We start from the raw sequence: 113,818 nt of genomic DNA on the forward strand, positions 1-113,818 counted from the left end.
TGATTTATTCTCGGGCTTAATTATTCCGATTTCCTTTTTCCCGGGGTGGTCCGAGTCCATTCTAAAGTGGCTTCCGTTTCAAGCTATTACGTACTTGCCGAGCGCTGTGTTTACAGGGAAAATTACCGGCTCGGCCATTTATCAAACTCTTGGCGTACAGGTTCTGTGGTTCGTGCTGCTGCTCGTTCCCATGGTTGTACTCTGGGTCAAATCCAAAACGCGTTTATTCGTGCAGGGGGGTTAACACATGACTTTCTATATCTCCCTAGTTGCTGAGTATCTGAAAAACTACATGAAAACCCGCCTCACCTACCGATCCGACTTCTGGATTGATGTGATTTCCGATTTGATGTTCAATGGGCTCAACTTATTCTTCATTCTCGTCGTTTTTTTGCAAACGCAATCGCTTGGCGGCTGGAATCAAGAACAAATTTTGTTCATTTACGGCTATTTTATGATCCCCTATGGCATATTCATCACTTTTTTTAATCTGTGGGGCTTCAGTGAACGATATATTGTTAAAGGGGAAATGGATCGTATCCTGACCCGTCCGGCTTATAACTTATGGCAGTTGATGCTGGAGAATCTCAGTCCATCGTCTTTGTTCAGTGCTTTGGCAGGTTTGATTGTTATGATCTACTCTTGGGTCAAGCTAGGGCTTCCGTTCCATTGGCATGATCCGCTGATTTTCATCCTGATGGTTGTGGGCTCGATTCTCATCTATGCTGGCGTGTACATCTCGCTGACGGCGCTTGGTTTCTACTCTGACGCGCCAACCGGCATTCTGCCGCTGATTTGGAACATCCAGAACTACGGGCGTTATCCGGCCACGATTTACAATAAGCTGCTTCGCAGCATTTTGACGTGGATTTTGCCCTTCGCATTCGTTGGCTTTTATCCTGCGGCGTATTTCATCGATCCGGCGAACTGGAAGTGGTTCGCGCTGCTCACGCCGATTATGGGCGTCGTTTTCTTCTTTATTGGTATTACGATTTGGAATATTGGCGTGAAACGGTACCGCGGCGCGGGATCGTAATGCTCGGGCCTCCAACTCTGCGTATGCGGGTTGGAGGTTTTTTGCTCTGCGCTAGCCCAACTTCTCGCCCTTTTGTCACAAAACACAAACCTCATTCGCCATATGTACTGAAAAGACAAAACGGAGGCGATGAAGCATGACGGAGTTGCATAAACTGGGGCAATACGATACAGCTGTAATAGGTGGTGGCTTGGCCGGTCTAATCGCGGCTATCCAATTAGCAAAAGGCGGGCAATCGGTCATTATTTTGGAAAAAGCGGCACGCTTGGGAGGCCGGGCGATGACGAATAGGAAGAACGGCGCTTTCTTCAATCTGGGCGGGCATGCCATATACCGTGCCGGGCAGGCATACGCGATTTTGACGGAGCTGGGAGTGCGCCTGGACGGGGGGAGTCCGTCCTCCAAGATCATGGCGTTGTGGAACAATCAAATCGTTCCTATGCCTGCGAATCTGACCAACATGCTGACTTCGAAGCTGCTGACATGGTCGGGTAAAATGCAGCTCATGCAGCTCGTGATGAAGCTTGCCAAAATGGACGCAAGCCGCATCCCTGACAGGAGCTTAAGAGACTGGGCGGAGGCGGAAATTTCGGACCCGATGGTTCGTCATGTCTTTTACTCGCTATGCCGAACGGCTACTTATGCGCAGGATACCGATTTTCAGCTTGCAGGACCGGTGCTTGCGCAGTTGCAGCGTGCGTTAAAAGGCGTCCTTTACCTCCATGGCGGTTGGCAAATGATCGTGGATCAGCTTAGAGAACTAGCTGTCAAAGCAAGTGTGCAAATCGTAAGCGGCAAAGACGTCAAAGAAATTGCGTTTGAAAATGGCAGGGTTCATAAACTGTTGTTAGCCGACGCCGAATATATCCAGGCAGCTAATGTTATCAGCACCGCCTCACCGTCTGAAACTTATAGGCTGGTAAGTCATACAGCTGACCGTACCTTGCTCAAGCAATGGAAGGATCAAGCTCGTCCGTCCATGGCGGCATGCTTGGATCTTGGATTGAGGAAATTGCCGGAGAGCGGGCGAGACGTGGCTATGGGCCTCGATCAACCGATTTTCTTCTCTCACCATACGCTGAACACGCAGTTGAGCGACAACGGGACCTTAGTTGTGCATCTGGTGAAATACAACGGGCCGGGAGAAAGCGATCCGAAGGCCGACGAGCGCTTGCTCACCGAAGCCATGAACACCCTACATCCAGGTTGGGAAGATGAGGTTGTGGCACGGCAGTTCCTGCCGAATATCACCGTTGTCCATGACACGCTGCATCGGGGAAGGTCCAGCCGGTTCACAGGTCCGGCCGTAGAGGGAGTCCGCGGCCTCTATGTGGCCGGAGATTGGGTCACGCACGGCGAAATGCTCGCCGATGCTTCCGCGGCAAGTGCCAAGCGGGCGGCGCACGCTATTTTAAAGAACTATGTGATGGCGTAAAATGGAAATAAGCAGGAGGTGTAGACGATGGAAAATGCGAGGGATGCCGAACAGATACAGATATATACGGCGTATAAACCGCTTTTGTTTGCATTAGCTTATCGGATGTTGGGGAGTGTCATGGATGCCGAGGATGTCGTCCAAGAAACTTTTCTATATTTGAATGAGAAAAATCCACAGGGCATTCAGAATCCTAAAGCTTATCTATGCAAAATGGTAACCAACCGCTGCATCGACAAGCTGCGTTCCGCAAGCAAAAAACGCGAAGTCTATGTAGGCCCATGGCTGCCGGAACCACTTGTGGCTACGGAGAACCAAGGCGATATGCCAGAACTATTTTATACGCAAAAAGAGTCGTTATCCACAGCGTACCTATTCCTGCTGCAGCAGCTTTCCTGGGTAGAGCGGGCGGTATTCGTATTAAGGGAAGTGCTGCAATACGACTATGAGGAAATTGCTGAAATTGTTGATAAAAGCAGCGTGAACTGCCGTCAAATTTTCCGCAGAGCCAAAAGTTCGATCAGCACCTTTGCCAGTCAGGACGCCGAGGATGCTGTACGACCCAAGCAGCCAGTGGAGGATCAGGCTAACGCTATCGTGGAGCAATTCGTTCAAGCTTTAGCTTCCGGCAATATGGCTCAGTTGCTGAGCATTGTCAAAACAGAGGCTGTCCTATATTCGGACGGTGGGGGCAAAGTCAGAGCGGCAATACGGCCTATTGAGGGAGCGGAGCGCATTGCACTGTTTTTATTTGGGGTACTATCCAAGGTTCCGAGTGGCTTTAGCTTTCAAATGGCGACCGTAAATGGACAATTGGGTGTTGTATCCTATCAGGATAGACAGCCGAGCAATGTGATGACTTTCCATGTTGAGGATGGTCAAGTAGCGGCTGTCTATTTGGTTGCGAATCCTGATAAGCTGAGGCATGTAGCGGAGATGGGTGTTTAGGATGCAGGATTAACCGTCTATTAAAGGGCTTGGCGGATGACCTTCCTATAATGCTTCACGGAAAGAAATCCGAAGACGGAATACAAAGCGGTATAAAGCACCATGACCACGATCATGGGTGTCCACAGTTCCGCCCCGAACAGGAACCAGCCGGATTGAACGGCGAAGTAGCTATGCGCAAGGCCGACGACAAGCGGGATACCGAAGTTGAATAGCTGTTTGCGGCGAATCCCTTTTAATAAATCCTCTTGCGTGTAGCCCAGTTTTCGTAAAATCGTGTAGGTTGGTTTCTCGTCTTCGCTCTCATCCATCTGTTTGAAATACAGGATGCAGCCTGATGTAATCAGGAACGTAAGGCCGAGAAAGCCGACGATGAACATCATAAGTCCCATTCTATTTTTTTGATTCAAAGTGCTATCCAACCGGGAGTCACCACGATCGTCCTTATCTAGGCCTAAGTCTCCGAAAATCCGATTGGCGGTTGGCAGCTCAGTTTCGTTTACAATATCGATGCCCTGATAGAGGGAGGACTTCTTTTGCAACGATGGCACCAGATCCTGCTTTAGCCGTTGGAAGACGGAGTCGTCTACGATGGCAACGGGCATACCGCCGTTTGTGAAGTACCAAGAGACGAAGGATTGTTTCTTCGAACCTAAATAGGTGAGCGGGGTAACGTTGTGTTGTCCGGCTAACTCGAGCTGCCCGGAATCTTTGAAGCTCATAAATTTGCTCAACAGATCGTTGGTGCCGGTAAACAAAGTTTGCTCAGGCTTCATATCGTAGGAAGGCGTATTGGCATCGCTGATGACGGAAAGCGTCATATCGCTCGGATCCACCATAAGCCCGCTCATTTTGCCGGATAGAATTCCTTCTAGGTTGGCTTTAGTCTGCAGCACTTCAATGGTCGTATCCTTATGCGAAATGTGGCGGGCATCCAGCGCTGACTTGAACTTGTCGGCATCGTCCTTTTGGGTGATGGCGAAGTGGGACGGCACATCGTTTTTTGCTGTTTTTTCCGCAGAATAGTACGAAATGTAGCTTAATGACAGCAAAGCGATGGCTAATGCCGATACGGTTGTAATGACAGTCAAGAGCAGGGCATTGGACTTCATTCGAAACATAATGGAAGAGAGCGAGAGGACTTCGCGAACATCCAAATACCCGTTTTTCTTCTTGCGAATGACGTTAAGCAGCATGCGAACGGAGCCTCGATAAAACAGATAAGAGCCGATAATAACCGAAGCCAGAATAAAGATCATGGCTGTGAACAACTCGACCATTGTCGTGTATTTGCCGCTGAACAGCATGGATGAAACATAATACCCGAGCAAGATGAGCGTAATGCCAATCAAACCGAGGACTGCTTCTGCAAGGGATAGCCGCTTTACTTTGATTTCGGTTGACGTGGAAACTCGGAACAAGGACAGTATGGTTTGTCTTTTTATAAATACGTAGTTAACCAGCATGATTAGCAAATAGACGGCCACGAAAACAATGAATGTCTGGACTAGCGCCTGGGTCGAAAAGTGAAGCGTTGCGATCGCGTTGACACCCGTGATTTGGAACAATATCATCAGAATCAGCTTCGATACGGAGAACCCGATAAAGCTTCCGACAATAAGCGAGCCGAAATACAGGATGAAGTTCTCAGTGCTGAGGATACGGAAAATGGACGTTTTCGTCATGCCGATCAGCTGCAATAAGCCGATTTCTTTGCTGCGCCTTTTTACAAAGATGTTATTGGCATACAGGTTGAAGATGGCGACAATCGCGATGAGCAGAACCGAGGCAGACTTGATGGCTGCCGCTCCTTTAATGGAGCCTCTGGTCTGATCCAAAGCGGGATCGTACTGCAAAGTGACGAAAGCAAAGTACAGCGCGACGCTGAACATCAAAGCGAATATATATAAATAATAGTGCTTGATGTTCGCTTTCAAATTTTGAATAATCAGCTGGTTAATGCTCATTCTGCACACCGCCTAGAACTGCTTGCGTCTTCATGATATCTTGAAAAAATGCTTGTCTGGATTCCTGCCCTTTGTAAAGCTGTGTGTAGATTTGCCCGTCCTTGATGAAAATAACCCGGCTCCCGTAGCTCGCAGCGACGGAGTCGTGCGTGACCATGACGATGGTAGCCTTGCGCTTTTCGTTCATATCGCTGAGCTTATGCAGCAAATCCGATGCGGATTTAGAGTCGAGTGCTCCGGTTGGCTCGTCAGCGAAAATAATGCCCGGCTCGTGAACGAACGCTCTGGCCGCGGAGGTCCGCTGTTTTTGCCCGCCTGAGATTTCATTTGGGTACTTATCCTTGATTTCATAGATACCCAGCTCCGTGGCAACGGCTTGGAACTTGGACTCAGCGTCCTGTTTGGAAGTTCGGGCAATAGAAAGCGGCAGAAGAATATTTTCTTTGACAGTCAAGGTATCGAGGAGATTATAATCTTGAAAAATAAACCCCAAATGCCGCTTGCGAAACTCGGCTAATTGCTTTTCTTGCAAAGTCGTAATCTCTTTGCCTTCGATTTGTATAGAGCCTTGGCTGACCTTATCGATGGAGGAAAGCACATTCAGCAGCGTGGTTTTCCCCGAGCCCGACGCCCCCATAATACTGACGAACTCTCCCTTTTCAATCCGGATATCCAGTCCCTTCAGAACTTCTTGCTTGTTGAATTTATTGCCGTAGCTTTTGTGTATTTTCACTGCTTCCAGAATTGTCATTTCACACACTCCTTTATTCGATAGCTTTATTATAAAAAGAGCTGCCCGTTTTCTCCCGCGATCGGGCGAACAAAGAAGAGAGGCATGTGACAAAGTTGTCACATGCCTGTGATGCGCATGACCTCATTCGGCAGGGGGAAGATGAGGGTGAACGTAGTGCCAGCGCCCGGCTCCGAGCTCACGGCGATGTGAATCAGCATCGATTCGGCGGCTTTCTTCGCCAAATAGAGGCCCATCCCCGTAGCGGCACTGTCTTGGTGCCAGGCTGTGGAGGTAAAGCCTTTGTCGAAGATGCGCGGCAAATCCTTCGGCTCGATCCCGCGGCCATGGTCGCTGACCTCAAGGATCGTCCGTTCGTCGCGGCGGCGCGTTCGGATGACGATCTCCGCAGCATGAGGATCACTATACTTCACGGCGTTCGTCACCAGCTGACGCAGAATGAAAGCGAGCCATTTGGCGTCGCTCAGCACGTCCGTCACTTCGAAATCAAGATCGAAGCCGATGCCCTTTTGGATGCACCATGTCTGTAGCGTCTTAATTTCTGCATAGGTCAATGATTCCAAATTCACCTGCTCGATATACAGGTCGTTCTCCATGAAAGGGAGCCGCTTCTGGTGAAGCTGTTTGTCCAGGAGAAGGTGAATTCGCAGCCATTCGTAGGTTAAAGCGGTCTTCATCGTCTCATCTTCCAGACGGTCCATCATGAGCCGCATGGCGGTGAGCGGTGTTTTGACTTCGTGAATCCAAGCCAGTAAGTCGTCCTTCTCTTGTTCGAGTGCGACCTGATGCCTGGACGCGGATTGACGGAGATGCTCAGCTAGATTTATCATGCTGGTCTCTACGACAGACTCCAAGGGACTATCCGCGCCCGCTAAGGCGGAGAGATCCAGATTGTTGTCTCGTTCCTCAAACTGTTTATAGAAACGAGTTTCTTTGTTGTAGCGAAAAATGAAAAAGATCAGAAATAACGTTGTCGTTAGAAAAACAATGTAAAGAATAGGGCCAAAGGGAATGGCCTTATCCAAAAAGGCAATAAGCAGAACAAGAGCCTGTGCGGAAATAAAGAAAAGAAGCCAGCTTCTTCTTTCGATGAGATAACGTCTAATCATGGAAATGAGCTTCTTCTGCGGCCATATAACCTTGCCCGACCTTTGTTTCGATGAAACGCCCTAATCCCAGCTCGTCCAGTGTTTTCCGCAAACGATTAACATTGACGGTTAAAGTGTTGTCGCTGACAAACCGCTGGTCGTCCCAGAGGCTGTTAATGATGACGTCCCGGCTGACGATGGTGTTCTTGCGTTCGATCAGCAACTTGAGGATGAAGATTTCATTTTTCGTTAATTCGATCGTGCCAGCTTCGTTTGTCACCGTATTTTTCTCGTAATCAATCGTAGCACCGCACCAGGTTTTCAGCTTGAGAGGCTCCGTGTTGTAGTTATAGACCCGGCGGAGAATCGCATGGATTTTGGCGATCAGCACGTCGAAATGAAACGGCTTCTGAATGAAATCATCGGCGCCAAGCTGCATCGACATCACCATGTCCGTGGGATGATCGCGTGAGGACAAGAAGACAATGGGGACATTGGAGTGAGTTCGAATCATTCGGCACCAATGGAACCCGTCAAATTTCGGGAGCTGAATGTCAATAATCACGAGATCCGGTTTCAAGGCCGCGAAAGTCTCGATGACCCGGGCAAAATCCGTGATGCCATGCACATCGTAGGACCACTGAGCGAGCCGGTCCTTCACTTCTGCGAAAAGTGTGGCATCATCTTCAATCAGCAATATTTTAAACATAGGGAATCACCTGCTTGCGACTAATTTCTAACATTCATTGTAATGGATAAACGAGAGGAGTGCGAATGGCCAGTGTCCACCTGCCAACACAAAGAACCTTAATCCCCACGAAACGTGAGAATCAAGGTCCTTTTTATAACGCTTATTCAGCGGGCGTAGGAACAGTAGTAGGAGCAGGAATAGGTTTCGCTTTCTTAGCTTCCTCTGGTAATTGAATATCGATCGGTTGATTCACATCCTGATAGGTCATAGACATGGTCATATCCATTTCTTCAATAGGATTATTTGGGTCTTCGCCATATTCGACGATATAATCGCCATCCATGCTGACAGGAAGTTTGGTCTGCTCATCTAACGTAAGCACAGCAGATATGGAAACGCTCATTCCTGCAATCGCAGGCGAGTTAAGTACCTCTTTGAATGCATCTTGGCTGCCGCCTAGTCCACTTAATGTTTTGACAATATCGGCAGTGTTGGTTAGTTTGCCTCGAATAGAGACCTTGCGCTGTTTCTGCCCATCCTTCTCCGCCGTGCCAAGATCCTTGTAGAAGAAATATGGCGTTACCAAGGTTTTGCTTACGTCCATGCTTTTCTTCTGCAGCTCCATCACCTGCTCGAAGGTAAATGGCACTTGTTTGGACATATCATACCACTCGACGCCGTCATTTGTTGCATTAGGCATCGACATGAAAGTCCCTTGACTAACCATGTATTGCTCCATGTTGATCGTTTTCATGGCCATATCGGGACCAGGGGCGGCAGTTGTAATGGATTGATGAAGGCCTTGAGCCTTATTATAGCTGATGTCTGACTTAACAGTTGTCTGCAGGTTTTTCAGCGGATATCCCGCATTTGGATGAAATAGAATGTGCATGCCCATCTCCATGTGACCGCGGAACGTTTTCAAATCCGTTGGTGAGGTTGGATCAGCAACGAGCCAGGAGGACACCGAAGGGTCGTTCGCTAGTGCGTTTTTGATAGCGGCTCCTGCTGTGCCAAGGGGAATGCCGGCGGTTTGACCGCTGAAATCAACGCTATAATCGCTTTTCAAAACAGTGCTCGCCTTGCTGTCGGCCAGACCTAGAAATCTCCCCAGAATGAGAGAAGCCTCCGCGGGGCTAACGGCCTGGTCCAGGCGGAATGTGCCGTCTGAATATCCCTGCAGGATTTGGCGTTCACGCATGATACGTACGGTGTCCGCATAGGGAGAATCCGGACTGACGTCGGTTGGCAGGACAGTCATCTTATTCAAAGGTGTCAGTTTCAGCTCGTCGGTAATTTGTTTAATGAATTGTCCGCGTGTAATAAGTGCGCTATCATCCGCTGCTGCGGCAGAGACTGATAGAGTAGGGAGGGCTAGTGTCAGTACCAATGTGGAGAGTAATGACATACGTTGGATAGGATGCATGACGATTCTTCACTCCTTTAAGTTTTATACCATCCTATTAAACCTACCATGATTTTCATGTTATATGCTAGTTTTGGACATGGCGGTTTGATGTGAGGCTGCAAATATCGCATAATGAGTGAAGAGAAGAAGGATTGGATAGAGGAGCGTTCATAGAATGGCTAAGAAAAAAGAGCAAGAGACAGTCAAACGTCTTGCCCCTGATTTTACACTGCCTGCATCGAGTGGCAGCAGCGTGTCGCTTCATGACTATAAAGGTAAAAAGGTGGTTATCTACTTTTACCCGCAAGATAATACGCCGACCTGCACGCAGGAATCCTGCGATTTCCGCGATTATAACGGCAAGTTCGCTGAACTCGGGGTCGAGGTCATCGGCATTAGCTTATCTACAGAATAATGTGCAGAAATACATATGTGCATAAAGAAGCAAAATAATCCTTTATTAATGGGATTCTTTTGCTTCTTTGTGTTTTAGACAGTGTTCTTAAATCAATCTGAAGAAACTTGTCGAAAATTAGATATACTGATAGAATGTAAGTACATAAAATGTGCATATATGTGGGGGAAGTGGTGATTGTGAAGCAAAAAGAAGCTGTAGTTCACATGACGAGATCTGAGATTCATTATAGAGTTAGAAGTGTTAAGGTTGAATTATTCATCAAGGTGCGGGACAGTAAACCTTACATAAGACAGCATGCAGTTATTGTACTTTTAAATTCAAAAAACAACAGAGAGATCATACATCCAATAACTCAATTTATTTTTGAAAAATGGAAGTACAAGGAATACAACACACAGAAGATTCATGCGAATAATCTATCTAGCTTTTTAAATTGGGTAATTACTCAAGGAGGGCAGATGAGATTAAAGTCCCTTGAGGATTTAAAGTTAAAACATGCCTCGGCATTTTTAAACTATCTTACTAAGCAAGGGAAGTCTAGGATAACAGTAGTAAGTGCACAAAGGACACTTACCCACTTCTATCATTATCTTTCGAAGAAAAAGCTACTAAGATTTGTAACACAACAAGAGTTTGAAATGAAACGTATGCCTCAAACACCAAATAAAAAATATATTGTCCCACCATTTAAGGGGGTTATTATGCCAAGCAAAGAAATACAGCATATTGCACACATGATACCTGAAAAATACATATTGCCTTTCTTGGAGACCGTGGTTCAAGTTGCTAACCCGATAGCACTAGGCGTCTATCTTCAAATGTTCGGAGGAATAAGGCAAGGTGAACAGGTTAATGTGGTACGAAGCGATATTACCTCCATTGGTTCGTATGGTGCGGAGGGGCTAGTTATCAAACTTCGTAAGAAGATTCTAAGGGCAGATCTAATTGATAGTTCAGGATCAGCGGGAGTTAAGAAGGAAAGAAATCAAGTCGTGTTCCCTATTAGTGATTGGCTGCCAACGTTATACAAGTATCATCTTGAACAGTATGAAGCTAATGACGGGAGTAACGCTTTATTCGTGAACCGAGATGGTAAAGCAATGTCTGGAAGAGGATATCGTTATTTTTTTGAAAAAGCCAAAGAACATTTCTTAGATGCACTCTCATTATCAAAAGACCCAAGTGATAAAGTTGCAGCTTTAAAGTTAAGGGAGTATAAATGGTCTACTCATATTGGCCGTGGTATTTTTACTAACTTACTTGCCGAGGAAGCGCATAACCCATATGACATCGCTCTTCCCCGAGGTGATTCTAATCTATCTTCATCCATGGTCTATCAAGGCAATACACTTCGTATGAAAGAAAATCTCGAAAACCGGATGGAAGATTTATATAAAGATTACTTACCTAAATTAGTTAGGGAGTAGGAGTTGTCTATGAACAATTTAATCACTGTAGCTCAAGCGTGTGCCAAATACGAAGTGACAGATTATATGATTATTAAGTTAATTAAAGAAGGCAAGATTCCCAGTGCTACCAAAGGGACAACAGGATATACATTCTCTGAGACAGAGTTAGTAAAAGCTGCGGCCTTGGATTACGTTAGCTTGGAAAAGGCAGTAGTAGAATTAGGTTTGACTAATAAAAAACAGGTATATCATTTAGTTAAAACTAAAGAAATAGGTGCCATAATAGGTCCAGCAGGAAGAACATTAATTTCAAAGGAAGAGCTTGAGCGATATAAACTTTTCAAACAAAAAATCGACTCTATGCTAATAACTGCAGATATTGCAGAAAGGCTGGGTGTTGATGTTAAATACATTAACCAAATTACTGTATATGGTAAAATTGTTCCTGAATTAAAATATCAAGGGATATGGTACTTCACCGAACAAGAGCTAGAAAGATATCAGAATACAATTTTAGATAGGGAAAAGTTTTTAAGTGTTGAGGAAACATCGGTAAGACTTTCAAAAACTGCGGAACAAGTCAGAGTTCTTATTAGAAACGGGACTTTTGAATGTGTAAAATATAAGACCTTATTGTACATACCTATTGAAGCAATTGAGGATTACGAAACATTCATTAGTCTCACGACACCACATGAACTTTTCATGTATCACTTTAAGAAAATGATTGTTCCCGATTACTTGCAAAAGACATTTTTACTACATGGTGATTATGCTTTTACAAGATTGAATACACACAAACAATCTCCTGAAAAGATGAAATCTTATGTTCACAAGTTGTTGAAAATAGCTGAATTGTTTAAACTGCTTTTAACGAAAGAGATTATTGAATACAATGATAAACAACTGGAACTCATTCTCAAAAACGACCTTTTTATTTCATCAGATATCGATGTCATTGCTGGTTTTCTTACTTATTGTCAGGGTACTACAGATTGTAAATTTAAAAACACCTACACAATAGTTAAAAAGAAGCATTATGAACAAGAAATTTATTCCCCAGATGAATTTTATGCATTTTATCTATACGTCAGGGATTTTGAGAAGCTTACACACAAAGCTCTTGAAAGAAGAAGAATTAGCGTAATGTGGGTTTATATTTTAATGCACTTAATTGATGCATGGAGGCATTCAGATATTCTTACAAAGTTACCTGCTATTCCAATTGAAGTAATTGAAATGGATAGTATCGATAAATTCAAACCTTTGTCAGAAGAGCAGGCTCAATTGCTAATAAATCATGTGTTTTCAAGAATTGAAAGAATGACGATTTCAAAAACGGGTGCATTAGGGCATTTCCTCGTGCATGGGGATATGATTATCCCAACAGCCACTGCATTAACGATAGCTGAAATGCATAGGCGTAAAGCAAACGACAAAATATTGATGCGGTTGTTTGAAACTTCCGAAGGAAGAAAGGTGGATAAGGAGATGCACCTTCAGCCATTTTTTGGCGAGAGAGAAGATTTAATGATATTTCAAAGCAGAAAAATGAATCGAAGTCTGCTTACCTATTTTTTCTATAGCGTTGTCGAGGGGAAGAAGCATTCAGACATTGCATACGAACTGTCACAAAGATTGCGTGGTCATACTGATATAGATTCCACAGTAACATATATTAAATCTACGAATAAAGATGGCAGTATAAACCGAGTTAGTCTCAATCTAGTAAATCGAGGTCATTTCGGATGGTTATATAACTTTATTATTCAAACCTACCTGGATCCGACAAATAGTCAAAGTTTAGAGGAGCGGACGCAGTCAATAGTAGCATTAAAAGACGATTTTACTCCAAGTCAGATCGAAAATGTATCTGGGTTTATGGTTCGAAGACAACAGGAGAAGGAATCATTGGCATTAAGAATTGCTAGAATGCCTAGAGAAGAGCTTGAACTTTTGCTGTATAGGATTAGCAGAGGGGAGATGCCGGCAAAAATGCCACATGCTCAATGTGTTATTCATCCACAATGCAGCAAACCCAGAGCAGTTTCTTGTCTCGATTGTGAAAATATCATTCCCCAAAACTATTTACTTATTTCAATTAAAGAAGAAGTATCTCGGTTAGTACATTCAATAAATAGCACCAAATACCATGGGGTTATTGTAAGAGATTATTATATTTTAAAGCTAGTTCTAGAACTTTTAAAGCAGGCTGTGCAGCAATTCGGAAAAGAGTATGTCGGAACTTTTCTGGATTTAAAACAACTAAAGCAAGACCTTTTGGTGGTTGACGATAGATTTAAGATTATGGGGGAACTATTGAGTGACAACTAAAGATGCCCTGGTAAGTCGGGAGACCCTTCGCTATCTAACTGAACGCTTCAGTTTAGAGTCTGTTAAGCAAGTTGTTTATGATAAAACAAATAGCGACGATTATTATGGGAAATTTCAGGATCTAGTTAATGAAAATGTCATAATAAATAACGACTTTGAAGATAGTCGCTGGACATTCCACACAACAAAGGCTGGAAATAAGGCAACCATTCTATTTGATCTCGAGGTCTACAAAAAATTAAATCTATCGCTCAAATGTTTTGCACTTCAGAAGGTTTTAAGTGGAATAAGTATTACAGAAACACAAAGTCAGATACATTCTTTAAAAGAAGCTATCATACAATCACAAGGCTTTGACAAGAAAAAAGTAGAAGTTTTGCAGGAATATATCGCAACGCTTGGTTATAGGAAACAGTCTAAAATATCTTATGCGATTATAGAGTTTTTGAAATTTAATCCACTAAGTAACAGCGAAATCTATACAGAGATGTCCGTTCAATTTGCAAAATCTAAACGCCAAGCTCGAGAGTTACCACCGTTCCAAGATGTTCTGATGTTTGACGATTTATTTACACGCTTTTTTTCAGATTGTACAGAAGAGGAAGAATTAAAGTATTCGCTAATCTATCTGTGGTGGAGATTAACAAAAGTTATTCCGATGAGACCGGTCGAACTCTATGGATTAACCAAAGATTGTATCCAATATGAAAAAGATGCTTATTGGTTGGTCTTTCCAAGAGAAAAGCAACCGCCACGTACATATGAAGAGATTGAAGTAACAGATAAATTACAAATCAATCGTGATTTGTATGATGTGATAAGTAATTATATTAAAATGACCGAACCCTATCTGAATGTTGGTAAACCTGATATTCTTTTGTCATATGATGTTTATCGGGAGTTTACTGATTGCCATGGTACGAGGCTTACTAAGGAAAGGATAATCGATAGTGTAAGGTTTCATAAAACTATTAAAAATTTTTATACAGAAGTCATTGAGGGCCGCTATGGATATGAAGTAAATGATCGTTTAACTGCAGGGGACACTAGGCATTTCGCCTTTTGTAACATGATGCTTCAAGGCTATAATATGTTAAGTATCGCGCGTATTGGAGGTCATAAGACACTTCGAATGCAAATGCATTACCATGCTCACTTGGAGCATTTTGCAGAGTCTGCTGTACAGATACTAGCGAAAAGTTATATGAAGAATAAGAAAGGTTTTGCACAACTTTCTCTAAACAAGGAGATTATAATCAGGGCCAAAGTCTTTAGTCGGGGAGATTATAAAAATCTATTTGAAGTAGACTACGGTTATTGTACGGATCATCCTTCTCGTTGCAAAGTTGGTGATTGCCGTTTATGCGAGCACTATTACTTTTCCCCGGAAAACAAGGAGGAGGGACTGCTATGGTTAAAAGATTTTTCTCAAGCATTGAAAACCCGAATCAGTGAGCAAATTCAATTTATGCTCACAATTAGCAACAGTATGGAGTATAGCTTGAAAACGTTGGAATACCCAATTCATAAACAAGAACAATTATCTGGAAGCGCGAATGAGTTGAAAAGGTTGATGGATCAAAAAGCATCAGTAGATTCTATATTGTTAGGGGAATACGAAAATGAGTCAAAGTAGAGGAAGGCCAATAAAATATTCAGATAGTGATCTTAAAGAAATATTAGTGAAATATGCAACTAAGCACCAAGGGAAAAAAATTAATCCTTCTCAATTGGAGAAAGATACAGGTATTAAAAGGCATGTATGGCTAAGAAGAATGCAGCCTGTGCTTGACGAATTAAATGAACCCGTTGCAGTGACAAGCACTGGGACAAATACCTTGCCGATGCCTAACGTTGTTGAGCTAGTAGAAAAAAACTGGAATAACAAAACCGCTCTAATTAGAGACCTTCAACATTTTCAAGAAACATTAGATTCCTTGTATGATCAGGCAAAGCAATATTTTGAAGTTAATAAAGAATTAGAGGACCTAAAGATAGAGATTTCAAAACATGAAAGGGAGGTCAAAGAGCTAAGGAAAGAATCTAAATATTATAAGGATCTATACTATAAGACTTCTGTGAAAAGTACGTATAATGTCTTTCAGGAAGATGAGGGCTTGAGTAATGTGATCTCCATTAATAAAAATAAGACCAAAAGTCTTAGTACAGACCTTGCGACTCATTTTGCTGAGTTATTTGACGATGAGGATTTAGAAGAGGAGGGAGATAAATAATGTCCGCTATAATGGGAGTTCTTGCACCTGATTTAAGGTTATTTGACAGTAATGGAACGGAGGTGAGGCTCTCTAATTATATTGGCAAATACGTCGTTCTTTATTTTTACCCGAAAGATCTCACACCAGTTTGTACAACTCAAGCGTGCGATTTTCGGGATCAATACGAAGAGTTTGCCAAATTAAATGTGACTATTATCGGTATTAGCACTGACTCAGCAAAGAGACATGCTAAGTTTATAGAAAAATATGGCCTCCCTTATGTTCTTCTATCAGATGAAGATCATTCTGTATCCGAAATTTATGGCGTCTGGAAACAAAAGAGTATGTATGGTAAACAGTTTATGGGCATTGAGCGGTCAAGCTTTTTAATTAATAAAAGGGGCATGTTGATTAAGGAATGGCGTAAAGTTAAAGTTGCTAACCATATATCTGATGTTCTGAGGTATATTCAATTATTCAAATGAGTTAATACCATGCAATATACCCAGCAAAACGTTGCGTAGATTTTTATATACATGCTACAATGTAATGGTGGTGTTATAAAGGAGGGCTTAAAAATGTTGGATCAATTTATCGAGGAATGTTCTAAGAAAAATAGTGAGGCAACAACTAGAGCATACAAATATACGCTTCAACAATTTGAAAATTGGCTTGGATTGTCGGGAAAGAATCTTGAAAATTTTGAGAGTTATGATCTTCAAAATTACGCATTTTACTTAGCCGGTGAAAATAAAAGTGAAAATACATTACGTAAGGTCCAATTCGTGATTCAGAAGTATTGTAAGTGGGCTAATAAAACGGAATGTATTAATGCAATTAATTTTAAAGTTTATGCAAAAAAAGATAATAGGATAGAGCTCAAAATTATGAATTTACATCAAGTGAATTATTTGTTATCGAGCCTGAACAGTAGTCAAGACAAACGTGATGCTGCTATCGTTAAAACATTACTCTTTACTGGTATTAGGCTGATGGAATTGGTATCTTTAAATAAGAATGATATTGAAGTAACTGAAGAACGTAGACTGCTAAGGGTTAAAATGTCGAAAGGACATACAAATATACGTGTTATTCCTCTGAATACGGAAGTATTTGCTTCCCTAGAACGGTACTTGGAAGAACGAAATGATAATGATCCTGCATTATTTACTAGTTCCAGAGGCGAAAGAATTAGTGCACGTCATATTCAGCATATTGTAAGTAAATATGGAGTAAGCGCCTTACAATTAAGGCGAACTTTTATTAACGAACTAGTACGTAGTAACAGTCTTAATTATCTTGATGTACGTGGAATTGTTGGTAATATGACGGGGCATGGGATAATCGATCCTACATTTAATTATATACAACCTTCTTCATCAGAAAATATTGTTAATAAATTGGATGAATTCTACAAAGGTATTTAATGACATCGTTATGGAGGATTCTTAAGCATCCATTTTGCAATAAAATATTGGTAAGCCCAAAAGCTGAGTGTCTATCGAACCTTTGGGCTTATTTGTTTTTAATTCTAATAGTCATGTTTATCCTTCTATATAGTGTGCCCGATTTCGTATGACTTTTATGGAGAGATTTCAATAGAATTTGCCCCGGTTTGCAACAAAAAGGGGAGTATATCTAGTGGTTGATCATGATTTGATATTTTAAAACGGGTCGAGATGCTGTTTGCGCTAGAAGTTTCATTATAACTAATCCCTACAGCCCAGTGCCTTTGATCGCATTGTTTTATACATAATGACAGTAATTTTGAAATTTTACAATTATCATTATCGTCTATTGGATCTAAGAAGACCTTTTCATCAATAATGCTAAGTTTATAAGCATATACCTCCTCTTGATGTTCAAATGCAAGATAACAATTTTCTTGTGAAAAGATTATTTTTTTAAACGAAAAGCTACTTCGTACGCCTTCTCCATTTAATAGAATAATTGACTTAACATTGAAGACAGTAGTTATCATATAAAGCCCCCTCTGTAACATGTTATTCTGGTAACATTTGGGCAGCTAAATCAGCTGCTAACGTTTTTGAACCGCTTAGTCCTTTGATATATTTCAATCTACCTGAAGAGGACCAATCAAATTTCTTTAGCCTTTTGACTGCTCTTGATACTCCAGCGTAATCAATATTCTTTTTATCTTCAGATACAGCCCGTGAGAGTAGTTCACATCCAGCAATTGATAATGCATTTATACATACGATGTGTGTAATTCTATATTCCTTATAGTCCATCCATTCTTGATTAAAGGTGTCTTTAATCGAGTTGAAATATACGAGTGACAACAAAAGCTTATCTTCTTTAGGCAAAGAAGATAGATGGGGTAATTTCGTTAGAAGCTCAATACTGCGGTATAAATTTTGTAAGGTAACATGTCTCCCAGTATTTCTTTTTCCTGTAATTGTCCCAATATTATGAAAGGGGCTATCGTTACGTAGTATAAGCTCAGTTGCTACCCAGCTTAGATCATCAGAATTTCTGCGTAAATAACTGCTCAAAGAGAGTCCTATTCCTTTTGCTTTAGTATTTATAGTATTGAATAAATGAATTTCCTCGTCTTCGTCAAGGTAATGATAAGCAAGAAAAGGAACAGATAATTCAGCATTAGTTTCTTGAGAGTATCTTTTGATTCCACCCAAACGATGTTGCCCATCCATTAATGATGCTTTTTCTTTGCAAAGAAGCCTTCCATAGTTTGGTCTAACCTTATCATAAGGTAGAAACTCCCACTTGGATTCAGCATTCAGAAGAATTGGGGTGAATAAGGCATTTTCGCCTTTTGATAAATAAAGAGCAAAATCATTGCACCTCTTAATATCAACAGGTCTTTGATAACCCTTTCCCGATGCCATATCATATGGTTTCACATAAGTAAGATTGAATGCTACATTGGAATTCATGTGACCTAAATAAGCGACTTTGCCGCGCATTTTGTATTGAATAACATTCTCAATGGCATGTTGATTAGGTAATGTATTCATGGTTTTTCTCCTTATAATATATTATATAACAATAATAGGTGTTATAATGCCTAAAATCAAATGGTATAATGTAGTATAATGTTCTTTATTTATTTCGTTGACTTCCCTACTCTATAGAGAGGGGTGGTCATAATGTCGTATTTTTATCAAGAAGTTGGGAGAAATATTAGATTTTATAGGAAATTAAGAAATTTAACTCAAGCTGATCTTGGGGGCAGAATAAACTTCGATCAGTCATATGTAGGGAAGATTGAAAGAGGGGAAATCAATGTATCACTGGAAACGGTTGAGAAAATCGCAGATTCCTTACAGATAATACCAAATCAATTATTTGAAAATAAACAGAAATTAAAATCAGAAGCTGAGCGTGTTCATCTAGAAAAAATAAATTTAATGTTAACTGGCAAGACGTCCAAAGAACTGAAACATATCCAACACATTGTAAAAGAGATTTTACTTTTACAGGAGTGTGAAAAAGGTAGTCAATGATTAAAAGATATTTTGTTTGAAAATGGAGTATAGTGGACGATCTCATATGTGCGGTGGTTGCATTATTGAGGAGGATTTTTATTGCAGATTTACGGTTTATATGGCAAAAGTGGTACTGGAAAGAGTTACAAATGCTTAGAGGTTGTTTTTGCAAATCAAATTGATGCCGTAATAGATGATGGAATCTTAATAATAGATAGAGTACATGTGGCTGGGAAATCAGCAAAATGTGAGAAATTATTGTATTCAGCTACCAAGAGAGCCATTTTTCAATCAGACGACCATTGTTGTCGGGAGGTAGCTGATTTTATACATATGAAAAAAGAAATTACAAAGATTCTTATACTTGGTACTTCGAAGAGAATGATTCAAAAGATTGCGACTCGTTTGGACCTGCCTACAGAAATTGAATGGATCCCAATTGAAACTGTTCAATTAAAGGATGAATTACTGCTAGCAAGGAAATACAGGGAAGAGGGGTATCATGTTATTCCAATTCAACCTGTCCAAGTAGAGAAAACGTATAGAGGTTGGTCTAAAAATATACCCATTCAATTGTCCGACCGAATAGTCGAAGTTATCCTAATTAGACCGTTTGATTTTAGAGCAAGTGATGTAAAGCCTAATTAAACGGAAAGATTCCTAAAAAAATCACATATTAAAGCTATTGGCTTAGCTCATGGCAATGGAAAAGCCATTCCCCTGGGTTATCAGTATTGAGATCAATATCATAAGGTTCACCTGAATTAACCGTTACCTACAAATCCATAATCAGTTAAAACAAAAAAATATAGCCTCCTTTGTAATGTCTAGAATTGCAGGGGAACTTGATGCTCCGTTTTCCTAAACACCCTTGGGGTGTTTATTTTTCTTTGTACGGAATCATGACAACTTCATAATTTCAACAAATTTAGGTAGTATAATAAAAACCACAAATTCAATTTTAGTGAATGAGGGAATTTATGCAAAAATTTCAGATACTCGTTGTTGATGATGAATGGAATATGCGAAATTTGCTTCGAATTTATCTGACAAAAAATAGTTACGAGGTAACCGAAGCTAGAAACGGCCACGAGGCGCTAACGTTAGTTGCGAATCTTGAGTTTGATGTCATTATTTTGGATGTGATGATGCCAGAAATGGATGGATGGGAAGTTTGCAGTAAAATTCGTGAAACGAAGCAAACACCGATACTGATGTTGACGGCCCGTACAGAAACAAAAGATAAAGTACACGGTATAAATGTTGGGGCAGACGATTATTTAGTAAAGCCTTTTGAACCGGAGGAAATGATTGCTCGCGTATTTGCTTTACTAAGGCGTTCCCAAATGTTTGATGCAGGCGTGATGTCAAATAAAACGATTAAACATCCCGATCTAACCATAGATCCAGTGGGCAGAGAGGTGTTCATGTTGAATAAGTCTATTGATTTTACACCAAAAGAATTTGATTTGCTGTATCTATTGGCCGATCAATCCAAGCGAGCATTCACACGGGAAGCATTGCTTACGCAGGTTTGGGGACAAGATTATTTTGGAGATATACGTACCGTAGATACTCATGTAAAAAATATTCGGGACAAAGCTCGCAAAGTGGGATTGTCGTATAATCCGATCCAAACCGTTTGGGGAGTTGGCTACAAATTTCAAGGAACAGATGAACGCAAATGAAATGGAACCGTATTGTTATTAAACTGGGCGGAACGATCATTCTCTTGTTTCTTGTGGTTTTATTACCTGTTGGATTTGTTATTAATCAAATTTTTTCTGGATTTTATTTTAGTAAGGTCCAGGAGGACATTGACCAACTTTCTTCCCGGTATGCGGACGCTATCGCGTCTACACAAAATCCGACGATGGTCAAGATGATGGCTGATTTCTCACAAGTAAAATTGTACATTGTAGATGTGGACGGACAAATTATTGTTGATTCAGGTTTAACCGGGTTATCTAATGGTTCCTTTATTTCGAAGGATGAAGTTCAAGCTTTAGCTAAAGGTAATGCTGTAAATAAGCGTTATCAAGATTTCTATTCAGGAACCAAATACTTAGTTTCCGGTAAGTCGATTAAAAATGGAAACCTGTTTTATGGTGGAGTTTATGTCCTCTACTCAACAGAAGGTATTCAGCAGTCGATTCAGAAAGTTCGTGATCTGTTGATCCTGTCCGGTATAGGTGCCTTTTTCATTGCGCTTGGATTTACTTTTATTATTTCCAGAAAATTATCCGATCCCTTAATCCAAATGGAACAAGCAACACGAAAAATCGCAAAAGGAGACTTGGATACAAGGGTTGATCTAATAGCAAAAGATGAGATGGGATCATTGGCGAATGCTATTAATGATCTGGCTGTGGATTTACAAAGGTATCGAGATACACGAAGTGAATTTTTTGCCAACATTTCTCATGAGCTGAGAACACCGATGACTTATTTGGAAGGGTATGCGAAAGTGGTCAAAGAGGGTCTGTATGAGAACGAAGAGGAAAGAAATCAATATTTAGATATTATTCAGCAGGAGACGATAAGGCTTACGCATTTGATACATGATCTTTTTGAGCTTTCCAAAATGGAAGAAGGTAAAATCAGTCTAAATTTTGAGTGGATTGATCTTGTTGAATTAATTGAAAATGTAACGTTAAAAGCGGGGTTAAAAGCTAAAGAAAAAGGTTTGGAAATTGAAGTGAGTCTAGAAAGGGACTTACCGATGGTCTACGCCGACGGTCTTCGAATGGAACAAATATTTTTGAATTTAGTGGAAAATGCGATTCGTTATACGGAAAAAGGCACGGTTTCCGTACAACTGAAAAGATTGAATGCAAATGAGATCAAAATCATTGTTGAAGATACTGGAATCGGTATTCCGAAACAAGAACTACCTTATATATTCGAACGATTTTATCGAGTTGAAAAGTCTCGTTCTCGCCAGTATGGAGGAACCGGATTAGGACTTGCGATTGTAAAAAGATTAGTCGATCTGCAAGGAGGCACCATTGAAGTTACCAGTGAAATTGGCCGCGGCACCCGATTTGTACTCTGTTTCCCAATACAAATGAAGGAGGAGAGACGAAATGAAACGGATTGAATGGCTCATTGCCATAATCTTAGTTGTAATTGGCCTGTCTTGTTTGACGATGTCGGCCACTTCAATGATGAAACCGGAATCCATCCGTGACTATTTGAGTATTTTATTGAAAATATGTCTTTGGTCGGGCATTCCTATTCTGATCGCTGGTATTGTGTACATGGTAGTCAAGAAAAAGAAGAGGGAGTAGAAGAGAAATCTTGGAGGTCCAGTCAAAATATTAGGAGAGGAGCTTGATTATTATGATGATTTTTGGGATTTTGTTTTTTCTTCTCATCGTTGGTGCAGTTATATTCGGAATTATTATGCTCTTTGCAAAAGCTTTTAATAAGAAGGAAGATCCAGCCTTACATGTGCTTAAAGATCGATTTGCACGTGGAGAAATCAATGAAGAAGAGTTGCGGCACAAAAGCAACCTTTTAAAAAATAAATGAACTTCATGATTTCTTCAAACAATCAACACGTTGACCTCAAATCTATTGTTTAAACTATGTTTGTACGGCAAACAGCCAACTACAACAATGGAGGAGATTAACAAATGAAAAAGAAAACAATTTTTATTGCTTCATTTGCATTACTTGCTGTCTTGGCGGTCGGGCAAATTGGTTTTGCTGCAGGAACCAAAGACAAAGACGGACAAGACAACACAAGCAAAGGCATGTACGAGATGATGCAAAATGGGAACATGGACAAGATGATGCAATCTATGCATTCCCCAGAAGGCGAGAAAATGATGAAGGCTTGCGACGAGTTCATGGATTCCAATGAAAAAACGAATGGCAAGCCAGCGGAGAAAATGAGTCTATAAATCAAAATGCCTAGGGTAATCGTTGGGAGATCTCTTAAGGATTCATTAGATTTATGCCGTGTCTCCGCAATAAGGTTTATGTAAGGAGGAAAATATTTTGAATTATATGGAAATGCGCTTAATTCAATTGTCCCGTACCGGAGATCGAGCAGCTTTTATGGATCTGATGGAACTTTATAAGGATAAAATCCAGCGCCTTGCTTATAGGATGCTTCATAATAAACATGATTCGGAAGACATTGTCCAAGAAACGTTCATGCGAGTGTATATGCACTTAAACCGTTATGATGAGACTCAAAAATTTTCTACTTGGATTTTTCGCATCGGTAAGAATTTATGTATTGACCTGCTGCGTAAAAAAAAGGTCGTTTATTCGCTAGATACAGAAATACTTGAAGGTGACGAAAGGAATCGTTATGCTATTCATCATAGTGACGAAGCCACACCGGAAAATCATATACTGCGTGCGGAGATCCAGGAGCAGGTTCGCCATGTAATGAACATACTGCCTGATAAATTTAAAATCGTAGTAGGGCTCTATTACTTCAATGAACTATCTCTCCAAGAGATCAGTGAGAAACTTGGCATACCGAGTACAACGGTAAAGACCCGATTGCACCGCGGACGTGAACATATGAGAAAGAAATGGGGTTTCACCGCATTTTAAACTAAACGTAAAGATAAATTGCATGTAGGCTCCAGAAAGGGCTATACAATGGGGAGATCCCACATGTGAACTTAAGTTCTATGCTTTAGGCAGACGGTCAGTAATCGTATGAAGCATTGTATGATGTGACACTCTATATTCGTAGTAGGCATTTCAACTTTGGTTGAAGTGCCTTTTTATTTTCAATATTTTGGTATGAAGGTTGTTTTGATTTGGTGGAGGGCATAGCCCAAGCGAAGGCGCGGGAGCTCCACTTTTATTGGCATTATTTACTTACAGGAAATGAATGTTTGGGGATGTATAATGACCTATTATACTGACACGGAATGTAGAACTATGAACAAAGGTTGAAATTTTCATAAGATATGAAATTAGAGGTCATGATGATGAGTTTAAATCGCTATTATCACATTTATTGCCCCGAGGGCGTTGTAAGTAAGTATTCCCTCCTCGTGATCGATCCAGATGAAGAAACATTTCTACCTTTAACAGATTTCTACAGTGATCTTCTCGGGAGAGTGGGAAATAAAACTGCTCTATCATATTTGACGTCGATGGAATCGTTTTTTTCGTGGCTGGATAAGTACGGCAAATACCAAGAACAGCAGGTAAAGTGGAATGACCCTCCAGAGCGGATAAGAGAAGTCGTTCAAGATTACTTGTACAGCGAGCTATCTTGCAAAGTAATGGACAAAGACAACTACCGCTTGGTGAATTTGACGAACAAAAGCCCTAATACGGTGATGCGTTCCTTATCCGCGATAAAGGCGTTCTACAAGTCCATGATTCGTTTGAAATCTTATCCGTACCCCAATCCGTTGTTATACATTGAAAACGTGCTAAGAGAGTTGGAAGAGCCTGTAGAAGGCGTTAGAAAGGACAAACCTCGCCTGCCTGCCGCAGCAGGAACAGAGGTGCCCATTCATCAGCACAGGCGGCTAACGGACTCGTACTTCAAAGTGGTGAACGAGGAATGGGTGCCGCTGATCATTGGCGACTGGGATCTTCCTTTCAAAGTTTACAATGCGGGGAAAGCCATCGGTTGGACTTTGCGAGACGAAATCGTCACGCGTCTCTTGTTTGAAACAGGCGCTAGGGTGACGGAGATCCTTGAACTGACGTTTGGAGACTATCGAATGTGAATGAACCCGCTTGAAGCGCAGTCTTTTAACAAAGGCAGTCACAAAAAACGGACCAAGTTCATTCGATTTAGTCAAGAAACGCTTAAGCTGTTAATTCGCTATGTGAACACGGAGAGAAAAGCGTGCGTTAAAGGTGTCCTGAGCTTTAAAGACGAGGCTGAAAATGAACCTATTTTTGTCACCATTCATGGCAGGCCTTATACTTACCATACCTTTTATGCCCAGTGGCAAAAAATCGTAAAAGCGGCGGAGTTACAGTTAAACCCACACAAGACCAGACACTGGCATGTTACGAACATGATGCGCGGCATTTTCGAAACTGCAAGTACCGACGCCGAGATCGCTCGAAAGAAAAAGGAGCTCATTCATTACATGCGCTGGCGCGATGAATCAACCATCGAAGTTTACGAGCATTACTTCAACGAAATGGAATTTGGCGAAGTTCAAGCGGAAATTTTTGATAAAATGCGGCAGAAAGAACAAGAGTACCTGAGCAAAAAAGGCAAGAAAAGGAGGAAGTCAAAAAAGGCTGTTACTCCAGAAACGCTTCTGCAAACAGAAGATGAGGATTGGTTGAATGAAATTTTTGAAGGGATGGGAACATGAGTCTGACAACTACTGAGCGGAACTGGCGCACACAGCTAAAAGGAAAAGTCGCGGATGTTTTGTTAGATTTTGAAGGACGCCAAGGGAAATTTTTATTTCGACGTAGTGAATGAAGATTTATTAGAATACTATATGAAAAATATCGTTAATTTCCCATGGGCAAATCATATGGCTCTTAACATGATCGTGGCTACTTCAAAGCGATTGGCCCCATCCAGCATACGAGTGGAATCGAAAAGCGTTTCTTTAAGATTAAAAGATTTATTTAACCACTATGCACTGAAAAATATGAACGAATTTAAACCTGATCTTCATATGTATGACTATTTAAAAGGTCAAATATATACAGAGCACTCGTTAAACCAAAGAGCTAAATTTCTCAAATGTTACTTTACAATTAGTTACAGGACCGAGAAATGGATGCAAAGTAAATTAAATTTAGATCATGCAGCTATGTTTAAAGCATTCGTTCTCCCAAAGCCTTCTTTTGATACTCGGGACTTCACATTGATGAAACAAGTGGAATATAATGCCCAACAAAATAGAAAACTGGAGACTTCCGCAATCACACCTTTGCTGCCGCAAATTCGTGCGGAAGGTAATCTGCGGAGAAACCAACTTTTACGACTTAGAAACAAAGTTAGAGAAGTATTAACAGCCGCAAAAGAAAACAACTGGCCCCTTCCGATCGCCTTTGACTATGAAGAATCGGAGGCAATCGGCGAGCGTTTTTTCTTTAAATTATGGGACAAGCCATCCTTTGTGTTGGCACATCGAGAGCAATACAGTTCACACTCTATTCAAGCAGCTACGAAAAAGACGGGCGCATATTCCAATAAACAAAATGAGTGCTTTGTTGAATTTGTAAAATCAAAACGTACAGATGACAGTTCCAATGGTGAAGGCTTATGGTTTTCTGACTTAATGAAAGAAGATGTCTTGGGATTTTGGACTCAAAATAAATCGAAAGAAGAAATCTACAAGCGTCTGTCGTATTTGAACCAATGGGGGTATGGAACGGAAGAAAATAAAACATACCCAGTTCCGTTTTGGACGGGGCATAAAGGTGTATTAGGACAAAGCACTTTTATAGCTAAAGCACAAAGCAAGGCTGAAGGCATCATCTTTAACGTGGAACCTTTTTATGTTGCCTCCATTTTTGCCCTGTTTGCACTTATTTTATTTACAGGTTCGGGCATTCGGCTAAATGAATTGCTGCAAATCGCCCAAGCTAAAGAATGTTTGGTTGTGGCAGAAGACAAAAATCATCAACCGCCTAGAAAAAACTATATCTTTCGACTGATTCCTAAGGGTCGTGATGAACCTGAAAACTATTACGTTACAGAAGATGTTTTTAAACTTATGGCTGAAATCCTTCAATTGCTGCGAGAACAATATGGATCAAAAACGATACCACTTGTAAGTTACGAATACAGGGTTCGTAAGCACATGTTTGGACAAGACAAGTATCTCATGCAGTATTCTGGTAGGCATTTTGACTCAGACGTAATTCACACCATCTTAAGATTCCTGTTTCATGGCATTGTAATCCAAACGGATGAAGGCGGACAGGTAAGTGTCAAGCCGCACCTCTTGCGCCACGCTTTCGCTACGCACGCCGTTCAAACAGAAAAACTGCCAATTGATGTTGTGAAAGAAATTCTTCACCAAAAAGACGTACAGGTAACAGGTTATTATTCGCAGCCTACACACGGCCAAATTGGTCAAGCGATTAACGACCTGCATGATAACTGGGTGTCACATATCGACATTCAGCAAGACATACTGCGCTGCCCAGAGGAACTTCAGGAGTTCTATGACGAATACCGCGAAAAAGTTGGTACGATGAGCAAGGTCGCGGGTGGGATCTGCACCACCGATGCGGTTTGCCCGACAAAAATGGCTTGCATCGGCTGTGCGGCTAAAGTTCCGCGGCCTGAATTTAAGCGTGATATTGAAGAATTTCACAAATGGGCTTCTGAGAGTGAAGCTCGCTTTAAGAAGTTGAACTTGCCTTTGGAAGTTCAGAAGATGAAGATAGCCAAGAACCGCGCTCGTAATGAGCTCAAAGAAATTGCACTTATTGAAAATTACCAAAAGGATGCGAGCCATGACCCGATTGTACGAATTCATAGACCCCAAGAATAATAAGCCGTGGCTTGAGGTAGAGTATAAAGAAAAAAAGCAAAGAACGTATAACACAGGCAAGCAAGCGATCGACGAATTGGTCAAACAGGGTAAGCGAGTTTCTTATCGCAGCATTGAGGCAACATCTAAGATGTTAGACCCAAGTGGAAAAGGGATTCATGCAAATACGGTCAAAACGAACGAAGCGTTGTACCAATATTATTTGCGTTTCTCCCGTCTTAGAAAGACTATTAAAAGCCAAACTAAGGTTACCGTCTCCTACCAACATTTAAAGGTAGGTCGAGACCTTTCGCAGGTTCGTAGGAGGTATATGAACTTGTCCAGACAGGAGCTAGCAGATCGATTGATACAGGCGGAGGAATATATTGCTGAGCAGCAGACCAAACGGAACAAGAGCCGTTTCGAGCAGTTTCAACTTTAACTGTTCGGAAAAGTATCAGTTTTTAAAATTAAGTTTTAGGCTGACACATGAAACCAAAACAAACAAAAACCAGTCCAAACACGAGAATAAAGTGTTAGACTGGTTTTGTTTTGGTTTATTGCTATCGTTTTTCGTTAGCTAACGGCAAGTGTTAACTGAAAGTGGTGGCATCTGTATGAACATCAATCGGTACTAACCCACTACCGAACAGCTTTTTTTCCACGTTATATAAGGACTTCCACTTTTTAAGTTAAGATAATCGTTAGTATCGGAACTACTTGATGGATTCTGTATAACTTACTCTCTATTATCCAGCAAATCATATTTAAAAGTAGCATAGTTCCATTTCAAAAATAAAATCCGGAACTTGTATAAACATGCCTCAAAAGCACATTATAATCAAAATCACGTTTGATTGTTTGTGGAATTTGTTATAATATTATAATCAAATGATTGTTTGATTGGAGTGAAGATGTTGAGTAATGTCGACAACTGCGAAATTTATTGTTTTGATGAAGTAAAGGTTAAACGTCTGCAAGGATTACTGGAAACCGTTGATATTTCTTCGATCACAAAAATGTTCAAAGCATTAGCCGATGATACGAGAATGAAAATCGCATATTCCCTTTGCGAGGAAGACGAACTATGCGTCTGTGACGTTGCAAATATCACTGGTTCTTCGCTGGCTACAGCCTCCCATCATCTTCGATTGCTTCGAAATATGGGTTTGGCCAAATATCGAAAAGAGGGCAAGCTTGTATTTTACTCCATAGACGATGAACAGATTAAACAATTCATTTTGTTGGCATTTGCACATTCGGAGGAGGGTAAAGTTTATGCAAGGTAGTTCGGAGCAGGTACAAGATCAGAAAAAAGCGGTTTACAGGATTCAAGGTTTTACATGTACGAACTGCGCCGCACAGTTTGAGCAAAACGTCAAAGCATTGCCTGAAGTGCAGAACGCCCAGGTGAATTTTGGTGCATCTAAGATTACGGTTTATGGGGAAGCAACCATTCAAGACTTGGAGAAAGCAGGTTCCTTCGAAGGACTAAAGGTATATCCGGAAAAGGAACAACGCACTATTGAAAAAGTGCCCTTTTGGAAACGAAAAGCGACAATCACAACAGCATTATCCGCTATTTTACTGCTTGTTGGTTACCTTGTCAGTAAAGAAAATACTGCAGCCAACCTTATCTTTGGGTTAGCCATTCTCATTGGAGGTTATGAATTATTCATAAAGGGTGTAAAAGGTCTGGTTCGTTTTAACTTTAACATGAACACCTTGATGACGGTGGCCATTATTGGTGCGGCAGCCATTGGAAAATGGGAAGAAGGCGCAACAGTCGTGTTTTTGTTTGCGATCAGTGAAGCGCTGGAGGCCTTTTCGATGGAGAAAGCCCGCCAATCCATCCACTCCTTGATGGATGTTGCTCCGAAAGAAGCAACAATTCGCCGTGGTAACCAGGAAATACAGGTCTTGGTCGATGACATTCAAATCGGTGATATCATGATCGTGAAGCCTGGACAAAAATTAGCAATGGATGGCAAAGTGATCAAAGGTATCTCCGCGGTGAACCAAGCGGCAATAACGGGCGAATCCGTGCCGGTATCGAAAACAGCAGGTGACGAAGTGTTTGCAGGCACATTGAATGAAGAAGGGTTGCTAGAAGTTGAGGTAACAAAGAGGGTGGATGATACCACCATCGCCAAAATCATTCATCTCGTGGAAGAAGCACAGGCAGAAAAAGCCCCTTCACAAGCATTTGTAGACCGATTTGCCCAATATTACACGCCCGCGATTATGGTGCTTGCACTCGGCATTGCAGTGATTCCTCCGCTTTTGTTTGATGGAGCCTGGGGCGATTGGATTTATCGGGGCCTAGCTTTACTGGTGGTTGGATGTCCATGCGCTCTCGTCATTTCCACACCGGTTTCAATCGTAACGGCCATCGGCAATGCGGCTAAAAACGGCGTGCTAATCAAAGGCGGCATTCACTTAGAGGAAACAGGGAAGCTGTCCGTCATTGCATTTGATAAAACAGGAACATTAACCAAAGGGGTGCCTGTAGTCACTGATATTGTCACGTTGAAAGGTAAGGAAGAAAACGAATTACTCGGTATCGCGGCGGCAATTGAAAAATGGTCGCAACATCCTTTAGCCTCGGCTATCGTGCGGAAGGCAGATGATAAATTCCTTGATTTGACCAAGTGGGAAACGCAAGATTTTTCTTCTATCACAGGGAAAGGTGCAAAAGCAGTGATTCAAGGAGTCACGTATTATGTTGGAAGTCCGCGTTTATTTGATGAGTTGATTCCAGAGGGATTGGCCGAACGAATTTCTACAGAGATCCATCGCTTGCAGAAGCAGGGCAAGACCGTTATGGTACTTGGAACCGAAAAGGAAGCATTAGCCTTGATTGCCGTCGCCGATGAGGTTCGTGAAAGTAGCCGTGAAGTTATACGTCAATTACACGAGCTGGGCATTCAAAAAACGGTCATGCTTACGGGAGACAATCAGGCTACGGCTGAAGCGATCGGAAAGCAAGTCGGTATTCGTGAGGTCAAAGCAGAATTGCTACCGCAACATAAACTGGAATACATCAAGAATCTGAAAAATAGCGGCAATGTTGGGATGGTGGGTGACGGTGTGAATGATGCACCGGCTCTTGCAAGTGCCAACGTGGGCATTGCTATGGGTGGGGCTGGAACCGATACAGCGCTGGAAACTGCTGATATTGCCCTGATGGCAGACGATTTGACCAAACTTCCTTTTACAATCAAACTGAGCCGGAAAGCTTTGCAAATCATCAAACAGAATATCACATTCTCATTGCTTATCAAAGTAGTCGCGCTGCTTCTTATCATTCCCGGTTGGCTTACGCTCTGGATGGCCATCTTCGCCGACATGGGGGCCACCTTAATTGTAACTTTGAACAGTTTGCGCTTAATGAGAGTTAGGGGTTCCTAAACCCCTAACTCTTTAGTGTAAAAAGGGAGCTGATTTAATGCTGTGTTACTACAGTATAGCAATTACGGTGTTATCCATGGATCAAATGACCAAATGGGCTGGGCCACTTATATGACTATGGGACAAACCTTACCGCTCATTCCTAATGTCTTTCATCTGACATTTTCTCGTAATCGAGGAGCAGCTTTTAGCATCATGTAAAACCAACGGTCATTTTTAATCGTTATTACGTTTTTTGTTGTCATCGTAATCATCATCTATTTGCGTGAAATATATCGCGAGTAAATGTTCCTTTCTTACGCGATAGCCTTTATCCTCGGTGGTGCTCTATGTAATTTTATAGATCGGGCAATGTTGTCAATATGCTCGAATTTCGCCTAATCGAATATCCTATTTTTAATCTGGCCGATAGTTTTATTGTAACTGATATGATCATGGTGATGATTCACATGATCATATCCACCAGAAGAGACAAAAAAGAAGAGTTAAAGGAAATGAACAAATATGTTAGGTTTTCTAAACGTAGGCCACTTTAACTCTATCGTGAGCGATAGGAGTGTGTAGAAATTTTGAATGATATTATTAATGCAGTGATTATGGGTATCGTGGAGGGTTTAACTGAATTTTTGCCCGTATCCTCAACGGGACACATGATTTTAACTGCACACCTTCTTGCTTTTGACGGAGAACGGGCAAAAACATTTGAAATCATCGTACAGTTGGGTGCGGTATTAGCAGTGTTTGTCTTATACTTCAAACGATTCCTTCGATTTTTCAAACTAACACCTGGGTTTATGAAGCAGCCAGGGATTAATATCAACCATATTGGATTGGCCATGGCCCCGGCTGTAGTAATGGGCTTGGCACTACATGATTTAATCAAAAAATATTTATTTGGTCCTTGGCCTGTAATTGTGAGTTTGATAGCAGGCGGAATTCTGTTGATTGTGGCGGAAAGAGCTCGTGTTCCGGTAACAGCAGAAACTATGGACGATATTACTTACAAATAAGCGTTCCTTATAGGGGTTTTTCAGTGTCTGGCGCTCTGGCCAGGGTTCTCTCGATCTGGGTCAACTATTTCGGGTGGGCTACTCCTTGGCACCAGTCAAAAAGCGGTTGCTGAATTTACTTTTATTGTATCGGTTCCGATCATGGTTGCTGCGACGGGCTTGGATCTATATAAAAGTCGGGATTATTTAACGTTTGACGATTTTGGTTTGTTTCTAACTGGACTGATTGTATCCTTTATTATCGGTATGCTCGCTGTCGTAACTTTCTTGAATGTAATTAAACGACTTAAACTATCTTGGTTCGCTTATTATCGCTTCGTATTAGCAATTATTTTCATCCTAATTCTTTATTAATTTATTGAAGACTGCGAATTCGCATTTAATGAGGCTGTCTCAAAAGTAATAAAGAATTGCGATCGGGACAGATTCAATCGTTAGGAAAAGTGAATAACTGACTGAAAAGGAGCTAAGCGGTTTGTTCGCGCTTAGCTCCTTTTCTTTTGGCATCCATTGCTGCTTTTTTGATCAGATTGTGGGCAAGGGAAAGCCACCCGACCTCTAGACTTACTTTGGGTAAGCCTCGAAGCAGAAACCTTTTGAAGCCTCGGTTGTTCTTTATGTCACCAAATACAGGCTCCGGTTCGATCATTCGTCGAACAGCCAGGGCATAACCTTCTTCACTTCGGAGTTTTTCGCGTGCTTGGTTTTTTAACCGCAAATAGTTCAGGCTGACCTTAACTTCTCGATTTCCTTCCGTTTTCGTACACTGCGATTTGAGTGGACATCCTTCACAGCTTGTACTTCGGTAGTGACGATATTCGATTTCATAGCCACTTTCTGTTTTCTCTTTGCTTTCTCTGCGGAAAACGAGCGTTTGCCCCGCTGCACACGTCCAGGTGTCTTCTTCGTTGTGGTAGGTCCAGTTGTCGATTTTGCTAATATCTTTTTGTCATGCCTTACTTTTTTCACGGTGGTACGTGCTATATTTAACGATCGCTTCGATTTCGTTTTGCTCTAAATAGTCGTAGTTTTCTTCGCCGCCGTACCCTGCATCGGCAATGACGGTAGCTGGTAGTTTACCAAGAGCAGATTTAACTTTTTCTAGATGAGGGATGAGGCAGCGCGTGTCGGTAGGTCGCTGATGTACGCTGTACCCGAGGATGAATTGATTTTCAGTGCCTATGTGCACATTGTAACCAGGTTTCAGCTGACCGTTTCGCATGTGATCTTCTTTCATCCGCATAAACGTTGCATCCTTGTCGGTCTTACTGTAGCTGTTTCGGTTCCCTAAAACTTCTTGGTGAGTTTCATACGTTTGAAGACGAGGGAGTAGGTCCTTGCGGAGCGCGCGCACAGCTTTCTTCAGCGACTTGTCCTTTGGTTTTGCTTGCAGCTTTTCCTCCAATTGTTTGACGGCAATCTCTAATTTTTCGCTTGTGATCTCAGACGCTTCGCCTAATTCGCTCAGGTCTTGGCCGACATGCTCCCGCTCTTCTTGGTTCTCAGCCTCTTCGATAGTGGCAAACAGCGTTTGCACTTTCTCCTGAAGTTTTGCCTTATGCTTAACGACTGCTTTACCCCAAACGAATGTATAGCGATTGGCATTTGCTTCAATCTTAGTTCCATCGACAAAGTAATGCTCAAGCTGGACATAGTTTTCGTCCGCCAGAAACTGAAGAACCGCAGTAAACACTGTCTCCAGAACAGCTTTCATTCGTTCGGAACGAAACCGGTTAATGGTGCGAAAGTCCGGGCGTTGTCTGCCGGCGATCCACATGAACATAATGTTTTCACGAACAGCCTTGGCGATTTGGCGAGAAGAGTAGATACGCTGAGCGTAGGCGTAGATGATGACTTTGGTGAGCATTTTCGGGTGATAGCTGTCTCGACCACCACCTGTATAAGCGGCGTCGAAGATGGCATCATCCAAACGATTTACTGCTGTATTAACAACACGAACGAGGTGGTTTTGAGGAATGTCTTCTTCTAAATCCATTGGCAGGCAAAGTTGATCCATGGTATATTGAATGTACAAAGAAATCTCTCCTTTAGAAATGGTTGGGTGGTACCTCCATTTTACCAAAGAGAGATTTCTTTTTGTTATTTTAATGCAAAAAAACAAGGCTATCTCTTAGGTCTTTTTAGACCTTTTGAGACAGCCTCGTCTGCTTCGCTGATACTACCCAAAATAAAAGCGTCTCTCGCATGGGCGCTTTTATTTTGGTTTTTACCATATGTTTTCCAACACTTTGCGCTTCGTGACAGCTACGCTGGAAATACCCCTAGTCGCAGTTGGCGTTCCAATCACATCGAACATCACAAGATTTTTTCAATTTAGGTCTTGCCACTGAACATTAACCCTATTCCGGGTACAGCATCCCTTCCGCCAAAATAAAAAGAGGAGAATACTGTAAATGACCAGCGTCCTCCTCTTAGATGTAATTTTTATGACACGTTGTAAAAAATTCTTTTTAAATAGAAGTTCGATACGATTTTTACGTCAATAAATAAAATCTTAAGGTCTTCCTTTTTTATTTCCAAAATGATATTTCAAACTACATACTTTCTTCAAAGATTCAACAAATTTCTTTGTTATGATGCTTTTAGTGAATTAATGACAACCTGGGGGAATATCAATGACGAGTAAAAAAGGAAACATTTCAAATTTTAGCAGGGTATCAAACCCCGTCAGCACTATTGGTAATAATCTTAGTACATCCCTTTATTCAATGTTGACTCTACGCAGGCGTATGGCTTGGACATTTCTCGCTCTTGCAATCGGCATCTTGATCGCAGGATTTTGGAATTATAAAGCAGTTGACGATTTCGGCCGTGATGTCGTAGCCGGCAACATTATTGGTAACACAAGCACACTTGCAGGTACCTTTGGGGAAAATGGTTTCGGGTTCGATATCCTTTTTGCGTTAGCGGCAGGACTTGCGGCTACATTTACGGCTTGCAACTGTGTAATGTTTGCCATGCTTCCAGGGCTTACTTGTTCAACGGACCGTTCCTCTTCCCGTAAAACCGCACTTCGAGCGTTAGGCGTTTTTAGCTTGGGAGTTTTAGCGGTCACCGCGATCTATGGGTTATACGTCGGTTCACTCGGGCCGGATGCAGTTCAAGCGTACAACGAAAGGCAAGTTCGTCTCTCCCAAGCATCAAACATATTTACAATTCTTGGCCTGTTTATGCTCGTCTGGGGAGCCATTTCTTCCGGATTCTTAAACACAATTGTCTCACGAATTCCTTCTAACATCCGTAGCTTCTTTGCAAATCCGCTTACAAAAGCGGGCCTCATGGGCCTACAAGTTGGATTTTTTGCGGTCGGACGCCCCTTTGGCGTGTTCCGAGACTTCCTTACGTATGCTGCGACAACGCGAAATCCTCTTTACGGAGCACTTATGATGAGCATACAGGGCATTGGGCAGATCGCACTCATGGTTATTCTATTCCTCGTGGTAATATCCGTTTTCGGAAAGCGTCTTGCACGATTGTCAAGCGAGAAGCCCCATCAAGTAGAATTAATAAGTGTTGTTTCTCTACTACTCGGTGGTGCATATTTTGTCTTTTACTGGGGTATGGCTGTACCCTATGGGATCGGTCGTTGGGGAGAAATATTCGGCTTGTATTAATAAAAGAAAATCCGGTCCTAGCACTAAAATGATCTAATGGAAATTTATGGAACTATATTTGGGAGACCTTAAAGGGGTCTTCCCTTTTTAATTCATACAATGTTGGAATCTCCATACTTTCTACAAAGATTCAACATATTTCTTTGTTATGATGCGATTAGATGTGAAAAAGGAGGGGGAAAGGGATGAAGGGAAACACCATTCTCATTGTTGAAGATGAACCGGCTATTGCAGATACATTAAAAATTTATCTGGTCAATGAAGGATTCCATGCAGATATTGTAAGCGATGGTACGAAGGCGATACAAAGGTTTCAGGAGCTCACGCCGATCCTTGTTCTACTTGATCTGAATCTTCCTGGAATGGACGGAGTTCAAGTGTGCCAACATTTGAGATCCTCCTCCAATGTACCGATCATTATGCTAACCGCTCGAGATGAGGTGCAGGATAAACTTCAGGGACTTGAAGTAGGCGCGGACGATTATATAACCAAACCATTTCACGTGCGCGAAGTAATTGCTCGTGTGAAGGCACTATTGCGCCGCGCATGGCGTCCGGACACGGAATTAGACCGGTTGATGATTGGTGATATTTTCATCGAACGTAAATCGATGCGAGTATGGAAAGCAGGCAAGGAAATTCTGGTCACTCCAACCGAGTTTAAATTGTTAGATGTGTTCATGGAGAATGCAGGCCAGGTACTCTCTCGATTACAAATCATTGAGGCGATCTATGGGTACTCCTATGATGGTTTTGAAAGAACCTTGGATAGCCATATCAAAAATTTAAGGCATAAGCTTGAAGATTATCCACAAAAACCGGAGTACATTTTAACGGTCATTGGCGCTGGATATCAGTTCAAGCGGGCGGGGATATGAACCGACTATCCAGAAAACTGACGTTATCTTTTTTTATTGTATCTGTACTCTCCATGGGCGTGATGGCCATTCTCGCGAGAAACATTTTTCAATTTATGCTGAACCGCAATATGCCAAATCAGATGCAGATGATGGTTCCTTTTACGGGGGGAGCAACTGAACGATTTTTTAATGCGCTTGATGCTTCCTATATTCTTGCCGGCTTCATTTCCATTTTGATTTCTTTTGTATCGGGGTATCTGGTTGTAATTATTATTACTCGACCGCTGCGAAAGCTGTCGAGAGCCGCTGATCGTATTGCGAATGGTGATTTAACGGAAAGAGTTCAACTGGCAACCGATGATGAAATTGGGCGAATGGCCAAAAGTTTTAATAGCATGGCTTCAGCGTTGGAGCAAACGGAACAGCAACGTAAAGCTTTATATGCGGATATTGTTCATGAACTTCGCAATCCGGTTACGGTAGCTCGATGTCGTCTTGAGGCCATGTTGGATGGAATGGTTGCTCTCAGTCCTCAGGAACTGAAATCAGTCCATCATGAAATGCTGATGCTTAGTCGTGTGATCACGGATTTAAGAGATCTTTCATTAGCTGGTAACGGTCAGCTAACTCTCCATAAGCACAGTATGGATGTACAAGTATGGTTCACTAAGGCAGTAGAAGAGTTTCAAATTTTGGCAGAGGGGAAGGGGATTCAATTATCCTGTTCAATGGAACGAAAGATTCCGAAAATCAACGCAGATCAGGAAAGATTAAACCAGATTATGAACAATTTGCTCAGCAATGCAATACGCCATACCTCTGATGGGGGGACCATACTCGTCAGCTTACTGAAAAATATGGACAAAGGCATTATCGTTTCCATACAGGACACCGGATCTGGAATTCCTGCTGAAGAGCTGAAGCATATTTTTGAGCGATTTTACCGTGTGGATCGATCACGGTCGAGAAATACTGGGGGCACAGGTCTCGGACTTGCCATTGTAAAGCAACTTGTCGAACTGCATGGTGGAGAAGTTTGGGTGGAAAGTCAAATTGGAAAAGGAAGTACATTTTCTTTTTCTCTTCCAATGAAAAATTAAGCTTCTATGGTAGTAAGCACATTATAGAGGAGGAGGACTCATGAAACGTTTTTTCAAAAAAATGTTTTTGATTGTATTGGTGTTTTTGATTATTGGTCTAGCAGGCGGCGGCGTCTACTACTTTTACGGAAATCAGTTATACACTGCTGTAAGTAACTTATTTACGAAAGAACCGGATCAAGTACAAGGAATGGGGACCGCTGATACGCAAACGAGTACCTCGAATACTCAAGGAACCCAAGGTATGTCAGGGATGTCGATGAATTCGTCCGGCGGTAATACGAATCAACCTATGCCGGGAATGAACATGGGACAAAATACACAGGCTACCCCCAATAATCAGTCTACTTCGGGCGTGGATATGAATACAAACATGCTCGTGATGAATCAGGGAATGAGTTCGATTAATCAGGGCATTAGCATGATGAATCAGGCCATTAGTCTGCTGCAAGACAGCACTTCAAATGCAGGCGGGAATCAGGTAAAGGATAAACAAACCGATTCTAAATCCACCGTAAAAAAAGATGATGGAAAAACAGATACAATTGGGCAAGTAACCAAACAAATGCAGCAAGGAATGGACATGATTAACCAAGGCATCGGATCCATGAATAAGATGATGGATAACATGAGTCGTTCTGGCTCGAATATGAGCATGGGACAAAGCATGATGGGCGGTATGTCTGGTGGAGGCATGAATATGAGTACTTCCGGTCAAGGAAATACAGGGAATAACGGAAATATGAATGGCATGGGTGTGGGACAAGGCATGGCGGGTAGTATGTCCGGCGGAGGCATGAACATGGGTACTACCGTTCAAGGAAATACAGGGAATAACGGAAGTATGAATGGTATGGGTATGGGACAGGGTATGTCGGGTAGCATGTCCGGTGGAAGCATGAACATGGGTACTTCCGTTCAAGGAAATACAGGGAACAACAGCAGTATGAATGGCATGGGTATGGGACAAGGCACCGGTCAGGGCACGATGGGAGGCATGTCCGGCGGAAACATGGGCATGATGGGCATGAGCATGGGGCAACAAATGATGGGAGGCAGCATGCCAATGGGTTCCTCTACGAATATGGGACAAGGCATGACTGGCGGTAATATGAGCATGAGTGCTTCTTCAAGTCAAGGTAATACAAACAATATGAATGGCATGGGTAATAATATGAGCGGTATGGGAAGCATGGGATCGTCAACTACATTGAATAATATCGCCCTTGTTTTTAACCTGCTTCTTGTCATTTTTGTTATCGTCATGCTAATTGGTATCATTGGTTATATTGTTTCTTTACTAAGAAAAAAGGGGGAAAATAAACAGCCTACTGCAGCATCATGATAGAGCATTGCTTTTGTGTCTTTTTGTGAGTTCATTAATTGAGGTGATCAAATTGTTTGAAAAAAAATGGGTGAGATTAGCTTTTTTCTCTCCTTTAGGCGGCTTGCTTATTTACGGCTTTTTACAGTTTATTTTGTCTAACGTCTTTTCCATGAATCAAGGGATGATGGGCGGCATGGATCGAAATATGATGAGCTCGGAAATGGGAGGATCATCGGGTTCGTTTCTGTTTAACTTCATTACCTTTATCTTTACACTATTGATCGTCTTGTTTATTTTCGCCCTTTTTATTGGTCTATTTACATTTCTTTTGATCTATTTGAAAAGAACGTTCTTCCCAAACATGGCAACAAAACAAGTTTTAAAACAATTGATTTCAGGTGATTCAACAAGTAACCCACCCGCTACTACGGAAGCGTTAGAAGTTAATCAGAAGCCGATAATAAGAAATTCAGCGTGGGATAATGGAGAGGAGGTCGCGGCAGCCAGCGAAACAGGGCCAACTTCCAGTATTAAAAATTAACTCATGAGCAGATGAAAGGATAAAATAAAAATGTCAAAAACGTTAGAATTACTGAATGGTCGATGGCATGAAAAAGCGATGCGAGTGTATTTCTTCATCGTAATAGGCCACTGGGCGGAACACTTACTCCAAGCATTTCAAATTTGGGTTCTTCACTGGCCGCGACCGCAAGCTAAAGGGCTGTTAGGATTATTTTTCCCATGGCTCGTTTCTTCTGAATGGCTGCACTATGCTTATGCCCTCATTATGCTTATTGGACTCATCTTGCTCCGTCCGGGTTGTACAGGAAGATCGCGTTACTGGTGGAATGCTGCTTTGATCATTCAATTTTGGCATCATATCGAGCATCTCCTCTTGTTTATACAAGCCCAAACGAAGTATAACTTTTTTGGCGCATCGGCACCGACAAGCATCGCACAGTTGCTCTTTCCGAGAGTGGAACTACACTTGTTCTACAACGCGATTGTATTTATCCCGATGGTCGTGGGGATGATTTATCACGTATGGTCACCTGCTGGAGAACGAAGTCACACACCTACCTGCAGTTGTCCAAGAAAAAGGGGTTCCTCGAACGATCAATGTGTTTTGGTCAGTTAAGCCCATTACTTTAAAAGGAGTTCTAATGATGTGGGAAAAATTTAAAAAAGATCCTTGGTTAAAGTTAATTGCTGGTTCCTCGATCATTTTAATGATCGGTTCATTTGTCGAGTTTCTTTTATCCCGATTCAATGCAAGTACTCCGGAATTAGGAATGAAAATGATGAGGGGTATGTTTCTCAGTACGTTTATGAAGGATGTTTTAGATACAGCGATTCAGGGTGTCATTTTATTACTTCTTATAGGTGCTGGGGTAGGCATGTTTCTGGTCTTTAGAAGAATACTAAAGGTTAGGAAGTGAATGGTAAAGAAAGGATCGATGGTATGAGTATGAAAGGCCGCCCAGTAAGACTGGATGCGATTGCCCATTGGATTTGGACCATTCTGTTTATGCTTCTGGCTCTTAGCGGCTTTCCTATGATGGGGGCCCGATTTGGCTGGATGTTTGGATACGATTTTGGGTTTGCTGATTTTGTTCATCGAATCGTAAGTGTACTTTTTATTGTTTGGGTTTTTCTTGCGCTGCTTTATGCGATTAAAGAGATGATGAAACGAAAACCAGAAAAAATTTCATGGCTACCTGTAGGGAAAAAGGGGTTTTCCAGATTCACATTCTTTGTAACGCTTTTGCTTATTTTCAGTGGGTTCTTACTTTGGTTTCATCCACTGATACCGTATCTATTTGGCACTTTTGGTTTTATGATTCACGAAATTGCGGCACTCGTTTCGATAGGGAGTATCGTATGGCACATTTACGTTAAACGCTATATTTTACAGGATATTGTGAAAAGAAAATGATTTAAAAAAGGACAGGGGGGATACACATGCAGATAAATAAATGGTTTGTGTTGGCGGTTCGTTCCATCGCTGCACTACTATTGTTTATAGCGGCCGGAGTTATTATTTCCATACTGAATCCGGCGGTAACCCCTGATCAACAGGAAAAATATTTGATGGGCATGATGAAGGCAATGATGAATACCTTGATGTGCCAGGCGAATGCATTGAGTAATGGCATCCACCATTTCTTGTTCATCTTTCTTACTTTGATGGTGCTCGTTTTAATCCCATTGAGTATAGGTATCGGGCTCTTTTTGCGGAAATCAAGGGTCAATTATTCATGAAGAATAATAGAAAAAGATTTTATCGACTGCTTTTCTCATTTATCATTTTGTTTGTTTTGGTTTCTCTATTGAGCTTATGGTTTAGCCAATCTCCTGACATGATGAGTTCTGGGATGACCATGGGGATGGATATGATGAAGACAATGTTTTCGGGAATGACATGGTCGGATCTATTTACATCGATGGGTCAAATGATGGGTGAGATGCAAGGAATGATGCCTTCAAATCCAATCATTACTGGGTTAAATATTGTCTTAACACTGTTGTTAATCATATTCACCTTATTATTAATAGGCGCTTCGATTATTTTCGTTATGTTATGGAAATAAAGGATTTAAGCGGATGAGATCATTGATGGAGGTGATCACGTGCTGGTAATTCTGTTGTATGAAATTTGCCTATCTCCATAACCATTCCATATCCATGTATTAAGGTAATGATTAATTCCGTTTATTGAGGAGGGTTAGCATGTTAAAGAATCATTGGGCCAAATTGGTTTTAATCTCTCTGATTGGTATCTTAATGATAGGATTAGCGCAATTTGTTTTTCTAAGCATCTTCACACCTACCCAAGGTAATATGGGACAAGGCATGGCTAGTTCAGGAGGTATGGGAATGATGGGTTCAGGTGGTGGCATGGGTCAAGGTATGATGGGTATGGGTCAAGGCATGATGGGCAATATGGGTGGCGGCGGTATGGGTATGGGAATGATGGGTTCGGGAGGAATGGGAGGCATGTCTTCCGGCGGTTCCTGGATGGGTTCGATGTTTAGTCTTATTTTCACTTTATTGATTATCGCAGCCGTGATTGGGTTATTTGCTGGTCTCATTGGATTTGCTTACAATTATGCGAAGAAAAATAATCTGCTGGCGAAGCTTCAAAATAAAGAAACGAAACAACAAACAGAACTTGTCGTACAAAAAGAAGTCACCGTACTTGAGTAATGCAAAAAATATTATACAAGGAGATTAACTTTATTATGAAAAAATATCTGATGTCTATGGTTGCTTTGTTACTCGTTGTTGGAGTTATTGCGGGTTGTTCTGCAAAAGGAGGTTCAAACGCAAGCTCTCAGGCGAAAGAAATTGTCATTACAGCGAAAAATATGACGTTTGAGCCGAACACCATTACGGTGGATAAGGGAACGAAAATCAAGTTAACTTTCAAAAACGAAGAAGATGCAACGAACAATCTCATGATTGAAGGTACAAATATTAAAATTGAGAATGTCGGAGCCAAACAACAAAAATCTAATGAATTTGTTGCGGATCGTCAAGGAGAATTTAAAATCACGACCAGTGACACAGGTATGGGGAGCATGACTGGTAAGTTAATTGTAAAATAATGATTTGAGGGTAGCATCCGAGCATGGGGATGCTACTTTTATTTTTGTGACATAACAATAACGAGATAATTTTCGAATATTTATAGGAATAAAAAAAAGAGGTCATATCCATACTATGGAATAACTACATCTGAGGAGGCTGAGCATCATGTGTATGGGTGGTGCTGTACATGGATTTTCCCCTGCTAATATGTTTGGGATGTTCTTGTTCGCAGGAATAGTATTTGTATTTGGACTGGTTCTTTTAGCAGGGCTGTTTTATTTGGGTTGGCGTTTCGTTCGGAGTAATGAGAAACGAAATGTGAATCCTTAATGGAAATTTGATATCTAACATGCTCCATCGGTGTTGAAGCGATGGAGTTTTTTGCCGCCTTCATCAATATTCCTAGGCGATTACTTCACCAATGTAATCGAATCGACTGAACTAATAACAGGACTATTATTATAGTTGTTGTCAAAAGCAAAGTAAGTATTGAAGACGGAGGACGTAAATGATGGTAAAGACCGTGTGGGGGAGAATATTCAATGCTGTCTTTTGGGCTTTGATCATGGGTTTAATCATCTACGGTATTCTTTCATACATCAGCATGAGTTTGAGATCCATGTATCACATGTTCGGCTTGGTGGCCAATCAGGTGTTTTGGCTTATCATCATTACTCTAGTAGTGTTTATCGTGTTTAGAATGATGGTGAGACGGATTAAAATGAAAAAAGATGATCCTCCGATTCAGATTTTGAGGGAGAGATTTGCACGAGGGGAAATTAGCGATGAAGAATTTAAGCAAAAAACCAAATTGGTAAGAAGAAAATATTGACTAGACATCGAGGTTGCACGGAAGCAGTTCTCGGAACAAAGGGGGGAGCCCAGTCACAATAGCTATGATTTTATGTTCTCCATAACCATTCCATATCACTATGTTACTGTTAAACTAAGATCAAGATTAAAACTGATCCAAATACAAAAATAAGAGGTGTTTCGTTATGTTGAAAAATCGTTGGGTACTATTATCGTTGTTCTCGTTGCTTGGACTTTTGGCAATTGGGCTTGTACAGTTTATTTTCCAAGGTAACTTTGTACCCAATTCAAGTCAAGGTATGGTCGGCTCGGGAATGGGGCAAGGGATGATGGGTGGAGGAAGAGGCATGGGCCAAGGGATGATGAGTATGGGCCAAGGTATGATAGGCTCGGGAATGGGGCAAGGGATGATGGGCACAGGAAGAGGCATGGGTCAGGGGATGATGGGAACAGGGATGGGAATGGGTCAAGGTATGTTCGGTGGTGGCATGATGGGATCAAGCTTGGGAACGACTTCAGGTTCCGGGCTCGGTTCGCTTTTTAGCATTATTTTTACACTGTTGATCATAGCGGCTGTAATTGCGTTGTTTGTTGGATTAATTGGGCTGATTTATAGTTATGTGAAGAGGGATTCCAATATAAAAAAGCAATTCAAAGAAGTGGTTGAAGTTAAAGAAAATGAAGTAACAGTACTGTAGTTCAGTGATAGTGCTGATTATCCATAAACACAAGAAGATCGCCTTACACCTATCCATTCATGGATACATTGTAAGGCGATTTTTGTTTAAGCCATATCCTAAATTATTAAGCAGCCATTCTACGACATTCGTCAGCACATTTACGGCATTCGTCAGCGCATTGCTTGCAATGAGTGTCTTGGAACTTAGCACATTCAGTAGCGCAAGCATCACAGATTGTTGCACAAAGGTTGCAGATTTCCTTGGCGTAATTGCTATTACGGGACATAAATTGAGCGGATAAAGCACAAATGTCAATACAATCCCGGAGTAGATTAATACAATTTACTCTTGCCTGGACATCCGGTTCTTTCAAGCATGAGGAAAGACATTCTTCACAGGCTTGTACACATTTGTTACAAGCATCGATACATGTTTGATGTTGCTGCATAGTTGAATTTACAACTGTTGACATTGATAATTTCCTCCTTGAAGTGTGTGGTTTTCATTAAGGTAACCCAAAGTATTGTTTGCATTTTTTCAATTTATTATGTGTCAAATCCTTAGTTTAATTAGCTAATAAATCAAATTTAACTTTGAAGGAATGATTATGTGAAAAATGAAAATCCTATAAATATAGGAGGATGTTATATGATGAATGGATCAATGATGGATGGTTCTATGATGGCAATGATGTGTATCATGATGGGGCTCGGTTTGCTTATTTTTGTTATTGTCGTCGGAATTGTCGTTTATGTGGTAACCCGATTGTTGATGAAAAAGAGCAGAGTTGAGGATCGCCCTCTAATGATATTAAAAGAACGTTATGTAAAAGGTGAAATTAACGATGAAGAGTATAAACAAAAATGCAAATTATTACTCGATATAGGTCTTAGATAACACATTATTATTGGGTCTATAGGACTTCATAAAATACAGACGGAATCTTCACTGTTTTATCAAATCCTTATGGTAGGATAAACGTAAGTCCAAATTTGAGGAGGAGATTCAAATGGGATGTTGCGGACCATCGAACAATAAAAAACAACAAGTCGTTCAAAATAATGATGCAGATAATCAATTAAGTCCGATTGATTTGTTGAAAATTCGTTTAGCACGTGGGGAAATCACGGTCGAGGAATATGTGGAAACAAAGGCCGTTTTAGAAGAATAATATTACATGAATGTGCCAGCGCTAGGATCAATTGGTAAAACAAGCGGGATTCAAAGTGACCTCAATAAACCGATATTACAAGGATATTTTTCTTGTCATTGAAGCGAACAATAAAAAACAATCATTCTTCTAACTTTCTTCAAACTTTTATCACATTATTTCGGTATACTGGACTTATCTTAATGAATGGAGGAATGAACAATGGAATGGTTGAAAATATTGCCTCTATTAGCTTGTCCATTAATGATGATCTTTTGTATGAAGGGAATGTTTACTGGTCATAAGCATACTGATGGAAAAGAGAATACAAATGGTCTGGCGAGTGTTTCAGCTCAAGAATTGCAGTCCCTTCAAATCAAAATGGCAGACTTAATCGAGCAAAATCATCATTTATCTAAGGAAGTTCACTCCTTGAAACAATCTCAAACGACAAAAGAGTCGAACAACATAAAAGAAAACTCTGTCAATGTCGTGAATTAAACTATGGTTTATTGACAATAAAAAAGTGAGCGAGGTCAAAATGATCGCTCATCTTTTTATTTTATTCAAATTTGGAGATACCTTTGCAGATGTCAGCCAAGGTATTTCTATTTTGTATATTTAACAAGCACCATTAAACCACCTGGTTCTACGTCTGCATTCGTGGTGTGATGAAGCTCATGGCAATGGAAAAGCCATTCCCCAGGATTATCGGCAATGAAATCAATGTCATAGGTTTCACCAGGATTTACTGTAACCGTATTGACGACTTGAGGAGTAGTCAAGGGATGTCCATCTTTGGCAATAATCCTAAAATCGTGTCCGTGCAAATGCATGGGGTGAATTCCGTTACTAATATTTGCTAATCGAATTCGAACAGTTTCACCATTCTTGACTTCAATAGGACTCGTATCAGGGAAAGATTTTCCATTGATCGTCCAATAATTATAATCCATCCCCATGACTGTGCTTCCGGCTTTATTATCTGGGGTTGCTGAAGGCATATTCATACCGGCATGGGGATCAGGTGAAGACTTGTTCTCCTCCAAGCCATGCTCCATTAAGCTGCGAATATCTCCTTTCTTTTTGATACCTATAGCAGATCCCTTTGACATACCGGAAATAGAGTCGTTCTGTCCTTGTTTATTCTGTCCTCCGGCTTGATTCGGAATGTTCCAACCTCCGAACATCATGGTATACTCCTTATCGTGTTTAAGCTCACCAGGATTTTGAGGGTCGATAACAAGTAAACCGTATAATCCTTTGTCAATTTGTTCAATGCTGTTAAAGTGAGAGTGATACATGTAAGTGCCCGCGTGGTTTGCAAGGAACTCGTATGTAAACGTTTCTCCAGGCTTAATTGCATGCTGTGTGAAAGAGGGAACTCCGTCCATTAAGTTGGGAACATGTAGTCCATGCCAATGTATCGAAGTCTCTTCCGTAAGACTGTTTTTTAAAATAACACGAATAGTGTCACCCTCCTTGGCACGAATCGTAGGGCCTGGGACTGTGCCATTAAAGGTATATGCGTTCGTTTCCACTCCTGAGACCAATTGCCAACTTGCTTCTTTAGCCTCAAGTTTAAATTCGCGGACTTGATTTGTAGGTGTTATTGTGTCCGTTTCATTCAATGCGGGTAGTTTTCTTAGTTTTGTTGTTGTGAGAATGGACTCAGGTGCTACTGCCTGTTGTTTCACTGGAGTACCTTGTTTATTAACGGCATTACAGCTAACCAGCATAGTGAGTGAGACAATTAGACCTATAGTAGTAGGGAATCTTGGTACCATTTTCGAAACCTCCTCTTTGTATAGTGGTAGTATTTTGAAATAAAGAGGAAGTTATACAAGTGATTTTATACCTGGGATGTGATGTGCAATGGTTGATGTTTTATGATACACTACGATATGTAGTATTTAAATATTTTGTACATTTGGGGGAGATGCATGTTGTTAAAATTTAAACCTTTTGTTATAACTCTTCTCGCCGCGTTGCTCGGAATAATATTGTATAACATTTATAACGGTTGGGATCAAAGCCAAGGACAGCCTCCGACATTGCAACTAGTGGACACGAATCAACTAACATTAATGATGGTAAAAAATGATGATTTGACTATCGTTGATTTGCGCGAACCAGAACTTTTTGAAGAAAGTAGGATTCCCGGTGCCATCAATATTCCATTCACAGATATACAAGCCCGATATAAAGAGCTTTCTAAGTCCCGAAAAATAGTATTTGTATGTCATACAGGACGTATGGGCAAGGAAAGTGGGAACTTATTACTTCAAAATGGCTATATGCGGGTATATAATTTGGACGGTGGAATTGCTAAGTGGTCTGGTAAACTAGCTCGCTCACAATAAGTCCTTGATAAGCATTGCAGTAGGTCCGCTTTTACAGAACAATGGGGAGAGCAGGTAGAAATGATGTGATGCACATAAACATTGGAGAGCTAATACATCAGTATGGGTATAGCGCAATTTTTCTTATATTCCTGTTTGAAACTATAGGTATTCCACTTCCCGTAGGTACAACTCTTATGATCGCAGGAGTTGCATGGTCGAGGGGGACCCTGTCGTTCGCTCCTTTGTTACTATTCTCGGTCTTAGCAAATATGATGGGGGCAACGATTGCGTATTTTATTGGACGTCATTTGGGTCAATCCGTTATTCTTCGATTTGGGAAATATGTTGGACTCACAAGCGAGAAATATGAAGCAGCGCAGAGCAAGTTTGAAAAATACGGTATACCTTTGATCCTTATCTCTAAGTTTGTCATTGGTATACGTGTCTTTGTTCCATATTTGGCTGGCATCAACCGAATGTCTTTCAAAATGTTTACTTTGTATAATGCGATCAGTGCGTGCATATGGGTATCCGCTGAGATTCTTTCGGGAAGATATCTTGGCCTAGCTTGGGTCCGATATCATTGGATTTTTTCTAAATACACCGTTGCTGTTTCAGTAACAATTGTTTTGGTACTTGTATGCCTCTATTTTATGAAGAAGGGCAAGAAGAAACGTGCATTAAAAAAGACAGAGAGTTAAGTGTATATCTTGTCTAACGTTTTCAAAATCAGGTGAAGGAACTCTGTGAACCGGATCCTTGCTTGGACACAGAGATTACTTATACCGATTATGAGGAAGCGATAGAAGTCTTTTTTCGCGAAATGTGTGCATTATCTCAGGAAATCGCACCTAATGTAAAGAGTTGGTCGAGAATCCAACAGTTGATGATGGCAGAGGGCTGCCCACCGAGGGTAGCGTATGCCTGCGTTAATTTCAGGAAATCGTTGAAGCTGAGACAAACAGTAAAACGATTGTTCATGTCTATGTCTATTGTTATGCTTTCGTTAGGTACGATCATTTATACTGTATCCTTTAGCAGAGCATTCAACGGATCGTTATTTCTGTCATGGTCTACAATCCTCTTAGGAGGATGTAACATTTATAACTAAACTCCATCGATAAGGGTGAATGTGCTGTGATGATGTTGAACGAGAGATTCCAACAACTTTGTAGTGAATTGAAGGACATGGTTGGTGCACAACCGGCAAGTGAAATAATAGATAGGCTCTTACTTATGGATAGAGATGAGGCCATGGCTTTTCGTGATTGTCTTGCTTCATTTTATAGATACCACGTCTCCAATGAAATCGACGAATAATTAGTATTAGTGTCCATAAAGGAAGAACGATACTATAGGAGGGATGGAATTGCAAGACTTTTATAAAGATCTAAACTTCGAAAGAGATGAGAACCGGTGGTATCAATGGGCACAACACAGGGAAGAGATTAGTGGATTTATTGGAAAAACGATTTCTAGTCCTTCGGATTTGGGTAATGCCATTATACTGGGTGCCGGTAATTGCGATGACCTTGACTTCCAACTCTTGGGTACCTTATTTGAAGCTATTACTTTGTCTGATATTGATGGACAAGCCATGGAAGAAGCAGTGAAGCGAATTGATTTTTTAAATTTGTGCAGAGAGATACACATGATCCCTAATCTTGACTTTACCAAATTAGATCAGATCCATTTTTATGATCGATTAGAAAGGATGCTTGTTCAGCGGGCGTCTGCCAATGAAATCAGTTTGTTTCTATCGTTGGCAGCTAAGGAGATAAGGATAAAGGATGTATTATCTCATTTAAAAAGAAGCTTTTCTATGGTAATCTCTTCTGCGGTATACAGTCAAATATTCTATATCCATGTACTCTCTCTGTTTGCAAAATTCACAGATAGGTATTCGGAAAAAGAAGTACGGTATCTGATGAGGGGATTTATTTATTTGCGGGATGAAGTGATAAAAAATTATAACGATCTCATGATTTCTTTGGTAAAAGAGAACGGAAAAGTATTGGTTTGGACGGACATTTTACAAACGGATGTAGAAATGAATAGAGAGATTACAGAAGGTCTGTATAATATCAATACGGATCAGGAAAGATGGACTTATTTACGGGAACTGGTGACTATGAATGGCAGGGAAGCTTCGCTCTTTGGAATAGCTGATTTAAGTGGAAAGCTAGCTGACGATGGACAATTATTTCATTTCTGGAATTGGCCATTTAATGATGAGAGACAATATCTGATCTTTGGTATATCCGGTACACCAGCAAAATTACTTTGATAACTAGATACGATTCGGAGCCTGGGTTAACTTGGGCTCTATTTTTCGTTATGTGCTTCTGCAAACCAAACAATTCGTGGATTAGATCAAAAATTCGGTGTATATGGATGGGGAGAATTGGTTAAATTACTCTTTGTGTTTAAGGGGTGGTATTTCAAAGGGAGGATATTATGTTAAACGCATTTCTAGAGTATAAACCGAAACAGCCACAAAGATGCAGGGGGTGTGTATGGGGTTCATGGGATGGAATGAAGCAATTTTGTTCCAAACAAACCTGTATTAAAGAATCAGTTAAAGTGTGCATTGAGGAATCAATTATATAAAGGTACTAAACTCAGCTAGAATTGATCGGAGTGGTAACATATATACATGCAAAGGGTAAGTATACGAATACGTATTGTAGTCGCCCTTTCGCAGTTAAAGAATGAGTGACTTTACGTCATTTTACGGCGGGCCCCCTATACTTGGTTTAAAGTAAGAAGTTTCGTGCAAAATATGGGTAATAATCAGAATTTTGACGGACATATAGGGGGAACACATTGAGTAAACAAGGAGAACCGATCAAGAAAGGGATGGTAATTACTTGCGTTACTGCCTTTTCACTTATTATTTTTGAAATATGTTTATCCCGCTTTTTTGCTGTTATTTTGGATAACAACTATGTGTTTCTTGTCATATCTATGGCCACTCTTGGAATTGGGTTTGGGGGATACGCGGCGTACCAAATCAAGCATCATTTATATAAAAGAATTCATCAGATTGCGATCATTTATCTCATTTCTGTAATGTCAACGACAGTTGTTATGTACGTATTGCCTCATTTGGGCGTTATCATATATGTATGTCTCTCCTTCATACCATTTTTGTTAGGAGGTATGTTGGTCGCAGGGATGATGCAGCATCATTCTCAGCATATACATATGCTTTATTTCTCAGATTTGGTGGGAGCTGGGCTTGGAGCTGTTGCCGCTATTTTTCTGATGGATATCTTCAATCCAATTCAGACAGTTGGTATCACTTTGGTGGTTACAGCTCTACTTTTTGCATGGGCTGGTTTTAGGGAAATAGGTAAGCGATTTATATACGTACAAACCATTGTTCTCTTGATCTTTATGTTTAACGTCATTTATCCCTTCGAACGCTACCTTCCTTTTCAAGCATATATGACGAGCCCGAATAATGTATTTATTAATGAGAAGGATACGAAAATTATTTATTCCAGCTGGAATGCTTTCTCAAGAACCGATGTTTATGATGCGGATGACGATGATTTGCTATATATCACGATCGATGGTGGAGCTGTATCGCCTATTTCGAAGTATGACGGGGATTTGCGTAAAGTAAATTATTTAGAGAGCACGACGAGTGCGTTGGCATTTCAAACCCCATCCAGAGAACGCGCTTTAATTATTGGTGTCGGGGGTGGGCAGGAGGTTTTAGTTGCCCAAATGAAGGGGTTTCGCAACGTAGAGTCTGTTGATATCAATGCAGGAAGTTTTCAAGCGGTTCACTCATTATTATCGTTTTCTGGCGATGTATTGCAACAGCAGGGTGTCCAAAGCGTGGTGTCTGATGGGCGTAGTTATATTCGAAAAACTAAAAATCGATATGATTTAATTTATTTATCTTTAGTTAAAAAGGCATCCGATAACGGGGTGGGCCTTGCCCTTACTGAGAATTATATTTTTACCCAGGAAGCGATGAAGGAGTATATGCGGAAACTAACAGACCGTGGTCAAGTCGCATTTTTACTTCATGATGAAGCAGAGTTAGGCAAGGTTCAATATGCAGCAATAAAATACTTTCGCGAGCTGCAAGTCCCAGAATCGGAGATTAAGAATCATATTGCCATTGTGGGGACGTATCAACACTTGGGTCATGTGGTACAAGGGATGAATGAAAGCAAAATTACCAGACCTTTGATTATTATAAAAAGTCAACCTTTCGATACTTCAACATCTCGAGCCATATTTGAAGAGACAAAACGAATTCAGCAAATCCCGATACACATTCCATATATGTATGATCAATATGCAGCATTGAGAGGGATGCTGTCAGATCTTAAGGTGAATGTAAACGCAAATCGAGATGATATGCCTTTTTTCTATAGTCGGTACCAAGGCGTTCCAATTTCATTAATATTGATCTTAGGTATTACATTAGCGACGGCAATCTTTATGTTTCGAAAAACGAAAGTACCCTATGGGAGAGCATTATATTTTTCTGGGCTCGCTATCGGTTTCATGATGATTGAGGTCGTACTAATACAGAGGTTAGTACTCCCCTTAGGGCATCCTACTTCCTCATTTGTACTAGTACTAGGTGTTCTATTGGTTTCGGGTGGACTAGGCAGCCTGTTCTCAGCTAAGAAGAATTTATGCTTTGGCAAGCGATATCTACCTTTGCTAATTGTTGGAATGTTCACTTTCATTGTTGAAATAATCCTATTATGGTACGGAAATCAAGCGGTTTATGTACCTATGGTTTACCGAATAGTCGGATTCGGGTTCATTTTGTTTGTTTTGGGTTTCTTTATGGGTATGCCTTTTCCTTACGGATTACAAAGGCTGGATGGTCATCAAACTGCGATATGCTGGGGCTTGAATGGTATCATGACAGTAGCTGGATCAATATTAGCGGCAATTCTGTCGTTATCATTTGGTTTTGTATGGACAATGGGAGTAGGCGCGGGTATCTACATGTTGTTATTTTGTTTTGAACCTCGACTACGATAAACAAAACGAAAAGATTGAACTTCCGCGTATAATATACTACAATTTGTAGTGTTACGGGGTGCTAATCATGAAAATAAAGACGTTCCATGTCTCTCATGAAGGATTAAATCGCTTTTTTGGTCCTTTGGAAGCAAAAATTATGAATGTAATCTGGCTCTCTGAGGAAATTAGTATAACCGATGTCCATACCATACTTAATCAAGAAACTCCTATTTCTTTTAATGCAGTCAATACAGTAATGAACCGATTGCAGAAGAAGGGGCACTTGAAAAAGATAGCAATTGGAGGTGAACGACTCTATCGGTTCGCTCCTGTAATCTCCAAAGAACAATTTGTATTAGAACAAACGAAGGCAGTAACTGAAGCACTTATTCAAGAACTCGGTGGTCTTTTTGTCAATCACATTATTGAAACGCTTGTTGATACAGATCCGGTTTGGATTGAAAGGCTGGAACAAAAACTAAGTCAACTTAAGAATAGGGAACCATCATAAACCCACTATAAGAGATCGCTCAATTTGGGATGTTTGTTTGTTGCATATAAATAAAATTATTTGCTATATATGATACACTACAAATTGTAGTACATAGCTTTCTAGAGCCGATGTTCGACGGTTTAGGAAAACCAAGTTGCTTAGTTAATCGAGCAGTTCTTTACATTTTAATGGGAAAAGCCGTGAGGGTGGTTTTCTTTTTCATTGTATAGTTTCCCGAAAAGTTGGGCATCCTTTTCTTATATGTAATTGTAATAGATTCATAGAGAAAGGATGATAGATTTTAATGAAGCACAGAGGAATTATATGTTTATATATTTTATTATTTTCATTATTAGTGGGATGGTATGCTAGTGCGAACAGTGCAGTCAGTGCAGCTCAAACTAAGTCTGACTTACGGAATGTTTGGGAGTTATCTCAAAAGGTATTGGAGCAATCAGATAAATTAATTATTAAACATAGTGCACCTTATCAAAATTATAGTACCAAGGCTGATTTTGATGAGATGGCTATTCAGTTAAGTGAAAAGCTGCGATTTCCAGTGAAGCAAGTTGATATGCATGAGGAGCATCCGATTTACGAATCAACCTATACAGAGCGCGATGGGGTAAATGTATCACTCATTCTTCTCGGAACTGATAAACAGGAGGCTTACCTAATAGTAAAAAGAGAAACGATAGGGAAAGAAACGATTATTCAAGCGGAAGCATGGGAGCAGAAGATGAAAGAGTTATTAGTATCAGCTGGAATAAAACCGAATTGGAATATCGTTATTCAAGGATTACTTACTAAAAAGGAGGGAACTTCCGAGGAGTTTTTAAAATTTGTTCAAAATGAAACAAATGCGAAAGAAATTGAGAGATATGATGGCTTTCGGACGTCTAGTGTTACATATAATTCCCCAGAAATAAAATCCTCTGTGAAAAGCGCGAATCGTTTTGTTAATTTACAGGCTGCGGTCCATCAAGTGACGGGGACAGATGAGATGAGAGCCACAATCGGAATACCATTAATAACAATTGAATATTGAGCAAAATAAAGGTATGTGGCGTCACTTCTGTCACTGGTTGGTTACAATGTATGACTACTAGTATATCGTTGTGAAAAAGGTAATACAGAAATAGCAAACAAACATTAAAAGTATGTTTGTTTGCTATCTCTAAAGTTAATCAAATCATAAGCAGCACAAGTACTAAAATCCCTGCTTGGAATATTATGCATACTAAGCAGTCTCATACTTAAGCGGCCATGGCTCGACAACTTTTTGCACAAGTGGAACAAGCTTCTGCGCAGAACTGGCAGTGTTCGTGTTCATGGTTTTTGCATTCATTTCCGCAGGCTTCACAAATACTTGCACAAAGTCGGCATAATTCTTTTGCATAGGAGCTATTTATTGACATAGCTTGTGCAGTAAATGCACAGATATCGGCGCATTCCCGGTCCAATCTGATGCAATTTTCCATATCCATCTTATGAGACTCCTTTAAACAGGCATCATAACAATGATTGCATGCTTGCATGCAACGTAAGCATTCCTCGATACAGGCTTTAAATTGTTCATGTGACACTAGTGATGACCTCCTTTTAGTTAGATTTACTTTATATTCTCTTACCCAATGATGGTTTCATTAACCTACGAAATCATAAAATTAGCAAGAGTTTTTCTTGTTAATAAATTTTAAGCGTGAAAGTATCACCAACCTTTTTGATGATTTGCATGTCTCCATGTTGTTTCATTACCTGTATTTGGACAGGTTGGAAATACATCACCTTCAGACAATTGTACAGTTTCGCCATCAGCACAAATGTATTTTCCAGTTTCCTCTATTTTTTGATTAGAACGATGTAGATTTACAGTTGTTGTAATTAAAATCCATCCCTTTTTAATTTGGACTGAATATGCAAGATTAAACTCCCATATTCGCTAGATTAGTATTTTCCGATTAAAACAATAGTTACTCAGCTTTATGTTGGGTTAGCGACTTCTGTTAATCGAAGAACGACACAAAATAAAAATAGAAGCTATGGGTTTCAAACACCCATAGCTTCTATTTTACATGAATTTAATGTTTCCAGTTACTATCTAAAGAAAACATCTCCTGTTCATGAGGATGTTTATCATCTTCAAATTGTAAGGTGGAATGACCAATACGATATTTTTTGGAGACGATATTCTCGATTTCGCGAATGATTTCTTGAGTTTTAGATACACTTATTTCACCATCAACGACAACATGACCAGTCATTGCATTTCGATTGGATGTTAAACTCCAGATATGAAGGTCGTGGACTTCTTTAACCCCAGTGACAGTTCGAATTGAGTTTTCAACTTCTTTAAAATTGATCCCAACAGGTGTACCTTCCATCAGCACAATATAGGTTTCTTTAATGACTCTCCAAGCACCGAATGCAACAATTACAGCAATGATTACACTAACGATAGGATCAAGGATATACCACTTTGTGAAGTACATGATGATGCCTGCGGCAATTACACCAGCGGAAGCCGCGGCATCCCCAAAAACATGTAACATAGCACTTTTAATGTTAACATTATCAGCTTGATCCCTCATACCCAAACCGATATATAGATTAACTACAATTCCTATTGCTGCTGTAATGAACAAGATGGCACCTTCTACCGATTGAGGATCTAACATCCGCTTGTACGCTTCTCCTCCGATAAAAAGCGCTATACCAATCAATGTTAAAGCATTGAATAGCGCTGCGAGTATCGTCACTCTGTGATATCCGTAAGTCATTGATGGGGAAGGAGGATTCGAAGATAAACGAATGGCCATCCATGCAACAATAAGAGCAGCAACATCCGTCAACATGTGTCCTGCATCACTTAACAAGGCTAGACTGTTTGCCCAGAAACCACCAACCACTTCTGCAGCGAGCACAACTAGACCTAAAAAAATGGCGACCTTAAGCTTGTTCTGAGCCACGTGCACATGTCCCCCAGAACCATGTGAATGATTATGGTCGTGTCCATGATGCTCATGGTCATGATAATCGTGATTATGTGGATTGTCCGTTTGATGCTCGTGTGAGTGTTGTTTTGACGTCATAATAATCCAACTCCTTATTTTTATTATTAACAGTAATGCCGATTTTAACATATAAGTCAAGTATGGAATGTTTAAGAGCAATCGAATTACAGTTAACTATTTATATATGATCAATTATTCATGTATAAATAATTTATTACAAATTACATAATTTTTCAAGTTCGAAATAAAAAATAGTCCCTTGTGTTACTGCTAGCAGGAATACAAGAGTTGAAAGTGTTATTGCTATTTAGGTTTTATTGTTACAGGTTTCACGAGTGAATCTCACTTAGCATAATCCTAGCCATTGCTTCGATTCTCCTGCCTATATCCATTTTCGCCCTCTTTTCGAAAAAAAACATTCTCAATGTATGCGGTGATAAGCAGTATTGGTTTCTGCGTTACAGCTTATTTTTCTTTGATGATAGCTTTAAGTTAAGTGAAAATTACGATCTAATCCGATTCTTTATAGAGTCGGTTTTTCTTTTTTGATATAATGGAGTAATTAGAGGCAGTAGGGAGTAGTGAAGCATGACGATAACAAATTCAAATATTGCACCGGACCAGTGTGATGATACGTGTGAAGGAAGCACGAATGTAGTAGAAATTAAACAAAAAATGATCGCTGAGGACACCGCGGCTAGTTTATCAGAAATTTTTAAAGCTTTAGGGGATCCTACGCGGATTAAAATTATATTTGCATTGTTACAAAGTGAACTATGTGTTCATGATTTGACGTTGGTTCTAGAGATGGGACAATCCGCGGTATCACATCAACTACGCTATTTAAGGAATTTAAGAATAGTTAAACGTAGAAAAGTAGGGAAAACCGTGTACTATTCATTAGATGATGCACATATTGAACAAATCTTCTCCCTAACCCTACAACACATCACACATAATTAAAGATGAGGATCCTTCTCTATGAAAATTAAGACATATCAAGTTCAAGAAAAAGGTCTTTATCGTTTTTTAGGTTCGTTGGAAGTCCAGATCATGGAGATTATGTGGATGGTAGATAAAGTAAGTATCAAGGATGTTCAAGAATTACTAAGTGAAGTGACTCCGTATTCGTTTACAACAATTATGACTGTTATGAACCGGCTATATGATAAAGGTTTATTAGAGAAAAAGACGCTCGGGAAAGGGAGAACTAAATCCACACTTTTTCGGGCCTTATCTACAAAAGATGATTTTTTGGCGGAACAGACGAGGGATGTCACGAGAGGCCTCATGGATGAATTTGAAGACTATGTAGTCACTCATTTTATTGATGCCATGGATGAAGCAGATCCTAGTCTTATTCAAAAGTTGGAGCAAAAGCTCGAGGCCATAAAAAAGAGGACTGACCGATGAACCAAGCCGCCAGGCCACAAGTTGCTTTTCTGCTTATTTTGCTGATGTCAGGGTGGATTCTCCTGCAAATGGGGTTAGTTGTCTTTCACCAGATAAGCGATGTGAGATACGATGGTAACCTTCCCATTTATTTGGTGGATCTGTTTACTGACATTTGGAGCAGGCATTCTGTGTTTAAAATGGTATTTACCTGCTTACTCATTATTACAATTACACGCATCTGTTTCTTTATAGGCAAGCAGGCTTTCTTGGATCATAAATGGCATTCGATTGTACAAAACCGTAAGAATGATGCTCTTTCAATTGAGATAAATGCGTCATATAAGCATCTTCGGACTGAAATCATTGTAATTCAAGAACATAAGCCAGTAGCCTTAACTAAGGGGATATGGCATGCTCGTATTGTTATTTCAACGGGATTACTACACTTACTGTCAAATTCTGAAGTTGAGGCGGTTTTAATCCATGAGCAGTATCACCGCCTATGTCGCCATCCTTTTAAGAAATGTTTGATTCATCTGTTTTGTTTCTCAATGAATTATATTCCCGCATTAGGAGCACTTCGATCTTATTTTGACGTTTGTATTGAAATACTGGCTGATAAACATGTCATTAATGAAATGAATTCAACCTATCCGCTTAGCTCAGCTTTACTCAAAATGGTCAATAGTAGAAAACAAAGCTTCAAAAGCACAGCAGTTCAGTTTACAGATGGTGAAGCAATCAATTATAGATTAAGCCAGCTTATAGAGCCTGACCATCCCATTAAAGTGCCACTGTTCTCCCTTCAAACATCTTTGTTCTCAATTTCGATGCTTATAGGCATGTTTATTATTGTTACTCTGAAATGCATTTAACGCGCCATACATGAAAAAGCAGGGAGATGTCTCTCTGCTTTTTTTATACTATCAGACATATGAACAAATATTGAATTATTCATATGTTTGATTGACAATACGTCCTTAGTTAACTAAATTGGAGTTATCAGGAATAGACTATGCATGATAGTGTAAATAATGTTTATGTAAATTAATCATTTGGAGTTTACTCGCATCATTCATAAGGAGTTCGCAATATGGATAATAGCTTTTATCGTAATCTGAATAAAGAGAGAGACACTCGTAGATGGTTGGATTGGGATGTACATCGTGGACAGATTGTCTTATTGATAAATAAAGCTATTTCTTCCCAACAAGATGTTGAAGAGGCTCTCATTATTGGTGCAGGAAACTGCGATGATTTAGATCTCATATTCTTGAGTCGTATTTTCTCGAAAATCATTCTAATGGACATAGATACCGAGTCTCTCCAAAAAGGAATTTGCCGGTTAGATATAAACTTGCAAAAGCAATTTCAATTACTTGGCGGAACTGATCTGAGTAAGTTAGATCAAATTGATTTTTATAAACAATTTATTGAACTATTAGAGAACAAGTCCACGGCATCTAAGCTTGGCTTATTTATGAAAGTGATCTCCGAAGAAATCATAAATATTGAGATATTAGATGAGTGGAAAGGTCAGTTTTCAACAGTAATTTCATCCGCGGTATACACCCAAATCTTTTATATCCATGTACTTTCATTGTTTTGGCCATATGCTAACAACTATAGCCCTGAAGAAATTAGTGACATCGTTGAACAGGTAAGACAACTTCGAGATCAAATCATACGATCGTATAATGATCTCATCATGTCACTTGCTAAACCAGGCGGTACCGTCATTGTTTGGACGGATGCTTTGAGAATAGATGTAGAAAACCCTTTCCCAGAAGATGAGTTCTACTTATTAAAGACTGAGGAAGAGCGAGTGGAATACCTATTTAAGATGACTGAGGCGCAAGGACGGGATGTGGCCATATTAGGTTTGAAGGATTTGCACGACAAGATATCCTCTCAGGGTCGGCATTTATCTAGTTGGATTTGGCCGTTTTCAAATGATAAGCATTACATAACATTTGGACTTTCTGGATGGAAATTTGTAGTGGAATCAAATGAAAAATGATGACGATGATCATTGACATAATTAGGGGGTCAACATATGATATAATTAATACATGTGCATGTAATCATATGTAATAAAGGAGAATGTCCGATGTCTTCAAACTCTTCTAACAATAAGCCGGATGGCGAACACCAACACGGGAATGAACCGTCATGTTGTAATCATGACAAAGGCGACTCCCGTAGCCATGAACATAATCATAATCATGATCATGATCATGAACATATTCAGGACCATCAACATGTGCATCCTCACGAACATAAGGAACAACCTAAAGAACTAAAGTTCAAAAAAAGTTTTAAGCTTGTGGATATAAGCACTCCAGAAAAGTGCGAAGATGATTGTTGTAATGATACAGAACATCCACAACATCAAAAGATTGAAGACATTTCTGTTTTAAAATCAGATTATCTGATCGGTGGAATGGATTGCCCATCGTGTGCTTTAACTATTGAAAAATCTGTTAAAGGAATTAAAGGGATAAGCGGAGTTCAAGTCAACTATAACACTGGTAAAATGCAAGTTGGTTATGATGATGAAATTGCCCTTGATCAAGTATCCAATACAGTTACAAAGCTAGGGTACACCGTTGAGGTTGCCCAGAAAAAGGACAGAGGAAGAGTCTATGCCATTGAAGGAATGGACTGCAGTTCCTGTGCGCTAACCATAGAAAAGCATATAAAGGCGCTACCATCGGTCAAAAGTGTCCATGTTAATTTCTCAACTGGAAAAATGATGGCTGAGCACGATAACTCAGCTGAGGATATTATCAAAGAAGTCTCCAAAGCTGGTTATAAGGCCATGCTTGTTTCCAAAACAAAACAAAGCACTATATCTAAAAAAGATAACTCAGGAAGAAATTTAATTATATTTTCAGGAGCTTTACTTCTGTTTGGTTGGATTGGCTCTTATACAAGTGCATCACCAAACTTTACTACGCTACTTTACGCTGTATCCATTATCATCGGTGGCTATAAGCCAGCTAGAAGCGCATATTATGCAGTAAAAAGCCGTTCACTGGATATGAATGTACTGATGACAGCTGCTGTTCTGGGTTCCGCGGCAATAGGTCAGTGGTTAGAGGGCGCAACGATTGTGTGGTTGTTTGCACTAGGAAATGTGCTGCAAACGATGTCCATTGAAAAGACTCGAAATTCGATTCGTGGCTTAATTGATCTTGCTCCTCCCGAAGCATTCGTGAAAGATGGTCAAGAGCTTGTAAGTAAGCCCGTAGAGGATATTTTGGTTGATGATATCATTGTTGTTAAACCAGGGGATAAAATCCCGCTAGATGGTCTTGTCATTGCTGGTGAATCGAGTGTCAATCAAGCGCCGATCACAGGTGAATCCATTCCAGTCGATAAGCATCTTGGTGACAGTGTATATGCAGGTACAATAAACGAACATGGATCCTTGGAGATTAAAGTAACTAAGCTGGTTGAAGATACGACCATCTCCAAAATCATTCACCTAGTGGAAGAAGCACAAGAACAGAAGGCTCCAACGGAAGCGTTTGTAGATAAATTTGCCCGTGTTTATACGCCAATTGTATTTATACTTGCTCTCGTTGTGATGGTTCTCCCCCCACTTCTTGGTAATGGAACGTGGGGAAGTTGGTTCTATAAAGGATTAGAATTATTAGTTATTGCATGCCCTTGTGCCTTGGTCATTTCAACACCTGTAGCGATTGTTTCAGCCATAGGAAATGCAGCTAAGAATGGGGTTCTTATCAAAGGTGGTGCATTCTTAGAAATAGCGGGAAGGATTTCAACGATAGCCTTTGATAAAACGGGCACTTTGACGGAGGGAAAACCAAAGGTAGCTCAAGTTGTATTAACGGGAACAAGTGAGGTTGAGCTACTCAGTATTGCTCGAACGCTAGAAGAATACTCGACACACCCTATTGCCAAGGCAGTTGTTGAGTACGCCAAAGATAAGGGTGTACCTGTACGTCATGGTGATACATTCAGAAACATCGTTGGTAAAGGTGTCAGCGCGATCATAGGCGATAGCGAATACTTTGCAGGGAACATCAAATTGTTCAAGGAACTGAGTATTTCTTTAGGAGAGTTAGAATCACAAATCGTATCCCTTCAACAAGAAGGAAATACAATCGTGATAATAGGAACAAACGAGAATGTATTAGGTGTTTTAGCCGTTTCTGATGCTATTCGTAGTACTTCCGTGAAAGCTCTTAAAGGGCTCCAAGCTGTTGGTATCCATCAAGTTGTCATGTTAACCGGTGACAATGAGGGGACAGCTAAGAAAGTTGCTTCTGAGACTGGGGTAACTCGTTATTTTGCGGAATTAATGCCTGAAGATAAAGTAAATGCTGTCAAAAAACTTCAAAAAGAAGGACACTTTGTTGCCATGGTTGGAGATGGTATCAATGATGCTCCTGCACTTGCAACTGCAGACCTTGGCATAGCCATGGGAGGCGCAGGTACCGATACAGCCATGGAAACAGCCGACATCGTACTTATGGCGGATAATCTTGAAAAGCTACCGCATACGCTCCATTTAAGCCGGAAAGCCGTACAGATCATTAAACAGAATATATGGTTTTCTATTGTCATTAAAGCCATAGCTTTGCTACTTATTTTCCCAGGGATTTTGACACTATGGATTGCTGTTTTGAGCGATACGGGAGCAGCTTTGCTTGTTATCATAAACAGCATGCGATTGTTACGACTGCGGAAATAAGGGTATATACAACTTGGAATTACCGCCCGGTTGACTTTTTTGTAAATCGTTAATGGTTTTAAGTACTTTACGTGTCAGTTTTCGCAAATTGTGAAGTTGGTACTTGGATAGAGTAGTCAGGTAGAAGTAGTGCAGAATTGATTCGATGAATTACTTCTTAATGAGTAAATGATATACTATATAATGTGTTATTACTCATTATAGTAATTGTTTATTCTATTACTAAAATATAAAAGAGGAGATTCAAATGAGAAAGTTGATAACGTTTATATCATTTGTAATTGTTGTTTTGTTAGTGTCTGCATGTGGAAACAAACAAATTGTTTTAGAACATATCCACGGTATTGGTTATTCCAGTAGTGGTAAACAAATCTTAATCCCTGCCCATAATGGTTTAGTTGCTTATTCTGAGGGGAAATGGCAAAATGTCGATGCTCCTAAAAATGATTATATGGGGTTCGTCACAGTAGATAACGGATTTTATAGCAGTGGACATCCTGCAGCAGGTTCTAACTTAAAAAATCCACTTGGCATAGTGAAAAGCGAAGACCTTGGTAAAACATTGACTAAGCTAGGATTAGAAGGAGAAAGCGACTTCCACGGAATGACGGTAGGTTTCAAATCACATGCGATTTACGTATTCAATGCGCAGCCAAATTCAAAAATGAAGTCAGCCGGATTATTTTACTCTACAGATGACGCAAAAACTTGGAATCAAAGCGCTGCGGCTGGACTAAGTGGCGAACCTATAACAATGTCTGCTCATCCTACGGATGCTAAGACAATTGCGGTAGGATCAAAAACCGGTCTTCTTATTTCGACTGACTCAGGTAATCGATTTGACACATTGCTACCTCAAATTATTGTTTCTGCTGTATATTTCTCGAAAAATGGAGAATTATTTGTCGCAAGCCCTCAGTCGGCAACATTAAAACAAATAAACCTGGATACAAAAGGGACAAAGGAAATCAAACTGCCTTCGCTTGATAAAGATGATGCAGTATCCTATATTGATCAAAATCCAACTGCTGAGAGTGAAATTACAATTGCTACATTCAAAAAAGATATTTATACAAGCAAAGATGCGGGTACTAATTGGACAAGAATTGTAGACAAAGGTACAGGGAACTAAAAAAGAGCAATACAACGGATTGAAAGCCGCTGTATTGCTTTTTTTTAGTTCTATATTCAGCCAATGTTGCGTGGATACAATGTTAGAAATCACCTTGACATTATACCCATGGGGGGTATACTATATGATTATAAGGATTAATTGAAAATACAAATGAATTTTATATGAAATAAAGGAGAGAGATAAAATGGCAACCATGAAGTTTGCTGTCACACCGGGCTTTGGCGTAGGAGGTACAGTTTTTAGTCCGGAACAATTATCAACATTGGGAGCGGTTGTAGGCGATAACGCCCGCATCGAATTGACTACCTTCAAACAGCTTTATGTTGAAATAGAGGAGGCTCATTATCATGAGATCGTGCAAAGGCTATCCGCTGTCGGATTAGAGATTCATCCTGCTGGCTTTTATACGAAAAGCCTAATCACTTGTAACTTTTGTCGCGGGGAAGCAGAAGCAGGTTTAAAAACGGCAAAACTATTGGATGCTGCAATTTCGGCTAAAGCAGTGCCGAGTCCATTGAAGATAGGTTATGCTGGATGCGCCCTGGGAACAAGTGAACCGCTACTAAAGGATATTGGGGTCGTTAAGATTCTCGAAAAGTTTGATATTTATATTGGCGGCGAGAGTAAGGGATTAAAAGCATCCACCGCCCAACTTTTTGTATCTGGCTTATCCGAGGAGGACATGATCTCCGTCGTTCAACGATTAATTAAGTATTTTCAAGAACACGGGAAGAAGAAAGAGAAGTATTCAAAGTTTATTGAAAGGTATTCACTTGATGTTTTGCGTAAATTCTATTGAAGGGGCTTTAAAAGAAATTGGAGCAACTGGACGTGTGGATTTGGCCTCAAGAACCGTATCCGTGGAGTTTGAAGATAACATGATTAACTTGGGACAAATTAAAGAAGTTATTGAAGATCAAGGTTATGACGTAGTATAGAAAATATACCCTAAGCAGTATGGTTAAAAATAGGAGGTATCTCTGATGGAAAAAACGCAAGCAGTAGGACAACAGCAAACCACATTTCAGATAACGGGTATGACTTGTGCAGCCTGCGCGAATCGAATCGAGAAAGGTCTTAACAAGCTGGATGGGATTTCTGGGGCAACAGTGAATTTCGCATTGGAGCAGGCATCGGTTGTATTTGACCCGACTAAAACCAATATGTCTCAGGTGGAGCAAAAGATTCAATCACTCGGATATGACACAGTAAAAGAGACGGTCGACTTTCAAATTACAGGTATGACATGCGCCGCTTGTGCCACACGTATCGAGAAGGGATTAAACAAGACGCCAGGGGTGGCTAAAGCGACGGTCAATCTAGCTCTGGAAACGGCTCATGTTGAATTTACGCCTGCTAATGTAACTATTCAGGATCTGGTCAAAAAAGTTGAATCACTAGGGTATAAAGCAGCTCCAAAACAAGAGCAAAAGGATGCAGGGGATCATCGAAAAAAAGAAATCAAAAATCAAAAGCGTAAGATGATTATATCAGCGGTTTTATCTTTCCCTTTACTTTGGGCGATGGTGAGCCATTTCTCGTTTACTTCATTTATTTGGCTCCCTGAGCTGTTTATGAATCCATGGTTTCAATTGGCGTTAGCAACACCGGTTCAGTTCATTATCGGAAAACAATTTTATGTTGGAGCCTATAAGGCGCTTCGTAACGGGAGTGCGAATATGGACGTACTAGTCGCGCTTGGAACGTCTGCAGCATATTTTTACAGCTTATACTTAACGATTCAATCTCTTAACAGTACGGGTCATTACATGGTGCAGATGTATTACGAAACCAGCTCCATCTTAATTACTTTAATTCTTCTTGGCAAATTGTTTGAGGCTCTGGCTAAAGGTAGATCCTCAGAAGCGATTAAAACTTTAATGGGGCTGCAGGCAAAAACAGCACTCGTGATCCGCGATGGTAAAGAAATGAGTGTTCCGGTTGAAGAAGTGGTTGTATCGGATGTAATTGTCGTCAAACCAGGCGAGAAAATCCCTGTGGATGGTGTCGTCGTTGAAGGAGTTTCATCTGTTGATGAATCTATGCTAACTGGTGAAAGTTTACCTATAGAGAAGCGTGCGGGCGATCAAGCGATCGGTGCTACGATCAATAAAAATGGTGTTTTAAAAATACAAGCAACGAAGGTTGGCAAAGAAACCGCACTCGCGCAGATCATTAAGGTTGTTGAAGAAGCGCAGGGCTCAAAGGCCCCAATTCAAAGGGTTGCTGACAGGATCTCGGGTATTTTCGTCCCTATTGTTGTAGGTATTGCGATCGTAACGTTCTGTATTTGGTTCTTTGCCGTTGATCCGGGAAGCTTTGCGATCGCGCTTGAAAAAGCAATTGCAGTTCTTGTGATCGCATGTCCATCTGCGCTGGGGCTTGCAACACCTACATCTATTATGGCCGGTTCCGGGCGTGCCGCTGAGCTGGGAGTTTTGTTTAAAGGTGGAGAACATCTGGAAGCAACTCACCGTGTGAATGCTATCATTTTAGATAAAACAGGCACTGTAACGAAAGGAAAGCCAGAGCTTACTGATGTATTGTTAGCAGTCTCTGGGAACGAAAACGAATTCTTGCGTTGGGTAGGTGCAGCAGAAAAAAACTCCGAGCATCCTTTAGCCGAAGCAATCGTCACGGGAATCAAGGATAAGGGCATTGAGCTGCCAGCAACAGAGGAATTCGAGGCTATTCCCGGGTTTGGTATTAGGGCTATTGTAGAAGGCAAAGAATTGCTCATTGGAACTCGAAAACTCATGGGCAAATATGGTGTTGAGGCGGAGTCCGCATATGAGACAATGAATCGTCTTGAAGAATCAGGTAAAACGACTATGTTAGTTGCGATTGATAAAACGTATGCGGGTATGGTTGCTGTTGCTGACACCATTAAAGAAACGTCTAAAGAAGCGGTTCAGCGGTTGAAGGATCTGGGTATACAAGTCATCATGATTACCGGGGATAACGAACGTACGGCCAAAGCTATTGCCGCGCAAGCTGGAATTGATAATGTTCTTGCAGAAGTGCTGCCAGAAGGTAAAGCGGCTGAAGTGAGGAAACTGCAGGAAGCCGGCAAGAAGGTTGCCATGGTTGGTGATGGTATTAATGACGCTCCAGCTTTAGCTACTGCGGATATCGGTATGGCCATCGGTACTGGGACAGATGTTGCTATGGAAGCTGCAGATATAACTCTAATGCGCGGCGATCTAAATAGCATTCCGGATGCAATCTTCATGAGCAAAAAGACTATGGCCAATATCAAGCAGAACTTATTCTGGGCACTGGCCTATAATGTAATTGGTATTCCAATTGCTGCTCTAGGATTCCTAGCACCGTGGTTGGCGGGAGCCGCGATGGCACTAAGTTCAGTATCTGTAGTATTAAATGCGTTAAGACTTCAAAGAATTAAACTCTAAGCTTATGTAAAAGTGGGGGAGACACTATGGTCATTGATATTAAAGATCAAACGTTTCAGGATACGATCGGGCAAGAAGGTCTGGTAATCATTGAATTCTGGGCACCATGGTGTTCCTATTGCAAATTACTTGCTCCCATTCTAGAGGAGCTGGACCATCAATACGGTGATACTGTAAAAATTGCAAAGATCAATGTTGAGACGGAATCTGTTGTATCCACGGAATTAAATGTACAGAGTCTACCTGCTTTGTTTTTCTATAAAAACGGATCCATGGTTGGGACTGTCACTGGTTTCGTACCAAAGAACACACTAGAAGAAGCCATAAATCAATTGATATAATGACTTCAACGACCCTTTTCAGGATGGTTGTTATTCTAATTGCCATTTTACAAGGGATACGGGGTATTGATATACTAAGCGTAGGAAGGTGGTTGTTTATATGGAAGAGCTTCAAGAAGACCTCAAGGAATCTTGCCATTCTTCTGGGGAGCGAAAAAGCCATCACTCAGAAAAAACTAAAAATAATATTACTACCAGATTGAATCGTATCGAAGGCCAGATTCGCGGCGTGAAAGGTCTTATAGAAAAAGATACGTATTGTGATGACGTATTAAATCAAATAGCAGCTATTCAATCCGCTTTGAATGGGGTTGGGAAATTATTGCTAGAGAATCATTTGAGAAGCTGTGTAATCGAGCGTATCCAAGAAGGTGACGACGATGTCATAGCGGAGCTTTTAACTACCGTGAACAAGTTGATGAAGTAGTTGCTTATAAATATGAAAGTTCAGTTTGCATCTACATGATGCAAACTGAACTTTTTTGATTCTAGCCCTCCCCATATGCAACCAGTGATGAGAAGATGCTAAAAAGGAAAGTAGAAATGACAGAACAGAGGTGCCGATTTGCTTTTTGGCACTTATCATGAGGTTTCCTCCTTGCTTTTTTTCAAACTTCTTACAAAGAATTCAAACCCATCCACAACGGAATGTTGTTCTTCAAAGGTTAGATCTTTTAAAACTAATTGATAGTAGGCGATTGACTGTTTTCGCACTTGTTGAATAGTCTTTTCACCTTTATCTGATAAAGTAAGTTGAACTTCTCTACGGTTGTTTTCATTCAACTGCCGATGAACAAATTCTTTCTTGACCAATTCGTCAATGAGTCGGCTAACGCTGCTTCTTTCTAATCTTAGTTTTGCTGCTAAATCATTAAGTGAAGACGTTCGCTGTTCCAATTCTTGTAGAGCAAATACTTGTGATAAAGACAAAGCATAGCCGCAAGGAGTTACTGATTGCTCTAAAAGTCCAAAAAGCCTTATAAATTGCTGTACATTGTCTCTAAGTCGTAATATTTCTTCCTGGGCAAAAATCAAAATATTCACCATCTTCATTTAGTGTATAGTACAACAATTGTATCATACACAAGTAAGCAAGTGCAACTTTTTTCCAAATCACATAGTGTTTTAGTCCAGTCTCATTTGCGACTTACTATCCCCAAAATATAGATGATAAGTGACGTGGACCTAATACACTACATATTGTGGTTATTTTGTGACAGGGCAGGAATTTGAAAAAATTTATCGAATCTTAACGAAGAAGAAATAAAAAATAATAAATTTGCCGAATTCCCAATCTGGGAAACGGGGGAACCATTTTGGGTGAATTGATCTCGTTACATAGTGGTCATAGGGAACCTTCAACCGAACCCTCCAGCTAACCTCGTAGGCACCGGAAGGGGCAGTATGTTTTGAAGAAAGCATCATTGTTTTTGCTAGGTTTGGCTTTATCCTTTGTTGTACAAGTTGGTTCTGCTTTTGCAGAAACTCCTCTAAGTCAAACCGTGAATGAACTTGTAGGAACTCCATATAAATGGGGCGGAACTACAAAAGCTGGATTTGATTGCTCCGGATTTCTAAGATTTGTGTACAATAAATTCGGGGTAGAGCTTACAAGGACATCGAAAGAACAGGCGCAACTAGGAGAATGGGTATCGCAGGATGATCTAAGACCTGGTGATTTGGTATTTTTCCACACATTTGGCACTGGAATTTCACATGCTGGTGTTTATGTGGGTAATGGTGCATTCGCTCATGCAGCCGATGATGGCGTGAAAATTGACAAGCTCAGCATGTCTTATTATGCAAAGCGATATGTAACCGCACGCAGGGTCTTAAGTGATGATGCTTATGCACAAGTAATGAAAGACAACGGGAACTAGTGGTTAAAAAGGTAGGAAGAAAAAGAGTACTTCGAACCAATTCTTAATAATTGGTCAGAAGTGCTCTTATTTTTGGTTTAACAATATATGAGATGGTAACAACAAGCATTCATCATATATCATTTTTATGCATACTTATTATCAAATGACTACAAAACGTAGTGCATATAAAGTCGATAGGTATTGATGAGAATACAGAATGAACATATTACGAGAGCCGCGGTGAACTAATTATGATTCGATTGGGTAAAATTCTTCTTTTCATATTGATTATCACCATTCTGACTATAATTACGCTCTTTACTATACTCAAGGTTATTTTAGATGAAATACCATTTTACATGGTCATGGCTTTATTTGTCGCATTAACTGCAATGATTATTATCATGTTTGAAATTGTTGATGATTCTAGAAAATTGTTGTTTTCAAAAGATAAAAATCATTAGTAGATAAACAAATGCAAGGCCAATAAACGTGAAGGAATACAAGGAGGTTGGCATTATGGGAATTATTGCAGCAAAAAACCGATCCAACCTACGCAAAGGGGGAGCGGCTTTGAGCATCTTGAGAATATTGCTTTAAAAAGGTTGAGGCCCACCCAACGTTTGGTAAATTAGAATGAAGTTAAGAATTAAAACAACTGCCGCGCAAAGGATCGCCAGGACATTTACTATGGGTTTATTAACTAAGACGCCCATGATATCTTTACGCCTCGTAAAGTAAATTAAGGCGATGATGGGAATCGGTAGGACAAGACTTAGGGCTACTTGGCTAATGACTAATGTTCGTGTCGGATCAAACCCCAACGCAACAATAATGATCGCTGGTAACATCGTGATGACTCGACGCAACCAAACGGGGATAGTGAAGCCCACAAAACCTTGCATGATGATTTGGCCCGCCATTGTTCCCACGGTTGAGCTGGAAATGCCCGATGCGAGTAATGAAATCAAGAAGACGCTAGCGGCGGCGGAGCCAAGTAACGGAGTTAAGGTCTGATAGGCCGATTCAATATCCGCCACTTGAGAGTTTCCTGTTTGATAAAAGACAGCGGCGGCCATGGTCATCATGGAAAGATTGATTAAGCCCGCTAAGGACATCGCAATGATTACTTCTTGGGTACTATAACGACTGATTTTTATGGCTTCCGTGTCATTTCGGGGAACTATCCGGTTTTTGGTCAAACCAGAGTGTAAGTAGACCACATGAGGCATGACCGTCGCACCAATAATCCCTACAATCAGTAGAATGCTTTCGCTATTGCCAATCCATGGAACGACACTATGGTACGCAATTTGAGAAATATTCGGTTTCGAAAGAAACATCTCAATCAAGTAACAGAACCCAATGACGAACACAAAGGAAGCAATGAACTTTTCCATAGGCCGGAACCCAAACCGTTCTAATGTGAGGATGAGAAAAGTGGTCACTCCGGTTAGTAAGGCGGCTGGGAGCATGGGAATGTGAAACAACAAGTTTAGAGCGAGCGTTGCCCCCAAAAATTCGGCTAAGTCCGTAGCCATCGCTGCGATCTCGGAGAACCCCCATAACGTCAAAGTTATCCCTTTTGGAAAATAATCACGACACATCTCAGGAAGATCTTTCCCTGTTGCAATACCTAATTTTGCTGACATATTTTGCACAAACATCCCTATCAAATTGGCCAAAACGATCACCCAGAGCAATTTAAAGCCAAATTGAGATCCACCTTGGATGTTGGTAGCATAATTTCCGGGGTCAATATAAGCAATCGAAGCAATAAAGGCAGGCCCTAAAAACGGGAGTAAAGCACGAAGGCCTTTCCTCTGTCCGTCTATCGCAGCACGACAAGCTATTACGGTTTTATTTGGTTTTTGTATCAAGGCTTCGGTATCAGTGACGGGTTGTATCGGACTCATTTTCATCCTCCTTTTTCCTGTTGTTGTTCAAGGGAAAAAATGTTTACTTAACCATTTTTTTTGCGCTAGGGAAACTTGTTAAAGCCATTATATGCTGACTACTTATCCATGTTCAAGAAAAATTTATCGAGAAGGTCCATGATTAAGTATGGAAAGAGAAAACTAGGAAATTCCATTTATTCTGTATGCTAGAATTTATCAGGTGTTTTATTTCTGGTATGCCGTTCTAGATTTGTTTGAACTAGCGGAAACCAAAGGCCACAATTACGAAATCCGCCTGAAGACTAATGTCCGCTTTCAAACGGTCACGGAGTCTATGGCGGATCAGTTGTTGGATCAAGTTTCATAAATCCCACAGGGATTCAGAATTATCTTCACATGAAAAGGATCTTTAAGATTTACTGTTGAGATCCTTTTTGATTATCGAAATAATTTCCTTTATTGAGAAAGCTTTTTATGATTTAGTCACCTGAATACTTGCGCTCATTCCAGCTTCTTTATGTCCAGGTAACGTACAAATGACTTGATAGTAACCAGCTTTGTCCAGACTAACAGTCATTTCGCTCTTCTTTCCAGGCGCAGCATGTATATGAACATTTGTGCCGGAAATTTCAAAATCATGTTCAACTTGCCCTGTGTTGTCGAGGACAAGTTGAATTTTCTGACCTGCGATAATTCGAATAGAAGAGGGAGTAAAGGAATATTCAGCAGCCTTAACAAGTAGCACATTGTCAGGTTTATTTAAAGGGTTAGTTTCCTGAGATGATTGGTTATGAACATGATCCTGATTTGGTGACTTAAGCCCCATACCTGCCATCTGATTCATTGAGTTGGGTTTTTCAAAGACAGGTAATTGCTGCAAAACGAGAACCATAACGATCAAGCAAAACATGGAAGAGGGCTTGGACAATAGAAAAGTTTTTCGGTTCAGAACATCATTTTTTACTTCTCCCTGCAGCATTATTAAGAGAAGAAATATAATACCGCTGCATAAAATGCTCATGATCTTGATGGTTAATCCTACATAAGGGGAAGGAATCATGATAATCAGCATCGTTCCCATCATGCCTCCCATGATGCCAGACATCAATCCATCAATAACGGCCATCAAACTAATCGGTATTCCCGCTGCTACGCCTATAGTCCCACCAATTAACATGCTAATCATTGTAGATTGGAAAAATTGACCTGGTATTAAGAGGGCCATTAAACTTCCAACCCCAAGACCAATACTCATTCCTAATGCCATAGCCGCCATCATTCCGGCCATGCAACTAATGTTTTTTCGAAAAGCAGTTAAAAAACTTACGATCCAAGTACTTAAAGAAGCAAAGAGAATTAAAATGATTACATAGCTCATAAGATACCCCCTCATCCTATCTAGTAACAATAAATATGGTTTGTCCCATAAAATTATGATATTCCTTTTGAATTTTCCAATGGATGAATGAACGTAAGAACATTTGGTAAACTTAAACTAATAACTAGGCGAGAGTTATTGCATACTATAAGGGGGTATGGTATATTTATTGTGTAAGAGATAGTATCTCTGAATCTTCGTATGTGTTTAAATCCAATATATATTCAAAGGAGAGGAATTTTATGAAAACATCCGTTCTTAAAGTGGAAGGTATGACTTGTGGGCACTGTGTCAACTCTGTTGAGGGAGCTATCAAACAACTGGGTGCAACAGGAAAGGTTGATTTATCTAATAAGTCAGTCTCGATCGAATTTGATGAATCGAAACTTCCACTAGAAAAGATTAAAGCAGCCATTGAAGATCAAGGTTATGATGTTGTCTAAGCTTTGAAACCAAAGGAGAACTCTTGCAAAGGAGTTCTCCTTTGTAAATTTTTCCTGATAAAATGAATTCAAATTATAATTTGTGACGGTGATTAATTTGAAAAATATTTTAGTTGTCGAGGACGAGAAAAAGATAAGAGATGTAGTTTCTTCGTACCTAGAAAAAGAAGGATATAACCCCATCGAAGCAGAAAATGGATCGAAAGCAATGGAGATTCTTAACAACTCTCCTATCGACTTAGTCATTTTGGACCTGATGCTGCCCGATACGTCAGGGGAAGAAATTTGCAAACGAATACGAAGGGGGTCCTCTATTCCTATTATTATGTTAACGGCAAGGGCTTCAGAGGATGATCGGATCCAAGGACTTTCACTTGGCGCTGATGATTATGTAGTAAAACCGTTCAGTCCAAGAGAATTAGTAGCTCGTGTAAAAGCTATTATACGCCGAACATCAGAAGATACTTTACTTGCTGATCGTATTGATTTTGATAATGGATACCTAGTGATAGATACGCTACAACACGAAGTGTATGTTAAAGGTAATATGGTAAGCCTAACACCTAATGAATACAAAATGCTCTTAGTCTTGGCTAGGCACCCTGAACGGCCTTTCACACGTGAAGAACTCATTGAGAAGGCACTTGGTTTCGATTATGAAGGTGAAGAGCGTACTATTGACCAACATATTAAGAATCTCCGTCAAAAAATCGAGCCAGACCCTAAACAACCACAATTTATTGTGACCGTTTTCGGAGTCGGTTATCGTTTCGCAGGAGGCGAAAAATGATAAAGGGATTGTATGGACGGCACGTGGTTGCCTATATTGGGATTGCGGCGGGCATATTACTCATTACATGTATAACTTTAATCATTGAAATGCTTTACCATTTTTCTATGTATCGGGATCAAGATATGGGCATGGGTCTGAATATTTCAATATTGTTTGATCATTTGGAACTTGCACTGATTCAATCTGTACTTTGGACTTCTGTTATTGGAATTATATTGGCTGTTTTGATAAGCCTCTATGTAGCAAAGAAAATTACTGCGCCTTTATTAGAAATGAAGAAGGTATCCGAGCTAATGGCACAAGGTCATTTGGATGCCAGAACAATGTTAAAAGGAAAAGATGAGCTTGCTGATTTGGGTAACTCACTCAATTATTTAGCGGAACAGTTGCAGCAGCAAGAACACTTGCGAAAGATCATGACATCTGATATCGCACATGAACTGCGGACACCGTTAACCACTTTAAAAAGTCATATGCTAGCTCTACTTGATGGTATATGGGAACCGACACCCGATAGAATTCGAGGATGTCATGAAGAAATTGAACGTTTAATCGATCTGGTGGGTGATTTAGAACAATTGACTGAAATGGAATCACCGCACTTTCATCTTGATTTACAGAATGAAGATATATCATTAATTGTAGACCAAGCTGTAGAGTCGATGAGACCTGCTTTTGTTGAAAAGCAGATCCAATTAACAGTCAATGAAACAAATTCAATATTTCTAAAAGTGGATCGTAAGCGATTTGTCCAGATTTTGATTAATTTGCTTTCGAATGCGCTCAAGTATACACCTGAAGGTAAAGAAGTAAGTGTACAACTAAAAGAGGATGGTAATAAAGTGGAGCTGTTCATATCGGACACTGGAATTGGGATACATTCAAAGGAACTTCCTTATGTGTTTGAACGATTATACCGGGTGGATAAATCTCGAGATAGAAAATCAGGAGGAAGTGGTATTGGGCTAACAATTGTGAAGAAGCTTGTTGAAGCTCATGGTGGGAACGTACTCTTAGAAAGTAAAGAAGGCATTGGTACAACAGCTCATTTAGTGTTCACTATACAGTGAAAAAAAGTAATAGACTGATAATCCGGTTAAGGAGTGAAATTCAATATGGATTGTTGCGCACCATCCAGCAAAGTGGAACCAGTCAAAACCAATTGTCCTTCCTGCGGGGAGAAGGGTAGAAGTGTTCCTCTGATTACATTAAAGTCTTTGCTCACTGCTTATTCTTTGGAAACTATTGAACCAGATCATACATATGTTTTCTGTCCAAATTCGTCTTGTAACACCGTTTATTTCAGTGGTACTCATGCACAAACGTTTGAAGAAGATGCCCTGAAAGTACCCGTATTCCAAAAGAACTTTAGCATGAATGTACCAGTGTGCTACTGTTTTGATTGGACGAGAGAGCGACTTGCTCAAGCGATTAGCGATAATCAGCGCCCTGTTGACCATATTAAGAGCCATGTCCAGTCGAACCGCTGTGGCTGCGAAGTAAACAACCCTCAAGGTGCCTGTTGCCTAGGCAATGTTACCGCGTTTGTAGGGAGTTTAAAATAAAGAACCAAGATGTATTAGGACAAAATAAGCTATTAAAGCTGGTGGACTGAACATCGGCTTGCTGGTGCACATGAAGCCAATTAGCTACTTAGCTGGCGTAGCAGCAGAGATGACATTGTCAAGTAGCGATCTCCGCGTACAGATCCAACTCGTGGTCGCCGCCGGTGCCGCCCTGCTGGTGTTGCTCGTAGCCACGACGCTGGCTGTGTACAAGCCGCGGGGCTTGACCCGGTACGGGTGGCGTAAGCAGCACGAGCAGCGTAAGGAGTCGCAGCTGTAGGTGCAGCGACTCCTGTGCCTCGACCGAGCGAACCCTGTCCTAACCTTGCTGAAGTGACGACGACTTAGGAGAGCAACAATGCGAGGCTGAGGACTGTCTGGCGGGGTTCACTCGTTTTTTTGCAGTCCCAACCTGAGGTTGGTGGCTTATCACGATGTGCGGTCCTGCCGAGTCTGCGACGAGCGGGGATGTAGCTTGATGGGAGCATGCCTGTTGCCCAATTGATGCATGCCCCCTTGCTCATCGGCACATAAGTGAGTAAACAACCTATTTATATAGAAAACAGCCGCATTTAACGTAGAAATGCGGCTTCATTTTGTTGAAGGTAACCACTTTATTTAGGAGAACACCATTCGGATAAGGTATCCCGTCCAAGTGCATTCACGCGATTAGCATGTGTTTCTTTGGATGCACCAACAATTTGAACTAAGCACTAAGAAAATACTTTATTTACTTCGAACAATCACGTAACTTTCGTGCACTTTCCAGTGCAATTTGTTTGCTCCATGTACCCATAGAGGGGTAAGGAAAGGCAGGACGAATTTATCCAGCTACTGTAATGCCGCTCGAGCCTGGTGTATGTCATTATCAAAAGCGGCACAAATGTAAGTTACAGTACATAACCCAGCAAATTGTTCAAAACCTGATAAATTACCAACTGAATTTTCTCTAGTATGAAATCATATTATATTATATACTACATTTTGTAGTATTAGGTTTGAAAAGAATTTAGTTCCCCTTAGCTTAGGAGAGAGACTTGTTATGAGAAAGCGATTTACGGTATTTTTTGTGTTTATTTTATTAATGTTTAGCAATAATTTTTCATTTGCTCACTCACCGATTGAGCAAATGACACCAAAAGCAGGTGAGGTATTAGAAAAGGCACCTAAGCAAATTGATCTTTGGTTTGAAGATCCTGTCGAACTTTCCAAGGGATCAATTACAGTGTCAAATGAACAAAACGAGCTCGTATCGGTGGGTAAACCAGAAACTGATCCCAAAGATAAAAGACATGCCTCCATGACACTTTTGCAAGATCTCCCTCCAGGGAAATATTCTGTTATTATCGATGTTTTCAGTATTGACGGTCATCAGGTGAAAGAGAACTATCAATTCAATGTAAAAAAAACAACCCTGACTCAGGAAGAACAACTTAAAAGGTTCAAGTTGGAGAAATCAAATCCGGAAGATGGAAATATCTTATTATCTTCTCCAGAAGTAATCGATCTTTGGTTTACTGATAATACTCAAGTAACCGCATTTGGTCTATTTGATGACCTTGGTAAAACAGTTTCTACAGCAAATCCGGTACAGGATTCAACGAACAAGAAACACTATACAATTAATCTTAAAAAGCAACTGCATAAAGGTACTTACTCGGCTCACTGGTATGCGACCGTTGGCGATTTTGAAAAGAATGGTATATTTTACTTTGCTATTCAGGAATATACACCGATTCAAGGCTCCAATGGAATATCAAAGGATTCTTTATTTTCTCATGTGGGTTTTTTACAATTTGCTCATTGGTTTACATTTACAGGTGTCTTTTCTCTAGCTGGTGGTTTGTTGTTTCAATTATTTATGGCAAAGGGGACGGGAGACGCTTTAAGGTGGAGGAAATTTTCTTATTTATTTTATGGAGTCAGCCTGTTAGGGCTTATTATTGAACTCATTGTCTTTAGGTTGAAAACAATTCATGTACCGTTTCAGGATTTTGTTTCCTATCAGTTTGTTTGGGTATCAATAATCCAAATAATCACCCTATCTGTTGGGTTTTGGGTTCCCAAAATTACCATGCGAGTATCGACGTTGGTGTTCACTGTCTTACTGTGGGCAATTTCTGGGCATTCCTCTATGCCAAGCTACGGAGGAATATCGAGTATGGTGTTAGATGCCTTTCATTTATTGGCAGTAACAGTATGGCTAGGTGGTTTGTTGGCTATGATTCTTATGCTACCCCGAGAGAATTCTATCGATTGGCTAAGAAAAGTAGGCGGAACGTATTCCAAATGGGCCCTGGCTAGTATATTAATCATTGTTATCACAGGGGTGTGGATGACAAGCAATTATGTGCCAACGTATAGTATAGAGAGTTTCATTGCGAGTAACTGGGGAAAATTAATTGTTATAAAGATAGTACTGTTTATAGTAATACTTTTCATTGGCGTATTGCAACGGAACTATTTAAAGAATCTTACTACTTCTGTGTTACACATATTGAGACAATTGAAAATCGAAGTTTGTATTGGTGTAATTCTCCTAATTATTGCTTCTGTTCTCATTGATTTGTCTCCAAAGGAAGCAGAGCAAGGTATTTATCCATCAAGTATTACAGCAAAAGGCGTTAGGGTAGCAGTCGGTATTACACCACTGAAAATTGGCAAAAATGATATGGTCATCCGGTTTGAAAATCAACCTGAATTCAAGAATGTACGTGTGAAGCTGACAATGCCTCCTGATTCTATCATTGAAAATAATTTGTTCTCACTAGGCAATGGAGAGTATCGTCTTACAGGCAACTTATTGCATGCTGCTGGAATTGTTCAATCTCAAATCATAGCCGAGACAAGTATGGGTGAAGAAATCATTTTCCCGTTTGAAATTCGAGTGCCTGGAGTCATGGTCGAGAGCTAAATGGAACGTAGTTTTTTTACAGGAGCGTGCGATTAGTGAACTCACTGTTTTCGAAATACTATGACACCTTAATGGGACCGTTAGAGCGGAAATACTTTGCAAGAATCAGGGTTGATTTGCTTAAAGAAGCTAGAGGAAATGTTCTTGAAATAGGCTCTGGGACAGGACTGAATTTTGGATATTACACCCATGCTGAAAAAGTGACTGCATTAGAACCGAATCCTAAAATGACTAGAAAAGCTTCACAAAGAGCAACTCATGCCACGGTCCCAATCGAAGTAATCTTTGGGAATGCTGAAACTCTGCCCTTCGAAGATAACACGTTTGATACGATTGTTGGCACTTTAGTACTATGTACAATTCCGGATCCTGAAAAAGCATTAAGCGAAATAAGACGTGTCTGTAAAAATGACGGAATTGTTCTTTTCTTTGAACATATCCGTTTAAACAATCGATATCTGGGAAAGTTACAGGATTTCTTGACGCCTGTTTGGAGACATCTCTGTGATGGTTGTCATCTCAATCGAAATTCATCAGACCTCATTAAGCAAATAGGATTTAAAGTAGTAGGGGAGACCCGATACTTTAGAAATATTTGCGTTACTGTTATAGCGATAAACAAAAAGTAAATGGGAATAATGAATTGACAAAAAAGCTATCCACTCCTTGTTTGGAGTGAATAGCTCTTTTGTTTTACAACTAGGTAAGCATGAATTGTTATTTTGCCATCCGCTGTTTAACGATGATGTTTTTCAAAATAATTCTCAAATTTCCAATCACGCTTGTTTCTCCATTAAGAATACGAAGCAGACTGTTTGCGGTAATATCAGCCGAGCCAACGTTTACTCGTTTAATCAACTTGGTCCCAGGTGTATTCAATCCATCTAGACCTGTGAAGTAGTAGGAGTATCCCAACTGATCTCCGATATCTATAAGGGTTTGATTATACCTTCCATGAGGGAAACAAAAGATCTTATCTTGTATTCCCAGCTTAGATTGTATGATTTCTTCTGCCTTCATCAGATCTGCTTTTACTCGTTGTTTGTATTCTTCTTCGGTTTCCATTCTGTTCTTGTCCTTTGAAAAAATCGGATTGGTTAAAGGAGAAACAGGATTTCCATTTTGATCGACCGAAAAATCATGGGATTTATAAGTATGAGAGTAAAAACCAAACCCATCGTTCTTCATTTCTTGAATCTCATCCCAGTTCAAAAAAGGGGTTCCGGGATTGGTTCCTAAATAATCTACAATGATGAAATTGGTGGCAGTCATGTTTTGATCTTTTAATGCAGGATAGGCATATTTATAGAAAGACTCATAACCATCATCAAACGTAATCACTACTGCATCAGGTGGGACTGACATTTTACCATTTAGAAAACTAACGAATTGATCCATAGAAATTACATTATAATGATTTGCTTTTAGGGCTGCTAAATGATTTCTAAATGTTTCAGGTGTAATTGTATAATCTGATGCGCTGGGGTCAATGTGGTGGTATTCAAGAACAGCAACTCGGTTGCTAAAGTGGTATCCACCAGTTTTCCTATAATAGTCATGTAACACTGAATAGAAGAATATGACAAACATGAATGTTACAACTATGAATCTTCGCATGTTCTTTTTCATTGTTTTTCTCTATCTCCAATTTCTAAGGTGATCTGCTGCTTGTTTGTAAGTTAAAAAAGCGCCTGTTCCAGTTTAATTCTTCTTATTATATATTTAAATAGAAAATCAGCTTAATTTAGCATTTTGGCTAAAACCTTACGGTAAAATTTTAGGAGGGAGGCTTCTACTACATTTTTCTAGATACATTAAACTTTTTCTGCATCATTGATAAGATCCGCAATGATTTCAACCAGGATATCTATAGTGCGATATGATTCAACTAACGTATTTTCAACTCCACCGATTTCGATCAAGCTGCTGTTTGGTGAAATGGATTGATTGTATTCGCCATTACCATTCGAATTTTTACCGAAGATTCCTCTTGAAATTCCAGGGTACTTCTCGTTCAATTTATCGTGAATTTTCTTAGCGAACTCCATGTTTTTCTCCCAGTTTGGATTCTTCTCTCCAACAACAAAATAAATTTGTGCGTAGTCTTTTTTATTAATGGTTACTGTTGCTTTATCTCTGCCTTGCGAATCACGATGAATATCGAATAAATAGGAAAGCTTGGGATTGGTCGCGAATGCTTCTTTCACTGTAAGTTTTGAGTATTGATATGATTTTGGATAGGTAAAACCTTTCACCGATGAAGGATAATCCTTGTCTGAATGAGTCGCACTTATTCCAAGCTTATCAAAGCTTTCTTTCATGCGCTTTCCAAGCAGAGTTACATTTTTATTGGCATCAAATGCTAAATCAGGATTAGTAATTTTTGTTAACTCAGGAATCCATGACTCTCGATTATGGGAATGATATATAAATACAGATTTATTTCCTTTGTTTTCATTAACTTGCTTATTCGGTGCAGGTTCTGAAGGAACAGGGGCAGGAGATTCCTCTCTTGTAGAGGAGATTTCGTCTTGTTGAAATACTTTCGCAGGAGGATTATACTCAACAGGTGAAATACTAGTTGCTGCATCACCTCCATATAGTAAACTTGGTGTTTCTCGCTCCATTCCAGGGATTGCTAAGGCAACCAAGCTTTTCGGATTTTTTGGATTTATACCACTCATAAACTGAAAAAGGAATTTTGTAATGTTTTTTTGTGAAAAGGTTGAAGTTGACGCTTTTTCTAATTGTGGGACTTGTGTGGTCATCATGTCTATAAAAACTGTAGTAGGGACTGTAGCGGCGGTTCCGGTTATAGTAGATAAAGGTTCAAAAGAAATTTTGTTTTGAAGGTAAACAAGGGTTCCTACAATGAAAACAACCGAAAAAGTAATGAAAGATAGCATAAGATATAACCGTGTGAGTGTCCCTAGACCTTGGAAAAATCGTTTAATTTTATTTGTTTCGACTTCAGCAGTTAGCCATTTCATAATATCCTCCTTTTGCATGAGTAATCTGTTATGAATCTAGTAAATACTCTATGATTAATTTAACCGTAGTAGAACTAAAGATACGTAATGTAGTATTTTCGTGAAACCTCGTTTGACAAGTACACTAACATACACTACTATTCGTAGTATAAAATATAGTTCATTAAAAATAGATTTGCGAAGGAGATAATATGGCTAACAAAAAACATAAAAACCATCGTTCTTATTCCAAGAATGGACTCATCCTTTCAGTAGCCTTGCTTTTATTCGTTGGTTTTGCTATATGGGGCGTTATTAGTCAAGCTACTAACAAATCCTCTGATGAGTTGAAAGTTGGATCTGCAGCGCATCCTCATGTGTTTAGCTATGCACCTGACGGGAAAACTGTATGGCTGGGTACTCATCTCGGTGTATATCAATGGTTAAATCAAAAATGGATCCGATCAGTGGAGCCTTTGGGTAAAAACGATGTGATGAATATTGAAATTGATCCTTCAAACACTAACACGATCTATACTTCTGGTCACGGATTTATTAAGAAATCTGAAGATGGTGGTTCTACATGGAAGAGTATTGAAACAGGTCTGCCCAATCAACCAAAGCCCGACGTCCCAGACGCACATCTATTAACGATGGACTCCAAAGATTCTAAACATCTATATACAATGATTGCAGGTTCAACAAATACAATGTATGAAAGTAAAGATGGAGGGGCAAGTTGGTCCAAATTTGGAGCACCCCCATCATCTCCTTATTCGATTGCAGCAGCACCTGATAATGGCAACTCCATATTAGCTGGGGCTGAGCAAGGATTGTTTCGCTATGACTTGGTAAATGGCACATTGAAGGAGACGAAAATTGGGAATGATCCTGCGTTCCAATTAATTGTATTGTCCAATGGGGATGTTATCGCAATGGGGGAAGGAGGATTCACTCGGTCGTCTGATTTAAAGACATGGGTGCCATTTAAAGTCGATTTAAATGGAGAAATGCCTCTGGGGATTAGAGCTTCTAAAACAGACCCGAACCGGCTTGTCATTGTGACGCAGAAATTACGCTTGATTGAAAGTCAAGATGGAGGAAAAAACTGGAGTGCTGCAAAGTAACTACCTTTTTATTGGAGCCTCGAGGTATCATAAGTGAAGATAATTTTTTCGAAAAGGAGCTCTAGAAGCTCCTTTTTTTTGCTTATTTAAAGAAACGGCACAAACTAGGGGGTAATATATTTATGATTACTAATTGTTGTGATAAAACGATTGCCAGATTTATATAGTATAGAATAGTATAATTTAGATATGTTAGGGAGAGATGCATTGGTGAGAGAGAGGGGATTAGTATGCAGTATAAAACTAGAAAGATTAGTCGTTTAGGAGCACTATCTATAGTAATTCTTTTGCTACTAACAGCTTGTGAACAAACAAGCTTAAGCTCCTCTTATACTTCGAACAAATTGATTGATCCTTCTTTATCAATTGAGAATCAATCAACTTTGCCAAGTACAAGTGGGAAAGTAAATCCAAGAGATTTGGTTTTAAAGAACGATGATTCTTCTGTTTTGCCGCAAAAGGGAGACAATAAGGAGATATATGAAACTGGTAAGCCCAAAGAAGAACCTGTTCTAACTAATTTGATTCATTCCAAAAAAATTTCAACCCTAAAACCGATTTCCTCAGTAGGAAAAGGAGAGGTTGCAATTACTATCGATGACGGTCCAACATCACACACTGAAGAACTATTAAAAGTACTCAGAACATACGATGCTAAAGTTACTTTCTTTTTCCTTGGGCAAAATGTATTATCATATCCGCAATCTGTCACCACTGCAGTATATGATGGTCATGAAATCGGCTATCATTCAAATTCACATCCCAAATTAACAAACATGGATGTTAATAGTCAGGAAAAAGAATTCGACATTGGACTAGAAAATATAGAGAAAATTAACCATAATCCAATTACGTTGTTTCGCCCCCCTTACGGTGCGTACAATAATGATACAAAAGTTCTTACAGAAGATCATAAAATGAAAATGGTTCTTTGGAATGAAGATCCAAGGGACTGGTCAAGCACGGATCCGGCAATGATTACTCAACAAGTTCTTTCGCAGGTTCAGCAAGGAAGTATTATTGTTCTACATGATCGACCATCTACAATTTCAGCCTTACCGGCAATAATTAAAGGCATCCGAAAAAAAGGGTTGAAACTTGTAACAATTTCAAATAACCACAAGTAGGAGTCTTACGAATAGTGTGGCTGGTATGGTTGGAGAAATGCTATCAGAACTATGGGCGTGGCATGACGGGACGCAATCCGATCCAATGAAGGCGATTGCCTTCGGAAGAGGACTACAAGCGGTAAATATCCTCCGAAATAGAGTGGAGGATCTTAAACGTGGTGTTGATTTCTTTCCAGACGGTTAGGGATTTAAGGAGATGCAACAGTACACACGTCGCAATTTACAACTCGCCGACTCATATATCGCAGACCTGAAAGAAGGTCCAGCGTTGAAAGTTTGCAAGATACCATTAGCTCTAGCTCATGCTACGGTAAACCAATTACATGAAAAATGGAGTGCAAACTGGCAACAGTTTTGGCACTCCATTTTTGTTGTTAAATCAAACCTTTTGCCGAAATTCACACTGGAATTGACCGTTATTTGGCAAAGGAATTTACTTTGCAATAAATTTATTGCAAGCTAAGAATGGTTGTCAATTTCCATGCCAAATATGCAGTCAATTTATTCAGCTATCGTTCCTACGTTCATTCAATAGACTTATGCGTTTCCGCAAATATCCGAGAAAGATATTGCCCTTCATCTCTCATATGAGATAGGAGCAAGTCGTCCTTAAACAATAATTTATTTATTGCCTTTTTAACAACAGTATCAAAAAAATCGAACTTACCTCCAATTTTAATAAGAGCTGTCATTACTGTTCCGTTCGATTGTTCTTCAAACTCAAAATCACATGTTCCCTTCAACAAAGAATAGGGAAAACCAAGCTCAAAGCGAAGTAGACGATTTTCTGAGAGCAATGTAAGCTTATAAGTGGATTTTAATAAAAAAGAACCAAGATACTCCTCAGAGTAGCAAGTCTGACCTACTTGCCCTTGTATTCCACTAACCAGTCGAAATGCCTTGTGATCTTTATGCCAAGCCATATATTGCTTTTCATCCATTTGTAAAAACCAATTAATAATCTCAAAAGCAGAAGATTGTATAAAAACAGTGTCTTTGTAAGTGATCACTCGTTGCCCCTTTTTATATATAGACATTTATCCAATATACTTCCAGTATTCGATGGAGTTATCGAATTATCCTGCTCGTTAGTTCAATATCTTAGCAGAAACACGGCGACAAATTCGGTCGCCAGTTTTGTTGAATTCATGAAGTGGACGCTGTCAATTGGTGTGTCATTTAACTTGCCATTTCGAGTTTTGCACCTCAAAACGGAACCCGTTAAGCTGCGAGTATCGGCTTTTTTTCTGTTTTATTGAGCTATTGGACAGGAATAAATGCTTATTGCTTCAAAAGAAGAATTTTCTTGTGAAACATTTTTTTCCATAATACGTCTGTAAAGTGAGGGGGGAATGTTATGGGGCATTATAGATTTGTAGTACTATTCTTGATTTTGTTAATTTTTCTTGTAAGTTGTAATCAACAAGCTAACACTATGCTAGTAAAAATGCCTGACGATTTTAATTTTTCAGTGCGTTACGGCATTACAAGTAAAAATGAAATAAACACTTTCGAATCAACCGTTACCAAGGACCTTGTATCTAACGGAATTATTACAACAAGTATCAAGCTTTCCGAAAATGAAATGACAAAAATTTATAAACAAATGCGAGAAGTAAATATTTCACAGGACTTAAAACTGGTGTCAAAATCGAATTGTCGGAGAACTCCTTATTCCGAAGACCAATGGAAAATTCAAATGAATGGAAAAATAACATCATTCATATGGTCGGAGGAAAATTGTGTGATAACGCATGATGCCAAAAAGCTAGAAGATTTACGTAAGTTTGTGTTCAACATAGTAAAGAACAAAACAGAGTATAAAAAATTACCTGAAGCGGTAGGAGGCTACGATTAAACCCCGCTTATATTTGATTCAGAAGTTGTTAAGCTCTAACGGGGATGAGAGTGAATAACCTTCGAGCAGGATGCCGGCGGTGGCATCCTGCTCGTCTTTTTTGTTCTCTTTGACAGAAGACTTTGGTATATTTTAAGAGGTCAGGGCGCATTTTATGATATTTGAATTACATATGTACAACTGTTTTTGCTATTTTATCTAGGACAGAACTATTATGCCCGAATTTACACATAGCATCACAATCACACCGAAGATCAGAAAACAACATATACGAAAGAGAAATACTACCTGTTTGGCAAAAAGAAGGACGAAGCAGTTGAGCCTTTATCTCCTTTTCTCTCTTATCAGGAGCAACAAGATAAAAACGATTTGAGTTTGCCTGTAACGATAGAGATAAATCCTGTAGTCGCAATATACCTGAATAGATTGAGGTGCTTTTCTCAACTTCGAATGCACTTACAATTTCTTGATTATGATCCAGCCAAATGACGTCAATTAAAGCCACTGTGTCTAATACAGGTTTTGGGATATCTTTGAGTACTAGAGAAGGTAGAGAAAATTCCCCTAATTTTTTGTTGTTCCACTCTCGTTTATGGTCGTTCTGAGCAATCCAAACTTTATATCCCAGGCTGGTCCCGAGCCGCGCTAGATGATATTGCATCTCACTGTGTTCATTTGCGGCTTCTAAATCTTCGATAACTTCCTTATGCCGTTTTTTTCTTGATTTATCACTTTTACTGCGTAAATCTAACTTCATAACGTGTTCAGCATTTTCAGGAATAATAATTCGTCCAGAACCAACTTCGAAGAGTAATCCAGCGATTGCACCAAAATCTTTTGAGAAAAAGGAGCGGTGCTTTTCGTTGAACTCAAGAATACTCTCTCTCATTTCTAAATATTGCGTCCACGAACCGAGCTTTATTTTTCTATTAAATAAGAAATTAAATCCATTAACAATCGCTGTATTAAAAGGAGGAAATAACGTTGGATGAAGGAAATACAAGATATTTGCGACTGCAGGGCCGAGGCCTTTAATTTGTACTTTATCTAATTTAGCGATTTCCTCAATAATTTGCTTTTCAGTACTAGCTTGTGTGCAGGATTTTAAGAAGCGGCCAAAAGCCAACTGATTAGTCTCATTTTCATAGATATCTGGAATTCGTAGCTTAGGTTTCCAAAAGAAAGCATGGGAAGCTCCTTCAAACACTTGCTTTTGTTCGGAGATAGCAGTTATTACAATTTCAAGAGGGGAACCTTTAAAATCGTTACCAAAAGACCGACATTCGATGCTACGGATCACATCATTTATCCCGCTTTTTATTGTTCTAAAAGCTTTTAATCGATCTTCATTATTCAAAAACCATGTTTGATATACGGATTCTTGATCATTTTTGTACTCATGAATGATATTTTCAATTAACGAATTAGTCATATAGTCCCCTTAATAAAGAGATTTGATTATAGTCATGAATTCATTATAACCAAGGTCATACAGGTTGGAAATATGTAGGGATTATTGGTAACAAGGATGAGTATTTAGTAATTGAAATTTGACCTCAAAAGAAAAAGAATTCATGCCTCGAAAGGCGATGAATTCTCGTAGATGATTCTGTTATTCAGGTTTATTACCGGCTTTTGGGTCCGGTTTATAGTTGCTTTTATAATCTGAGTATTGCAAATCCGTTACCATTCCCATCGAAGCGTGGTGCAGATCATGGCAATGGAACATCCAATCACCAGGATTGTCAGCTTTAAACGCAACTACATAGGTTTCACCAGGTTTAACATTCAGCGTATCTTTAATAATCGGAGATCCTTGGATAGGTTGACCGTTCTTACTTAGAACCTGAAAGAAGTGACCGTGAAGGTGCATCGGGTGATCTTCAGTTTTGGATTGGTTAACGAAAGTGACTTTAACGGTGTCGTCTTTCTTTACTGTTATAGGCGGAATGTTAGGATATGTCTGTCCGTTAATTGTATAGACAGTATTACCATCTTTTTGTTCTGTATTTAGAACCATTGTCTTTTCAATATCGAATTTTTGGTCTAATGTAAAGGCAGATTTCGTAGGTGTACCGTAGTTTGCTAAATTGAAAATTGGTAATGTAGCGGAATCATCAGACTTATCAGTCATGGAGTTCTCGCCTTCATACTGAATGACTGTTTTCATACCATTAATTCGAGGCTCGTTACCATGCTCTTCTAAATACCATTGGCCAGGATTATTGGCCTCAAATTCAATGTCATAACGCTCTCCTGGAGCAATTGAAATTAATGTGTCTTTTAACGTTTGAGGGTTATTAATTGGCTGGCCATCCGTTGCTGTTACTTTAAATTCTTGACCATGTAAATGCATTTTATGCGAAATAAAGCCAGCATTGATCAAGCGAATTCTAACTTTATCGCCTTTTTTAACAGGCATTTTATCGGTAGCTTGACCTGTTTTACCATTAATCGTGTATAGGTCGTACATGCTCATGTCGTCACCCATTGCCATGTTCATAGATGATTGTTCTTTCGGTTTAGCTGTGCCCTTTGTATCCGTGGATTTATTGTCATTGGATGATTTTGAATCCATGTTCATCTTGCTATGATCCATGTTAGACATGTCCATGTTCCCATTTTTAGTATTGCCCATATCCATGGATCCCATATTACCTGAGCTCATCCATTCATCTAAAACGAGAGTATAGTCTTTATCAACTTTATCGTTTTTAGGTTCAACTATAAATGAGCCATAAAGTCCTCGGTCAACCTGATTTACACTATCTTGATGAGAATGGTACCAATAGGTGCCAGGAACATCAGCTTTGAACTCATAGGTAAATGATTTTCCAGGTTGAACTGCATCTTGGGTCATTCCTGGAATGCCATCCATCGCGTTTGGAACGGGCACACCGTGCCAATGAATGGAGACAGGTACGGATAATTCGTTTTTAAGATTTACTTTAACGGTTTCGCCTTGCTTCACTCGAATTTGTGGTCCTGGCACCGAGTTATTGTAAGTCCACACGGGAAGGATCTTTCCAGGTTCAACTTCTAGATTACTTGCCTTCGCAGTCAAATTGATTTCTTTACCGGTGAGAGTTTCAATTTTTGCAGATGTCATGGTTTTCGTAGTGTTGGTATTTTCACTCATATTCATCTTGGAGTGGTCCATACCTTTCATGCTTGAGGTTGAATTCTGACAACCGGCAAGGACTAAGGTAAAAAAGGCAGCCCCGATTAGTAACTTCGTTTTTCTTGTAAGCATGGATTAATTCCCTCCTAATTTCTACGTGCTTTTAACATGTATTAATCATACTTTAGACTTGTGAAGATCTCATGAAGATAAATTAAGTGAACATGAATAATTTTCCTAACGATATCATTTTTGGTATCCATAAAATATCGTTTACGGAGAGCTATATCGGATGATAAGATGAACATGAGCAAACTTTATTAATCGATTTTATGGAGTCAGCAGGTTGACAATTCAGTATATATTATACTACAAATCGTAGTGCAAAGGTGTTGGAGAAATGAAAATTAAAAAATTTAACGTATCAGAAGAAGGATTAAACCGTTTTTTCGGGCCATTAGAAGCAAGAATCATGGAAATTATATGGTCATCAAAAGAAATAAGTATTAAGGACGTTCACTCAGTGATCAATCAAGATACACCTATTTCTTTCAATGCTATAATGACTGTGATGAATCGTCTTCATGAAAAGGGGCACTTGAAGAAAGATGGCTCGGGGAAGGGGAGAGGCCGAATCGCTTATTTTGGTCCGATGCAAAGCAAAGAACAATTTTTGGTTGAACAAACCAAAGCAGTGACGGATGGACTTATTCATGAGTTCGGTGATCTTGTTGTTACTCACATGATAGATGCACTAGAAGACGCTGACCCTGATTTGATTCGACGGTTAGAACAAAAATTAAATGAGATGAAGAAAAGGGAATAGTTATGAAACCAATTATAAAATCCAAATTGGCTTTTACAGCTATTGTTGTAATGGGTATATTTATTCTCATGCAAATGGGATTATATTTGGTTCATGAAATATGGAAGGTTGATTTTCAATGGAACTTGTTTCAGTATTGCTTAACCGCAATCAAGGAAACAACATGGAGTCACTCAGGAGTTAAAATTCTCTTTAATCTTTTAATCATATATACCGCTTATAATATTCTTTTCAAGCTTGTTAAACAGAGTTATCAGATGTATAAGTGGATCCGAATATTCGATAATAAAAAACATAAAAAATTAACTAAACATTTGAATGATAAATATCGTAATTGGAATACTGAAATCCTTGTGGTGAAAGATAATGCTTTTATAGCTCTGGCTATTGGCTTAATAAACCCGCGGATAGTCATTTCAACTAAAGTTCTGGAAATTTTTGAAGAAGAAGAAGAAGTAAAGGCCATACTTTTGCATGAGAGATTTCATTGTATGAACTTCGATCCACTTAAAGTATTCATTACCTCTTTGATATCAGCGGGCATGCATTACGTTCCAGTAATAAAAAGCTTAGTTAATTATTATAAAACCTGGATAGAACTTATGGCTGATGATTATGCTGTTAATGAAATGAGGTCTAGTTATACATTAGGTAAAGTTCTTCTGAGGCTTACGCAAATTTCACAAATTCAACGCCTTCAATTCGGTGTTAGCTTTAGTGATGTTGCGATCAATTATCGGATTATGCAAGTTATAGAACCTGAAAAAAAGATAAGAGTTCCTGTCATATATTTAAAATCTGTGATGCTTTCTTTTCTGTTACTAATGATTATGTTGGGTACGGTTCTCGGTGGGTGTTCATAGCCCACTTTTTCATTAAAGTAAAAAACTACGATCTGTAGTTATTTTACTTTATATAAAGACATCCTGCGCAGGTTTGTTATCTTTTATCCATTTTCATTTAACACATCCTAGAACGAGAGGAATGATTAAGATGATAAATCAAGGGTACACGAGCCTAATACTTGAGGTGCTGTTGCTTACAAAGTCAGATTTGAAAATGTGTTCAAAGAAGCAGGGGGAGTTTTTTCGAAATAAACATGAGGCACTGATTTTTGTCGAAAGTAATGGTTTGAAGCATTGTGTATAGCGGTTTGTCTCGATCCAGTCGCAGCTCGGGAGAGATTACTTAATAAAGTAGGAAAAAGCAGCTAATAACTCTAGCTGCTATTTGTATGTCTGGAACAGTACCGATTGTTAAATTATTTCTTTAAAGTACTACCACCGAAGAGAAAACGATACTCCCAGTGTCTACCTTCAATAGAATCAATTCTTACCCCGCCGGACTCCTTTGAGTAGGTTTGGAGAACTTTACCATTACCCAAGTAAATTCCATTATGGGGTAATGGTCTGACTTTATTTATTAGCATAATTAGACTTATTGGTCCCTTTATATGACATGAAGAACATCAACATCTCCAGGTTTTAGCTGCCGCCAATCCGTTGTCACTCTGCCGTTAGCTTTTATATAGTCTGCTTGGCTTCTGGAATTTGAAGGCAGACAAATGCCAGTTCCTTCCAAGTAAGCTTGTCTAACAAAATCGAAGCAATCAAAGGTGCTGGTATTTGAGCGGGATGACCCGAACTAATAAGGAGTTCCAAGGTATTTCATCCCCGAATTAATTATGTTTTGTCTAGCTGAGCTAGTTAGTTGTGTTGCCTCTGCAGCAGATACCTGTCCTTGCAAGGGGACTATACTTGCAGATGCAATTGTCACGACTAGTGCTGTTAATGAAATTGCTTTTTTCATTATTTTATCCTCCTCAATAAATTCTTAGTGACCTTACATAAGAAAATGGTATCACAGGGAATAGAGGGGATTGGATGGAATATTTGCCATATAAACTTGTATTGTCCAAGCAGATTAGCGGTTATCACATAAGTTATGCATTTGAACCTAAGACATTATTATATAAAAAGAGTGCATATATTTTTCACAATTTTCTCATCCTACAAAATGATTCTAAAGAAACTAAGGAGAGAGAATATGCTGAAAATTATGCGCTATTTCACTTTGACTACACTTGTTACCGCTTTGCTATTTACACAAGCATGCGGCAACAGTAATAAATTGCAAGGAATCGATCAATCTAAGGCACCAAACAGTCCTATACGGTCATTAGGGTTTGATAAAGATGATGCTCGAATCAGCTTGCTTCAGCAAAACGGAATAAAATATATTCCGATGCAAGAATTTATTAAAACATTAGGGTTTCAATCTTCTTGGAATACTGAAACTAAAACACTTTCGATTGGCGAAATCGATGTTGTTTACAAACTTACAATAAATTCAATACAAGCTGAAAAAGAAGAGAATCCAGTAAAATTATCTAGTCCTCCTATTGAAGTGCAAGGTAACATGTATGCTCCGGTCGCAGATGTAATGAGTATGTTCAGCGAAGATATGCATTCAAAACTTGAAGATAATACTCTAATTCTCCATGGAACTAATTTGGCATTAGGTATGGAAGGTCTAGATGACGACGATCAAGTAAATTCTCAAGGAGCGGTTAACTTTTTTGAAGATGATCCTAACGATCCATTTAGAGAAACAGCTCCAACACTTGGATCGAATATCAGCGGCGCTAATGATGTTTTAACAGTAGCGGCGATGAAAAATATTAATATTAGCGCGCTAATTTCAGAAGCAAGAAAGTACATGGGAGTACGGTATGTATTTGGTGCTGGACCCTATCCGCAAACGAAAGTGTTTGACTGTTCCTCTTATACGCAGTATGTATTCGGAAAGTTTGGTGTTAATTTGAATCGTACAGCTCGCGCTCAAGCTCAACAAGGTACAACAGTAAGTCGTAATTCGTTACGTACAGGAGATTTGTTGTTTTTCTATGTGCCTGGCAGGTTTAAATCGAATAGAACAGTTGGACACGTTGGTATTTATATTGGTAATGGTCAAATGATAAATACTTTTTCCGACAAGCAAGGGGTACACATAACAACCGTAAACAAAGGTTATTGGAGTAAGAAATTCATAATAGCAAAGAGGGTAGCCAATTAAGATAAAGTAGGAGGGCCTAAAAACAAAAACGGAAAGGCGAGATTGCAAACTCTGGTTGACCCAATTAAACAAATGGCTTCTCTTAATCATCGAAATGATTTATGGGGAGCCATTTGTTAATATGAATGAATACTACTAGTAGTGCAACGATGAATGGTTATTTCTTGATGACGCGGCGTGCTGTAACGAAAGTTCTGTCCCAAGTACTGCCTACAAAATTGGAGATAGTTACTCCAATTCCGACTTTATAGGTATGGAGTACTTTTCCGTTGCCCATATAAATACCTACGTGATTAATAACACCGTCACGGTTCGTATCAGAGAAAACTAAATCCCCCGGTTGTAGCTGATTTTTGGGTACAAAGGTACCAATATTGGCTTGTTGTCTTGAAGAACGAGGAATATTAATTCCATTCTGTTTAAAAACATATTGAGTAAACGAGGAACAATCAAAAACATCCGTTCTTCCCGTTTTGGCTCCAAATTGATAAGGAACCCCTAGAAATTGTTTTCCTGTGGTAATAACATTGTTTGCAACAGAAGTGCTGGATATAGTAGCTGCTTGGGCTGATTGAGGCGTTACTAACATACTTGCGGAAAAAGTAACCGAGAGGGCTAGACTGATTCCCACTAATGTTTTACCGATACGATTTTTCTTTGTGTTGTTCATAACGTCCTCCTTGTTGATCATGATGTAATGGTTAGGTGTTAGCCTGATAACACCATATCACAAATAAAATCTCCTAATAATTGTTAAGAGGGGGACGAAGTCAATACCAGCATAGAATAATTAAACATTCTTAGAATTTCATGAGAAATTAATGAGTGATAAGTTCTTGACAACGGGAATTTTTTTGCTTTAGCTTCACTTTTACGTCCTAATATACTACAATATGTAGTGTGTTAGTGTATGTGGTTTATTAGGAGTGATCAATTTTGTATTCATTTTTTAGTCAAATTAGTTCCTGGCTAAGCGAACCATTCGGGAATGTTGTGTATTCTACGAACATTGCCCTTGTATCTGTGCTCTTCTTGGGATTTATCGGATCAGTGGCTCCATGTCAAATATCAGCTAATATTGGGGCTATTACACACTTTGGAAGAAGGCAAATGCAAGCGAATATGTCATGGTCTGAGTTGTTACTTTACTTAGTAGGAAAAATGGTTGTATTCTCAGTGTTCGGAATTCTATTTTGGGTATTCGGAAGAAGTATTTCAACTGAAGCAATACCTTTCTTTGTTTATTCTAGGAAGTTGTTGGGGCCTCTTCTTATCATAATGGGTCTTGTCCTGATTGGTTTGCTCAAATGGCCTGGTTTAGGCTTTGGACTGTCAGCATCAGTACATTCTATTTCAAAACGAATAGGAGGAAAGGGCGGAGCATTACTCATGGGAGTTGCGTTTTCTATTGGGTTTTGTCCAACTATGTTCTCTCTCTTTTTTGGAGGGGTCATGCCGCTTGCACTCAAATCTGCTTACGGGTTAATGCTACCACCTTTATTTGCAGTAGGAACAGCAATGCCATTGCTTTTATTTGCTGCTTTGACGGTAGGGTTTGGCTTAGATCGTATGATGGTGAGCCGCGCACGACGATTCGGAGTTTGGGCTCAACGACTTGCGGCGTTCTTGTTTATTGTTTTAGGCATAAGCGACACAATCACTTATTGGACGCTGTAGCTATTTAGGAGGTTAAAGGTTTGAAGAAGCAATACATCATAATTGTTATTTTGGTTGGCTTAACTGCTTATGCACTGTATCAAAATTCAATAAAGTCTAAAACTGCTTCGATGCCGAACAAGGTAGAAGAGGTTATGCCAAAGATAGGCTATAAAGCGCCAGATTTTAATCTCAAAGCATTAGACGGTAATACGTATTCCTTAAAGAATATGGAAGGCAAACCGGTTATCATCAATTTCTGGGCATCATGGTGTGGTCCTTGTCAGACTGAAGCCCCTGAACTTGCAGAGTTATACGATAAATATAAAAAGAATCTCGAAATCTATGCTGTAAATCTAACCTTTGATGATACGGAGGAAGATGCCAGAGCTTTCGCGGAAAAATATGGGTATCACTTTCCAGTGCTCATAGATGATAGCCCAAACACAGCATCCTTATATCAGGTTCATCCGATTCCTACAACCTTCTTTGTTAATCGAAAAGGAATTATTGTAGATGAACTGGTAGGAATAACAGACAAAAATTCTCTAGAAGATAAGTTCAAGAGTCTAATCTCTAACAACTAAATAGTAAGAAAGGCGGTAAATATATGAGAGTCATTTTATTTAATATAGGGGATTTTCCTATACGGTCATATGGCCTAATTGTTGGTATTGCTATTTTGTTGGGATTGGGAGTTGCGTATTTCCTAGCTCGGGGTACTAAATATCAAAATCATGTTCTGAATATGATTACGTATATCATTCTTGGAGCAATAGTTGGCGCTAGGCTATGGGAAGTATTCTTTTTCCAGTTTGGGTACTACTCTAAGCATTGGTTGGAAGCAATTGCAATTTGGCAGGGAGGACTCTCGATTCAAGGAGGGCTGGTCGGCGGTTTTATCGCGGGGGCTATTTATGCACGAGTCCAGCGAATATCCTTTTGGGAGTTTGCTGATATTACAGCCCCGGCAATTGTGTTAAGCCAATCGGTAGGAAGAATCGCATGTTTCTTAAATGGAGATGCATTTGGCTCACCTACAGGATCTAATTTTGGGCTTGTTTATCCACCCGGTACAATTGCGTATGAAACGTATGGTTCGCAACCTTTATGGCCTGCTGAAATTTGGGAAGGGCAATGGGATCTCGTCATTTTTGCACTCTTAATTATACTTAAAAATAAGCAGTGGCCAAAAGGTTTTTTGTTTTTAATCTATAATATTCTTTATGCTTTAGGACGCTTTATGCTAGAGTACTTGCGCGGAGATACACCTAGATATGCATTAGGTTGGACTGCAGCACAATGGACGAGCTTTGGTATTGTTGCAGTAAGTATTTTACTTATAGGCTACTTCACTATGAAGGAAAAAAGGCAGAAAGAGGCCACGAGTTTGACAGAACATTAATTGGAGAGAAAATAATGGCGAAAAATAGACGGTGGATTCAAATATCGATATTCCTTGTTGTATTCATCTTGCTGCTTTTAACAATCGTTCAAGGGGTCCTTAATCGTGATAAGGCTGTAATTGCAGGGACAGCCGCCCCAGAGTTCTCCTTGCTTGGTTTAGATGGTAAAGTCCATAATTTATCGGATTATAATAATAAAACGGTAGTTTTAAATTTTTGGGGAACCTTTTGTCCTCCTTGCAGAGCGGAAATGCCAGCGATTCAAAAGCAGTATGATAAGTGGAAAGGAAATGGGCTTATTGTACTTGGAGTGAATTTAGGAGAAGCAAACGTTACGGCACAGAATTTTGTCGATCAATATAAACTAACGTTTCCAATTCTTCTTGATCCTAAATTGAGAGTTCGGGATTTGTATAAAGTCACCCAATACCCAACGACATTTTTTATCCGGAATGGAGCGATCCAAGAAGTACGTATTGGACAAATGGATGAACCATTTTTGGAAAACACGATTGATAAGTTGATGAAAGATAAATGATTGCACTTTAGTTTACACCTCTAGTGTTGATTAGAAAGAGCCCCAAGTTGTAGCTGGCGTCAGTAATCACTCGGTGCCAGCTTATTTGATTTTCAAAAATGTATCGTATTTCTTTCCAAAGGGGGGTGTACCGAATGAATTGGATTGCAATGATATCAATGGTAATCGATCATATTGGGCTAGTCTGGTTCTCGGAAGAACCGATATGGAGAATAATTGGGCGTCTAGCATTTCCTATTTATGCTTTTGGAATTTCACAATCAATGATGTATACGAAGGATAAGAAAAGCTACTTAATTCGCCTTGGATTATTGGCCGCTATATCACAGGCACCTTATTTTCTTTTGTTCAGTAATCATCAAATTAATGTTATCGCGACATTTTTTATTGTTGTTTTCACCCTGCTTCAGGTAGAGCGCACGGAGAATAACGTCATAAAAGGGATTTGGTTAATAGCCGCATGTATGATACTTGAGGGGTTCCATTTTAGCTATGGTAGTTATGCTTTAATTTTAGTAAGCATCTATCGATACACAAAGGGGAGAGAGTTGATCATTAGTCACTCTGTGCTTATTATTTTGTTTGGGTTATTTAAAGGATGGCCAATACAAATAGGAATGTGGGGTATTTTACCTACGATCATGTATACGTGGTTTCCTAAGGATGTCTTACACAATTTAAAAGTCAATCCACCTAGATGGATGTGGAGAGCGTTCTACCCGGTCCATTTGATGTTACTTGCTTCTCTAGAACTTCGTCCTTTCTAAGAGATTATTGTGCAGGAACGCTCGCTCTATAGGACAATGCTTGTTTATCCATGGCCTCCCACGTTTGTATGAATTGTTGTTTTTCTACTTGAACATTTTTCTTTCCGCTCAGTGGGTCGTTTACATAGACGTGTTCCTCATCATAACCAACGAGGAGAACACTATGCTCTTGAAAAGTAGTTTGAATGAGACCAAGAGGGGAGTCCCAAATGATCCATTGTTTTTCAGTTGGTACTTGATAAGTAATGGTTGTCCATACCACAACAGGGAACCCTTGTTCTATTTGAGATTCCAATACCCCAAAGGGGCTTCGAGTCAAATCAACTGCAGTAGGGATGTAGGAGTTTAGTAAAGGAAATAGTCCGGCACTATAAATTCCAAATCCTTTCTTTTTACCGGTTATATCCCCTACATACCCTAAATTAGGATTTCCCCAATAGAGAATTGAACCATTTTCGCCCCATTGAATGGGTGTGGGGTCTGTTTTCATTTCAGGCAGCAGCTCCATTTTGTTTTTCTTAATGCCATAGTATTGTAGCAGCATCGTAAGTGCTGTAAGTTCACAGCCGGATGGAAGTTCAGGATTTTGCAGCACTAAAGGGGCATCAAGCATCGCAGAAGCTTTTACTGGTTTATTACCCGAAGCACCACGAATCTCTTTCTCTACTGAAAAAGGAATAGAAGAAGTTGATGGTGTATTTGTTAAAGATATCAAGGGTTCTTTGTCTTGAGACGGATTTTCCCATTCTTTACTAATCACTCTAGAATAGAGTAATACTACAAGTATCGCATTTATTCCGATCAGGCAAATAAATAATACACCAGCTGAAGCGAATTTTATGCTGTTTTTAATAAAGCCATACACGGAACAACCCCCCTGTGATATACTGAAAGTGATTATATACTACAATAAGTAGTGTTTTCGTGCAAGTTCTATTGGAATTTGGAGGATTACTATTGAAAAAGTGGATAACAGCCTTTACTTATATTTTCCTTATGTTAGCAACAATCATATTTAAACAGCAGCTGTTGGATTGGATCCAATACGGGCATATTTCTCTTCTCATTGTAACTTTACTTGCGGCATTGATTCCGGTAATTCCTTATGGAGTGGTTGGGGGGATTATTGGTGCAAAATATGGTCTATTTATAGGAAGTCTTGTAAATGTATCGATTTCCACGCTAGCCGCGGCCATTATGTTCTACCTTGTACGAGGTGTTTTTGAAAGCACAGGACGCAACTATTTGTCACGATATAAAAGAATAGAAAAGTTGACTTGCTTGTTCGAAAAAAATGCGTTTTTATCGATCTTATCACTACGAATGTTGCCGTTTGTCCCTGCACAAATTGTTAATATCTTTTCAGCCATCAGCCAAGTGTCATCCGGCTCATTTTTACTGGCGACTATATTAGGGAAAATTCCAGTTATGCTTGTATTTACTCTGATTGGTAAACAGGTCGTTACTGATCCCTCGCAACTCATTGTAACCATTGGATTGTACGGAATATTCCTCTTGATTGTATACAGCATCTATCGTTATTGGCTGAAGAAGTCTGTTAAAGTTGAATGAGAGTTGAGGTGTTTTTTGCATGAAGAAGCAATCGAAATGGATGAAATGGGGAATTGGCGCTGGGTGCACAATTACGGTCGCGTTGGTTTTTAATGCCGTCAAGAATGATCAAACATTCGAAGAGGCCCATCAAAATGCACTGATAAACAAAGCTAATTCTAAACAACTAAGCTCGTCTAAGGACGAAGTGTATTATGAATGGCAAACGAATCGAATTCGAACCAAAGAACACTCTTCTTCTCAAAGTGATAGAAATAGAGGATCACACTCTATGAGCATGAATGGTAAACCGGGAAGTGAATCAAGTTGGTCATGAGCAATGGTCATTACTGGTTATCTGAATTTCGTGCACTAAATACGGGTATCAAGGCATGCATTTATTGTTCTGAGCACCAGTTTTCTAATCTCATTCCAGAGGTACAGGATTGGTTTGTTCATGTAGACCGTAAGTTCAGCCGATTTTTGCCAGATAGTGAACTGACTACACTGAATGGATCGAAAGGTAAAGCGGTTCTCGTATCAGCAGCAATGTTGGAAGTTATTGAACTTGCGGAATACTACAAGAAGAAAACAAATGGAATCTTTAATCCATTGATTTTACAAGCACTTGAGAGTGCCGGCTACAGCCAATCATATGAGTTGATTAAACATGGTTGTCAACTCACCAAGACTCCTTCGATGCCAGAATCAGAAGATATTTACATCGATTCAAGCATGAAAACTGTTAGACTAGGGCCTGACCATAAATTAGATTTGGGGGGGATTGTAAAAGGTTGGTCTGTAGATCGGATATCAGTTTGGCTTAAAAACGAATGGCATATAAACCGTGGAATGATTAATGCGGGTGGAGATCTTTTCGTATGGAGTGATAGTTCAGACCTAGAACCATGGACGATCGAAATTAGAAATCCTTTGAATCCGAAACAGGGCACAGAGAGACTTTCTCTTTACAGAGGTGCTATTGCAACTTCAAGTGTATTAGGCAGACAGTGGAAAACTTCGACAGGTCAAATGCATCATTTGATTGATCCTCGGACAATGCTTCCTAGCCAAAGTGACATTATACAATGCACAGTAATTGGATCTAATACGACTGACTGTGAAATCGCTGCGAAGGTTGTTTGCATTCTTGGTAGTGAGGAGGGCACTGAATGGTTGATGAATCAGTATCCAGATGTTCAGTCTATATGCTATACGAGTGCAGGAGACAAACATTTCATAGGAAATCCGTGTTTGTTGAAGTAAGATGCAGGATTCCCTTTGGTGGTTCAGATGGAAATTCCCTTATGGAGGAGAATAGTTTTGAATGGCTCAGATCTTGCTTCAAATACCAACTTGGCTAATCATTCGTGTCCTTGGAGTTAGCTCCTATATGCTACTGTTTTTTGGTATGTGTGCTGGAGTTTTATACAGTATGCCAAAAATACCAAAGACATTTAAAATACAGTTGTATCGATTTCATCATTTATTCGTTTGGAGTTCTTTTGTTGCTGCGATCTTACACGCTCTATTTCTAATCATTGATACATTTTCACCGTTTAGTATCTCTGAGATACTCATACCTTTTACGGCAAAAACGTGGTCGTACGGGAATGGCCTAGGTACAGTGGTGTTATATGGGCTACTTATCGTGTTGCTCTCTAGCGATTTCAGACAATTTATCAATCGAAAACTATGGAAGTTAATTCATTTTATTTCATACCCTATGTTTATTTTCGCGATGATACATGGCATGGGAGGTGGAACTGATACAGAATTGTTAATAGTGATGTATTTTCTAACTGGGCTTATCATGGTTTCATTATTTATTATGCGGTTTTCTGTGAAGTAAACTAACAAAATTTATATCTTGAATACAGAGGTTATAAACATGAAATTTGTTCAATTTTTAGGTCAACCCTGGGTAGTAGGGTTATTACTGATAATCAATATTTTTGGAACGTTGTATGGATACATATGGTACGGGTGGCAGCTTAAAGAGACTCCTGTACAATATTTGATATTTGTACCCGATAGTCCAACTGCTAGTTTATTTTTTGTATTTGTGCTGATTGCTTTTCTATTGAAGAAGAGATGGCCATTAATGGAGTCTTTAGCAATTGTTACATTATTTAAATACGGCATCTGGGCCGTGGCTATGAATCTCCTAGTTCTTATAGTTACTGGTGACCTATCTTGGCAAGGTTATATGTTAATGGCATCTCATGGTGCTATGGCAATGCAAGGGATGCTGTACGCTCCTTACTACCGTTTCAAGGTGTGGCATTTATTAGTCGCGGCTGTTTGGACACTTCATAATGACGTTATAGACTATTTGTTTAAAATGATGCCTCGTTACGATGTGTTGAACCTTTATATGATGCAAATTGGTTATTTCACATTTTGGTTAAGTATGATTTCCATAGGGATTGCTTATTTTTTGGGGTTATGGAAATATCGCTATCAAGTCAATTTACCCTAAACATGATCTGCGGAAATGCCAATATGCCAATATTTAACGCCACTAATAAGTACTCCAATCCTTTATTATGATTATATACCCATCATAGAGGAGTTGGTTGAAATTGAAATTGGTAGCAAAAGTAGCAGGTCTAACCACGAGTTTTCTATTATTTGCAGGAACAGCACTAGGAGCAACATACACGGTTCAATCCGGGGATACTTTAGGGAAAATAGCAGTCAAAAATAATGTCAGTGTTGTAGACTTGATGAAGATGAATCAGTTGAATTCGTATATGATTTATCCTGATCAAATCCTCAAAGTCTCAGGCTCTCAAACTATCTATACTGTACAAAGTGTTGATTCAATGTGGAGCATAAGCCAAAAGTTTAATGTCGATCTGGAGGTCTTAAAAAAGGCTAATCCTCAGATTAAGAATTTTAATAATATCTGGAGCGGATTGAAGGTCTTCATTCCGGATAATTTAAATTCTAATACAACAAATGCTGCTAAACCTGACAAGTTTGTTGATGGACTGTTTCCTGTAGTTAAGGGTAACTATAAGACCCCAGTGTTAAACAATTACAGCGATAATCGGACCTGGACCCCTTCTGGTGAAAACAATCGTAAGCACGAAGGCGTTGATATCATAGCGGATAAAGGTACTCCGATTTACAGTGCTATGGATGGCGAGATCATTAATTTCGGGTGGAATCAGTTTGGAGGATGGCGTATAACGGTTCGTGTGGATGATACTACTGTTTTTTATTACGCACATTTAAGTAAATATGCGGAAGGAATCGGTAAAGGCAGTAAGATCAAGAAAGGGCAAGTGATTGGCTTCGTCGGGAATACAGGATATGGCCCCGAAGGTACGGAAGGGCAGTTCGTTTCGCATTTGCACTTTGGAATCTACAAAACAGATGCCCCTTCATGGTACACAATCGATCCTTACTCCTACCTGAAATGGTGGGAATCTAACTTGTAAGAAAAGCAAGTGCGAACTATAAAGATTAACGAACTATAAAGATTATAGTAAACAAAGAAAGAAGCTAAGAGAGATGATATTTTGCTCTAGCTTCTTTCTTTTATAGTTAATTTCATGTCAATTGCAAAGTAAATGAGTTGATGTAGTTTTTTAACATTCAGCACATTCCTGTTTCAAGTGAATAGGCTAAGATACAGGTTTCAACGATACAAATTCAAGCATTCTACGAAAGGAGTGTGAAATATGCCGAGTTCGATAGTATTTAACATGATTAATGTTAACTCTCAACATAGAAATGCCTCGATTGGAATAGGAGAGAATGCGCAAAGTAGTTGGGATTCACACAGCAAAAATAATTTTGGCAGCGGAGAATGGATCGGATATTCAATAACCACCAACGTTTTTAATGTCATTAATGATAATGATTTTATTGATTCACCAATTAATGATCAGGACTTTAAACCAGCAGTCAATAATCAGGTGTAGATGTTTTTTTATCGTGGCGATAGAAACATTGGAGAGTTAAACAAAAAAACCTCGCCAGCCAAAGTCAGCGTAGCATTAGTATGATTACCAATAACAAAACTACTTTTTTTGATTGCGCTTCTCTAACGTCGTCACCTCTGCAAGGTAAGGTCAGAGTTTGCCCGGTCGAGGTAGAGCTGGAGTCGCTGCATCTACTGTTGCGACTCCGCACGCTTCTCGTGCTGCTTACGTTGTCCGTACGGGGTCATTCCTCGGGGCTTGTACACCGCAAGCGTCGTGGCTACGAGTAACGCCAGCAAGGCGGCGCCGGGGGCGACTATGAGTTGGATCTGCATCTGGAGATCGCTACTAGACAAAGTCGTCTCTGCTGCTACGCCTGCTAAGTAGTTAATTGGCTGCAAATGTACAAATAGGACGATGGTAGAAATGATGGTTATCAGGAATTTAATCAGGATCCAATAGTGACGGAATAGGCCCCACTTGGTGCCCAGAGCTTGGACAAGCCCGGTTAGTAGCGAAGTGAGGCACAACGGGACGATGACGAATTGGGTAATCACCTCCATCGCGAGATAGGCACCTCGCACCGTCTGAGTATCCTGGCTGGTCAGACCTGTAACGGCGAGTGCTAGGAAGCCAGCGACCGCGCCGAGCCAGCCGACCGAGGAAGTGATATGGGCGGTGAGTGCGAATTTGCGGAAGCGAGGCGTTATGGTCATGGCTGCTTCACTCCTTGTTCTATAACGCTGGAGGGCGGTGTGTGGCCACCGTGGTCACCAAAGCCACGTCCGGTGAGGTGCAGAATGACAAGAAACAGCACCAGAACGATGGCAATGATCCCGAACACTTTCACCCAGCGGGGTGTGTTGTTAGTCGATCCGTTGTCAGGTTTGTGCGTGTCCTCCTCTGTAGTGCTTCGTGATGATAATTTTTTCAATGAAATATCCTCCTCTTTGTATTGATTTCATATTTTCTTAATGCTAAATCAAGTATAGCAATGTTTAATGAACAGAAGGTGAACGCAAAATTCACTTCACTTTTCTTCAGGTTTTTTTAGATTTGTTCAGAGCTATAGGGAGCGTGAAAGTGAAAGTTGTACCTCTTCCTACCTCACTTTCCACTTGAATGTCGGTTTGATGAAGATCTAAAATGTGTTTAACAATAGACAAACCGAGTCCTGTACCCGTCTTTTTGGTTCGTGCTCTATCTGCTTTATAAAATCGTTCCCAAATAGATTTAATGTCCTCTTGTCTGATTCCCGGTCCATAATCTCGAATAGAAACCACCGCTTGTTCTTCCTCTTTCAATATCACTTCGACAGTACTACCCGATGAGGAAAATTGCACGGCATTTTGAATCAAATTGACAATCACTTGATCAATTCGATCCGGGTCAGCAAATACGTGGATGTCTTTTGCTTCTTTAGATATCAACTCCACATTGACCTGTTTTTTCATAAATTCAGGTTCCATACGAGCCGCAACTTGTCGAACCAACTCTGATAAATTGAAAATAACGGATCGGATTTGGAGCTGCCCTGCTTCTATTCGGGCCATATCGAGAAGATCATTGACCAATTTAATCATTCGTTCGGTTTGTTCTTTCATGATCGTATAATAATAGCGCTTTCGTTCGCTCGGAATCGTGTCATCCAGAAACGCTCCGATAAATCCATGAATAGAAGTAAGGGGGGAGCGTAAATCATGTGAGACGTTGGAAACAAAATCTTTTCTCATCTGATCTAAGCCAGCCAGCTCCTGTGCCATATAATTTAACGTCTCCGCCAATTCTCCCAGCTCATCACGTGTCTTGATGTTGATTCTTTGATCAAATTTCCCTCTAGCGATATGGAGGGAAACCCGATTCATTTCCCGAAGTGGGGCGGTATTTCTTTTAGAAAGGTTGTAGGTAAATAAGCCTGTAATGGTAATAGAAATAATAAAGGCCAATACGAACAAGTGCCTCATTTGGTTAAGATCTTCTGAATTTAGATGCATGTTAGTCATTTTGTTATGAAACAACAAATAGGAAGCTATAACAAAAACGAGATGCGATACAAATATTATGACGATATACGTGATAAACAGCTTCCAAAAAACACTTTTTATTCGAATCATTGGTTGTCCACCTCGAATTTATATCCAATCCCTCGTATGGTTTTCACTCTCCAAAAAGGATTGGAATCGCCCAATTTTTCTCGAATCCTTTTAATATGTACATCGACTGTTTTGGGGTCACCCCCAAAATCCCAACCCCATATTTGATCCAACAATTGCTGACGTGTGAACACTTGATTTGAATGCAGGGTTAGAAAATACAGCAATTTCATTTCCTTTGGTGGTAACAAGATCTCTTGTTCATCGCAGGTCACCTTGTATTGTTTAAGATTAATATTTAACTTGGGAAGATCAATGATCTCATCCGCTTCTAACATCGGATTGGCTCGCCGGAGTACAGCTTTTATCCTCGCCATCAATTCGTTCGGATCAAAAGGTTTCACCAAGTAATCATCCGTTCCTAGGTCGAAACCTTTAAGTTTATCGCAGTTTTCGCCTTTCCCGGTCAACATGATAACGGGAGTCTTATCAAATCTCCTTATTTCCTTACAAACTTCCCAACCGTCCATCTCAGGCATCATAATGTCAAGAATGACAAGATCGGGAGGACTTTCATAAAACATTTCTAAGCCTTTTAAACCATTGTGCGCTATGCTTATTGTATATCCGCTTTTTTCAGCATACAAACCAATTAAATCGCTTATGTAAGGGTCATCTTCTATGACAAGAACTTTAACTTGATTGTTCATTCATCGGCCTCCTAGTTTATTTGCATCTATAATAGCATCTTATTATGAGCGGAAAGTGAACAAAGTAACATACTACGAACCTTGTTCAATTGTGTTCATCCACGAATAAACAAATATCCAAAATACTAAATCAATGTGTAAATGTAAAAAGTGATGAGTAAGAAAATAAACATTTGAAATGATAAACCTTTTATACTACAATGCATAGTGTAAAGGGGTAACTTTAGTGATCTTTTAGGATAACATATATTTCCCTAATATGACGATGCGTTACCCGTCTTTTTAACTATGAAAATACTAATAAATGTAGTATTTATGGAGGAATGTCATGGAAGTTGCAAATTTAACGCTATGGTTGGCCTTTGGGGCCGGTTTTCTTTCTTTTATTTCACCCTGCTGCCTGCCTTTATACCCATCTTACTTATCCTATATCACAGGAGTGTCGGTTCAAGATTTAAAAGAGGGGAAAGGGATGCTGCAGAGACGTGCTTTATTTCATACTTTGTTTTTCATTTTAGGTTTTTCAATTATTTTCTTTGCGCTTGGTTTATCAGCGAGTCTTGTAGGCGATTTGTTCTCCAGTAATCGTGACCTCATACGACAATTAGGGGGCATACTAGTTCTAGTCATGGGGCTTATTATGATGGGTATCTTTCAACCAGTCTGGATGATGAAAGAAAAGCGATATCAATTTGATAAGAAGCCTGTTGGTTATTTGGGTTCTGTGCTTGTTGGGATAACCTACGCCGCAGGTTGGACACCTTGTATTGGTCCTATCTTGGCAGCTATCTTGACGATTGGTGTCACCGATCCTGAAAAATCAATTGCGTATATTATAACTTATACAATTGGTTTTGCAATTCCGTTCTTCATTATGGCTTTCTTTATTAGCAAAGTGAAATGGATCCTTAAATACTCTAATCTATTTATGAAGATTGGCGGGGCAATGATGATATTAACCGGTATTTTGCTGTATACGGATAGAATGACCAAAATCACCGTTGTTCTTATCAAGCTTTTCGGAGGTTTCACGGGATTTTGAAAGGATAAATAATAGCAGTAAGGGGGAAATTGCTTGAAGAAACAGTGGATACCTTTAGCCATAGTAATTGTGATTGTAAGTGTAATCGTTTATCAGAATATATCCCGAAAGGCCGATTCTTCGGCACAACAAGCAGAAGAGCTCCCAAAGGTTGGTTTCAAAGCCCCAAGCTTCACTCTACAGTCCTTAGATGGAAAGACGTATGTGATGCCAACCCCCGATAATAAACCAGTTGTTGTGAACTTCTGGGCTTCATGGTGTGGTCCTTGTCGTTTAGAAGCGCCAGAATTAGTCAAGATATATAAGAAATATCAAGGTAATATTGAAATCTATGCTGTTAATTTAACATCTCAGGATAGTCCCAAAGAAGCTAAAGCGTTTGCAGATTCTTTTGGGTTTACATTCCCTGTTCTCCTAGATAATAATAAGAATTTTCAGGTATCCGACCTGTATCAGGTACAGGCCATTCCAACTACTTACTTTATTGATAAGAATGGATTGATTGTTGATAAAGTAGCCGGATATACAGATCCACAAACGCTAGAGAAAAAATTTCGCAATTTACAAAAATAATCACATGACAAGAGGGGGATGCTATGCCAGAAATTTTACAATTAGGTCCATTTATGCTTAAATACAACTGGTTGTTATGGGCAATAGCTGCTGTAGTAGGATATAGCGTGATGAGATATCGTGTAAAAAAAGCGGAGGAAGTAGACAAATCAGTGTTGGAAGTTCTTTCTACTGCTCTTTTAATTGCAATCATAACTTGGAAGTTAAGCCCTTTGTTATTGTCCACGGAAATATGGGGAAATCCTTTGAGTGTGTTATTCGTTAGTGGCTCAGATCAAGGGGCCATAATTGGTTTTACATCTGCGGTTATTTATACAGGAATCAAGTGCTGGAAAAAAGGATCACTCGCGTGGCAGTTGCCCGATTTGCTAAGCTATGGCATTACAGTGATGGTTATTGTTTATAACATGCTTTCTTGGCAGTATGGTAGCCTAACAGCGCTCCCATGGGGAATTTCGATCATGGATCCAAACCATAAATATCATCCAGTTAATGTTTATCTTATATTAGTATCTCTGCCTATAATAATTTGGCTTTGGAGACGGTCAGTTTCCTCGATTGGCTCGGGAGAACTATTTGCTAATTTCTTATCTTTTTTCGGCATAGGGCTTTTAGCGGTGTCGTTTTTCGAAAATCAAACGATGTCTGTATTCGTTATGTCTTGGAAGCAGTTGTTTTACCTTGTAATGGTTCTCTGTGGCATTGTTTTGAACTATTTAATAAAAAAGAAGCAAATAGATCAGTTGTTGGGGTTAGAACAATAAAAGAACGAACTGTATGGGGTTGTTGACAAAATGGGTTGAGGAATGATTTTTCCTCAACCCACTTTTTTTCTTGATTTTTTTATACTGTGAATAATGTTCCTGTTGGCCAAATCATTTATTTTCAACGGCCAGATGCTTTACACAAGCCCAATCCGCCATTAGTGAGGTGACACTTGGGCGAACATCTACATACGATGTTCTATTGGATATACAAATGACTGAAGGGGGAACGACCGATGAATTTGAACACATTATTTGGAAGTATTAAAATCCTCTCTGTTTCAAACAGTTCTAATGTCCAATTCGGGGATGCCGCTTTTATTGTGCTCTCAAGTACCAATAAGATGTATGGTGGTGCCAATGCGTTTTCACCTGGGGACAGTTTCGGATCCCTCACCAATAATCCGAACAGCAGCACGAATACAAGTGATCCAGATATAATCGATGGTGCGAATACTAGTGTCGTGTGATTTTATTAATTTATAACCGGCATGCTTATCGGGCATAAAAAGAAAACCCTGCCGATGACAGGGGGTGTTGACAAAGTAGGTACCATTACAAACTTCAGTTATTTTCTCCGATGCTGTTGTCATACGAAACAACTGAGACCTTCATTTCCGTTGTCAACAGCCTCGGTATGTACAGTTTATTTTTTTTCTTTTGAGTCGCCCATATTCATTTTACTATGGTCCATATTACTCATGTCTTCTTTCTTTTGGGTGTTATCAGCTTTTTGCTGACAGCCGGATAATGCTACGATTAATGCTATAGAACATATAAAAAGTAATGCGGATTTAGCGATTTTTTTATGCATCCAGGTTCACCTCCTTTGTTTCTTGAATTAAATACTACAATAAGTAGTGTTAAATTTCAATGAAGATTTCATATTCACTTTCTACAATGAAAATACTACAATAAGTATTGTTTATAGAACACATAATTATACAGTCAAGACTTTTATTGAATCCATTAGCAGTATTGAAGGAGATTGAAGTATTTGTTATTGATTAAAAACAGAAAGAAGTTTTTTTTAGGACTTGTTGCATTATTGTCAATCTGTGTAATTGTTATCTCGATCGCATCCCTGAGTTCAAAAGAAGAGTCTATTAAATTATTGTATGTGATGAATCAAGGTCAATATGATCAAGCTGCTTATCAAAATTTGGAGCAGACGACTGTTGTGAATGTAAATCTAGCTTTAAAAAGCTTGGATCAATTAAGTTCACGGCAGTGGGAAGAGTATGATGCTGTCTATTTAGACCCTTCTCTGCACGGCAGTAAGAATCTTCAAAATGCTCAAAGCGATTTAACTCGATATGTAAAACAAGGTGGGCATTTATTTATTGAGAATGATCTAATTACTGATTTTCCATTGGATTTTATAGGAGCGTCTAAGGTTAATGAGATTGAGTCGAATGATAAATTTGAGTTTAAATACCCTGAGGTTGACTATAATCTTAGTGGAATGCAAACAATGATCAAGCTATTTAATGATAATTTCCTTAAACATATTGGAATGAAAGAATTGCCTGGATTTCAATGGGGAAAGGGTATTGTACCTTCTAGTGCGGAAACATTGCTTTCGATGGATAATAATATCTCTCTTTTTACAATGAACCGCTATGGAAAAGGAACCGTACTGTGTTCGGGAGGGCTCATTCCGAATCGTTATTTTATTACAGGACTTGATTTGCAAAGTGGGTATGATTCTTCGAAAGGATTCCCAGTAAAAGCGGAGCAAACACATCCGGCTCCTGTGGGTTCAGGAGTGGCATATTTCGATTTTAAACAATCTCAACCTTCCGAACCTTATTTTAATTTTACTTTCTCCGCAGCGAACCAATTGCTTCGAAGTGAGTTTATTTCTTTTGTTTCTAAAGAAAAGTTAGGCTATAGTTTAAAGAAGGTATTTGGCCCTTATGGCAGGCCGGCAATGGCTTATCAAAACCACTTTGAGGCATTGTCTGCCATTCGAGATAAAGAAGGTATTCAATGGGCTGAGCTTTTAAAGCAGTATAATCAAATCCCTTCTTTTTCGTTAATTCGAGCTTCTTTCGAATGGTGGAAATGGGATGAAAGTATAACCGTACATTTGAATACAGGAACATCCTCGCAACCGCAATTCGAAGGTGAGTTACCGAATTCATTTTATGGGAGCGGTCTCCATCTGAAGAGTGGAAATGAAAATATAAGCTTGGCCACGTATCCACAGAGCAAGGAATTAGCCGCGGCAATTGAACTACCCTATCGAGCGTATCCTGCATTCGCAGATATAAAAGGGAACGGCACCGAAGACCTTTTATCTGGTAGTGCAGATGGGTTTATTTATGATTATAGAAATACAGGTCCCAACGGTAATCAGCAGGGCTTAGCAAATTTGAAATTGCCGGATTCTTTTGATCAACCGGAAAAACTTCTAGATGCTACAGATACCCCTATCCATGTGGTTGTGTATTCCACTATCTTTGCTAAGGATATTAATGGAGATCATTTAACTGATCTAGTCATTGGGGATCAAAATGGGTTAGTCCAATATTCATTAAATCTTGGGAACAAGAAATTCTCACAACCTCAGCCCTTTATGGTTGGGGACAAGCCCTTACAAGTATCGTCCTATGCCGCTCCTACATTAGGTGATATGACTGGAGATGGAGTAGTTGACTTAATCGTTGGTGATGGTAAAGGTAATATTATTGAATTTTTTGGTGAAAATAATGACTTTGCTCATTTCGAAAAGGGAAAGCAACTCTTCAAGATTCAATCAAAGTTTGCGGCGCCATCTATTCGAGATATGAATGAAGATAACAAGCTGGATCTCGTAATTGGAAATAGTGAAGGGGATATACAGATCTATGAAAATCAAAACGGACAATGGATAGATCGAGGTCCAATTAAAGGGAAAACACTCAATCAGATGGGGAATACATCGTTAGTTGGGGGGCATAATTCGGTACCGATCTGGTATGATGTAAATCATGATGGCAGTGACGATTTAATAGTTGGTCAATTAGAATACGGGCTTTCATACCCTATCGATGATCCCCAATTTCCGTATAAAGAAGAACTGAAGGAGTTTATAGATTATTCAAAGAAAAATAAATTGGAACTATACCCACATATCTTAGTACATAATTACGAAAGAAGTAGTCTAGAGAAAGAAGAAATAACCCTTCATAAAAAAGCATTTGATGAGCTAGGGATACCTTTGGGAAGCATGGGAGCAAACCAACATACATGGCGTATAAATAATGAGGATCGAGTACAAACATTAAAAAACGAAAATGACTCCGGTGTATGGTTCAATTTTGGTTTTAAACCTTCATACGATCATGTTGATCCACAGTGGGGAAATGACTTTACTTGGGGTTTACCATTCTTATTGCAGGATAAAACGATAAAGCAACCAATGCTATTATTTGCTCCCTCCCCAATTCTACGCAGAACGGGGGATAACGCAACTGAGGATATCTATAACGCCTTTGTTCAATTAGATATGCCCATTGATTATTTTGAGCATGTCGAATACCACTTTCCAAATGAAAATAGGCCTTCTAGAGTTAACGAACTTCTAGATTTTGTTGAATATCTCGATGATATTCGCAATAAAGCTGATTATAACTTTGTGACCGAGCCTCAAATGGCTAGATCCATTATGGCTAGTATGACAACTCAAGTAACAATTAAAAGGCCGTGGATTACTTATTTAGCTGATTCGGTAAAAAATCTCTTTGGTAATGGAAAGCATGTAAGTCTTACTTTGAGTACTACTTCGTCGGATGCTTGGAAACTTGCGGCAGAATATCAAGACTCAGTTGGCGTTTCCTTTGAGCCAGGAAAACGTTATAGTGGTATTCCATTTGCTACGAATTCTGATGTTTTTTTAAGGGGTGACAACCGGCTTTATGTTGGTTTAGCTAAAAAGGAGACGACTCTCTTCATAAGTTGGGAAAAGGATGATATTCATATTGTCCGGTCGAACGTTCCGGTGCAAATACATAAAAGCAAAAATAATTTGAACATTAGTCTCAATTCAGAAGGAATGCAACAAATAAAATTATTTGCACCAAGACCATTAAACATACAAGGTCAAGATTTGAAAATTCAATATCTGCAAGAACAAAACTCTTATGTAGTGACTCATATTGGTGAAAAAACGAATATTATTGTTAGTGAAGAGAAGTGATAGAGAATTATAGAAGAGGAGCCGAGTATAGAGGCTAGAGGATAATTTTTGTGATTAAACCAAGAATAAACTGCATAATATTAAGTGATTTAGATTATCTGCAAGCTAGGGAGGGAGCAGTAGTGAGAAAAAATAATATAATGCTTATCTCTGTTCTGCTACTAGTATTTTCTGCTGCCGGCTGCAGTGGAAAAGCGCAACCAATAACAAAAACGGTTGCTCAAGCTAGTGATGCACCTAACCTAGTTGCCTCAGCTATGAGTAAGTGTTCATCTGTGCAAATACCAGATAATACGGAGGTAAATACGAACATAGATAAAGATGCGGGAATTTTTATAGCCTCATGGTATGATGAATCAAAAGGTAAGGATGTATCAATTAGTACTCACTATAACGAAAGCGATTGTTCGGAAAGTGTTAAATCTCGAGTTTCGAAACTAATTAAAGAAAACTCTTCTAGTAGTGATAAAGTGTCTTCAATTAACAATAAAGATCAATCCCCAAATCCTCGTAAGCTAAAAGTAGAATTAACGAAAGATTTTCTCTCCTCCGCGTCAAAAGGAAAGCTGGATGGTATTGAGTTTGGGATTGGAGCCTCAAAAAAAGAGATAGAACAAGAATGGGGAATTCCAGACGATAAAGGACATGAAAATGTTGAGTATTATGCTTATTCAGATTCAATATTTTACTTTTGGGACCATGAGAAGGTAGGAGCTATTAAGCTTTCCCTAAGTAAGAATGAACTAACCTCGAGTGACATTGAAAGAATTTTAGGGAAGCCTAAATTTGAAGGACCCGATAATGAGGATGGAGGATATTTATTACATTACGAATCTGGGAACTATGAATTATTTTTTAGTGCTGAGTCCAAAGATGCTCCAATTAGTAACTTAGTATATAAGAAATTAGAATGATAAGAATAAAGTTGAGAGAAAAAAGCGTAATCAAGCAACCTTTTAGGTGCCTGATTACGCTTTTTTAGTCTGGAATCAGCTAGTTACTGAATAATGGATTCCCCTGAATTTTCTTTACGATACCAACGTTTGAAAACCATGGAAAGAGCTATAACAAAAACAATTTCTTGAATAGCTTTCATTATCACGCCACCAGACTGTTGATCGGTATGAGGATCCAAAAATCCAATTATTTGGGGGAATGTACTATACGTATTATAGATGGCACCGTCTGCAAACATAATGAATGTACATACCGGATAAATCAACAAACCATTTATTATGAGAAAGGCTATTTTTTTTAGGTCAGATAATTCATCAAGCTCAGGGATGGGGCAAATAATGAACCACCATATTTGAAGGGCAGTTACAAATAGAATAAGCTCATACAAAGTTCCAAGCCAATAATACTGAGTTGACATTAGAGAGTCAAAAATTACAGGGAAGTGGTAGAGTGTCAAAAGACCATTAAAAGTTAAAATCGCCAAAATGGGATTAGATGCTATACCTGCTATTTTTTTATTTAGTTTCCATGGAAAAACAGCTCTAACTAACCATTTTGGAATTCCCAACAGTATTAGTGGAGGTACAATAAACAATAACAATGATTGTTGAACCATATGTGCACTGAACAAATAGTGATGGGCGAGTACTCCGAGAGGGCCGCCATTTGCAATGTAAAATAAAAACAGTCCTATTATAAAATAGATTTTGTGACGAAGCTTAACTGGCTCAATATTTGTTAAACGCTTCTTAAAAAAGGCCAATAGATTGAGATACCCTATTGCGCTTACTAAAAGGATAAAGAATAACACAGGGCTCCATAATTCAAAAAATGAATAATCATGAAAAATGTTGGTGTTCACTAGCAAATTTCACCGCTTTCTAATAATACACTACAATGCATAGTATATAAAATATATATCCCACTTTATTTAATAAAGGTTAAATTGTCAATAGGGGCATTAAACTTCAGCGAAATGTGCATAAATCGAAAGATTAAGCACATTAATTATTTTTGCACATGTTTGAAACATTGAATTTTTCCGTTCTATCGGGTTTTTTTATCATTTAAGGATTAATGTACATATTTTTTTTGTAGATATGTTCGGCCTGATGAGCTGAACGCTCATCATAAATTTATCACGAAATATGAGCTGCCTTTCCTGCTGCTCTCAGACAGCGACCACCAGGTGGCTGAAAAGTACGGAGTATGGGCGCTCAAAAAGCTGTATGGCCGTGAGTACATGGGCATTGTCCGTTCGACCTTCCTTATTGACGAGGAAGGCTACATCGTGAAGGAATGGAGCAAGGTGCGGATAAAAAACCATGTCCAGTCGGTGGTGGAAGCGGTCGAAGCGCTGTAAGAGGAAGGCTGTCGAGAGAGGTTCTCGACGGCTTTTTTTGAAAGAATGTTTTGGGGTTGAGCGAAAGCTCAACCTTTATTTAATTTTGTTGCTAAAATCTAAGTATGGAATCGAATCTACTCAAACAAATATTTTTCGTTGTAAAGACAGCTGTGCAGTAAAGTTAATGGGCTACGTTGCATTACATACAACGTAATGGTGTGGTCAGATCGCGATTGTGATCTTTCGTTGCACATCATACAACCATTTGTTGCAAAAGG

At 39.7% G+C, this 113,818-nt stretch carries 118 protein-coding genes, 5 pseudogenes and 1 riboswitch (1 of these 124 running past the window's edge); of the genes and pseudogenes, 92 read left to right on the forward strand and 31 right to left on the reverse strand.

Annotated features, from left to right (window positions below):
• The 4 genes from PCH02S_RS17025 to PCH02S_RS17040 all read left to right on the forward strand — a co-directional run.
• On the forward strand, positions 1 to 244 hold the 3' portion of the coding sequence (locus PCH02S_RS17025) for an ABC transporter permease (protein ID WP_127455108.1). Its footprint begins 551 nt before the window's first position; 244 of the gene's 795 nt are visible here — the last part of the coding sequence; its start codon lies beyond the left edge, outside the window; its stop codon occupies positions 242 to 244.
• 3 nt (positions 245 to 247) lie between these two features.
• Positions 248 to 1,036, forward strand: coding sequence for an ABC transporter permease (locus tag PCH02S_RS17030; protein ID WP_127455109.1), 789 nt, complete (start codon positions 248 to 250; stop codon positions 1,034 to 1,036).
• 136 nt (positions 1,037 to 1,172) lie between these two features.
• A complete protein-coding gene (locus PCH02S_RS17035) occupies positions 1,173 to 2,471 on the forward strand; it encodes a phytoene desaturase family protein (RefSeq protein WP_127455111.1) in 1,299 nt (432 codons plus the stop codon).
• A gap of 27 nt (positions 2,472 to 2,498) precedes the next feature.
• Complete coding sequence (locus PCH02S_RS17040; protein WP_127455113.1) at positions 2,499 to 3,419, forward strand: RNA polymerase sigma-70 factor; 921 nt, start codon at positions 2,499 to 2,501, stop codon at positions 3,417 to 3,419.
• A 20-nt stretch (positions 3,420 to 3,439) separates the two neighbouring features.
• Here the strand turns inward: PCH02S_RS17040 and PCH02S_RS17045 are convergent, their stop codons facing one another.
• From PCH02S_RS17045 to PCH02S_RS17065, 5 genes are all read right to left on the reverse strand, one after another.
• The gene (locus tag PCH02S_RS17045; RefSeq protein ID WP_127455115.1) at positions 3,440 to 5,386 is read right to left on the reverse strand and encodes an ABC transporter permease; all 1,947 of its coding nucleotides are present in this window, start codon (positions 5,384 to 5,386) and stop codon (positions 3,440 to 3,442) included.
• Positions 5,376 to 6,137 (reverse strand): ABC transporter ATP-binding protein, encoded by a 762-nt coding sequence (locus tag PCH02S_RS17050; protein ID WP_127455117.1) that lies wholly within the window; start codon positions 6,135 to 6,137, stop codon positions 5,376 to 5,378. Before PCH02S_RS17050 ends, PCH02S_RS17045 begins: the two co-directional genes overlap by 11 nt.
• A 98-nt stretch (positions 6,138 to 6,235) precedes the next feature.
• Positions 6,236 to 7,246 carry a sensor histidine kinase gene (locus tag PCH02S_RS17055; RefSeq protein WP_127455119.1) on the reverse strand — a complete coding sequence of 337 codons (1,011 nt, stop codon included), beginning with the start codon at positions 7,244 to 7,246 and terminating at the stop codon, positions 6,236 to 6,238.
• Entirely contained in the window at positions 7,239 to 7,934 is a 696-nt protein-coding gene (locus PCH02S_RS17060; RefSeq protein WP_127455121.1) for a response regulator transcription factor, read from the reverse strand. The genes PCH02S_RS17055 and PCH02S_RS17060 overlap by 8 nt, the downstream gene beginning before the upstream one ends.
• 142 nt (positions 7,935 to 8,076) lie before the next feature.
• A complete protein-coding gene (locus PCH02S_RS17065) occupies positions 8,077 to 9,342 on the reverse strand; it encodes an S-layer homology domain-containing protein (RefSeq protein WP_127455123.1) in 1,266 nt (421 codons plus the stop codon).
• 157 nt (positions 9,343 to 9,499) lie between these two features.
• Between PCH02S_RS17065 and PCH02S_RS17070 the strand changes: the two genes are divergently transcribed.
• The 7 genes from PCH02S_RS17070 to PCH02S_RS17100 all read left to right on the forward strand — a co-directional run bounded on the left by PCH02S_RS17070 (position 9,500) and on the right by PCH02S_RS17100 (position 17,128).
• Positions 9,500 to 9,739: a peroxiredoxin gene (locus PCH02S_RS17070; protein WP_127455125.1), complete on the forward strand. Its 240-nt coding sequence runs from the start codon at positions 9,500 to 9,502 to the stop codon at positions 9,737 to 9,739.
• 179 nt (positions 9,740 to 9,918) lie between these two features.
• Entirely contained in the window at positions 9,919 to 11,169 is a 1,251-nt protein-coding gene (locus PCH02S_RS17075; protein ID WP_127455126.1) for a hypothetical protein, read from the forward strand.
• A 9-nt stretch (positions 11,170 to 11,178) separates the two neighbouring features.
• A complete protein-coding gene (locus tag PCH02S_RS17080; RefSeq protein ID WP_127455128.1) occupies positions 11,179 to 13,485 on the forward strand; it encodes a hypothetical protein in 2,307 nt (768 codons plus the stop codon).
• On the forward strand, positions 13,475 to 15,121 hold the full coding sequence (locus PCH02S_RS17085) for a site-specific integrase (RefSeq protein ID WP_127455130.1): 1,647 nt from the start codon (positions 13,475 to 13,477) through the stop codon (positions 15,119 to 15,121). The genes PCH02S_RS17080 and PCH02S_RS17085 overlap by 11 nt, the downstream gene beginning before the upstream one ends.
• Complete coding sequence (locus PCH02S_RS17090; protein ID WP_127455132.1) at positions 15,108 to 15,719, forward strand: hypothetical protein; 612 nt, start codon at positions 15,108 to 15,110, stop codon at positions 15,717 to 15,719. Before PCH02S_RS17085 ends, PCH02S_RS17090 begins: the two co-directional genes overlap by 14 nt.
• Positions 15,719 to 16,186 carry a thioredoxin-dependent thiol peroxidase gene (gene bcp, locus PCH02S_RS17095; RefSeq protein ID WP_127455133.1) on the forward strand — a complete coding sequence of 156 codons (468 nt, stop codon included), beginning with the start codon at positions 15,719 to 15,721 and terminating at the stop codon, positions 16,184 to 16,186. Before PCH02S_RS17090 ends, bcp begins: the two co-directional genes overlap by 1 nt.
• A 93-nt stretch (positions 16,187 to 16,279) precedes the next feature.
• Positions 16,280 to 17,128, forward strand: a complete 849-nt coding sequence (locus PCH02S_RS17100; protein ID WP_164819594.1) for a tyrosine-type recombinase/integrase — start codon at positions 16,280 to 16,282, stop codon at positions 17,126 to 17,128.
• A gap of 155 nt (positions 17,129 to 17,283) precedes the next feature.
• On the opposite strand, the gene PCH02S_RS17105 is transcribed toward PCH02S_RS17100, so the two are convergent.
• Together PCH02S_RS17105 and PCH02S_RS17110 are read right to left on the reverse strand one after the other, a co-directional pair.
• Entirely contained in the window at positions 17,284 to 17,682 is a 399-nt protein-coding gene (locus tag PCH02S_RS17105; protein WP_127455136.1) for a hypothetical protein, read from the reverse strand.
• A gap of 22 nt (positions 17,683 to 17,704) precedes the next feature.
• Positions 17,705 to 18,700, reverse strand: coding sequence for a DGQHR domain-containing protein (locus tag PCH02S_RS17110; protein ID WP_127455138.1), 996 nt, complete (start codon positions 18,698 to 18,700; stop codon positions 17,705 to 17,707).
• Positions 18,701 to 18,832: 132 nt separating this feature from the next.
• On the opposite strand from PCH02S_RS17110, the gene PCH02S_RS17115 reads away from it, so the two are divergent.
• Both PCH02S_RS17115 and PCH02S_RS17120 read left to right on the forward strand, forming a co-directional pair.
• Positions 18,833 to 19,189, forward strand: a complete 357-nt coding sequence (locus PCH02S_RS17115) for a helix-turn-helix domain-containing protein (protein WP_127455139.1) — start codon at positions 18,833 to 18,835, stop codon at positions 19,187 to 19,189.
• 81 nt (positions 19,190 to 19,270) lie between these two features.
• Complete coding sequence (locus tag PCH02S_RS17120; RefSeq protein WP_127455141.1) at positions 19,271 to 19,819, forward strand: hypothetical protein; 549 nt, start codon at positions 19,271 to 19,273, stop codon at positions 19,817 to 19,819.
• A gap of 34 nt (positions 19,820 to 19,853) precedes the next feature.
• Here PCH02S_RS17120 and PCH02S_RS36975 read toward each other — a convergent pair.
• A pseudogene (locus tag PCH02S_RS36975) lies at positions 19,854 to 19,934 on the reverse strand (multicopper oxidase domain-containing protein); the annotation flags it as partial.
• A 217-nt stretch (positions 19,935 to 20,151) separates the two neighbouring features.
• Between PCH02S_RS36975 and PCH02S_RS17130 the strand changes: the two are divergent.
• From PCH02S_RS17130 to PCH02S_RS17195, 14 genes and pseudogenes are all read left to right on the forward strand, one after another.
• Entirely contained in the window at positions 20,152 to 20,859 is a 708-nt protein-coding gene (locus PCH02S_RS17130) for a response regulator transcription factor (protein WP_127455143.1), read from the forward strand.
• Positions 20,856 to 22,271, forward strand: coding sequence for a sensor histidine kinase (locus PCH02S_RS17135; RefSeq protein ID WP_127455145.1), 1,416 nt, complete (start codon positions 20,856 to 20,858; stop codon positions 22,269 to 22,271). The genes PCH02S_RS17130 and PCH02S_RS17135 overlap by 4 nt, the downstream gene beginning before the upstream one ends.
• Positions 22,258 to 22,461 carry a hypothetical protein gene (locus tag PCH02S_RS17140; RefSeq protein ID WP_127455146.1) on the forward strand — a complete coding sequence of 68 codons (204 nt, stop codon included), beginning with the start codon at positions 22,258 to 22,260 and terminating at the stop codon, positions 22,459 to 22,461. The genes PCH02S_RS17135 and PCH02S_RS17140 overlap by 14 nt, the downstream gene beginning before the upstream one ends.
• A gap of 52 nt (positions 22,462 to 22,513) precedes the next feature.
• Positions 22,514 to 22,705, forward strand: a complete 192-nt coding sequence (locus PCH02S_RS17145; protein WP_127455148.1) for an SHOCT domain-containing protein — start codon at positions 22,514 to 22,516, stop codon at positions 22,703 to 22,705.
• 104 nt (positions 22,706 to 22,809) lie between these two features.
• The gene (locus tag PCH02S_RS17150; RefSeq protein ID WP_127455150.1) at positions 22,810 to 23,079 is read left to right on the forward strand and encodes a hypothetical protein; all 270 of its coding nucleotides are present in this window, start codon (positions 22,810 to 22,812) and stop codon (positions 23,077 to 23,079) included.
• 97 nt (positions 23,080 to 23,176) lie between these two features.
• Positions 23,177 to 23,746 (forward strand): RNA polymerase sigma factor SigW, encoded by a 570-nt coding sequence (gene sigW, locus PCH02S_RS17155; RefSeq protein ID WP_127455152.1) that lies wholly within the window; start codon positions 23,177 to 23,179, stop codon positions 23,744 to 23,746.
• Between the two features lie 386 nt (positions 23,747 to 24,132).
• Positions 24,133 to 24,888 carry a hypothetical protein gene (locus tag PCH02S_RS17160; RefSeq protein ID WP_127455161.1) on the forward strand — a complete coding sequence of 252 codons (756 nt, stop codon included), beginning with the start codon at positions 24,133 to 24,135 and terminating at the stop codon, positions 24,886 to 24,888.
• Positions 24,889 to 25,494: a tyrosine-type recombinase/integrase gene (locus PCH02S_RS17165; RefSeq protein WP_127455163.1), complete on the forward strand. Its 606-nt coding sequence runs from the start codon at positions 24,889 to 24,891 to the stop codon at positions 25,492 to 25,494. It abuts the gene before it with no gap.
• Positions 25,495 to 25,563: 69 nt separating this feature from the next.
• Positions 25,564 to 27,642 carry a site-specific integrase gene (locus PCH02S_RS17170; protein WP_127455165.1) on the forward strand — a complete coding sequence of 693 codons (2,079 nt, stop codon included), beginning with the start codon at positions 25,564 to 25,566 and terminating at the stop codon, positions 27,640 to 27,642.
• Positions 27,605 to 28,063 carry a hypothetical protein gene (locus PCH02S_RS17175; protein WP_127455167.1) on the forward strand — a complete coding sequence of 153 codons (459 nt, stop codon included), beginning with the start codon at positions 27,605 to 27,607 and terminating at the stop codon, positions 28,061 to 28,063. The genes PCH02S_RS17170 and PCH02S_RS17175 overlap by 38 nt, the downstream gene beginning before the upstream one ends.
• Before the next feature lie 475 nt (positions 28,064 to 28,538).
• On the forward strand, positions 28,539 to 28,910 hold the full coding sequence (locus tag PCH02S_RS17180; RefSeq protein ID WP_127455169.1) for an ArsR/SmtB family transcription factor: 372 nt from the start codon (positions 28,539 to 28,541) through the stop codon (positions 28,908 to 28,910).
• Positions 28,900 to 31,032, forward strand: a complete 2,133-nt coding sequence (locus PCH02S_RS17185) for a heavy metal translocating P-type ATPase (RefSeq protein ID WP_127455171.1) — start codon at positions 28,900 to 28,902, stop codon at positions 31,030 to 31,032. The genes PCH02S_RS17180 and PCH02S_RS17185 overlap by 11 nt, the downstream gene beginning before the upstream one ends.
• Before the next feature lie 362 nt (positions 31,033 to 31,394).
• Positions 31,395 to 31,568, forward strand: coding sequence for a signal peptidase II (locus PCH02S_RS36980; RefSeq protein ID WP_127455172.1), 174 nt, complete (start codon positions 31,395 to 31,397; stop codon positions 31,566 to 31,568).
• Between the two features lie 33 nt (positions 31,569 to 31,601).
• Positions 31,602 to 32,396 (forward strand): annotated as a pseudogene (locus PCH02S_RS17195) (undecaprenyl-diphosphate phosphatase).
• A gap of 112 nt (positions 32,397 to 32,508) precedes the next feature.
• Here the strand turns inward: PCH02S_RS17195 and PCH02S_RS17200 are convergent.
• A pseudogene (locus tag PCH02S_RS17200) lies at positions 32,509 to 34,077 on the reverse strand (IS1182 family transposase).
• A 715-nt stretch (positions 34,078 to 34,792) separates the two neighbouring features.
• On the opposite strand from PCH02S_RS17200, the gene PCH02S_RS17205 reads away from it, so the two are divergent.
• From PCH02S_RS17205 to PCH02S_RS36120, 14 genes are all read left to right on the forward strand, one after another.
• The gene (locus tag PCH02S_RS17205) at positions 34,793 to 35,677 is read left to right on the forward strand and encodes a cytochrome c biogenesis protein CcdA (protein ID WP_164819595.1); all 885 of its coding nucleotides are present in this window, start codon (positions 34,793 to 34,795) and stop codon (positions 35,675 to 35,677) included.
• A 185-nt stretch (positions 35,678 to 35,862) separates the two neighbouring features.
• Entirely contained in the window at positions 35,863 to 36,555 is a 693-nt protein-coding gene (locus PCH02S_RS17210) for a response regulator transcription factor (RefSeq protein ID WP_127455175.1), read from the forward strand.
• Positions 36,552 to 37,637, forward strand: coding sequence for a sensor histidine kinase (locus tag PCH02S_RS17215; protein WP_127455176.1), 1,086 nt, complete (start codon positions 36,552 to 36,554; stop codon positions 37,635 to 37,637). The genes PCH02S_RS17210 and PCH02S_RS17215 overlap by 4 nt, the downstream gene beginning before the upstream one ends.
• Before the next feature lie 40 nt (positions 37,638 to 37,677).
• Positions 37,678 to 38,982: a hypothetical protein gene (locus PCH02S_RS17220; RefSeq protein ID WP_127455177.1), complete on the forward strand. Its 1,305-nt coding sequence runs from the start codon at positions 37,678 to 37,680 to the stop codon at positions 38,980 to 38,982.
• A gap of 52 nt (positions 38,983 to 39,034) precedes the next feature.
• Positions 39,035 to 39,505 carry a hypothetical protein gene (locus PCH02S_RS17225; RefSeq protein WP_127455178.1) on the forward strand — a complete coding sequence of 157 codons (471 nt, stop codon included), beginning with the start codon at positions 39,035 to 39,037 and terminating at the stop codon, positions 39,503 to 39,505.
• A gap of 30 nt (positions 39,506 to 39,535) precedes the next feature.
• Positions 39,536 to 40,102 carry a hypothetical protein gene (locus PCH02S_RS17230; protein WP_127455179.1) on the forward strand — a complete coding sequence of 189 codons (567 nt, stop codon included), beginning with the start codon at positions 39,536 to 39,538 and terminating at the stop codon, positions 40,100 to 40,102.
• 25 nt (positions 40,103 to 40,127) lie between these two features.
• Positions 40,128 to 40,403, forward strand: a complete 276-nt coding sequence (locus PCH02S_RS17235; RefSeq protein WP_164819596.1) for a hypothetical protein — start codon at positions 40,128 to 40,130, stop codon at positions 40,401 to 40,403.
• Between the two features lie 23 nt (positions 40,404 to 40,426).
• Entirely contained in the window at positions 40,427 to 40,900 is a 474-nt protein-coding gene (locus PCH02S_RS17240) for a cytochrome b/b6 domain-containing protein (protein ID WP_127455181.1), read from the forward strand.
• A gap of 26 nt (positions 40,901 to 40,926) precedes the next feature.
• The gene (locus PCH02S_RS17245) at positions 40,927 to 41,226 is read left to right on the forward strand and encodes a hypothetical protein (RefSeq protein WP_127455182.1); all 300 of its coding nucleotides are present in this window, start codon (positions 40,927 to 40,929) and stop codon (positions 41,224 to 41,226) included.
• A 131-nt stretch (positions 41,227 to 41,357) separates the two neighbouring features.
• Positions 41,358 to 41,555 (forward strand): hypothetical protein, encoded by a 198-nt coding sequence (locus tag PCH02S_RS17250; protein WP_127455183.1) that lies wholly within the window; start codon positions 41,358 to 41,360, stop codon positions 41,553 to 41,555.
• 139 nt (positions 41,556 to 41,694) lie between these two features.
• A complete protein-coding gene (locus PCH02S_RS17255; protein WP_127455184.1) occupies positions 41,695 to 42,171 on the forward strand; it encodes a hypothetical protein in 477 nt (158 codons plus the stop codon).
• 35 nt (positions 42,172 to 42,206) lie between these two features.
• Entirely contained in the window at positions 42,207 to 42,572 is a 366-nt protein-coding gene (locus PCH02S_RS17260) for a cupredoxin domain-containing protein (RefSeq protein ID WP_164819597.1), read from the forward strand.
• Between the two features lie 491 nt (positions 42,573 to 43,063).
• Positions 43,064 to 43,387, forward strand: a complete 324-nt coding sequence (locus PCH02S_RS17265; RefSeq protein WP_127455186.1) for an SHOCT domain-containing protein — start codon at positions 43,064 to 43,066, stop codon at positions 43,385 to 43,387.
• A 166-nt stretch (positions 43,388 to 43,553) separates the two neighbouring features.
• Positions 43,554 to 44,066: a hypothetical protein gene (locus tag PCH02S_RS36120; RefSeq protein ID WP_174806790.1), complete on the forward strand. Its 513-nt coding sequence runs from the start codon at positions 43,554 to 43,556 to the stop codon at positions 44,064 to 44,066.
• A 106-nt stretch (positions 44,067 to 44,172) separates the two neighbouring features.
• On the opposite strand, the gene PCH02S_RS17275 is transcribed toward PCH02S_RS36120, so the two are convergent.
• Positions 44,173 to 44,520, reverse strand: coding sequence for a four-helix bundle copper-binding protein (locus PCH02S_RS17275; RefSeq protein ID WP_127455187.1), 348 nt, complete (start codon positions 44,518 to 44,520; stop codon positions 44,173 to 44,175).
• 176 nt (positions 44,521 to 44,696) lie between these two features.
• Between PCH02S_RS17275 and PCH02S_RS17280 the strand changes: the two genes are divergently transcribed.
• The 3 genes from PCH02S_RS17280 (at position 44,697) to PCH02S_RS17290 (ending at position 45,699) form a co-directional block, all read left to right on the forward strand.
• Complete coding sequence (locus tag PCH02S_RS17280; RefSeq protein WP_127455188.1) at positions 44,697 to 44,945, forward strand: SHOCT domain-containing protein; 249 nt, start codon at positions 44,697 to 44,699, stop codon at positions 44,943 to 44,945.
• A gap of 112 nt (positions 44,946 to 45,057) precedes the next feature.
• Entirely contained in the window at positions 45,058 to 45,219 is a 162-nt protein-coding gene (locus tag PCH02S_RS17285) for an SHOCT domain-containing protein (protein ID WP_127455189.1), read from the forward strand.
• 201 nt (positions 45,220 to 45,420) lie between these two features.
• Positions 45,421 to 45,699, forward strand: coding sequence for a DUF2933 domain-containing protein (locus PCH02S_RS17290; protein ID WP_127455190.1), 279 nt, complete (start codon positions 45,421 to 45,423; stop codon positions 45,697 to 45,699).
• Positions 45,700 to 45,806: 107 nt separating this feature from the next.
• Here PCH02S_RS17290 and PCH02S_RS17295 read toward each other — a convergent pair whose 3' ends face one another.
• On the reverse strand, positions 45,807 to 46,985 hold the full coding sequence (locus tag PCH02S_RS17295) for a multicopper oxidase family protein (protein ID WP_127455191.1): 1,179 nt from the start codon (positions 46,983 to 46,985) through the stop codon (positions 45,807 to 45,809).
• Positions 46,986 to 47,141: 156 nt separating this feature from the next.
• Here PCH02S_RS17295 and PCH02S_RS17300 point away from each other — a divergent pair, with 156 nt between their 5' ends.
• From PCH02S_RS17300 to PCH02S_RS17325, 6 genes are all read left to right on the forward strand, one after another.
• A complete protein-coding gene (locus PCH02S_RS17300; protein ID WP_127455192.1) occupies positions 47,142 to 47,561 on the forward strand; it encodes a rhodanese-like domain-containing protein in 420 nt (139 codons plus the stop codon).
• Positions 47,562 to 47,629: 68 nt separating this feature from the next.
• On the forward strand, positions 47,630 to 48,244 hold the full coding sequence (locus PCH02S_RS17305; RefSeq protein ID WP_268597391.1) for a DedA family protein: 615 nt from the start codon (positions 47,630 to 47,632) through the stop codon (positions 48,242 to 48,244).
• A gap of 668 nt (positions 48,245 to 48,912) precedes the next feature.
• Positions 48,913 to 49,830, forward strand: coding sequence for a hypothetical protein (locus PCH02S_RS17310; protein ID WP_127455194.1), 918 nt, complete (start codon positions 48,913 to 48,915; stop codon positions 49,828 to 49,830).
• Between the two features lie 539 nt (positions 49,831 to 50,369).
• A complete protein-coding gene (locus tag PCH02S_RS17315) occupies positions 50,370 to 52,565 on the forward strand; it encodes a spermidine synthase family protein (RefSeq protein ID WP_127455195.1) in 2,196 nt (731 codons plus the stop codon).
• A gap of 67 nt (positions 52,566 to 52,632) precedes the next feature.
• Positions 52,633 to 53,058, forward strand: a complete 426-nt coding sequence (locus PCH02S_RS17320; protein WP_127455196.1) for a BlaI/MecI/CopY family transcriptional regulator — start codon at positions 52,633 to 52,635, stop codon at positions 53,056 to 53,058.
• A 286-nt stretch (positions 53,059 to 53,344) separates the two neighbouring features.
• Positions 53,345 to 54,088 carry a YwmB family TATA-box binding protein gene (locus tag PCH02S_RS17325; RefSeq protein WP_127455197.1) on the forward strand — a complete coding sequence of 248 codons (744 nt, stop codon included), beginning with the start codon at positions 53,345 to 53,347 and terminating at the stop codon, positions 54,086 to 54,088.
• A gap of 208 nt (positions 54,089 to 54,296) precedes the next feature.
• Here the strand turns inward: PCH02S_RS17325 and PCH02S_RS36425 are convergent, their stop codons facing one another.
• Together PCH02S_RS36425 and PCH02S_RS17335 are read right to left on the reverse strand one after the other, a co-directional pair.
• Complete coding sequence (locus PCH02S_RS36425) at positions 54,297 to 54,626, reverse strand: four-helix bundle copper-binding protein (protein WP_127455198.1); 330 nt, start codon at positions 54,624 to 54,626, stop codon at positions 54,297 to 54,299.
• Positions 54,627 to 55,121: 495 nt separating this feature from the next.
• Positions 55,122 to 56,132, reverse strand: a complete 1,011-nt coding sequence (locus tag PCH02S_RS17335) for a cation diffusion facilitator family transporter (protein ID WP_127455199.1) — start codon at positions 56,130 to 56,132, stop codon at positions 55,122 to 55,124.
• Between the two features lie 510 nt (positions 56,133 to 56,642).
• Between PCH02S_RS17335 and PCH02S_RS17340 the strand changes: the two genes are divergently transcribed.
• From PCH02S_RS17340 to PCH02S_RS17390, 10 genes are all read left to right on the forward strand, one after another.
• On the forward strand, positions 56,643 to 57,017 hold the full coding sequence (locus PCH02S_RS17340) for an ArsR/SmtB family transcription factor (protein ID WP_127455200.1): 375 nt from the start codon (positions 56,643 to 56,645) through the stop codon (positions 57,015 to 57,017).
• 18 nt (positions 57,018 to 57,035) lie between these two features.
• Positions 57,036 to 57,467, forward strand: coding sequence for a BlaI/MecI/CopY family transcriptional regulator (locus tag PCH02S_RS17345; protein WP_127455201.1), 432 nt, complete (start codon positions 57,036 to 57,038; stop codon positions 57,465 to 57,467).
• On the forward strand, positions 57,464 to 58,324 hold the full coding sequence (locus PCH02S_RS17350) for a M56 family metallopeptidase (RefSeq protein WP_127455202.1): 861 nt from the start codon (positions 57,464 to 57,466) through the stop codon (positions 58,322 to 58,324). Before PCH02S_RS17345 ends, PCH02S_RS17350 begins: the two co-directional genes overlap by 4 nt.
• 218 nt (positions 58,325 to 58,542) lie before the next feature.
• Positions 58,543 to 59,469, forward strand: a complete 927-nt coding sequence (locus PCH02S_RS17355; protein WP_127455203.1) for a hypothetical protein — start codon at positions 58,543 to 58,545, stop codon at positions 59,467 to 59,469.
• A gap of 90 nt (positions 59,470 to 59,559) precedes the next feature.
• On the forward strand, positions 59,560 to 62,172 hold the full coding sequence (locus PCH02S_RS17360) for a heavy metal translocating P-type ATPase (protein ID WP_127455204.1): 2,613 nt from the start codon (positions 59,560 to 59,562) through the stop codon (positions 62,170 to 62,172).
• A 247-nt stretch (positions 62,173 to 62,419) separates the two neighbouring features.
• Positions 62,420 to 63,304 (forward strand): F510_1955 family glycosylhydrolase, encoded by an 885-nt coding sequence (locus PCH02S_RS17365; protein WP_127455205.1) that lies wholly within the window; start codon positions 62,420 to 62,422, stop codon positions 63,302 to 63,304.
• Between the two features lie 187 nt (positions 63,305 to 63,491).
• Positions 63,492 to 64,106 carry a nitrite/sulfite reductase domain-containing protein gene (locus tag PCH02S_RS17370; RefSeq protein WP_127455206.1) on the forward strand — a complete coding sequence of 205 codons (615 nt, stop codon included), beginning with the start codon at positions 63,492 to 63,494 and terminating at the stop codon, positions 64,104 to 64,106.
• A gap of 184 nt (positions 64,107 to 64,290) precedes the next feature.
• Entirely contained in the window at positions 64,291 to 66,720 is a 2,430-nt protein-coding gene (locus tag PCH02S_RS17380) for a heavy metal translocating P-type ATPase (RefSeq protein ID WP_127455208.1), read from the forward strand.
• Between the two features lie 26 nt (positions 66,721 to 66,746).
• A complete protein-coding gene (trxA, locus tag PCH02S_RS17385) occupies positions 66,747 to 67,061 on the forward strand; it encodes a thioredoxin (RefSeq protein WP_127455209.1) in 315 nt (104 codons plus the stop codon).
• Between the two features lie 100 nt (positions 67,062 to 67,161).
• On the forward strand, positions 67,162 to 67,488 hold the full coding sequence (locus PCH02S_RS17390) for a metal-sensitive transcriptional regulator (RefSeq protein WP_127455210.1): 327 nt from the start codon (positions 67,162 to 67,164) through the stop codon (positions 67,486 to 67,488).
• A 155-nt stretch (positions 67,489 to 67,643) separates the two neighbouring features.
• Here PCH02S_RS17390 and PCH02S_RS17395 read toward each other — a convergent pair whose 3' ends face one another.
• On the reverse strand, positions 67,644 to 68,096 hold the full coding sequence (locus tag PCH02S_RS17395) for a MarR family transcriptional regulator (RefSeq protein WP_246069130.1): 453 nt from the start codon (positions 68,094 to 68,096) through the stop codon (positions 67,644 to 67,646).
• A 235-nt stretch (positions 68,097 to 68,331) separates the two neighbouring features.
• Positions 68,332 to 68,466, forward strand: a riboswitch (cyclic di-AMP (ydaO/yuaA leader).
• 4 nt (positions 68,467 to 68,470) lie between these two features.
• On the opposite strand from PCH02S_RS17395, the gene PCH02S_RS17400 reads away from it, so the two are divergent.
• On the forward strand, positions 68,471 to 68,941 hold the full coding sequence (locus PCH02S_RS17400) for a C40 family peptidase (RefSeq protein ID WP_127455211.1): 471 nt from the start codon (positions 68,471 to 68,473) through the stop codon (positions 68,939 to 68,941).
• A gap of 578 nt (positions 68,942 to 69,519) precedes the next feature.
• Here the strand turns inward: PCH02S_RS17400 and PCH02S_RS17405 are convergent.
• Together PCH02S_RS17405 and PCH02S_RS17410 are read right to left on the reverse strand one after the other, a co-directional pair.
• Positions 69,520 to 70,839, reverse strand: coding sequence for an Nramp family divalent metal transporter (locus PCH02S_RS17405; protein ID WP_127455212.1), 1,320 nt, complete (start codon positions 70,837 to 70,839; stop codon positions 69,520 to 69,522).
• Positions 70,840 to 71,293: 454 nt separating this feature from the next.
• Entirely contained in the window at positions 71,294 to 72,199 is a 906-nt protein-coding gene (locus PCH02S_RS17410; protein WP_164819599.1) for a cupredoxin domain-containing protein, read from the reverse strand.
• A gap of 242 nt (positions 72,200 to 72,441) precedes the next feature.
• Between PCH02S_RS17410 and PCH02S_RS17415 the strand changes: the two genes are divergently transcribed.
• From PCH02S_RS17415 to PCH02S_RS17440, 6 genes are all read left to right on the forward strand, one after another.
• Positions 72,442 to 72,642 (forward strand): cation transporter, encoded by a 201-nt coding sequence (locus PCH02S_RS17415; RefSeq protein ID WP_127455214.1) that lies wholly within the window; start codon positions 72,442 to 72,444, stop codon positions 72,640 to 72,642.
• 97 nt (positions 72,643 to 72,739) lie between these two features.
• Positions 72,740 to 73,432: a response regulator transcription factor gene (locus PCH02S_RS17420; RefSeq protein ID WP_127455215.1), complete on the forward strand. Its 693-nt coding sequence runs from the start codon at positions 72,740 to 72,742 to the stop codon at positions 73,430 to 73,432.
• Entirely contained in the window at positions 73,429 to 74,505 is a 1,077-nt protein-coding gene (locus PCH02S_RS17425) for a sensor histidine kinase (protein WP_127455216.1), read from the forward strand. The genes PCH02S_RS17420 and PCH02S_RS17425 overlap by 4 nt, the downstream gene beginning before the upstream one ends.
• Positions 74,506 to 74,550: 45 nt before the next feature.
• Complete coding sequence (locus tag PCH02S_RS17430; protein ID WP_127455217.1) at positions 74,551 to 75,000, forward strand: putative iron-sulfur cluster-binding metallochaperone; 450 nt, start codon at positions 74,551 to 74,553, stop codon at positions 74,998 to 75,000.
• Positions 75,001 to 76,042: 1,042 nt separating this feature from the next.
• On the forward strand, positions 76,043 to 77,914 hold the full coding sequence (locus PCH02S_RS17435; RefSeq protein WP_127455218.1) for a copper resistance protein CopC: 1,872 nt from the start codon (positions 76,043 to 76,045) through the stop codon (positions 77,912 to 77,914).
• Positions 77,915 to 77,949: 35 nt separating this feature from the next.
• A complete protein-coding gene (locus PCH02S_RS17440; protein ID WP_127455219.1) occupies positions 77,950 to 78,543 on the forward strand; it encodes a class I SAM-dependent methyltransferase in 594 nt (197 codons plus the stop codon).
• 88 nt (positions 78,544 to 78,631) lie between these two features.
• Here PCH02S_RS17440 and PCH02S_RS17445 read toward each other — a convergent pair whose 3' ends face one another.
• Both PCH02S_RS17445 and spoIIP read right to left on the reverse strand, forming a co-directional pair.
• Complete coding sequence (locus PCH02S_RS17445) at positions 78,632 to 79,543, reverse strand: polysaccharide deacetylase family protein (RefSeq protein ID WP_127455220.1); 912 nt, start codon at positions 79,541 to 79,543, stop codon at positions 78,632 to 78,634.
• 185 nt (positions 79,544 to 79,728) lie between these two features.
• Positions 79,729 to 80,904, reverse strand: coding sequence for a stage II sporulation protein P (gene spoIIP / locus PCH02S_RS17450; RefSeq protein ID WP_164819600.1), 1,176 nt, complete (start codon positions 80,902 to 80,904; stop codon positions 79,729 to 79,731).
• A gap of 191 nt (positions 80,905 to 81,095) precedes the next feature.
• Between spoIIP and PCH02S_RS17455 the strand changes: the two genes are divergently transcribed.
• The 3 genes and pseudogenes from PCH02S_RS17455 to PCH02S_RS17465 form a co-directional block, all read left to right on the forward strand.
• A complete protein-coding gene (locus PCH02S_RS17455) occupies positions 81,096 to 82,010 on the forward strand; it encodes a WD40/YVTN/BNR-like repeat-containing protein (protein ID WP_127455222.1) in 915 nt (304 codons plus the stop codon).
• 230 nt (positions 82,011 to 82,240) lie between these two features.
• Complete coding sequence (locus PCH02S_RS17460) at positions 82,241 to 83,137, forward strand: polysaccharide deacetylase family protein (protein ID WP_127455223.1); 897 nt, start codon at positions 82,241 to 82,243, stop codon at positions 83,135 to 83,137.
• 7 nt (positions 83,138 to 83,144) lie between these two features.
• Positions 83,145 to 83,456: pseudogene (locus tag PCH02S_RS17465) on the forward strand (squalene/phytoene synthase family protein); the annotation flags it as partial.
• A gap of 208 nt (positions 83,457 to 83,664) precedes the next feature.
• On the opposite strand, the gene PCH02S_RS17470 reads toward PCH02S_RS17465, so the two are convergent.
• A complete protein-coding gene (locus tag PCH02S_RS17470; protein ID WP_127455224.1) occupies positions 83,665 to 84,150 on the reverse strand; it encodes a hypothetical protein in 486 nt (161 codons plus the stop codon).
• A 347-nt stretch (positions 84,151 to 84,497) separates the two neighbouring features.
• Here PCH02S_RS17470 and PCH02S_RS17475 point away from each other — a divergent pair, with 347 nt between their 5' ends.
• Positions 84,498 to 84,998 carry a hypothetical protein gene (locus PCH02S_RS17475; protein WP_127455225.1) on the forward strand — a complete coding sequence of 167 codons (501 nt, stop codon included), beginning with the start codon at positions 84,498 to 84,500 and terminating at the stop codon, positions 84,996 to 84,998.
• A gap of 166 nt (positions 84,999 to 85,164) precedes the next feature.
• Here the strand turns inward: PCH02S_RS17475 and PCH02S_RS17480 are convergent, their stop codons facing one another.
• Positions 85,165 to 86,430: a hypothetical protein gene (locus PCH02S_RS17480; protein ID WP_127455226.1), complete on the reverse strand. Its 1,266-nt coding sequence runs from the start codon at positions 86,428 to 86,430 to the stop codon at positions 85,165 to 85,167.
• 180 nt (positions 86,431 to 86,610) lie between these two features.
• Positions 86,611 to 88,251 carry a multicopper oxidase family protein gene (locus tag PCH02S_RS17485; RefSeq protein WP_127455227.1) on the reverse strand — a complete coding sequence of 547 codons (1,641 nt, stop codon included), beginning with the start codon at positions 88,249 to 88,251 and terminating at the stop codon, positions 86,611 to 86,613.
• A 268-nt stretch (positions 88,252 to 88,519) separates the two neighbouring features.
• Between PCH02S_RS17485 and PCH02S_RS17490 the strand changes: the two genes are divergently transcribed.
• Both PCH02S_RS17490 and PCH02S_RS17495 read left to right on the forward strand, forming a co-directional pair.
• Positions 88,520 to 88,945 (forward strand): BlaI/MecI/CopY family transcriptional regulator, encoded by a 426-nt coding sequence (locus tag PCH02S_RS17490; protein WP_127455228.1) that lies wholly within the window; start codon positions 88,520 to 88,522, stop codon positions 88,943 to 88,945.
• A gap of 2 nt (positions 88,946 to 88,947) precedes the next feature.
• Positions 88,948 to 89,808 carry a M56 family metallopeptidase gene (locus PCH02S_RS17495; RefSeq protein ID WP_127455229.1) on the forward strand — a complete coding sequence of 287 codons (861 nt, stop codon included), beginning with the start codon at positions 88,948 to 88,950 and terminating at the stop codon, positions 89,806 to 89,808.
• Between the two features lie 586 nt (positions 89,809 to 90,394).
• Here the strand turns inward: PCH02S_RS17495 and PCH02S_RS36855 are convergent.
• Positions 90,395 to 90,526, reverse strand: a complete 132-nt coding sequence (locus PCH02S_RS36855) for a hypothetical protein (RefSeq protein ID WP_307719938.1) — start codon at positions 90,524 to 90,526, stop codon at positions 90,395 to 90,397.
• Between the two features lie 63 nt (positions 90,527 to 90,589).
• Positions 90,590 to 90,754 (reverse strand): hypothetical protein, encoded by a 165-nt coding sequence (locus PCH02S_RS36860; protein ID WP_307719939.1) that lies wholly within the window; start codon positions 90,752 to 90,754, stop codon positions 90,590 to 90,592.
• A 237-nt stretch (positions 90,755 to 90,991) separates the two neighbouring features.
• On the opposite strand from PCH02S_RS36860, the gene PCH02S_RS17505 reads away from it, so the two are divergent.
• Positions 90,992 to 92,020 carry a C40 family peptidase gene (locus PCH02S_RS17505; protein WP_164819601.1) on the forward strand — a complete coding sequence of 343 codons (1,029 nt, stop codon included), beginning with the start codon at positions 90,992 to 90,994 and terminating at the stop codon, positions 92,018 to 92,020.
• Between the two features lie 157 nt (positions 92,021 to 92,177).
• Here the strand turns inward: PCH02S_RS17505 and PCH02S_RS17510 are convergent, their stop codons facing one another.
• On the reverse strand, positions 92,178 to 92,690 hold the full coding sequence (locus PCH02S_RS17510; RefSeq protein ID WP_127455231.1) for a C40 family peptidase: 513 nt from the start codon (positions 92,688 to 92,690) through the stop codon (positions 92,178 to 92,180).
• A 353-nt stretch (positions 92,691 to 93,043) separates the two neighbouring features.
• Here PCH02S_RS17510 and PCH02S_RS17515 point away from each other — a divergent pair, with 353 nt between their 5' ends.
• From PCH02S_RS17515 to PCH02S_RS17535, 5 genes are all read left to right on the forward strand, one after another.
• Positions 93,044 to 93,697 carry an urease accessory protein UreH domain-containing protein gene (locus tag PCH02S_RS17515; RefSeq protein ID WP_268597390.1) on the forward strand — a complete coding sequence of 218 codons (654 nt, stop codon included), beginning with the start codon at positions 93,044 to 93,046 and terminating at the stop codon, positions 93,695 to 93,697.
• Between the two features lie 20 nt (positions 93,698 to 93,717).
• A complete protein-coding gene (locus tag PCH02S_RS17520; protein ID WP_127455233.1) occupies positions 93,718 to 94,263 on the forward strand; it encodes a TlpA family protein disulfide reductase in 546 nt (181 codons plus the stop codon).
• A gap of 23 nt (positions 94,264 to 94,286) precedes the next feature.
• Complete coding sequence (gene lgt, locus PCH02S_RS17525; protein WP_127455234.1) at positions 94,287 to 95,081, forward strand: prolipoprotein diacylglyceryl transferase; 795 nt, start codon at positions 94,287 to 94,289, stop codon at positions 95,079 to 95,081.
• Between the two features lie 14 nt (positions 95,082 to 95,095).
• Entirely contained in the window at positions 95,096 to 95,620 is a 525-nt protein-coding gene (locus PCH02S_RS17530; protein WP_127455235.1) for a redoxin domain-containing protein, read from the forward strand.
• A gap of 134 nt (positions 95,621 to 95,754) precedes the next feature.
• The gene (locus PCH02S_RS17535) at positions 95,755 to 96,387 is read left to right on the forward strand and encodes a TraX family protein (RefSeq protein ID WP_164819602.1); all 633 of its coding nucleotides are present in this window, start codon (positions 95,755 to 95,757) and stop codon (positions 96,385 to 96,387) included.
• 4 nt (positions 96,388 to 96,391) lie between these two features.
• Here PCH02S_RS17535 and PCH02S_RS17540 read toward each other — a convergent pair whose 3' ends face one another.
• Positions 96,392 to 97,252, reverse strand: a complete 861-nt coding sequence (locus PCH02S_RS17540; protein ID WP_246069131.1) for a C39 family peptidase — start codon at positions 97,250 to 97,252, stop codon at positions 96,392 to 96,394.
• 92 nt (positions 97,253 to 97,344) lie between these two features.
• Between PCH02S_RS17540 and PCH02S_RS17545 the strand changes: the two genes are divergently transcribed.
• The 6 genes from PCH02S_RS17545 to PCH02S_RS17570 all read left to right on the forward strand — a co-directional run bounded on the left by PCH02S_RS17545 (position 97,345) and on the right by PCH02S_RS17570 (position 101,873).
• Entirely contained in the window at positions 97,345 to 97,959 is a 615-nt protein-coding gene (locus PCH02S_RS17545; protein WP_127455237.1) for a TVP38/TMEM64 family protein, read from the forward strand.
• A gap of 19 nt (positions 97,960 to 97,978) precedes the next feature.
• Positions 97,979 to 98,275 carry a hypothetical protein gene (locus PCH02S_RS17550; protein ID WP_127455238.1) on the forward strand — a complete coding sequence of 99 codons (297 nt, stop codon included), beginning with the start codon at positions 97,979 to 97,981 and terminating at the stop codon, positions 98,273 to 98,275.
• Positions 98,272 to 99,204 (forward strand): FAD:protein FMN transferase, encoded by a 933-nt coding sequence (locus PCH02S_RS17555; RefSeq protein ID WP_246069134.1) that lies wholly within the window; start codon positions 98,272 to 98,274, stop codon positions 99,202 to 99,204. Before PCH02S_RS17550 ends, PCH02S_RS17555 begins: the two co-directional genes overlap by 4 nt.
• Before the next feature lie 625 nt (positions 99,205 to 99,829).
• Positions 99,830 to 100,420 carry a lipoprotein heptaprenylglyceryl N-acetyltransferase LhaT gene (gene lhaT, locus PCH02S_RS17560; RefSeq protein WP_127455240.1) on the forward strand — a complete coding sequence of 197 codons (591 nt, stop codon included), beginning with the start codon at positions 99,830 to 99,832 and terminating at the stop codon, positions 100,418 to 100,420.
• A 103-nt stretch (positions 100,421 to 100,523) separates the two neighbouring features.
• Positions 100,524 to 101,387 (forward strand): M23 family metallopeptidase, encoded by an 864-nt coding sequence (locus tag PCH02S_RS17565; RefSeq protein WP_164819603.1) that lies wholly within the window; start codon positions 100,524 to 100,526, stop codon positions 101,385 to 101,387.
• Positions 101,388 to 101,630: 243 nt separating this feature from the next.
• Positions 101,631 to 101,873 carry a spore germination protein gene (locus PCH02S_RS17570; protein ID WP_127455242.1) on the forward strand — a complete coding sequence of 81 codons (243 nt, stop codon included), beginning with the start codon at positions 101,631 to 101,633 and terminating at the stop codon, positions 101,871 to 101,873.
• Between the two features lie 191 nt (positions 101,874 to 102,064).
• On the opposite strand, the gene PCH02S_RS17575 is transcribed toward PCH02S_RS17570, so the two are convergent.
• From PCH02S_RS17575 to PCH02S_RS17590, 4 genes are all read right to left on the reverse strand, one after another.
• Complete coding sequence (locus PCH02S_RS17575) at positions 102,065 to 102,589, reverse strand: hypothetical protein (RefSeq protein WP_174806791.1); 525 nt, start codon at positions 102,587 to 102,589, stop codon at positions 102,065 to 102,067.
• Positions 102,586 to 102,807: a hypothetical protein gene (locus PCH02S_RS17580; protein WP_127455243.1), complete on the reverse strand. Its 222-nt coding sequence runs from the start codon at positions 102,805 to 102,807 to the stop codon at positions 102,586 to 102,588. Before PCH02S_RS17580 ends, PCH02S_RS17575 begins: the two co-directional genes overlap by 4 nt.
• Positions 102,808 to 102,913: 106 nt before the next feature.
• Positions 102,914 to 103,819, reverse strand: a complete 906-nt coding sequence (locus PCH02S_RS17585; protein WP_164819604.1) for a sensor histidine kinase — start codon at positions 103,817 to 103,819, stop codon at positions 102,914 to 102,916.
• 164 nt (positions 103,820 to 103,983) lie between these two features.
• Positions 103,984 to 104,676, reverse strand: coding sequence for a response regulator transcription factor (locus tag PCH02S_RS17590; protein WP_127455245.1), 693 nt, complete (start codon positions 104,674 to 104,676; stop codon positions 103,984 to 103,986).
• Positions 104,677 to 105,004: 328 nt separating this feature from the next.
• On the opposite strand from PCH02S_RS17590, the gene PCH02S_RS17595 reads away from it, so the two are divergent.
• From PCH02S_RS17595 to PCH02S_RS17610, 4 genes are all read left to right on the forward strand, one after another.
• The gene (locus tag PCH02S_RS17595) at positions 105,005 to 105,718 is read left to right on the forward strand and encodes a cytochrome c biogenesis CcdA family protein (RefSeq protein ID WP_127455246.1); all 714 of its coding nucleotides are present in this window, start codon (positions 105,005 to 105,007) and stop codon (positions 105,716 to 105,718) included.
• Between the two features lie 48 nt (positions 105,719 to 105,766).
• Positions 105,767 to 106,291 (forward strand): TlpA family protein disulfide reductase, encoded by a 525-nt coding sequence (locus tag PCH02S_RS17600; protein ID WP_407670092.1) that lies wholly within the window; start codon positions 105,767 to 105,769, stop codon positions 106,289 to 106,291.
• A 23-nt stretch (positions 106,292 to 106,314) separates the two neighbouring features.
• Positions 106,315 to 107,055: a prolipoprotein diacylglyceryl transferase family protein gene (locus PCH02S_RS17605; RefSeq protein ID WP_127455248.1), complete on the forward strand. Its 741-nt coding sequence runs from the start codon at positions 106,315 to 106,317 to the stop codon at positions 107,053 to 107,055.
• A 236-nt stretch (positions 107,056 to 107,291) separates the two neighbouring features.
• On the forward strand, positions 107,292 to 107,525 hold the full coding sequence (locus PCH02S_RS17610; RefSeq protein ID WP_127455249.1) for a spore germination protein: 234 nt from the start codon (positions 107,292 to 107,294) through the stop codon (positions 107,523 to 107,525).
• Between the two features lie 176 nt (positions 107,526 to 107,701).
• On the opposite strand, the gene PCH02S_RS35755 is transcribed toward PCH02S_RS17610, so the two are convergent.
• Positions 107,702 to 107,869, reverse strand: a complete 168-nt coding sequence (locus tag PCH02S_RS35755; protein WP_164819605.1) for a hypothetical protein — start codon at positions 107,867 to 107,869, stop codon at positions 107,702 to 107,704.
• Between the two features lie 183 nt (positions 107,870 to 108,052).
• On the opposite strand from PCH02S_RS35755, the gene PCH02S_RS17615 reads away from it, so the two are divergent.
• Positions 108,053 to 111,238, forward strand: coding sequence for an FG-GAP repeat domain-containing protein (locus PCH02S_RS17615; RefSeq protein WP_127455250.1), 3,186 nt, complete (start codon positions 108,053 to 108,055; stop codon positions 111,236 to 111,238).
• Positions 111,239 to 111,360: 122 nt separating this feature from the next.
• Positions 111,361 to 112,152, forward strand: coding sequence for a DUF4309 domain-containing protein (locus PCH02S_RS17620; protein WP_127455251.1), 792 nt, complete (start codon positions 111,361 to 111,363; stop codon positions 112,150 to 112,152).
• An 83-nt stretch (positions 112,153 to 112,235) separates the two neighbouring features.
• Here the strand turns inward: PCH02S_RS17620 and PCH02S_RS17625 are convergent, their stop codons facing one another.
• A complete protein-coding gene (locus PCH02S_RS17625) occupies positions 112,236 to 113,057 on the reverse strand; it encodes a cytochrome c oxidase assembly protein (protein WP_164819606.1) in 822 nt (273 codons plus the stop codon).
• 240 nt (positions 113,058 to 113,297) lie between these two features.
• On the opposite strand from PCH02S_RS17625, the pseudogene PCH02S_RS17630 reads away from it, so the two are divergent.
• A pseudogene (locus PCH02S_RS17630) lies at positions 113,298 to 113,558 on the forward strand (peroxiredoxin); the annotation flags it as partial.
• Between the last annotated feature and the right edge of the window lie 260 nt (positions 113,559 to 113,818).

It is taken from the genome of Paenibacillus chondroitinus NBRC 15376 (genome assembly GCF_004000765.1).
GTDB lineage: Bacteria > Bacillota > Bacilli > Paenibacillales > NBRC-103111 > Paenibacillus_E > Paenibacillus_E chondroitinus.

What these genes read in the sequence shown, in the direction of transcription:
- trxA (WP_127455209.1), top strand. Translation starts at nt 66,747, where the DNA reads ATGGTCATTGATATTAAAGATCAAACGTTTCAGGATACGATCGGGCAA.
- PCH02S_RS17135 (WP_127455145.1), top strand. Translation starts at nt 20,856, where the DNA reads ATGAAATGGAACCGTATTGTTATTAAACTGGGCGGAACGATCATTCTC.
- PCH02S_RS17105 (WP_127455136.1), bottom strand. Translation starts at nt 17,682, where the DNA reads ATGATAACTACTGTCTTCAATGTTAAGTCAATTATTCTATTAAATGGA.
- PCH02S_RS17320 (WP_127455196.1), top strand. Translation starts at nt 52,633, where the DNA reads ATGAAAATAAAGACGTTCCATGTCTCTCATGAAGGATTAAATCGCTTT.
- lgt (WP_127455234.1), top strand. Translation starts at nt 94,287, where the DNA reads ATGAGAGTCATTTTATTTAATATAGGGGATTTTCCTATACGGTCATAT.
- PCH02S_RS17460 (WP_127455223.1), top strand. Translation starts at nt 82,241, where the DNA reads ATGCAGTATAAAACTAGAAAGATTAGTCGTTTAGGAGCACTATCTATA.
- PCH02S_RS17295 (WP_127455191.1), bottom strand. Translation starts at nt 46,985, where the DNA reads ATGGTACCAAGATTCCCTACTACTATAGGTCTAATTGTCTCACTCACT.
- PCH02S_RS17610 (WP_127455249.1), top strand. Translation starts at nt 107,292, where the DNA reads ATGAATTTGAACACATTATTTGGAAGTATTAAAATCCTCTCTGTTTCA.
- PCH02S_RS17370 (WP_127455206.1), top strand. Translation starts at nt 63,492, where the DNA reads ATGGCAACCATGAAGTTTGCTGTCACACCGGGCTTTGGCGTAGGAGGT.
- PCH02S_RS17550 (WP_127455238.1), top strand. Translation starts at nt 97,979, where the DNA reads ATGAAGAAGCAATCGAAATGGATGAAATGGGGAATTGGCGCTGGGTGC.
- PCH02S_RS17430 (WP_127455217.1), top strand. Translation starts at nt 74,551, where the DNA reads ATGGATTGTTGCGCACCATCCAGCAAAGTGGAACCAGTCAAAACCAAT.
- spoIIP (WP_164819600.1), bottom strand. Translation starts at nt 80,904, where the DNA reads ATGAAATGGCTAACTGCTGAAGTCGAAACAAATAAAATTAAACGATTT.
- PCH02S_RS17365 (WP_127455205.1), top strand. Translation starts at nt 62,420, where the DNA reads ATGAGAAAGTTGATAACGTTTATATCATTTGTAATTGTTGTTTTGTTA.
- PCH02S_RS17145 (WP_127455148.1), top strand. Translation starts at nt 22,514, where the DNA reads ATGATGATTTTTGGGATTTTGTTTTTTCTTCTCATCGTTGGTGCAGTT.
- PCH02S_RS17090 (WP_127455132.1), top strand. Translation starts at nt 15,108, where the DNA reads ATGAGTCAAAGTAGAGGAAGGCCAATAAAATATTCAGATAGTGATCTT.
- PCH02S_RS17185 (WP_127455171.1), top strand. Translation starts at nt 28,900, where the DNA reads ATGCAAGGTAGTTCGGAGCAGGTACAAGATCAGAAAAAAGCGGTTTAC.
- PCH02S_RS17590 (WP_127455245.1), bottom strand. Translation starts at nt 104,676, where the DNA reads ATGAACAATCAAGTTAAAGTTCTTGTCATAGAAGATGACCCTTACATA.
- PCH02S_RS17305 (WP_268597391.1), top strand. Translation starts at nt 47,630, where the DNA reads ATGCACATAAACATTGGAGAGCTAATACATCAGTATGGGTATAGCGCA.
- PCH02S_RS17070 (WP_127455125.1), top strand. Translation starts at nt 9,500, where the DNA reads ATGGCTAAGAAAAAAGAGCAAGAGACAGTCAAACGTCTTGCCCCTGAT.
- PCH02S_RS17030 (WP_127455109.1), top strand. Translation starts at nt 248, where the DNA reads ATGACTTTCTATATCTCCCTAGTTGCTGAGTATCTGAAAAACTACATG.
- PCH02S_RS17150 (WP_127455150.1), top strand. Translation starts at nt 22,810, where the DNA reads ATGAAAAAGAAAACAATTTTTATTGCTTCATTTGCATTACTTGCTGTC.
- PCH02S_RS35755 (WP_164819605.1), bottom strand. Translation starts at nt 107,869, where the DNA reads ATGCATAAAAAAATCGCTAAATCCGCATTACTTTTTATATGTTCTATA.
- PCH02S_RS17175 (WP_127455167.1), top strand. Translation starts at nt 27,605, where the DNA reads ATGACCCGATTGTACGAATTCATAGACCCCAAGAATAATAAGCCGTGG.
- bcp (WP_127455133.1), top strand. Translation starts at nt 15,719, where the DNA reads ATGTCCGCTATAATGGGAGTTCTTGCACCTGATTTAAGGTTATTTGAC.
- PCH02S_RS17210 (WP_127455175.1), top strand. Translation starts at nt 35,863, where the DNA reads ATGAAGGGAAACACCATTCTCATTGTTGAAGATGAACCGGCTATTGCA.
- PCH02S_RS17335 (WP_127455199.1), bottom strand. Translation starts at nt 56,132, where the DNA reads ATGACGTCAAAACAACACTCACACGAGCATCAAACGGACAATCCACAT.
- PCH02S_RS17360 (WP_127455204.1), top strand. Translation starts at nt 59,560, where the DNA reads ATGTCTTCAAACTCTTCTAACAATAAGCCGGATGGCGAACACCAACAC.
- PCH02S_RS17290 (WP_127455190.1), top strand. Translation starts at nt 45,421, where the DNA reads ATGGAATGGTTGAAAATATTGCCTCTATTAGCTTGTCCATTAATGATG.
- PCH02S_RS17040 (WP_127455113.1), top strand. Translation starts at nt 2,499, where the DNA reads ATGGAAAATGCGAGGGATGCCGAACAGATACAGATATATACGGCGTAT.
- PCH02S_RS17230 (WP_127455179.1), top strand. Translation starts at nt 39,536, where the DNA reads ATGTCAAAAACGTTAGAATTACTGAATGGTCGATGGCATGAAAAAGCG.
- PCH02S_RS17220 (WP_127455177.1), top strand. Translation starts at nt 37,678, where the DNA reads ATGAAACGTTTTTTCAAAAAAATGTTTTTGATTGTATTGGTGTTTTTG.
- PCH02S_RS17300 (WP_127455192.1), top strand. Translation starts at nt 47,142, where the DNA reads ATGTTGTTAAAATTTAAACCTTTTGTTATAACTCTTCTCGCCGCGTTG.
- PCH02S_RS17130 (WP_127455143.1), top strand. Translation starts at nt 20,152, where the DNA reads ATGCAAAAATTTCAGATACTCGTTGTTGATGATGAATGGAATATGCGA.
- PCH02S_RS17325 (WP_127455197.1), top strand. Translation starts at nt 53,345, where the DNA reads ATGAAGCACAGAGGAATTATATGTTTATATATTTTATTATTTTCATTA.
- PCH02S_RS17110 (WP_127455138.1), bottom strand. Translation starts at nt 18,700, where the DNA reads ATGAATACATTACCTAATCAACATGCCATTGAGAATGTTATTCAATAC.
- PCH02S_RS17445 (WP_127455220.1), bottom strand. Translation starts at nt 79,543, where the DNA reads ATGAAAAAGAACATGCGAAGATTCATAGTTGTAACATTCATGTTTGTC.
- PCH02S_RS17495 (WP_127455229.1), top strand. Translation starts at nt 88,948, where the DNA reads ATGAAACCAATTATAAAATCCAAATTGGCTTTTACAGCTATTGTTGTA.
- PCH02S_RS17475 (WP_127455225.1), top strand. Translation starts at nt 84,498, where the DNA reads ATGGGGCATTATAGATTTGTAGTACTATTCTTGATTTTGTTAATTTTT.
- PCH02S_RS17235 (WP_164819596.1), top strand. Translation starts at nt 40,128, where the DNA reads ATGATGTGGGAAAAATTTAAAAAAGATCCTTGGTTAAAGTTAATTGCT.
- PCH02S_RS36120 (WP_174806790.1), top strand. Translation starts at nt 43,554, where the DNA reads ATGTTGAAAAATCGTTGGGTACTATTATCGTTGTTCTCGTTGCTTGGA.
- PCH02S_RS17255 (WP_127455184.1), top strand. Translation starts at nt 41,695, where the DNA reads ATGTTAAAGAATCATTGGGCCAAATTGGTTTTAATCTCTCTGATTGGT.
- PCH02S_RS17510 (WP_127455231.1), bottom strand. Translation starts at nt 92,690, where the DNA reads ATGAACAACACAAAGAAAAATCGTATCGGTAAAACATTAGTGGGAATC.
- PCH02S_RS17555 (WP_246069134.1), top strand. Translation starts at nt 98,272, where the DNA reads ATGAGCAATGGTCATTACTGGTTATCTGAATTTCGTGCACTAAATACG.
- PCH02S_RS17480 (WP_127455226.1), bottom strand. Translation starts at nt 86,430, where the DNA reads ATGACTAATTCGTTAATTGAAAATATCATTCATGAGTACAAAAATGAT.
- PCH02S_RS17140 (WP_127455146.1), top strand. Translation starts at nt 22,258, where the DNA reads ATGAAACGGATTGAATGGCTCATTGCCATAATCTTAGTTGTAATTGGC.
- PCH02S_RS17045 (WP_127455115.1), bottom strand. Translation starts at nt 5,386, where the DNA reads ATGAGCATTAACCAGCTGATTATTCAAAATTTGAAAGCGAACATCAAG.
- PCH02S_RS17055 (WP_127455119.1), bottom strand. Translation starts at nt 7,246, where the DNA reads ATGATTAGACGTTATCTCATCGAAAGAAGAAGCTGGCTTCTTTTCTTT.
- PCH02S_RS17245 (WP_127455182.1), top strand. Translation starts at nt 40,927, where the DNA reads ATGCAGATAAATAAATGGTTTGTGTTGGCGGTTCGTTCCATCGCTGCA.
- PCH02S_RS17350 (WP_127455202.1), top strand. Translation starts at nt 57,464, where the DNA reads ATGAACCAAGCCGCCAGGCCACAAGTTGCTTTTCTGCTTATTTTGCTG.
- PCH02S_RS17205 (WP_164819595.1), top strand. Translation starts at nt 34,793, where the DNA reads ATGGCTTGGACATTTCTCGCTCTTGCAATCGGCATCTTGATCGCAGGA.
- PCH02S_RS17575 (WP_174806791.1), bottom strand. Translation starts at nt 102,589, where the DNA reads ATGACCATAACGCCTCGCTTCCGCAAATTCGCACTCACCGCCCATATC.
- PCH02S_RS17505 (WP_164819601.1), top strand. Translation starts at nt 90,992, where the DNA reads ATGCTGAAAATTATGCGCTATTTCACTTTGACTACACTTGTTACCGCT.
- PCH02S_RS36980 (WP_127455172.1), top strand. Translation starts at nt 31,395, where the DNA reads ATGCTCGAATTTCGCCTAATCGAATATCCTATTTTTAATCTGGCCGAT.
- PCH02S_RS17485 (WP_127455227.1), bottom strand. Translation starts at nt 88,251, where the DNA reads ATGCTTACAAGAAAAACGAAGTTACTAATCGGGGCTGCCTTTTTTACC.
- PCH02S_RS17345 (WP_127455201.1), top strand. Translation starts at nt 57,036, where the DNA reads ATGAAAATTAAGACATATCAAGTTCAAGAAAAAGGTCTTTATCGTTTT.
- PCH02S_RS17115 (WP_127455139.1), top strand. Translation starts at nt 18,833, where the DNA reads ATGTCGTATTTTTATCAAGAAGTTGGGAGAAATATTAGATTTTATAGG.
- lhaT (WP_127455240.1), top strand. Translation starts at nt 99,830, where the DNA reads ATGAAATTTGTTCAATTTTTAGGTCAACCCTGGGTAGTAGGGTTATTA.
- PCH02S_RS17035 (WP_127455111.1), top strand. Translation starts at nt 1,173, where the DNA reads ATGACGGAGTTGCATAAACTGGGGCAATACGATACAGCTGTAATAGGT.
- PCH02S_RS17380 (WP_127455208.1), top strand. Translation starts at nt 64,291, where the DNA reads ATGGAAAAAACGCAAGCAGTAGGACAACAGCAAACCACATTTCAGATA.
- PCH02S_RS17410 (WP_164819599.1), bottom strand. Translation starts at nt 72,199, where the DNA reads ATGAGCTATGTAATCATTTTAATTCTCTTTGCTTCTTTAAGTACTTGG.
- PCH02S_RS17215 (WP_127455176.1), top strand. Translation starts at nt 36,552, where the DNA reads ATGAACCGACTATCCAGAAAACTGACGTTATCTTTTTTTATTGTATCT.
- PCH02S_RS17275 (WP_127455187.1), bottom strand. Translation starts at nt 44,520, where the DNA reads ATGTCAACAGTTGTAAATTCAACTATGCAGCAACATCAAACATGTATC.
- PCH02S_RS17405 (WP_127455212.1), bottom strand. Translation starts at nt 70,839, where the DNA reads ATGAGTCCGATACAACCCGTCACTGATACCGAAGCCTTGATACAAAAA.
- PCH02S_RS17490 (WP_127455228.1), top strand. Translation starts at nt 88,520, where the DNA reads ATGAAAATTAAAAAATTTAACGTATCAGAAGAAGGATTAAACCGTTTT.
- PCH02S_RS17240 (WP_127455181.1), top strand. Translation starts at nt 40,427, where the DNA reads ATGAGTATGAAAGGCCGCCCAGTAAGACTGGATGCGATTGCCCATTGG.
- PCH02S_RS17260 (WP_164819597.1), top strand. Translation starts at nt 42,207, where the DNA reads ATGAAAAAATATCTGATGTCTATGGTTGCTTTGTTACTCGTTGTTGGA.
- PCH02S_RS17425 (WP_127455216.1), top strand. Translation starts at nt 73,429, where the DNA reads ATGATAAAGGGATTGTATGGACGGCACGTGGTTGCCTATATTGGGATT.
- PCH02S_RS17065 (WP_127455123.1), bottom strand. Translation starts at nt 9,342, where the DNA reads ATGCATCCTATCCAACGTATGTCATTACTCTCCACATTGGTACTGACA.
- PCH02S_RS17435 (WP_127455218.1), top strand. Translation starts at nt 76,043, where the DNA reads ATGAGAAAGCGATTTACGGTATTTTTTGTGTTTATTTTATTAATGTTT.
- PCH02S_RS17570 (WP_127455242.1), top strand. Translation starts at nt 101,631, where the DNA reads ATGCCGAGTTCGATAGTATTTAACATGATTAATGTTAACTCTCAACAT.
- PCH02S_RS17355 (WP_127455203.1), top strand. Translation starts at nt 58,543, where the DNA reads ATGGATAATAGCTTTTATCGTAATCTGAATAAAGAGAGAGACACTCGT.
- PCH02S_RS17455 (WP_127455222.1), top strand. Translation starts at nt 81,096, where the DNA reads ATGGCTAACAAAAAACATAAAAACCATCGTTCTTATTCCAAGAATGGA.
- PCH02S_RS17060 (WP_127455121.1), bottom strand. Translation starts at nt 7,934, where the DNA reads ATGTTTAAAATATTGCTGATTGAAGATGATGCCACACTTTTCGCAGAA.
- PCH02S_RS17280 (WP_127455188.1), top strand. Translation starts at nt 44,697, where the DNA reads ATGATGAATGGATCAATGATGGATGGTTCTATGATGGCAATGATGTGT.
- PCH02S_RS17390 (WP_127455210.1), top strand. Translation starts at nt 67,162, where the DNA reads ATGGAAGAGCTTCAAGAAGACCTCAAGGAATCTTGCCATTCTTCTGGG.
- PCH02S_RS17100 (WP_164819594.1), top strand. Translation starts at nt 16,280, where the DNA reads ATGTTGGATCAATTTATCGAGGAATGTTCTAAGAAAAATAGTGAGGCA.
- PCH02S_RS17080 (WP_127455128.1), top strand. Translation starts at nt 11,179, where the DNA reads ATGAACAATTTAATCACTGTAGCTCAAGCGTGTGCCAAATACGAAGTG.
- PCH02S_RS17530 (WP_127455235.1), top strand. Translation starts at nt 95,096, where the DNA reads ATGGCGAAAAATAGACGGTGGATTCAAATATCGATATTCCTTGTTGTA.
- PCH02S_RS17535 (WP_164819602.1), top strand. Translation starts at nt 95,755, where the DNA reads ATGAATTGGATTGCAATGATATCAATGGTAATCGATCATATTGGGCTA.
- PCH02S_RS17250 (WP_127455183.1), top strand. Translation starts at nt 41,358, where the DNA reads ATGATGAAGACAATGTTTTCGGGAATGACATGGTCGGATCTATTTACA.
- PCH02S_RS36860 (WP_307719939.1), bottom strand. Translation starts at nt 90,754, where the DNA reads ATGAAAAAAGCAATTTCATTAACAGCACTAGTCGTGACAATTGCATCT.
- PCH02S_RS17605 (WP_127455248.1), top strand. Translation starts at nt 106,315, where the DNA reads ATGCCAGAAATTTTACAATTAGGTCCATTTATGCTTAAATACAACTGG.
- PCH02S_RS17050 (WP_127455117.1), bottom strand. Translation starts at nt 6,137, where the DNA reads ATGACAATTCTGGAAGCAGTGAAAATACACAAAAGCTACGGCAATAAA.
- PCH02S_RS17160 (WP_127455161.1), top strand. Translation starts at nt 24,133, where the DNA reads ATGAGTTTAAATCGCTATTATCACATTTATTGCCCCGAGGGCGTTGTA.
- PCH02S_RS17265 (WP_127455186.1), top strand. Translation starts at nt 43,064, where the DNA reads ATGATGGTAAAGACCGTGTGGGGGAGAATATTCAATGCTGTCTTTTGG.
- PCH02S_RS17340 (WP_127455200.1), top strand. Translation starts at nt 56,643, where the DNA reads ATGACGATAACAAATTCAAATATTGCACCGGACCAGTGTGATGATACG.
- PCH02S_RS17285 (WP_127455189.1), top strand. Translation starts at nt 45,058, where the DNA reads ATGGGATGTTGCGGACCATCGAACAATAAAAAACAACAAGTCGTTCAA.
- PCH02S_RS17595 (WP_127455246.1), top strand. Translation starts at nt 105,005, where the DNA reads ATGGAAGTTGCAAATTTAACGCTATGGTTGGCCTTTGGGGCCGGTTTT.
- PCH02S_RS17165 (WP_127455163.1), top strand. Translation starts at nt 24,889, where the DNA reads ATGAACCCGCTTGAAGCGCAGTCTTTTAACAAAGGCAGTCACAAAAAA.
- PCH02S_RS17415 (WP_127455214.1), top strand. Translation starts at nt 72,442, where the DNA reads ATGAAAACATCCGTTCTTAAAGTGGAAGGTATGACTTGTGGGCACTGT.